The 115,343-nt window shown below is 70.9% G+C and carries 85 protein-coding genes and 3 pseudogenes (1 of these 88 running past the window's edge); 47 read left to right on the top strand and 41 right to left on the bottom strand.

What is annotated here, in order from left to right; all coding sequences use genetic code 11:
- The 4 genes in view from ABZ564_RS13445 to ABZ564_RS13430 are tightly spaced (at most 32 nt apart) and all read right to left on the bottom strand, a layout consistent with a single transcriptional unit that may run on beyond the window.
- Window positions 1-2,332 carry the 5' portion of a family 78 glycoside hydrolase catalytic domain gene (locus ABZ564_RS13445; RefSeq protein ID WP_360854468.1) on the bottom strand. 221 nt of this gene lie to the left of the window's left edge, so the window shows 2,332 of its 2,553 coding nt (coding positions 1-2,332); its start codon is at window positions 2,330-2,332; the stop codon falls past the left edge of the window.
- Complete coding sequence (locus ABZ564_RS13440) at window positions 2,329-3,699, bottom strand: four-carbon acid sugar kinase family protein (RefSeq protein WP_360854465.1); 1,371 nt, start codon at window positions 3,697-3,699, stop codon at window positions 2,329-2,331. The genes ABZ564_RS13445 and ABZ564_RS13440 overlap by 4 nt, the downstream gene beginning before the upstream one ends.
- The gene (locus ABZ564_RS13435; RefSeq protein ID WP_360854462.1) at window positions 3,696-4,961 is read right to left on the bottom strand and encodes a RuBisCO large subunit C-terminal-like domain-containing protein; all 1,266 of its coding nucleotides are present in this window, start codon (window positions 4,959-4,961) and stop codon (window positions 3,696-3,698) included. Before ABZ564_RS13435 ends, ABZ564_RS13440 begins: the two co-directional genes overlap by 4 nt.
- A 32-nt stretch (window positions 4,962-4,993) precedes the next feature.
- Window positions 4,994-6,001 carry an alcohol dehydrogenase catalytic domain-containing protein gene (locus ABZ564_RS13430; protein WP_360854459.1) on the bottom strand — a complete coding sequence of 336 codons (1,008 nt, stop codon included), beginning with the start codon at window positions 5,999-6,001 and terminating at the stop codon, window positions 4,994-4,996.
- A gap of 236 nt (window positions 6,002-6,237) precedes the next feature.
- Between ABZ564_RS13430 and ABZ564_RS13425 the strand changes: the two genes are divergently transcribed.
- Genes ABZ564_RS13425 through ABZ564_RS13410 form a run of 4 tightly spaced genes read left to right on the top strand, consistent with a single transcriptional unit; the run spans window position 6,238 to window position 12,380 of the window.
- Window positions 6,238-7,959: a hypothetical protein gene (locus tag ABZ564_RS13425; protein ID WP_360854456.1), complete on the top strand. Its 1,722-nt coding sequence runs from the start codon at window positions 6,238-6,240 to the stop codon at window positions 7,957-7,959.
- Window positions 7,956-9,365 carry a glycoside hydrolase family 28 protein gene (locus ABZ564_RS13420; protein ID WP_360854453.1) on the top strand — a complete coding sequence of 470 codons (1,410 nt, stop codon included), beginning with the start codon at window positions 7,956-7,958 and terminating at the stop codon, window positions 9,363-9,365. The genes ABZ564_RS13425 and ABZ564_RS13420 overlap by 4 nt, the downstream gene beginning before the upstream one ends.
- Window positions 9,362-10,714 (top strand): glycoside hydrolase family 28 protein, encoded by a 1,353-nt coding sequence (locus ABZ564_RS13415; RefSeq protein ID WP_360854450.1) that lies wholly within the window; start codon window positions 9,362-9,364, stop codon window positions 10,712-10,714. Before ABZ564_RS13420 ends, ABZ564_RS13415 begins: the two co-directional genes overlap by 4 nt.
- Window positions 10,701-12,380, top strand: a complete 1,680-nt coding sequence (locus ABZ564_RS13410) for an acyltransferase (protein WP_360854447.1) — start codon at window positions 10,701-10,703, stop codon at window positions 12,378-12,380. The genes ABZ564_RS13415 and ABZ564_RS13410 overlap by 14 nt, the downstream gene beginning before the upstream one ends.
- On the opposite strand, the gene ABZ564_RS13405 is transcribed toward ABZ564_RS13410, so the two are convergent.
- Entirely contained in the window at window positions 12,326-14,383 is a 2,058-nt protein-coding gene (locus ABZ564_RS13405; protein WP_360854444.1) for a hypothetical protein, read from the bottom strand. The genes ABZ564_RS13410 and ABZ564_RS13405 overlap by 55 nt on opposite strands.
- 146 nt (window positions 14,384-14,529) lie before the next feature.
- On the opposite strand from ABZ564_RS13405, the gene ABZ564_RS13400 reads away from it, so the two are divergent.
- Window positions 14,530-16,014, top strand: a complete 1,485-nt coding sequence (locus ABZ564_RS13400) for an extracellular solute-binding protein (protein WP_360854441.1) — start codon at window positions 14,530-14,532, stop codon at window positions 16,012-16,014.
- Between the two features lies 1 nt (window position 16,015).
- Here the strand turns inward: ABZ564_RS13400 and ABZ564_RS13395 are convergent, their stop codons facing one another.
- The 12 genes from ABZ564_RS13395 to ABZ564_RS13340 all read right to left on the bottom strand — a co-directional run bounded on the left by ABZ564_RS13395 (window position 16,016) and on the right by ABZ564_RS13340 (window position 32,053).
- Window positions 16,016-16,951 (bottom strand): DUF5605 domain-containing protein, encoded by a 936-nt coding sequence (locus ABZ564_RS13395; protein ID WP_360854439.1) that lies wholly within the window; start codon window positions 16,949-16,951, stop codon window positions 16,016-16,018.
- Between the two features lie 38 nt (window positions 16,952-16,989).
- Window positions 16,990-18,411 (bottom strand): DUF5060 domain-containing protein, encoded by a 1,422-nt coding sequence (locus ABZ564_RS13390; RefSeq protein ID WP_360854436.1) that lies wholly within the window; start codon window positions 18,409-18,411, stop codon window positions 16,990-16,992.
- Entirely contained in the window at window positions 18,408-19,520 is a 1,113-nt protein-coding gene (locus ABZ564_RS13385; RefSeq protein ID WP_360854433.1) for a sialidase family protein, read from the bottom strand. Before ABZ564_RS13385 ends, ABZ564_RS13390 begins: the two co-directional genes overlap by 4 nt.
- Window positions 19,517-20,575, bottom strand: coding sequence for an oligopeptide/dipeptide ABC transporter ATP-binding protein (locus tag ABZ564_RS13380; protein WP_360854430.1), 1,059 nt, complete (start codon window positions 20,573-20,575; stop codon window positions 19,517-19,519). The genes ABZ564_RS13385 and ABZ564_RS13380 overlap by 4 nt, the downstream gene beginning before the upstream one ends.
- The gene (locus ABZ564_RS13375; protein ID WP_360854427.1) at window positions 20,572-21,630 is read right to left on the bottom strand and encodes an ABC transporter ATP-binding protein; all 1,059 of its coding nucleotides are present in this window, start codon (window positions 21,628-21,630) and stop codon (window positions 20,572-20,574) included. The genes ABZ564_RS13380 and ABZ564_RS13375 overlap by 4 nt, the downstream gene beginning before the upstream one ends.
- 9 nt (window positions 21,631-21,639) lie before the next feature.
- The gene (locus ABZ564_RS13370) at window positions 21,640-22,791 is read right to left on the bottom strand and encodes an ABC transporter permease (protein ID WP_360854424.1); all 1,152 of its coding nucleotides are present in this window, start codon (window positions 22,789-22,791) and stop codon (window positions 21,640-21,642) included.
- 6 nt (window positions 22,792-22,797) lie between these two features.
- Window positions 22,798-23,799, bottom strand: a complete 1,002-nt coding sequence (locus tag ABZ564_RS13365) for an ABC transporter permease (protein ID WP_360854419.1) — start codon at window positions 23,797-23,799, stop codon at window positions 22,798-22,800.
- An 18-nt stretch (window positions 23,800-23,817) separates the two neighbouring features.
- Entirely contained in the window at window positions 23,818-25,803 is a 1,986-nt protein-coding gene (locus tag ABZ564_RS13360) for an ABC transporter substrate-binding protein (protein WP_360854416.1), read from the bottom strand.
- Window positions 25,803-26,762 (bottom strand): dihydrodipicolinate synthase family protein, encoded by a 960-nt coding sequence (locus tag ABZ564_RS13355; protein WP_360854413.1) that lies wholly within the window; start codon window positions 26,760-26,762, stop codon window positions 25,803-25,805. Before ABZ564_RS13355 ends, ABZ564_RS13360 begins: the two co-directional genes overlap by 1 nt.
- Window positions 26,763-26,950: 188 nt before the next feature.
- Window positions 26,951-29,239 (bottom strand): Ig-like domain-containing protein, encoded by a 2,289-nt coding sequence (locus ABZ564_RS13350; RefSeq protein ID WP_360854410.1) that lies wholly within the window; start codon window positions 29,237-29,239, stop codon window positions 26,951-26,953.
- Between the two features lie 80 nt (window positions 29,240-29,319).
- Window positions 29,320-30,525 carry a hypothetical protein gene (locus ABZ564_RS13345; protein WP_360854407.1) on the bottom strand — a complete coding sequence of 402 codons (1,206 nt, stop codon included), beginning with the start codon at window positions 30,523-30,525 and terminating at the stop codon, window positions 29,320-29,322.
- Between the two features lie 10 nt (window positions 30,526-30,535).
- On the bottom strand, window positions 30,536-32,053 hold the full coding sequence (locus ABZ564_RS13340) for a pectinesterase family protein (protein ID WP_360854404.1): 1,518 nt from the start codon (window positions 32,051-32,053) through the stop codon (window positions 30,536-30,538).
- A gap of 457 nt (window positions 32,054-32,510) precedes the next feature.
- On the opposite strand from ABZ564_RS13340, the gene ABZ564_RS13335 reads away from it, so the two are divergent.
- The 7 genes from ABZ564_RS13335 (at window position 32,511) to ABZ564_RS13305 (ending at window position 40,125) form a co-directional block, all read left to right on the top strand.
- Entirely contained in the window at window positions 32,511-33,242 is a 732-nt protein-coding gene (locus tag ABZ564_RS13335; RefSeq protein WP_360854401.1) for a GntR family transcriptional regulator, read from the top strand.
- Between the two features lie 8 nt (window positions 33,243-33,250).
- Window positions 33,251-35,206, top strand: coding sequence for a beta-L-arabinofuranosidase domain-containing protein (locus ABZ564_RS13330; RefSeq protein WP_360854398.1), 1,956 nt, complete (start codon window positions 33,251-33,253; stop codon window positions 35,204-35,206).
- A 174-nt stretch (window positions 35,207-35,380) separates the two neighbouring features.
- Window positions 35,381-35,587: a hypothetical protein gene (locus ABZ564_RS13325; protein ID WP_360854395.1), complete on the top strand. Its 207-nt coding sequence runs from the start codon at window positions 35,381-35,383 to the stop codon at window positions 35,585-35,587.
- A gap of 197 nt (window positions 35,588-35,784) precedes the next feature.
- A complete protein-coding gene (locus ABZ564_RS13320) occupies window positions 35,785-36,828 on the top strand; it encodes a TIM barrel protein (protein WP_360854392.1) in 1,044 nt (347 codons plus the stop codon).
- On the top strand, window positions 36,825-37,721 hold the full coding sequence (locus ABZ564_RS13315; protein WP_360854389.1) for a transketolase: 897 nt from the start codon (window positions 36,825-36,827) through the stop codon (window positions 37,719-37,721). Before ABZ564_RS13320 ends, ABZ564_RS13315 begins: the two co-directional genes overlap by 4 nt.
- Window positions 37,718-38,674, top strand: coding sequence for a transketolase C-terminal domain-containing protein (locus ABZ564_RS13310; protein ID WP_360854387.1), 957 nt, complete (start codon window positions 37,718-37,720; stop codon window positions 38,672-38,674). The genes ABZ564_RS13315 and ABZ564_RS13310 overlap by 4 nt, the downstream gene beginning before the upstream one ends.
- Window positions 38,671-40,125 carry an FGGY family carbohydrate kinase gene (locus tag ABZ564_RS13305; RefSeq protein WP_360854384.1) on the top strand — a complete coding sequence of 485 codons (1,455 nt, stop codon included), beginning with the start codon at window positions 38,671-38,673 and terminating at the stop codon, window positions 40,123-40,125. The genes ABZ564_RS13310 and ABZ564_RS13305 overlap by 4 nt, the downstream gene beginning before the upstream one ends.
- Before the next feature lie 27 nt (window positions 40,126-40,152).
- Here ABZ564_RS13305 and ABZ564_RS13300 read toward each other — a convergent pair whose 3' ends face one another.
- A complete protein-coding gene (locus tag ABZ564_RS13300) occupies window positions 40,153-41,829 on the bottom strand; it encodes a serine/threonine-protein kinase (protein ID WP_360854381.1) in 1,677 nt (558 codons plus the stop codon).
- A gap of 232 nt (window positions 41,830-42,061) precedes the next feature.
- Between ABZ564_RS13300 and ABZ564_RS13295 the strand changes: the two genes are divergently transcribed.
- Window positions 42,062-43,027: a sugar-binding domain-containing protein gene (locus ABZ564_RS13295; protein WP_360854378.1), complete on the top strand. Its 966-nt coding sequence runs from the start codon at window positions 42,062-42,064 to the stop codon at window positions 43,025-43,027.
- A 103-nt stretch (window positions 43,028-43,130) separates the two neighbouring features.
- Here the strand turns inward: ABZ564_RS13295 and ABZ564_RS13290 are convergent, their stop codons facing one another.
- On the bottom strand, window positions 43,131-45,563 hold the full coding sequence (locus ABZ564_RS13290) for a glycoside hydrolase family 95 protein (RefSeq protein WP_360854375.1): 2,433 nt from the start codon (window positions 45,561-45,563) through the stop codon (window positions 43,131-43,133).
- Between the two features lie 171 nt (window positions 45,564-45,734).
- Complete coding sequence (locus ABZ564_RS13285; RefSeq protein ID WP_360854372.1) at window positions 45,735-47,615, bottom strand: right-handed parallel beta-helix repeat-containing protein; 1,881 nt, start codon at window positions 47,613-47,615, stop codon at window positions 45,735-45,737.
- Between the two features lie 590 nt (window positions 47,616-48,205).
- On the opposite strand from ABZ564_RS13285, the gene ABZ564_RS13280 reads away from it, so the two are divergent.
- The 9 genes from ABZ564_RS13280 (at window position 48,206) to ABZ564_RS13240 (ending at window position 58,265) form a co-directional block, all read left to right on the top strand.
- Window positions 48,206-49,363, top strand: coding sequence for a GntR family transcriptional regulator (locus ABZ564_RS13280; RefSeq protein ID WP_360854369.1), 1,158 nt, complete (start codon window positions 48,206-48,208; stop codon window positions 49,361-49,363).
- A 576-nt stretch (window positions 49,364-49,939) separates the two neighbouring features.
- Window positions 49,940-51,157, top strand: a complete 1,218-nt coding sequence (locus ABZ564_RS13275) for a mandelate racemase/muconate lactonizing enzyme family protein (protein WP_360854366.1) — start codon at window positions 49,940-49,942, stop codon at window positions 51,155-51,157.
- The gene (locus tag ABZ564_RS13270) at window positions 51,154-52,176 is read left to right on the top strand and encodes a hydroxyacid dehydrogenase (RefSeq protein WP_360854363.1); all 1,023 of its coding nucleotides are present in this window, start codon (window positions 51,154-51,156) and stop codon (window positions 52,174-52,176) included. The genes ABZ564_RS13275 and ABZ564_RS13270 overlap by 4 nt, the downstream gene beginning before the upstream one ends.
- Before the next feature lie 5 nt (window positions 52,177-52,181).
- Window positions 52,182-53,162 carry an aldo/keto reductase gene (locus ABZ564_RS13265; protein ID WP_360854360.1) on the top strand — a complete coding sequence of 327 codons (981 nt, stop codon included), beginning with the start codon at window positions 52,182-52,184 and terminating at the stop codon, window positions 53,160-53,162.
- 62 nt (window positions 53,163-53,224) lie between these two features.
- Window positions 53,225-54,670 (top strand): hypothetical protein, encoded by a 1,446-nt coding sequence (locus ABZ564_RS13260; RefSeq protein ID WP_360854357.1) that lies wholly within the window; start codon window positions 53,225-53,227, stop codon window positions 54,668-54,670.
- 90 nt (window positions 54,671-54,760) lie between these two features.
- Window positions 54,761-56,026 carry an ABC transporter substrate-binding protein gene (locus tag ABZ564_RS13255; RefSeq protein ID WP_360854354.1) on the top strand — a complete coding sequence of 422 codons (1,266 nt, stop codon included), beginning with the start codon at window positions 54,761-54,763 and terminating at the stop codon, window positions 56,024-56,026.
- 2 nt (window positions 56,027-56,028) lie between these two features.
- On the top strand, window positions 56,029-56,940 hold the full coding sequence (locus tag ABZ564_RS13250) for a sugar ABC transporter permease (protein ID WP_360854351.1): 912 nt from the start codon (window positions 56,029-56,031) through the stop codon (window positions 56,938-56,940).
- On the top strand, window positions 56,937-57,779 hold the full coding sequence (locus ABZ564_RS13245) for a carbohydrate ABC transporter permease (RefSeq protein ID WP_360854348.1): 843 nt from the start codon (window positions 56,937-56,939) through the stop codon (window positions 57,777-57,779). The genes ABZ564_RS13250 and ABZ564_RS13245 overlap by 4 nt, the downstream gene beginning before the upstream one ends.
- Window positions 57,780-57,923: 144 nt before the next feature.
- Window positions 57,924-58,265 carry an L-rhamnose mutarotase gene (locus ABZ564_RS13240; protein ID WP_360854345.1) on the top strand — a complete coding sequence of 114 codons (342 nt, stop codon included), beginning with the start codon at window positions 57,924-57,926 and terminating at the stop codon, window positions 58,263-58,265.
- A gap of 685 nt (window positions 58,266-58,950) precedes the next feature.
- Here ABZ564_RS13240 and ABZ564_RS13235 read toward each other — a convergent pair.
- Window positions 58,951-59,700 (bottom strand): FCD domain-containing protein, encoded by a 750-nt coding sequence (locus tag ABZ564_RS13235; protein ID WP_360854342.1) that lies wholly within the window; start codon window positions 59,698-59,700, stop codon window positions 58,951-58,953.
- 502 nt (window positions 59,701-60,202) lie between these two features.
- Here ABZ564_RS13235 and ABZ564_RS13230 point away from each other — a divergent pair.
- Window positions 60,203-60,862: a ThuA domain-containing protein gene (locus tag ABZ564_RS13230; protein ID WP_360854339.1), complete on the top strand. Its 660-nt coding sequence runs from the start codon at window positions 60,203-60,205 to the stop codon at window positions 60,860-60,862.
- A gap of 83 nt (window positions 60,863-60,945) precedes the next feature.
- Here ABZ564_RS13230 and ABZ564_RS13225 read toward each other — a convergent pair whose 3' ends face one another.
- From ABZ564_RS13225 to ABZ564_RS13205, 5 genes are all read right to left on the bottom strand, one after another.
- Window positions 60,946-61,986, bottom strand: a complete 1,041-nt coding sequence (locus ABZ564_RS13225) for a LacI family DNA-binding transcriptional regulator (RefSeq protein WP_360854336.1) — start codon at window positions 61,984-61,986, stop codon at window positions 60,946-60,948.
- Window positions 61,987-62,060: 74 nt separating this feature from the next.
- Entirely contained in the window at window positions 62,061-63,233 is a 1,173-nt protein-coding gene (locus ABZ564_RS13220) for a fumarylacetoacetate hydrolase family protein (protein WP_360854333.1), read from the bottom strand.
- Window positions 63,234-63,243: 10 nt separating this feature from the next.
- Window positions 63,244-64,047, bottom strand: coding sequence for an enoyl-CoA hydratase/isomerase family protein (locus ABZ564_RS13215; RefSeq protein WP_360854330.1), 804 nt, complete (start codon window positions 64,045-64,047; stop codon window positions 63,244-63,246).
- On the bottom strand, window positions 64,044-65,141 hold the full coding sequence (locus ABZ564_RS13210; RefSeq protein WP_360854327.1) for an extracellular solute-binding protein: 1,098 nt from the start codon (window positions 65,139-65,141) through the stop codon (window positions 64,044-64,046). The genes ABZ564_RS13215 and ABZ564_RS13210 overlap by 4 nt, the downstream gene beginning before the upstream one ends.
- On the bottom strand, window positions 65,138-66,346 hold the full coding sequence (locus tag ABZ564_RS13205) for a CoA transferase (RefSeq protein WP_360854324.1): 1,209 nt from the start codon (window positions 66,344-66,346) through the stop codon (window positions 65,138-65,140). Before ABZ564_RS13205 ends, ABZ564_RS13210 begins: the two co-directional genes overlap by 4 nt.
- Window positions 66,347-66,547: 201 nt before the next feature.
- On the opposite strand from ABZ564_RS13205, the gene ABZ564_RS13200 reads away from it, so the two are divergent.
- Together ABZ564_RS13200 and ABZ564_RS13195 are read left to right on the top strand one after the other, a co-directional pair.
- Window positions 66,548-67,294, top strand: a complete 747-nt coding sequence (locus ABZ564_RS13200) for an SDR family oxidoreductase (RefSeq protein ID WP_360854321.1) — start codon at window positions 66,548-66,550, stop codon at window positions 67,292-67,294.
- On the top strand, window positions 67,291-68,358 hold the full coding sequence (locus ABZ564_RS13195; protein WP_360854318.1) for an aldose 1-epimerase family protein: 1,068 nt from the start codon (window positions 67,291-67,293) through the stop codon (window positions 68,356-68,358). Before ABZ564_RS13200 ends, ABZ564_RS13195 begins: the two co-directional genes overlap by 4 nt.
- Window positions 68,359-68,472: 114 nt before the next feature.
- On the opposite strand, the gene ABZ564_RS13190 is transcribed toward ABZ564_RS13195, so the two are convergent.
- Both ABZ564_RS13190 and ABZ564_RS13185 read right to left on the bottom strand, forming a co-directional pair.
- Window positions 68,473-69,282 (bottom strand): SDR family NAD(P)-dependent oxidoreductase, encoded by an 810-nt coding sequence (locus tag ABZ564_RS13190; protein ID WP_360854315.1) that lies wholly within the window; start codon window positions 69,280-69,282, stop codon window positions 68,473-68,475.
- 69 nt (window positions 69,283-69,351) lie between these two features.
- A complete protein-coding gene (locus ABZ564_RS13185; RefSeq protein WP_360854312.1) occupies window positions 69,352-70,260 on the bottom strand; it encodes a helix-turn-helix transcriptional regulator in 909 nt (302 codons plus the stop codon).
- Window positions 70,261-70,394: 134 nt separating this feature from the next.
- Between ABZ564_RS13185 and ABZ564_RS13180 the strand changes: the two genes are divergently transcribed.
- Both ABZ564_RS13180 and ABZ564_RS13175 read left to right on the top strand, forming a co-directional pair.
- On the top strand, window positions 70,395-70,973 hold the full coding sequence (locus ABZ564_RS13180; protein WP_360854309.1) for a hypothetical protein: 579 nt from the start codon (window positions 70,395-70,397) through the stop codon (window positions 70,971-70,973).
- 227 nt (window positions 70,974-71,200) lie between these two features.
- Window positions 71,201-72,223 (top strand): zinc-dependent alcohol dehydrogenase family protein, encoded by a 1,023-nt coding sequence (locus tag ABZ564_RS13175; RefSeq protein WP_360854306.1) that lies wholly within the window; start codon window positions 71,201-71,203, stop codon window positions 72,221-72,223.
- 198 nt (window positions 72,224-72,421) lie between these two features.
- Here ABZ564_RS13175 and ABZ564_RS13170 read toward each other — a convergent pair whose 3' ends face one another.
- Window positions 72,422-73,450, bottom strand: a complete 1,029-nt coding sequence (locus ABZ564_RS13170; RefSeq protein ID WP_360854304.1) for a LacI family DNA-binding transcriptional regulator — start codon at window positions 73,448-73,450, stop codon at window positions 72,422-72,424.
- A 266-nt stretch (window positions 73,451-73,716) separates the two neighbouring features.
- Between ABZ564_RS13170 and rhaI the strand changes: the two genes are divergently transcribed.
- The 4 genes and pseudogenes from rhaI to ABZ564_RS13150 all read left to right on the top strand — a co-directional run.
- Entirely contained in the window at window positions 73,717-74,883 is a 1,167-nt protein-coding gene (gene rhaI, locus ABZ564_RS13165; protein ID WP_360854533.1) for an L-rhamnose isomerase, read from the top strand.
- Between the two features lie 60 nt (window positions 74,884-74,943).
- Window positions 74,944-77,019: a bifunctional aldolase/short-chain dehydrogenase gene (locus ABZ564_RS13160; RefSeq protein WP_360854530.1), complete on the top strand. Its 2,076-nt coding sequence runs from the start codon at window positions 74,944-74,946 to the stop codon at window positions 77,017-77,019.
- A 203-nt stretch (window positions 77,020-77,222) separates the two neighbouring features.
- Window positions 77,223-78,722 carry a rhamnulokinase family protein gene (locus ABZ564_RS13155; RefSeq protein ID WP_360854302.1) on the top strand — a complete coding sequence of 500 codons (1,500 nt, stop codon included), beginning with the start codon at window positions 77,223-77,225 and terminating at the stop codon, window positions 78,720-78,722.
- Window positions 78,723-78,907: 185 nt separating this feature from the next.
- Window positions 78,908-79,027 (top strand): annotated as a pseudogene (locus ABZ564_RS13150) (IS5/IS1182 family transposase); the annotation flags it as partial.
- 167 nt (window positions 79,028-79,194) lie between these two features.
- Here the strand turns inward: ABZ564_RS13150 and ABZ564_RS13145 are convergent.
- Window positions 79,195-79,737: a helix-turn-helix domain-containing protein gene (locus ABZ564_RS13145; RefSeq protein WP_360854299.1), complete on the bottom strand. Its 543-nt coding sequence runs from the start codon at window positions 79,735-79,737 to the stop codon at window positions 79,195-79,197.
- Between the two features lie 103 nt (window positions 79,738-79,840).
- Here ABZ564_RS13145 and ABZ564_RS13140 point away from each other — a divergent pair, with 103 nt between their 5' ends.
- From ABZ564_RS13140 to ABZ564_RS13120, 5 genes are all read left to right on the top strand, one after another.
- A complete protein-coding gene (locus ABZ564_RS13140) occupies window positions 79,841-80,641 on the top strand; it encodes a crotonase/enoyl-CoA hydratase family protein (protein WP_360854296.1) in 801 nt (266 codons plus the stop codon).
- Between the two features lie 64 nt (window positions 80,642-80,705).
- Entirely contained in the window at window positions 80,706-81,899 is a 1,194-nt protein-coding gene (locus tag ABZ564_RS13135) for an acyl-CoA dehydrogenase family protein (RefSeq protein WP_360854527.1), read from the top strand.
- A 54-nt stretch (window positions 81,900-81,953) separates the two neighbouring features.
- Window positions 81,954-82,733 carry an SDR family NAD(P)-dependent oxidoreductase gene (locus tag ABZ564_RS13130; RefSeq protein ID WP_360854293.1) on the top strand — a complete coding sequence of 260 codons (780 nt, stop codon included), beginning with the start codon at window positions 81,954-81,956 and terminating at the stop codon, window positions 82,731-82,733.
- Between the two features lie 138 nt (window positions 82,734-82,871).
- Window positions 82,872-84,392, top strand: coding sequence for a long-chain fatty acid--CoA ligase (locus ABZ564_RS13125; protein ID WP_360854290.1), 1,521 nt, complete (start codon window positions 82,872-82,874; stop codon window positions 84,390-84,392).
- 315 nt (window positions 84,393-84,707) lie between these two features.
- Window positions 84,708-87,089: a penicillin acylase family protein gene (locus tag ABZ564_RS13120; protein WP_360854287.1), complete on the top strand. Its 2,382-nt coding sequence runs from the start codon at window positions 84,708-84,710 to the stop codon at window positions 87,087-87,089.
- Between the two features lie 223 nt (window positions 87,090-87,312).
- Here the strand turns inward: ABZ564_RS13120 and ABZ564_RS13115 are convergent.
- The 3 genes and pseudogenes from ABZ564_RS13115 to ABZ564_RS13105 all read right to left on the bottom strand — a co-directional run.
- Window positions 87,313-87,441, bottom strand: a pseudogene (locus ABZ564_RS13115) (SMI1/KNR4 family protein); the annotation flags it as partial.
- Window positions 87,442-87,654: 213 nt separating this feature from the next.
- On the bottom strand, window positions 87,655-88,584 hold the full coding sequence (locus ABZ564_RS13110; RefSeq protein WP_360854284.1) for a DUF1963 domain-containing protein: 930 nt from the start codon (window positions 88,582-88,584) through the stop codon (window positions 87,655-87,657).
- 436 nt (window positions 88,585-89,020) lie between these two features.
- Window positions 89,021-89,728: an MBL fold metallo-hydrolase gene (locus ABZ564_RS13105; protein ID WP_360854281.1), complete on the bottom strand. Its 708-nt coding sequence runs from the start codon at window positions 89,726-89,728 to the stop codon at window positions 89,021-89,023.
- A gap of 96 nt (window positions 89,729-89,824) precedes the next feature.
- Here ABZ564_RS13105 and ABZ564_RS13100 point away from each other — a divergent pair, with 96 nt between their 5' ends.
- A complete protein-coding gene (locus ABZ564_RS13100) occupies window positions 89,825-90,370 on the top strand; it encodes a WHG domain-containing protein (protein ID WP_360854278.1) in 546 nt (181 codons plus the stop codon).
- Window positions 90,371-90,605: 235 nt separating this feature from the next.
- Here the strand turns inward: ABZ564_RS13100 and ABZ564_RS13095 are convergent, their stop codons facing one another.
- The 7 genes and pseudogenes from ABZ564_RS13095 to ABZ564_RS13065 all read right to left on the bottom strand — a co-directional run bounded on the left by ABZ564_RS13095 (window position 90,606) and on the right by ABZ564_RS13065 (window position 101,249).
- The gene (locus ABZ564_RS13095; RefSeq protein ID WP_360854274.1) at window positions 90,606-91,316 is read right to left on the bottom strand and encodes a hypothetical protein; all 711 of its coding nucleotides are present in this window, start codon (window positions 91,314-91,316) and stop codon (window positions 90,606-90,608) included.
- Between the two features lie 350 nt (window positions 91,317-91,666).
- Window positions 91,667-95,704 (bottom strand): S8 family serine peptidase, encoded by a 4,038-nt coding sequence (locus ABZ564_RS13090; protein WP_360854271.1) that lies wholly within the window; start codon window positions 95,702-95,704, stop codon window positions 91,667-91,669.
- A gap of 54 nt (window positions 95,705-95,758) precedes the next feature.
- Window positions 95,759-95,899, bottom strand: coding sequence for a hypothetical protein (locus ABZ564_RS13085; protein ID WP_360854268.1), 141 nt, complete (start codon window positions 95,897-95,899; stop codon window positions 95,759-95,761).
- A gap of 101 nt (window positions 95,900-96,000) precedes the next feature.
- Window positions 96,001-98,982: an AAA family ATPase gene (locus tag ABZ564_RS13080; RefSeq protein WP_360854264.1), complete on the bottom strand. Its 2,982-nt coding sequence runs from the start codon at window positions 98,980-98,982 to the stop codon at window positions 96,001-96,003.
- 123 nt (window positions 98,983-99,105) lie between these two features.
- Window positions 99,106-99,330, bottom strand: a pseudogene (locus tag ABZ564_RS13075) (IS5/IS1182 family transposase); the annotation flags it as partial.
- Window positions 99,331-99,382: 52 nt separating this feature from the next.
- Window positions 99,383-100,318, bottom strand: a complete 936-nt coding sequence (locus ABZ564_RS13070) for an alpha/beta hydrolase (protein ID WP_360854261.1) — start codon at window positions 100,316-100,318, stop codon at window positions 99,383-99,385.
- Window positions 100,319-100,745: 427 nt separating this feature from the next.
- Window positions 100,746-101,249 carry a lamin tail domain-containing protein gene (locus ABZ564_RS13065; protein WP_360854258.1) on the bottom strand — a complete coding sequence of 168 codons (504 nt, stop codon included), beginning with the start codon at window positions 101,247-101,249 and terminating at the stop codon, window positions 100,746-100,748.
- A gap of 294 nt (window positions 101,250-101,543) precedes the next feature.
- On the opposite strand from ABZ564_RS13065, the gene ABZ564_RS13060 reads away from it, so the two are divergent.
- From ABZ564_RS13060 to ABZ564_RS13035, 6 genes are all read left to right on the top strand, one after another.
- A complete protein-coding gene (locus tag ABZ564_RS13060; protein ID WP_360854255.1) occupies window positions 101,544-103,127 on the top strand; it encodes a hypothetical protein in 1,584 nt (527 codons plus the stop codon).
- Between the two features lie 264 nt (window positions 103,128-103,391).
- Window positions 103,392-104,672, top strand: a complete 1,281-nt coding sequence (locus ABZ564_RS13055) for a phytase (RefSeq protein WP_360854253.1) — start codon at window positions 103,392-103,394, stop codon at window positions 104,670-104,672.
- A 155-nt stretch (window positions 104,673-104,827) separates the two neighbouring features.
- Window positions 104,828-105,877, top strand: coding sequence for an iron-siderophore ABC transporter substrate-binding protein (locus ABZ564_RS13050; RefSeq protein WP_360854251.1), 1,050 nt, complete (start codon window positions 104,828-104,830; stop codon window positions 105,875-105,877).
- 36 nt (window positions 105,878-105,913) lie between these two features.
- Window positions 105,914-106,924, top strand: coding sequence for an iron ABC transporter permease (locus tag ABZ564_RS13045; RefSeq protein ID WP_360854248.1), 1,011 nt, complete (start codon window positions 105,914-105,916; stop codon window positions 106,922-106,924).
- Window positions 106,921-107,997, top strand: a complete 1,077-nt coding sequence (locus tag ABZ564_RS13040) for an iron ABC transporter permease (RefSeq protein WP_360854245.1) — start codon at window positions 106,921-106,923, stop codon at window positions 107,995-107,997. Before ABZ564_RS13045 ends, ABZ564_RS13040 begins: the two co-directional genes overlap by 4 nt.
- Window positions 107,994-108,827: an ABC transporter ATP-binding protein gene (locus ABZ564_RS13035; RefSeq protein ID WP_360854243.1), complete on the top strand. Its 834-nt coding sequence runs from the start codon at window positions 107,994-107,996 to the stop codon at window positions 108,825-108,827. Before ABZ564_RS13040 ends, ABZ564_RS13035 begins: the two co-directional genes overlap by 4 nt.
- A 26-nt stretch (window positions 108,828-108,853) precedes the next feature.
- On the opposite strand, the gene ABZ564_RS13030 is transcribed toward ABZ564_RS13035, so the two are convergent.
- Window positions 108,854-110,035 (bottom strand): pyridoxal-phosphate dependent enzyme, encoded by a 1,182-nt coding sequence (locus ABZ564_RS13030; protein ID WP_360854240.1) that lies wholly within the window; start codon window positions 110,033-110,035, stop codon window positions 108,854-108,856.
- A gap of 499 nt (window positions 110,036-110,534) precedes the next feature.
- Between ABZ564_RS13030 and ABZ564_RS13025 the strand changes: the two genes are divergently transcribed.
- The 4 genes from ABZ564_RS13025 to ABZ564_RS13010 are packed head-to-tail and all read left to right on the top strand — an operon-like array spanning window position 110,535 to window position 115,287.
- The gene (locus ABZ564_RS13025) at window positions 110,535-111,260 is read left to right on the top strand and encodes an RraA family protein (protein ID WP_360854237.1); all 726 of its coding nucleotides are present in this window, start codon (window positions 110,535-110,537) and stop codon (window positions 111,258-111,260) included.
- 40 nt (window positions 111,261-111,300) lie between these two features.
- Complete coding sequence (locus tag ABZ564_RS13020; protein ID WP_360854234.1) at window positions 111,301-112,422, top strand: glycoside hydrolase family 88 protein; 1,122 nt, start codon at window positions 111,301-111,303, stop codon at window positions 112,420-112,422.
- Window positions 112,406-114,436 carry a heparinase II/III family protein gene (locus ABZ564_RS13015; RefSeq protein ID WP_360854231.1) on the top strand — a complete coding sequence of 677 codons (2,031 nt, stop codon included), beginning with the start codon at window positions 112,406-112,408 and terminating at the stop codon, window positions 114,434-114,436. The genes ABZ564_RS13020 and ABZ564_RS13015 overlap by 17 nt, the downstream gene beginning before the upstream one ends.
- Window positions 114,433-115,287 carry an AraC family transcriptional regulator gene (locus ABZ564_RS13010; RefSeq protein ID WP_360854228.1) on the top strand — a complete coding sequence of 285 codons (855 nt, stop codon included), beginning with the start codon at window positions 114,433-114,435 and terminating at the stop codon, window positions 115,285-115,287. Before ABZ564_RS13015 ends, ABZ564_RS13010 begins: the two co-directional genes overlap by 4 nt.
- Window positions 115,288-115,343: the final 56 nt, after the last annotated feature.

Genomic DNA, 115,343 nt, shown 5'->3' with positions numbered 1-115,343 from the left:
CCGGGGCGGGCCGGACGACGATGTGCTCGTATGCGACGGAGTCCGCCGCCTGCCGGAGTCCGGCCAGGGAGGCGGTGAGCCATTCGGATGCGGCGCCGAGCATGAAGTGGTTCTGGGAGGAGCCGCGGGTGGGGCCGTCCCAGCGTTCGGTCAGCGCGGTCGCGCCGTGGGCGAGCTGGTAGCCGTAGCTGGGGCTGTCGGTACGGCTCAGCAGGTCCGCGACGACGTCGTCGCGTTCGTGCGCGGACAGGACCCGCAGCAGTGCGGGCAGGGCGATCTCGCCGACGGTGACGTGGCCGTCCGCTGCCCGGACCGAGTCGACCAGGTGGTCCAGCACGGCCGGGAGCTCCTCGGCGGGGACGGCGCCCATCTCCAGGGCGAGCGCGTCGCAGGCCTGGCTGCCGCTGCCGTAGGTATGGCGGGCCGGGTCGAAGAACTCCGTGTGGAAGGCCCGGGCGACGCGGTCCGCGAGCCGGCGGTGGGCGGCGGCGTCGTCGGGCCGGCCGATCGCCTCGGCGATGTCGCCGAGTGCGGCGGCGATGCGCTGGTGGGCGTAGGTCGCGGTGACTGCTTTGGGGGTGGAGTTGTCGAACGCGATCCAGTCGGCCAGTCCGTGGTGCAGCAGCAGGCCGTCGTCCGAGCGGGAGTGCAGGTGGCCGAGGTAGCGCAGCATGTCCGGGTAGTGGGTGCGCAGTGTCGTGGTGTCGCCGTAGGTGCGGTACAGGTGCCAGGGGGCGAGGACCAGGGCGCCGCCCCAGTTGGCGTCGTCGCGGAACTTGTCCTCGAACACGGTGTACTCGGGGGCGATGCCCGGCACGAGGCCTTCGGCGGTCTGCGCGTCGGCCATGTCGCGCACCAGCTTGCGGTAGTACGCGGCGACGTCGTAGCCGCCCGCCACGGCGGGGAGGACGAGGTGGGTCTGCTCCAGCCAGCCGAGTTTCTCGCGGTGCGGGCAGTCGGTGAGAACGCTGAACATGTTTCCCTGGACGGCCCGGTCGATGATGCGGTGGATGCCGTTCAGCAGGTCCGACGAGCAGCTGAAGCCACCGGCACGCGCGTTGGCGGTCCGCATGACCTCGCCGCGTACGGTGTCCGGCGCGGGGTCGCCGGGCAGTCCCTCCACCTGGAGGTAGCGGAATCCGTGGTACACCGTCGCCGGGGCCCAGACCTCGCCTTCCGGGTCCCCGCGCAGGGTGTAGCGGTCGTAGCAGGGGGTGCCGGTGAAGCGCTGGTTCACCGTGCCGTCGTCGGCGAGCAGTTCGGCGGGGCGGATCACGACGGACGCGCCGGCGGGTCCGGTGACCGCGAGGCGCGGGCGGCCCGCGATGTTGACGCCGAGGTCGAAGACATGGATGCCGGGCCGCGGTTCGGCGACCGATACCGGCGCGAGGGTGTCGACCACCTCGACGGGCGGGTGGGTGCGGGCGTTCAGCGTCACGCCCTCCAGCGGGGCCTCGACGGCGGCGCTCCACCCCGCGCGGTCGTGTCCGGGGCGGTCCCATCCGTGCCGTTCGAGGCGGGCGTCGTGCTCCTCGCCGCCGAACCAGGCCGACAGGGTCACGGGGCCCCCGGCGGCATGCCAGGACCCGTCGGTGACCAGAGTGGTGGAGGTGCCGTCGGCGAGGACGGCGTGGAGTACGGCGATGGCCCGGGGGCGGCCGTGGTCGATGTGGAGTTTGGCGTAGCGCCCCGGGACCTTCGGTGCGTGCGCGATGCCGTTGCCGAGGCTCAGCCCCACGGTGTTGTCGCCCGGGCGCAGTGCGTCGGTGATGTCGTAGGTGGCGTACATCAGACGGGTTCTGTAGTCGGTGTAGCCGGGTTCGAGGAGGGCGCGGCCTGCGCGGACGCCGTTGACGGAGGCCTCGTAGGAGCCGAGGGCGGTGGCGTGGAGACGGGCCGTGACCGGGGCGGACGGCAGGTGGAAGTCCACGGCGAGGAGCGGGAGCCGGGCGGGCCCGCCGGTGTCCGGGGCGGTGATCCACCGGGCGCCGGACCAGTCGGCCTCGGTGGGCAGGCCGGTCTCCCACGTGGCGGCGGAGCTCCAGGGCGAGAGTCCGTCGTCGTACCGGACCCGGACCCGCCACCAGACGCGCCGGCGGGCGCCGGGAGGTTTGCCGTCGTAGCGGACACAGGTGCTGCGCGGATCCTCCACCGGTCCGCTGTCCCAGAGGTCACAGGCGCCGGAGGCCAGCAGGCCGGGGGCGGTGGCGGCCTGGATCCGGTAGCCGCGCTGCCGGCCGGCGGGCCGCCATGACAGGTCCGGGTGCTGCTCGTCGATGCCGAGCGGGTCGGCGAGATGGGCCGTACGCAGAGTGTGCGGTGCGGTCGTCACGTCCCGGGCTCCCTGGGTGGGTCGGTGGTCGGGTCGGTGGAGCGGATGCGTCCGGCCACCCGGTCGAAGAGGTCTACCGGGCCGGCCTGGCCGCCCTTGAGGACGGCCGACACGCCGTCGAGGCGCGGGTCTTCGAACGTCAGCCCGCACAGGGCGGCGCCGGGGGCGATCAGGGTGTCGATCTCGGCGGTACGGATGCCCAGCCGGGCGGCGACCCGTCCGGCCGTGTCACCGCCGGCCACCACGACGCGGCGCACTCCGGCGTCGACGGCGGCCCGTACGGCGTGGACGAGGATGCCGCCGAGTCGGTCCGCGGGGTCCTTGCCCGGAGCGTCGCGGCGGCCGGCCGGCACAGCGTGCACGATGACACCGGGCGCGCGGCCGCCGAGGGCGTGCAGCACCGCCTCGCGGAGCCGGGCCAGGGCGGCGGCCGTGGTGTCGCAGCCGTGTTCCGGGTCCACCGGCACCGGCACGTCCGCCCAGCCGTGGTCCGTGGCGTGGCGGATCTGGGCGGCGGTACGCAGGGCCCGGCTGCCCGAGACGACGATCGCACGGGCGGGTTTTGGCGAGCCGTAGGGGCGGGTCCGCCCGGTGCCGGCGAGGACCTGGCCCACCGCGAGGCTGAGGCCGCCCGATCCGAGTGCGAAGACGGGGGAAGGGCCGCCCAGGAGCGCCAGCCGGGCCGCGCGCCGGGCGTGCGCGGGCGTCAGCGCGTCGAGCACGACGAGTCCGGGGTGGGCGGTGGCCGCCGCCTCGTAGGCGAGCCGGGCCTCGGCGAGGGGCAGTTCGTACGCCGTCAGGTCGAGGCCGCCGACGGGGAGTCCGGTCTGCCGTGCGAGGTGCTTGCGCAGGTCGGACTCGCCCATGGGGGTGACGGGGTGACGGGACATGGTGGGCTGGCGGTCGAGGCGGTGCACCCGGCCGTCGTCGTCCCGGGCGAAGTGGTGGCCGAAGGCGGTGTAGCGCCCGAAGTCGGGCTGCGCGGCCAGGACGGGCACGGGCGCCCGGCCGAACACCTGGTGGCCGGTCTCGGCGGCACGGCCCAGGCTCCCCGTTCGGGGTGAGGAGTCGGCGGTGGAGCAGATCTTGTACTGGACGAATCCTGCCCCGGTGGCGCGCAGTTCCTCCAGGACGGGCCGGATCACGTCGGCCATCTCTTCGGTGGGCAGCGCGCGGGCGGCGCCCGCCACCCCGATCACATCGAATCCGCCCGTGGCGGCGGCCTTCCGCACCGCGCCCGGGTCGAAGAGCAGGACACCGCGCAGGCCCGCCCGGTGGAACTGGGCGAGTGCGTCGGTGGACCCGGTGACGTCGTCGCCGTAGAACGCCGCCATGGGCGGGGTCACGCCGGCGGGGGCGGCCGTCATCCGCGGATCCCGCCGAACCGCTCCAGGGCGAGGGCCAGTGTCCGGTCCCGGGCGGCGGCCTCGGCCAGTGGTTCGCCCTCCGCCGCCGCCCGCCAGGCCGAGCGCATCGCCGCGACGCCGGCTCCGGGTCCCTGCGGGTGGGCGTGGATACCGCCGCCGGCCAGGACCAGCAGGTCGGGCGTGCCGGTGAGTTCCAGGGTGCGGTGGGCGAGGCCGGGCCACTGCCCGGAGGAGAGCACGGGCAGGGCCTCGTAGCCGCCGAGGAACGGGGTGCGCATCGCGTGGACGGAGGCGACCACGTCCTCGTCGGTCTCGTAGAACTTGCTGCCGATGCCGCCGACGTGGAGCTGGTCGACGCCGGAGAGCCTGGCGAGTTTCTGGAAGACCAGGGGGCTGATGCCGATCTGGGGGCTGCGCAGCAGTGCCCCGCTCATGGCGCGGTGCCCGTGGATCGGCAACGTCGCGTGTGCGCGCAGATGGGCGACGCCTGCCAGGCCCACGGTCTGCACGCACACCATCACGCAGGTGCCGCCGGCCTCGCGCACCAGGTCGTGGTTGGCTTCGAGGCGTCCGATGTCGTCGGTGATGTTGAAGGCGTACATGGTGCGGCGGCCGGTGAGGTCGGCGGCCCGGTCGAGCTCCTCGTTGACGACCTTGATCCGCTCGCGCAGGGGGGCGTGCGGCGGGTTCCCGGTGAGTTCGTCGTCCTTGACGAAGTCGATCCCGGCCATGGCCAGTTCACGCACCAGGGTGCGCAGCGCATCGAGCCGGAGGCCGACCCCGGGCTTGACGATCGTGCCGATCAGGGTGCCGTCGGGGGCGCCCATGAGGCGCCGGGTGCCGGCCGTGCCGAAGGCCGGTCCGGGGTAGCGTCCGGCGAACGGGGCGGGCAGGGCGAGGTCGACCAGGCGCACGGCGGCCATCTCGCGGAGTTCGAAGAGGTTGCCCGCGACCGCCGCCAGCAGGTTCGGGACGGACGGGCCGAAGTTGTGGAGCGGGAAGGCGATCCGGACGCGGGCACGGTGGGGGCGCGGGCCGGCCTCCGGGGGTCTGGCCGCCCCGGGCAGCGGGGTGTTCCCCGAGTCGGGGAGGGGGGTCACCTCGACGACGGTCGCCCCGAAACGGGTGCGCAGGGCGTCGCTCTCGCCCGGGACGCGTACGAAGGTGCCGGTGGACTGCTCGTTCGCCAGTACCTCGGCCGCCGCCCGGGGCGGCAGCCAGCTTTCGACGTCATAGACCGCGACGACCTGTTCGTCCGCCATGCCTGCCTCTCTTCTGTACGGGCTCTTCGGGGTCAGCGCGCCGGGTCCAGCAGCACTTTCATGAGGTCGCTCCCCCGGTCGAGCTCCTCGAAGGCGTCCTGGGCCGCGGCCAGTGGCGCCGGTTCCGCTGTGATCAGGGGGCGTACGTCGAGCGCGCCGCCGGCCACGGCACCAGCCGCGGCGCGGAAGTCGCCGGGGGTGTACAGGGAGGAGCCCTTGACCCGGATCTCCTTGAGCACCAGCGGGTTCAGCCCGGCGCGCACCGTGTCCCCGAACATCGGCAGCACGACGACGGTGCCGCGCGGGCGGCAGAGGGAGAGCGCCTCGTCCATGCAGCCCGGGTGTCCGGAGGCGACGACGACGGCGTCGAAGGCGCCGGCCCGTCCTTCTCCCGCCACCGCTCCGTAGCGGGCGTCCAGGGTGCGGCAGCCGGTGGCCTGGGCGGCCAGGCCGAGTGCCCGGGGGCGCACGTCGGTGACGAGGACGTCCTCGGCGCCGTGCAGGCGGGCGACCGCCGCGGTCAGGTGGCCGATGGTGCCCGCGCCCAGCACCGCGAGGCGGGTCCCGAACCGCACGCCCGCCGTCCCTGCCGTGTGCCAGGCCACCGCCGCGGGCTCGATCAGCGCGCCCTGCGCGTACGACAGCGCACCGGGCAGCGGCACGAGTGCGCGCCGCGGCAGCACGACGTACTGGGCGAGCAGCCCGGGGAGGCCCGCGCCGGGCAGCCGCCGGTACGCGCACAGGTGCGACAGCCCTCTCTCGCAGTGTCCGCACCGCCCGCAGGACGTCATGGGGAGCACGGCGACCTTGGTGCCCTGCGCAATCGTGCCGTCAGCGGCCTTGGCCACCCGGCCCGCGCCTTCGTGGCCCAGAACCACCGGTGGCTTCCGGAACGGATGGCGGCCGCGGAAGGCCGCGGTGTCGCTGCCGCACAGGCCCACCGCCCGCATCTCGACCAGGGCCTCCCCCTCACCGAATGGCGGAACCTCGGACTCCACGATCTCGATCCCGCCGGCCCGCTTCAGCACGGCACTGCGCATCAGCCCTCCGCCCACTCCCTCACCCCTTCCTCTCGGTTGCTGGCATGCCACCTTGAGAGGGGCGAACGTCCGGAACCGTAGAACCCCTGAAAGGTGGCGTCAACACCCTCCACCTCCCCAACACCTGCTCATGTGCAGCGCTTTCGCGACTCTTGACGCACTTGACTGGCGCGCTTAGCGTCTTTCCCCGACGCGCGCACCACTGATTCATCGGACTCAGAGACGGCGTGAAAACGATGACTGGCATACCAGCAACCCTGCTCCTGGAAGAACGGGCCGAGCTGGCCATGAACGCCGTGGTGGGGCTGGCCGACCCCGATCTCGGCGGCATCCCCTTCTTCGGTGCCGACCTGACCGCCGAGCCGGCCGCGCTGCGGCACGGCGACTGGGACTACGGCTCCAGCCATGGCCGGCTCACCGACGCCTGTGTGCTCGCCCGGCAGATGAGCGGCGTCTCGTCGTGGAGCGACATCGAGGCGGTGTACAGGAAGACACTGCTCGCCCTGATCGGCGACGACGGGCTCACCCGGCGGCGCAGCCATCCGCGCGGCCACTGGGAGCCGAACGCGAACATGATCGACCAGCGCGCCACCCTGCTCGCGCTCACCACCTGGTACCAGGAGAGCGGCGACGAGGAGGCCGCGGCCGCGGCCGACCGGCTGGTGGCGGCACTGCACCGGATCGCGGTCAAGGAACGCGACGTCTGGTACTACCCGGCGTCCGAGTACACCGACCGCGGCTGGCCTTCGGCCAACGCGGTACAACTCCATCTCGCCCCGGATCCGGCGTCGTTCTGCGGGCGGCTCATCATGCCGCTGCTGCGCTGGCACAGGCTGACCGGCAACGAGCAGGCCTGGGAACTGTGCGGGTGGTTCGCCCGGCTGATCACCGAACACAGCGGGGTGTTCCTTGCCGACGGCTCGTTCAACTCGGCGCTCGCCTACCGCAGCGGGCACTTCCACACCCGGCTCGGCACCCTGGACGGCCTGGCGCGGTACGCGGTGGACTCGGGCGACCACGCCCTGACCGAGTTCGTGCGCCGCTCCTTCGACTGGGCGCTCGGCCTGTGCACCGCCTTCGGGTGGACACCGGGCGACCTGGCCGGCCAGCGCTACGAGCACGAGACCTGCTCGCTGGTGGACCTGATCGCCATCGCGGGCACCCTGGCCGGCGCGGGCCACCACCGTTACTGGGGCGTGCTGGAGCGTTTCCTGCGAGGCCATCTGACCTCCGCTCAGCTCCTGGACGTCTCCTGGGTCCGCTCGGCACCCGACCGCACGCTGGACGAGCCGGGGTGGGTCACCCACCACCGGGTCGGCGAGCGGCTGCGCGGCGCGTTCGCCGGGTACGGCGCGCCCAACGACTACGTCAGCGACAGCGTCCTCGGCCGGGGCCACACCGCGGACGTACAGGCCTGCTGCGTCGGATCCGGCGTCCGCGGCCTGTTCACCGGCTGGTCGCTCGCCGTCACCGGCGACGAGCGACTGGTCCGCGTCAACCTGCTGCTCAACCGCGGCAGCCGGTTCGTCCATGTGCTCAGCCACCTCCCGCACACCGGGAGGGTGGACCTCGACGTCCGCGAGGACTGCCGCGAACTGCGGTTGCGCGTCCCCGCCTGGGCGGGCTACGCGCAGGTGCGGGTGGTACGCACCGCGCCCGATGGGAGCGAGCGCACCCTGCACGGGCACGAACCCGGTCTGTGGGCCTGTGACGGATCGCTCTCCGTGCGCGAGCCCCGCGCGGGCGAGCGCGTCACCGTCACCTTTCCCCTGCCCGAGAACGTCACCGACGAGACCGCCGCCGGACGTGTCTACCGCACGCGCTGGCGCGGTGACGACGTCATCGGCATCGCCCCGGAAGGAATCACCCGACCCATGTATCCGAACCGCACCCCCTCGCCGCAGGCCCCCCTGCGCGAGCACACGCTGCACGTTCCCGCGAAGGAGTGGTCCTGGTGAAGACTCCCGACCGCAGGACCTTCCTCGCCACGGCGGGTCTCGCCGCCGCCGGAATGGCGGCCGGCACCTCCGCCGCGCATGCGGACGGGTCCACAGTGCCCGGGGCGCAGCGCCGGGCCGCCCGCATTCTCGCCAAGATCCACGACCCGCGCTTCCCGGAGCGGCGGGTGTCGATCGCCGACCACGGAGCCGTCGGGGGCGGCGTGCACGACTGCACGGACGCCATCCGGGACGCCATCGAGACATGTGCGCGGGCCGGCGGCGGCCACGTCGTGGTGCCGCCCGGCGAGTGGCTGACAGGAGCGATCCACCTCCAAGACCGGATCGACCTCCACGTGGAGGAGGGGGCCACCCTGCGGTTCCGGCAGGAGCCGGAGGCGTATCTCCCGGCCGTCTACACGCGGTACGAAGGCGTCGAGTGCTTCAACTACTCGCCGCTGGTGTACGCCTTCGAGTGCCGCACGGTGGCGGTCACCGGGCGGGGCACCCTGGACGGGCAGGCCGACTGGACGCACTGGTGGGACTGGACCAAGGGAGTGGACGGGGGCCCTTCGCCGCAGAACCCCGACATCAAGCAGTTGCTGGCGATGGGAGACGCGGGCACCCCCGTCGCGGAACGCGTCTTCGGCGCGGGGCACTTCCTGCGGCCCAACATGATCCAGTTCTACCGCTGCCAGGACGTCCTCGTCGAAGGCGTCACGGTGAGCAACTCGCCGATGTGGAACATCCACCCGGTGCTGTCCACCAACGTCACCGTGCGCGGTGTCACCGTGGACAGCCCGGTGGGGCCGAACAACGACGGGGTGGACCCCGAGTCGTGCTCGTACGTCCTCATCCAGGACTGCCTCTTCGACACCGGTGACGACTGCATCGCCTTCAAGGCCGGCAAGAACGCCGACGGCCGGCGGGTGGGTGTGCCGATGGAGCACGCCCTGGTGGAGCGCTGCGAGATGCGTGACGGGCACGGCGGCGTCACCCTGGGCAGCGAGAACTCCGGCGGCATCTCCGACATCGTCGCCCGGCACTGCGTGATGGACAGCCCGCGCCTGGACCGGGCGATCCGCCTCAAGTCGAATCCGCTGCGCGGCGGTTACCTGCGCGACGTGCTGTGCCACGACATCACCGTCGGCGAGGTCGGGGATGCGGTCGTGGAGATCGCGCTGGACTACGAACGGGTGGAGACCGGTGATTTCTACCCGGATGTGCGGCGGATCGAGATCCACCGGGTCACCACCACCGCGGGACCGCGCGCCTGGACCTTCATCGGCAACGAAGCCAACCCGATCCACGACGTCCTGCTGAGCGACTGCGCCTTCAACGGCATGACCGGTCCGAACGAGCAGCGCAACATCGAGGGCCTGGTGCTCCGCGACGTCACCATCAACGGTCAGGAGGCGTCGCCTTGACCGGCCCGCAGACGAGAACTCCGGCGGACCCTCCGGTCGCGGACCCGTGGGCCGAGGCGGACGCTGTGGCGGCCCGGGTGGTGCCGCCGCGGTTCCCCGGCCGCGACTTCCCGGTGACCGCGTACGGCGCAGCCGGCGACGGGCGGACCGACTGCACCCACGCGATCAGGCAGGCCGTCACCGCCTGCCACTCGGCGGGCGGCGGGCGGGTCACCGTCCCGCCCGGGGTCTTCCTCACGGGTCCGGTGCGACTGCGCAGCCAGGTGGAGCTGCATCTGGAGGAGGGTGCCACGCTGCGCTTCGTCCAGGACCCGGCCCGCTACCTGCCGCCCGTGCTCACCCGGTTCCAGGGCGTCGAGTGCTACGGCTACGCGCCGTTCATCCATGCCCATGACGCGCGGGACATCGCGGTCACCGGTTCCGGAGTGCTGGACGGCCAGGCCGACGAGGAGCACTGGTGGCCCTGGGCCGGGCAGGAGGAGTTCGGCTGGCGGCCGGGCATGCCGCACCAGGAGCAGGACTGGCCCGATCTGTGGCGGCAGGCCGAGGACAACGACCCGATCGAACAGCGCGTGTACGCCGACGGACGGTACTTCCGCCCCGACTTCATCGAGTTCCGGCGGTGTCACGGCGTGCTGATCGAGGGGGTGACGATCATCCGCTCACCCATGTGGGAGATCCACCCGGTGCTGTGCACCAACGTCACCGTCCAGGATGTGGTGATCGACAGCATCGGCCCCAACAACGACGGCATCGACCCCGAGTCCTGCCGGGACGTGGTGATCCGGCGCTGCGACATCACGGCCGGCGACGACTGCATCGCCATCAAGTCGGGGCGCGAGGCCGACGGCCGACGGGTCGCCACGCCGAGCGAGAACATCGTGATCGAGGACTGCGTGCTGCGTCACCGCTACGGAGCGATCACCCTGGGCAGTGACATGACCGGGGGCATCCGCAACGTGTACGTACGGCGTTGCCGCATCGGCGGCCCGGGCCTGTACTTCGGCCTGTACATCAAGACCAACTCGGTGCGCGGCGGCTTCGCGGAGAACGTCCATCTGACGGACCTGACGGTCACCCACCTGACCAAGGAGTTCATCACCTGCGACTTCGACCGGGGCGAGGGTGACACGGGTGCCTACCCGCCCCGGGTGGAGAACGTCAGCGTCAGCCGGGCGACGGTCGGCCGGGCCCGCCGGGGCGTGCTCGCCCGGGGTTACGCCCACGCGCCGATCCGGGAACTGCTCCTGGAGGACGTGAGGTTCGAGGAACTGGCGGAGGAGGACATCGTCACGCACGTGTCCGGATACACGAGGGAGAAGGTGACCGGTGGCCGTGACGGAGGGTGAGGCACGCCCAGGGCGGTTCGATCACTGCCCATGGGAGTTCTGGAGCAGGAGCGACGCCGAGGAGCGTGCCGCGCAGCTCGCCCACCAGGAGGCGCTCGCGGAGCGGCTGCGCGCGGACGGCGGTACGGCCGAGTTCGGCGACCGGGTGTTCGTGTCCCCATGGGCGGGGGTCCACACCGATTCCCTGCGGATGGGCGACCGATCGTACGTCGGCGCGCACGCGGTCGTCACCGACGAGGTGTCGATGGGCCGCAACTGCACGCTCAACCCGTTCTCCACGGCCCGGGGCAAGGTGCTGATGGGGGACGGGGTGCGGGTGGGGGCGCACACCTCGCTGCTGGGGTTCAACCACGGCTTCGCCCCGGGCGCGCCGGTCCACAAGCAGCCCCTGACCTCGAAGGGGATCGTCCTGGGCGACGACGTGTGGATCGGTTCCCACGTGGTGGTCGTGGACGGGGTGACCATCGGCGACCACTGCGTCGTCGGGGCGGGGGCGGTGGTCACCAAGGATCTGCCGGCCTGGTCGGTGGCGGCGGGCAGCCCCGCCCGGCGGCTGCGGGACCGGCGGGACACCGCGCCGGGTCCGGGCCCTTCCTCCGCCCGGCCGTCGGCGGGCGCTCTCGACGGACGGCTCGAGGCGTTCGCGCGGCGGGCCCGGGAGCAGGCGGCAGGGGTGCTGGACCGCTGCCGTACGGAGGGTGTGCCGGCCGACCGGCCGGGGGCGGTGCCCACGGTGCGCGCCGGCTGCGACGCGGTGGAGATCGCGGACCTGCTGCTGGGCGGTCCGCCGCCCGGTGAGGACCGCGACGCGCTGGTTGAGCGGTTGCGGGCGCTCCAGGACCCGGTGACGGGACTGGTACCGGAGATCGGTGGTCCCGCCCCGACGCTGGACGACCACGCGGCGATGTATCACATCCTCTGTGTCGGCTACGCGCTCGGCCTGCTCGGCTCGCGCTTCGCGCACCCGGTACGGGCCGTCACCGAACTGCCGGCCGAGCGGCTGATGGAGCGCCTGGACGCGCTGCCGTGGCGGACCGAGGCGTGGCGCAGCGGGAACTGGGTGGACGGGGTGGGGACGGCGCTGCACTTCGCCTCCCTGGACGGCTCCCCCGGCGCGTCGCCGCAGGCCGAGGCGTTGTTCGGCTGGCTGCTGACGCGGGCCGACCCACGGCACGGCCTGTGGGGCGAACCGGATGCCAGGGAGGGCTGGCGACAGCCGGTCAACGGCTTCTACCGGGTCTCGCGCGGGTCCTTCGCGCAGTTCGGGCTGCCGGTTCCGTATCCGGAGCGGGTGGTGGACACGGTGCTGGCGCACAGCCTCGATCCGGCGTGGTTCGGTCCGGACCGGGGTACGGCGTGCGACGTCCTGGACGTGGTCCATCCGCTGTGGCTCTGTGCCCGGCGCACCGGGCACCGGGCCGGTGAGGGCCGGGACTGGGCGCGGGGGCAGTTGGAGCGGGTGCTGACCAGGTGGCAGGACGGCGCCGGGTTCTCCTTCGCCCTGGAGCCCGGGGAGAGCAAGGACCGTGTCCCCGGACTCCAGGGCACCGAGATGTGGCTCGCGGTGACCTGGCTGCTCGCCGACCTGCTCGGGGTCGGCGAGGCGCTCGGCTACCGCCCGCGGGGCGTCCACCGGCCCGAGCCGGCGCCCGGCGGCGCCGGCTGAGGGGACCGGCCGGACCGCATGCGCAGCACCTGGGACAACACCTGGGCCGTCACCCAGGAGGGGTTCCAGGTGTTGCTGCTTCCGCGGTCCTGCCAGTTGGTGGGGAAGAAGCCCTCGGCCTGCTCTCCCGGGTCGTCGAAGCCCCACTCCCCGGGCCGGGTGCAGATGCCCTGGCCGAGGGCGTTCAGGATGAGTTCGCCGAGCTCGCGGTAGACCGGCCGGTCCACGAGGTCGCCCAGCCGGGCGAGTTCGTACGCCGGGAAGAACACGTCGATGTGGTGGTTCTGGACGCTGACACCGGGCCAGCCGGTGGTCGAGAAGCCGTGTCCGAAGGGCGTGTCCCACTGGTAGACCCAGGTGAGGAGCCAGTCGGCGGCCTCCTGGGCGCGGTCGGCCCACCGCTGATCGCCGGTGAGCCGCAGCAGCTCGTAGGCGCACAGGAAGTAGGCCATGCCTCCTTCCTTGTCCTCGCAGGCGGCGTCGAGCGTGGCGCGGGCGAAGGGGGTGGTGTAGTCGTCGGCGAAGCGCCGGTGGTACTCCTCCACGAGAGCCCCGGCGTCCCGGAGCAGATGCGGCTCGCCGGTGACGCGGTACGTCTTGAGCATCGCGAGGACACACGGCAGCCCGGCCGTCCCGGCGAAGGAGGTCAGGGGCGTGCCGTCGGTGAGCCAGCCGAAGGGCGGCGTCCCGTCGCCGCAGGCCGCCGCGACGCCCGCGGTGAGCGTCCGCACCCACGTGTCGGGGACGTCGAGGCCGTGCCGGCGGAACAGCCGCACGATGTCGGCGAGATCGCAGAGGTTGTCACCGAAGGCCCGCGCCGAGACGTACGGGCCCTCCTCCCCCTCGAACCCGGTCCAGAGGCGCTCACCGGTGGCGTAGAAGCTGAGGTGCAGTCCGGGCGCGCCGGGGACCGCGCTGCCGGCCAGATGGAACTCCACGGCCTTGCGGCAGCGTTCGACGCGTCGGGGTTCGTCGTTCTCGATGCCCAGACGGGCGTCGCACCAGGCGAGCCGGAGGCTCTGGCCCGTCCATCCGTACATGAACCCGGCCCGGTGGCCGGGGCCGGTGAACTTGAGGTAGCCGGCGGCGTCGCCGTCGTCGTACCAGCGCCGGTCGAGGGCCTCGGTCTTGAGGCGGACCAGTGCGTCCTGGGAGAGCGGGTTCGCGCCGCGCGGCCGGTACAGGGCCAGACCGCGGTGGACGAGGGTGCGGAAGCCGTGTCCCGGCCGACTGGTGCGGCCCCAGTCGAGGGCGTGGTGGGCGTGGTGTTCCTCGCCCGGGGCCAGGTCGCGGTAACCCGCCGTGCACGGGGCGGTGCGGGCCTTGTGGACGTAGGCGACGTCGGGCTCTCCGTTGAGGAGCAGGGCGCCGCTCACGCCGAGCAGGGTGACCCCCCGGGGCCGGTGGATCGCGCCGAGGGAGCCCGGGCCCGGCCGGACGGCGAAGAGAGTGGCATACCGGTCCTGACCGTCGCTCCCCCACTCGGCGTGTGCGCAGGGGACGGGCAGCCGGTGGTCCTCGACGACGAGTCCGCCGGTGTCCACCGCCAGGCGCGGGACGACTCGGCCGGGGTCGGCCGAGGGGTTGCCGCGGTAGAGGACCTGGGGCAGCGTGACCGCTTCCGGCCGCCGGGCGGGGAGCGGCAGGGCAATGCCCAGGACAAGGTCCCGGCAGGGGGTGCCACCGTTCCAGCGCCAGGTGGTACGGAGGTGCAGCAGGTCGTCCTCGAAGGCCAGGGAGAGCCGAGCCTCCAGCTCGGGCGGGTCCGCGAGGGTGCAGTGGATCTCCAGCCGGTCCCCGGCGGACCGGGCCTCGAAGGATCCGACTCCGGGCCGGGTGGGGGCCCAGGGGCGGCCGGCGGAAGCGACGAGGAGGCCGTCCAGCGGGATGGCGAGCCGGCCCGGCTTCCCCTCGTCGTCGTGGCCGAGCACCAGTCGCGACGGGCTCCGTCCGTCGCCTTCGGTGAACTCGGCGTACCTGGCTCCGCTGCTGATCCTCAACATTAACAACTCCCTTTTCTGTAGGCACTGTTGACCGTTCGAACTGTCAGGTGAACCATGGTGGCATTCGCCTGGCATACCAGTGGCGTTCCTTGCCGGCCCCCTCGTCTGGCCCGTCGGCGATTCCCCCTAGAAGGAGAGGCACACGTATGACCCCGCACCCGCAGCAGAGTGAGCAGCAGCCGCCGAGCCGGCGGAAGTTCGTCGGCGGGGCCGCCGCCGCGGTCGGCGCCGCGACGCTCACCGGAGTCGGCATCGGCGCCTCCACTCCGGCCCAGGCCCGCGCCACCACCGCGCGGGTCACCACCTCCGCGTCCGGCGCCTCGTGCACCACCATCCCGAACAAGTACGGTGAGCCGTTCGAGGTCTGCGACGACGAGCTGTTCGTCTTCATGGCCAACTACAAGCCGTTCGAGTACCCCGGCTTCTTCGACACGGTCGTGGGCGACGCGATGCGCGCGGCCTTCCCCGGCCTCAAGATCAAGGCCGTGGCCTGGGACCAGCCGATCCGGTACGAGGACCTGGACAAGGCGGGCATCGTTCCCGACATCATCCTGGAGGACCCACGCCGGCGCATCGACCGCGATCTGGAACCACGCGGCTGGACCCGCGACCTCACCGACGACCTGCGGGCCACCGGCATCGACCTCGGCTCCCTCAACCCGGGCGCCGTCGCCCAGATCAGGGCCCGTTCGGACGGCGGCCTGTACGGGGTGCCGGTGTTCCTGGACGAATACATCCTGTTCCACAACAAGAAGGTCTTCGACAAGAAGGGTCTGAGGCCCCCGGCCAACGGCGTCACCTACGACGAGGCCTTCCGCCTCGCCAAGAAGCTGACCTTCGAGCAGGACCTGGTCGCGTACAAGGGGTACCTCCAGCATCCGGACCAGTACCTGGAGCTCAACCAGCTCGGCCTGTATCCATTCGTGCCCGGGCAGGGCGGCACGCCCGCGCCCGAGGACGTGAAGGTGAACATCACCTCGGAGGGCTGGCAGCGGCTCGGCAGCAACCTGGAGCGCTTCCTGCTCCACCCGCACAACATCTTCACGACGGTGGACGACTACCTCACCACCGGCAGCGTGGCGATGGCGGTGGACAACCTCCGCAAGCTTCCCGCGTACGCGGGAAGCTCGCTGTACCTGGAGGAGGACGACGCGGACGAGTGGCGTGAGCTGGCCAAGAAGATCGACCTGGGCATCACGTCCGTGCCGGTGCTCGGCAGCGGCGACAACGCCGGCTACCAGCCCAACACCATCGCCGCGTTCCTGCCGCCGCAGTCCTCCAAGAAGGCCCAGGCACTCCAGGTCCTGAAGTGGCTGGTGTCCCAGGAGGGCCAGACCGAGCTGTCCCGGCACGCCCTGAAGCCCGCGCTGCGCTCGGGCGCCGTCGAGGCCGCCTTCGGCACCGCGATCCCCGAGTTGGACAGGATCGACACCTCGGCTGTCTTCTGGAGTGACAACGCCGTCGTGCGGGACTACGAGAACACGGAGTTCTGGGACCTGCCCCTGTACATGGTGTTCCGGCAGCACGTCCTGCGGGACGGTCTGAAGGTCTCCTCGGCGCTGGAGATCACCGAGAAGACCGACATCCCCGCCTACATCAAGTCCCAGGTGGCGGCCGGCTTCGACTGGTGAGTCACCGCCTGCGGAGCCGTATCGCGAGGTACGGCTCCGCAGGCAGTTCGACCGTCACCCGGTCGCCGCCGGCGTCGTCGAGCGCCCGCACCGACATGTTCCAGGTGTCCAGGACCTCCACGCTCCAGGTGCCGCCGGGCAGCGAGAAGGAACGCCTGGGGTAGCGGTGCGGTCCGAGATACTGCAGGACGTACTCGCCGGGCGCCTCCAAGGTCGAGGCGTCGTACGTCTCGGGAGTGTGGCCGAGGGCCGCCGGGGCCGTGCCGAGCACATCCCCGAGGAAGGCGACCCGCTCCACGGCGGTGCCGCTCAGCCGCCCGCCGCCGTCGCTCCAGGCGTCCTCGCCCCACGCCTCGGCGTGCCCGCCGTAGCCTCCGCGGCACACCGCCTCCCAGAGGCGGCAGAGCAGTTCCGTTCCGGGCAGGGCACGCTCCGGATCCTTTGGGTCGTCGCCCTCGGCACCGCAGTCGTCGACGAGGACCGGCTTGCACAGATCCCGCACCAGGCCCGACACGGCCCGCGTCTGCGGGTGCGCGACCGAGGCGTGCGTGATCCACGGGGCGCCGAAGTCGGTCCCGGGCGGGCCGTGCACGGTGAGCGGATGGTGTCCGTGGTCGTGCTCCTGCACATCGGTCTGCGCCTCGTGGTCGGGGGGCGCGCACCACCAGACGTTGGACCGGCCCGCCAGCCGGGCGACGGTCCGGGGAATGTCCCGGCCGTCCAGCATCACCTCCGCCTGCAGGCCGAGTGCGCCGAGCGCCGCGACCTGGTGATCGAGGACGTCCAGCGGGAGGGCGTGGTCGAGCAGCCGCACCTTGGTGAACGGGGCTTCCTTCAGGGCCCGCAGGGTCTTCTCGTCGGCCTGCGGGACGCTGGTGGTCAAGGGATGGAAGGGGGTGCCGTCCTCGTGCCGGAAGCGGGTTCCGTGTACGCGCACGGGCCCGTGGTCCGTGCGCGGAGCCGCAGAGTGCGTTGTCATGTCGCCTTCCGGATACGCAGGGCCAGGTCCGGCCGGTGGTCCGTCGGAACGCGGACCGTGCCGTGGTGCGGCCCGCCGGGCAGCGGACTCACCGTCATGTTCCAGGTGTCGATCAGGTCCAGGACCCGGGGGACACCGTCGTCGGGCAGTTCCACGTCGTGATGGCGGTGCAGCCGGTCGCCGAAGTACCAAAACCGCGCGTCGGGCGACTCCTCCCACAGCCGGCGCTGGAACGCGATGCGTGCCGGGATCTCGCCGTGCAGTCGGCCACCCCGGGAGATCCACGCCCAGCCGTCCGGATCCTGCTCGGGAAAGCACTCGCCGTGTCCGACATAGGCGCCCGCGGCCATACCGTGCCAGAACTGACGCAGCAGCACCCGGCCCGAGAGGTTGCCCCAGCGGCGTCCGAGCACCCCCTCGTAGCCGATCTCGTCGATCACCACCGGCTTTCGCACCCGGTGCAGCCACTCGGGGGCCTCCCGGGCGTCCCAGTGCTGGATGGACTGGTGGGTGGTCCAGGCGTGGCGGAAGTCGTAGATCTGCTCGTACTCGTACATCCGGGTGCCGTTGTGGATGGACCGCAGGTGCTGGTACGGGTCGTGGCGCTGGACGTACTGGCCGATGCGGGTCCAGTCCTCGACGGTCTTGGCCTTGTTGAAGTCGTACTCGTTGGCGACCGACCACCAGACGTTGCGGTAGGCGGCGAGGCGGGCGACGACGTACCGGACGAGGAACAGGTCCTCCTCGGGGCTCATGTCGTCGACACCCCAGTGCCCCTTGTCGTACGGGTGCAGGATGATGACGTCGGCCTCCACGCCCAGCTCCAGCAGGTCGCGCACCCGTGCTTCGAAGTGGGCGAAGAACGCCGGGTCGAAACGGGACCTGTCCAGCTCGCCGGGCCGGGGCCGGCCCGGCCCGAGGCCGGGGAAGACCAGCCGGGGCGGTGCCATGTCGAGCGTCGGCAGCAGGCACATGCGGACCTTGTTGAAGGGGGACGCGGCGAGGGTGCGCAGTGTCTCCTCCTCCGCCTTGAGGTCCTCGTCGTGGGTCCAGTGGTAGCAGGTGGTGCCGAACGGCAGGTACCGGGTGCCGTCGGCGTATCGGAAGGCCCTCGGGCCCGCGATCCGGACCGGGCCGTGGTTGCCCGGGCCGGCCGGGGTGCAGGTGAAGCCGCCCGCGGTGCCGTCGAGGGCCGGGGTGCCGGAGCGCGTGGTGTACGTCCAGGGGCCCTCCCTGTCCGGCATGAACCGGACGCGGTAGACGCCGTCTCCGTCGTAGAAGCCGTCGACGGGCACCACCCGGTGGCCGTGGCGGAACTCCGCGCCGAACTCGACGTCGCAAAAGGGGTTCCCGTCGGCCGGGCCGTCGAGCGTCAGCTCGAAGGTGCCCCAGCGCTCCACCGTGGTGGCGGTGGTCATGAGTGTCCTTCCCTGACCCAGTCCTCGGAGACGGTGACGTGCTTGATCGTCCTGCGGAGGTAGGAGTAGGCGATGTGCAGCAGTCCGTCGCGGCGGCTCTGCATGACGCAGGGGTAGGAGTAGCCGAACTCGCCGGCCTCCCAGTACTCGTCGTCGGCGCACTGGAGGTCGCGGCGCACCGGCCAGGTGCGGCCGTCGTCGTCGGAGAGGGCCACCGTGAGCGGGGTGCGCAGCGCCTTCCGGCGGCGGCCCTCACCCTCACCGACCCAGCGGAACTCGCCGCGTTCCAGGCTCGCGTGGTTGTAGACCAGTGCCAGGGCGCCGCTGTCGAGCCGGGTGACCTGGACGCCGGAGTTGTTGTTGGGCAGTTCGGTCGGCACCGCCCTGCTCCAGGTGCGTCCGGAGTCGGTGGACACGGTGGCGTGGATGCGGTCGGCGGCGCGGCTGCGCAGCAGGCCGAGCAGCGAACCGTCGACGCGCCGGACGACGCTCATCTGGACCAGGTGGTCGCTCCCCTCGACGTCGTACTCCTTCCAGGAGGCGCCCTCGTCCTCGCTGATCAGGACGGTGCTGTGCTCCCCCTCGGCGCGGCAGCGGTAGGCGGGCAGCAGCAGGCTTCCGTCACCGGGGTCGAGCGGCGGGTTGCGTACGAAGACGCCCGGTCCCTCGTGGGCGATGTGCGGGGGGTCCCAGGTGCGGCCGCCGTCGTGCGAGGTGCGGGCGACCAGGTGCGCGGTCTTCTGGTCGTGCGGCTCGTTGGACGGGTGGAACAGCCACACGGTGCCGTCCGGCCGCTGGTCGAGCACCGGGTTCTGCTCGGAGCGGTCCGGGTCGGCGGACATGGCCATGGCCGCGGTCCAGCGGTCGCCGCCGAGCGGCAGCCGGGACAGCACCACATTGGTGTCGCGGTCGCCCTCGTCGGGGCCGTTGAACCAGGCGCAGAGCAGGTCGCCGTCGTCGAGTTCGAGGAGGCTCGCGGAGTGGCTGTCGCCCGGGTGCGGGGCGGGCAGCAGCGCCTCCCGCACACCGGGATCGCCCGGCCGGGGCCGCAGCACGCCATCGAATCTCGGGTCGTGCGCCGCCCCCCTCCCCTGTTCGGTTCCCGTCATGCCCGGCATCCCTTCAGTTCCAGTTCTTCGGCGAAGTGGCAGGCCGATGTCCTGCCGGGTGCGATCTCCCGCAGCGCCGGCACCTCCGTGCGGCAGCGGTCGCGCGCGTAGAAGCAGCGCGGGTGGAACGGGCAGCCCTGCGGCACGTTCGAGGCGTCGGCCACCTCACCGCGCAGCACCACGCGCTCCCGGCGGCGCGCCCCCGGGTCGGGTTCGGGCACCGCGGACAGCAGGGCCTCGGTGTAGGGGTGCAGGGGCTGCCCGTACAGCTCGTCGGTCGCCCCCGTCTCCACGACCTTGCCCACGTACATCACAGCGATCTCGTCGGCCATGTACTCCACGACGCCCAGGTCGTGGGAGATGAACAGGTACGTCAGGTCGGACTCGTCCTGGAGGTCCTTCAGCAGGTTGAGGATCTGCGCCCGCACCGACACGTCGAGCGCGCTGACGGCCTCGTCCGCCACGACCATGCGCGGGGCGAGGGCGAGGGCACGGGCGATGCCGACGCGCTGGCGCTGGCCGCCGCTGAAGGCGTTGGGGTAGCGCCGCAGGTACTCGGGGCGCAGCCCGACGCGGCGCAGGAGCTCGGCGACCCGTTCCTCGGTCTCGGCGGTGCCGAGGCCGAGGTTGACGCGCAGGGGCTCGCCGATGATCTGGAGCAGGGTCATGCGGGGGTTGAGGGAGGCGAACGGGTCCTGGAAGACCAGCCGGATCTCGCTGCGGTACGGCTTGAGGGCCCGCTCGTCGAGCTTGGCCAGGTCGATCACCGTGCCGTCGGTGCGACGGTAGGAGATCTCGCCCGAGGTGGGTTCGAAGACCCGCATCAGGCAGCGGCCCAGGGTGCTCTTGCCGCAGCCCGACTCCCCCACCAGGGCCACCGTGCGGCCTGCCGGGACGGTCAGGTCCACTCCGTCGACCGCGCGTACCCGGCCGACGGCGCGGCCCAGCAGCCCTCGCCGGATGGGGAAGTGTTTGGTGAGGCCGTGGGTCCGCAGCAGCGGGGCGGTCTCGGTGGCCGTGGCCGGGGCCGTGGCTTCGGAGGGCGGTGCCGTCATGGTGTGGTCTCCTCGTGCTCCTCGTGCTCCTCGTACAGCAGGCAGCTCACCGCGCCCGGACGGTCCCGGTCCCGCTGCGGCTCCGGGACCCTCACGTCGCAACGGCCGGCCATGAACTCGTCGCAGCGCGGGTGGAAGGGGCATCCTGAGGGCCGCCGGTAGGAATGGGGCACCATGCCCCGTACCGGCCGGAGTCGTTCACGCGATCCGGACCCGAGCCTGGGCACCGAGCGCAGCAACGCTCTGGTGTACGGATGGCGCGGCGCCCGGAACACGTCCTCGACGCGCCCCTCCTCGACGACGGTGCCCAGGTACATCACGGCGACGCGGTCGGCCATCTGGGCGGCGACCCCGAGGTCGTGGGTGATCAGCATGACCGCCATCGCGGTCTCCTCCTGGAGGCCGCGCAGCAGGTCGAGGATCTGGGCCTGGGTGGTGACGTCGAGCGCGGTCGTCGGCTCGTCGGCGATGAGCAGCTGCGGACCGCAGGAGAGCGCCATGGCGATCATGACGCGCTGCAGCATGCCGCCGCTCATCTGGAACGGGTACTCGTCGACGCGCCGTGCGGGTGCGGGGATGCCGACGCGGCCGAGGAGTTCGACGGCGCGGGCACGGGCCTCGGCCTTGGTGACACGCTCGTGGAGCCGGATCGCCTCGCCGATCTGGTTGCCGATCGTGTGCATGGGGCTCATCGAGGACATCGGTTCCTGGAAGACCATGGCGACCCGCTTGCCCCGCACCTCCCGGACGGTCTCGGGGGCGGCGCTCACCATGTCGGCCGTGCCGTCGTCGGTGCGCACCCGGATCTGCCCGCCGGTGATCCTTCCGGGCCGGTCCACGAGACGCAGCACGGAGCGTGCCATGACGCTCTTTCCGCAGCCCGACTCCCCCACCACGGCGAGGACTTCACCCCGGGCGATGGCGAGGTCGACGCCGCTGACGGCCTGCACGATGCCGTCATCGAGTTCGAACTGCGTGTGCAGACCCTCGATTTCGAGAATGTTCTGCCGCGGTGGCGTCTGCCGACGCTCCCGCGATGCCTCTGTCGTCGGCATCACGCCCCCTTACTGTTTGTACGGGTCCGCGGAGTCCCGCAGCCCGTCACCGACGAAGTTCATGGCGAGCACGGTCACGAAGACCGCGACGCCGGGTATCAGCAGCCACGGAGCCGTCTCCAGCGTCCGCACGTTCTGGGCCTCCTGGAGCAGGACGCCCCAGCTCACGGCGGGCGACTGGAGGCCCAGCCCGAGGAAGCTCATGGCTGTCTCGCCGAGGATCATCGCCGGGACCGCCATGGTGAGCGAGGCGATGACATGGCTGGACATCGACGGGACCATGTGCCGGAAGATGATCCGGATGCGGCCGCAGCCGTCCAGCCGCGCAGCCGTCACGAAGTCCTCCTCGCGCAGCGAGAGGAACCGTCCGCGCACGACGCGGGCGAGGCCCGTCCAGCCGAGGACGGACAGGATGGTGGTGATGGCGAAGTACCGCATCATGGGCCCCCAGTCGGCCGGCACGGCGGCGGAGAGCGAGAGCCACAGGGGCAGGGTGGGGATCGCCATCAGGAACTCGATGACGCGCTGGATGAGAGTGTCGGGGGCGCCTCCGTAGTAGCCGGAGATGCCGCCGAACAGCAGGCCGAGCAGGAAGCTCACCGCGACCCCGATGAGGCCGATGGAGAGCGAGACCCGCGAGCCCTGGATGATCAGGGACAGCAGGTCACGGCCCTGCCGGTCGCTGCCCAGCAGGAAGACCTTGTCCTTGGCGTGGGCCGCGCCGAAGAGATGGCGGTCCCAGGGGATGATCCCCCACATCTCGTAGGAGTCCCCGCGCGGGAGGAACCTCAGGGGGACGCGCAGGTCGGGGTCGAGGGTGTGGATCTGCTCGAAGGTCTCGGGGTCCCGCTCGGTGCGGTAGCCGTTGACATACATCTGCAGTCCGTCGGACCAGCTCAGGTCGACCTTGACCATCTGGGGCGGGGCATAGGTGAGCGTGGAGTCGCTGGTGCTGGAGGAGGTGGGCGCGAGGAACTCGGCGAAGACGACCACGACATACGCGAGGAGTACGACCACGGCGCCCGCCACGGCCAGCTTGTGCTTGCGGAACTTGCGCCACACGAGCCGCCAGGGAGAGCTCCTGGCGGCCGCGGCGTCGAATTCGAGCTCCGGGTCCGCCTCGGCCGGCGGTGCGGCCGGCTTGTGGTTCCTGGTCAGCACGGCGGCTCACCCTCCCTCGTAGCGGTGCCGGATTCTGGGGTCCCACCAGGCGAGGGCGAGGTCGCTGATCAGAGTCCCGATGACGGTGAGCGTGGACAGGATCAGGATGAAGCTGCCCACGAGGTACATGTCCTGGTTCTCCACCCCGCTCAGCAGGAGCGGTCCGGTGGTGGGCAGGCTCATGACGATGGAGATGATGGTCTCGCCGCTGATGAGGCCCGGCAGCAGCCATCCGACGGTGGAGAAGAACGGGCTCATGGACATCCGGACCGGATACTTGAGCAGCAGTTTCCATTCGGGCATCCCGCGGGCGCGCGCCGCGACGACGTACGGTTTGTACAGCTCGTCCAGGAGGTTGGCGCGCGTGATGCGGATCAGGCCGGCGGTACCGGACAGCCCGATGATGACGATGGGGAGCCACAGGTGGGCACCCAGGTCGAGCACCTTGCCCAGGTTCCAGGCGGCGTCCTGGTACTCGGGGGAGAACAGGCCGCCGGGGCTCGTCCCGAAGAACCGCATGCCGGCCCACATGAAGACGAGGGCGAGCAGGAACTCGGGCACGGCCATGCCGAAGAAGCCGAAGAACGTGGCCAGGTAGTCGCCGGCCGAGTACTGGCGCACCGCGGAGAATATCCCGATCGGGAAGGCGATGGCCCAGACGAACAGCAGGGTGGAGACGGAGAGGAAGAAGGAGAGTCCGACGCGGTCCCAGATGAGGTCGGATACCGGGCGGCTGTTCCAGGCGAACGCCTGCCCGAAGTCCCCGTGGAAGACGATGTTGGAGATCCACTTCCAGTACTGGGCGAGAAAGGACTGGTCCAGGCCGTAGCGGGAACGCAGGGCGGACAGCTGGGAGGCGCTCATCATCTCGCCGCGGCTCTCCGCCTCGGCCTGGAGAGTCGAGACGTAGTCACCGGGCGGCAGGCTGATGATGAAGAAGGAGGCCAGGGAGACCGCCCACAGGGTGACGACCATCCACATGACACGGCGGGAGAGGAACGAGAGCATGGGTGTCCCCCGTCCGGGTCAGGCCTTGCCGGAGAAGAAGTAGGTCGCGGGATTGCTCGGCCCGGGGGCCTGGTGCGCCACCGCCGCGCTGAACTCCTTGGGCACGTTGAACATGTTGTTGCGGACGATGCCGTACTCCGACGGCGGGGTGGAGATCCCGATGTAGTAGAACTCCTCCTGGGTGATCGCCAGGATCTTCTTGGCCAGGTCCAGCGCCTCGTCGGCGTCGAAGGTGCCCCGCAGCTTGTCGTTGAGTTCGAGCTGCTCGCGTATGCGGGCCGGCGGCTTCTCGCCCGACTTGCCCTCGCTGGTGTACCACTCGGCCCACTTGCCGCCGAAGCGGGAGGAGCCGCGGGGGTTGGTCGGCAGGTAGTAGTGGTTGCCGCCGGAGCCGGTGCGCAGGTCGAACGAGCCGCCCTGCCAGGTCGCGGCCTCGGATTCGCCGGCCTCGACGCGCTCCCAGTACAGGGTCTCGGCGAGCCGCTGGATGTTGGCCTTGACGCCGACCTTCGCCCAGTCGCCGCGGATCAGGTCGCAGGCGTCCACCTGGTCCGGCTGGTCGGAGACGACCAGCACGGTGAAGGCGACCGGGTCGCCGTCCTTGGTGAGGCGGATGCCGTCGCCGTTGCGGCGGGTGAAGCCGGCCTTGTCGAGGTACTCGGCGGCACGGTCGACGCTGTACTCGGTGTACTGGCTGCCGAGTTGCTTGTTGTAGAGCTCGTCGCCCTCCGCGGGTCCGCACTGCCAGGGGACGCCCTGGCCGCCGTAAATGGTGTCGATGATCTTCTTCCGGTCGATGGCGTACGACAGGCCGATCCGGAAGTCCTTGTTGGCGAAGAGCTTGCGCTTCTTGGGGTCGGAGTGGGTCTGGTTGAACCCGATGATCATCGTGTTGGCGAGGGCCGACTTCACCTCGATCAGGCGGTAGGCACCCTTCTTCCGGTTGCGGGAGATCACCGGCTTGTTGCGGATCGTCCCGAAGTGGGTGAGCTGCATGTCGAGGTCGCCGTTGGTGACCTTGAGCACCTCGACCTCGACGTCCTGGATGTTCTCCACGACGACCTTGTCGATGTACGGGAGCTGGCTCCCGTCCGGGTCGACCTTCCAGTAGTACGGGTTGCGCTCGGCGACCAGGCTGCTGCCCTTGCCCACCTCGTTCTTGGACACCCAGGCGTTGAGGGAGGGAAGTCGAGGGTTGGCCCAGCAGTCGGCGCGCAGCGGAAGGTAGTCGGCCCAACTGCTCAGGCCGGCCTTCTTCGCGAGCGCGTCCGCGGTCTTTCCGTACTTGGGGTGGAACTGCTTCATGTAGTGGGCCGGCAGCAGCATGACGATGCCGGAGGTGCCCGCCATCTCCTCCAGGAAGCCGGGCTTGGGCTCCTCGTACACGTAACGGACGGTGTGGTCGTCGACCACCTCGAACGTCGCGTTCTTCCCGGACTTCGACATCCACAGGTCGTAGACGCCGCCCGGGTGGAGGTCCGGGTCGACGTTGTAGTCGTGGAAGGCGAAGGCGAAGTCGTCCGTGGTCACCGGCCGGCCGTCGGACCACTTCAGGCCCTTGCGCAGGGTGAAGACGAACTCCGCGCCGCCCCGCTTGACCTCGTACTTCTCGCAGACGTTCGGAAGGAGCTCCGTCTTCGTCATGCCCTGCCAGGTGGGGCCCCAGGCGACGAGCGGCTCGTAACCCATGCTGTAGTGCAGCCACATCACGTCTTCCTGCGTGATCATGGCCGAGTGCCAGGTGCCGCCGTAGGTGCCGGACTTCTCCAGCGGGGTCACCTTCATCGGGGCGGCCGGAAGCCGGTCGGCGACCTTGGGCAGTTTCCCCGCGTCCGCGAGCTTCTTCAGCGCGGGTGCTTCCTTGCCCTTGACACCGGTCGCCGCTCCCGCGCCGTCCGGCTCGGTGTCGAAGAACCCGCAGCCGGACAGCGAGGCGGCCACCAACAGGCCACCGCCCGCCCGCAGGAGCGAACGCCGGTCGGGGGATGGCGTGCGGTCAGTCATCAGGTCCACGCTCCTTTGCGTGTACGTGCCGCCTCTTCCAGCTCGCGGACCCTGGGGACGACGGTCGCGGCCAGCCGGCCCCGCTCCTCGTCGTCCAGGCGTGCCAGCGGCTCGGCGGCGTGGGCTTCGTCGATGCGGCCGAGGGCCGCCAGGACGAACTTGAAGGTTGCGACGAGCGCGGCGAGCGTCGGTTCGCGGCGGGCCTCGCGCATGGAATCGAGCAGGTCCTCCAGCTGTTCCTGGAGGCTCCGGGCGTGTTGCCAGTCCCCGGCACGGGCGGACTCGTAGAGGTCGACCAGCAGACGGGGGGTGACGTTGGCGAGCGAGGTGGTGGCGCCTGCCACCCCCGCGAAGAGCGAGACGTCGGTCAGACTGCTCCCGCCGGCGAAACAGCGCACCTCCACCCCCTGCCGTGCGCCGCGGCGCAGCAGCTGCCGCAGCCAGCTCATGTCGCCCGCACTGTCCTTGATGCCGCAGAGCACGCCCTCGCGGGTGAGTTCGAGGACGCAGTCGACGGTCAGGGCGGACCGGGTGAGCTGGGGCATGTGGTATGCGAGGACGGGGATGCCCACGGCGTCGGCGACAGCGCGGTAGTGGTCGCGGAGCTCCTCCTTGCCGTATCCGGCGAAGTACGGGGCGATGACGGCGATCTCGTCGGCTCCGGCGGCCATGGCGGAGCGTGCGTGACGTACCGTCACAGCGGTTGCCGCGTCGCCCACATGGGCGATGACCGGTACCCGGCCGCCCGCCACCTCCGCGGCGACGGCCACGGCGAGCGCCCGCTCGTCGTGGTCCAGGGCGTGGAACTCGCCCGTGGTTCCGTTGATCCACAGTCCGTGGATCCCGGCCTCGATCAGTCCGGTCAGGTGGCGTTCCAGTGACTTCCGCGCAAGGCACCCCTTCTCGTCCATGGGCAGAACGGTGGGAGCGATGATCCCGTGGAGCTCATGTGTCGGCATCGATTCCTCGCGGTATGTCGGTGGAATGCCACGAGTCTCTTGAGTGTGACATCGGTCGTCAACCCTTTCGACAGAGGCAATAGTCCGTGCACGTGATGTTCAGTCAGCAGTGGTCGACCTGCGGCATACCAGTTGTCTTCACAGGCGTCCGGACGTCTCTCCGCGGCCCGGGGAGGCCGGGCGTACGGTCAGCGGTTGATCTTCACCTGGCTGAACTTGGCGGTCGTGTAGTGGGCGACGCCGTTGGCCTCCTTGTTCCCGTCCACGAACATGCCCACGTAGACCTTGTCGCCCATGGGGATCCGCTCGTAGCCGATGCGGGTCCACTGGAGCGAGTCGGGCGAGATCTCCGAGGTGAACTCGTCGCCGCGCAGGGTGATGCGCAGCCAGTACGGCTTCGCGTCGAGCACCTCGTCCTCCTCGTAGGGCCACGTACCGACGCTCATCTCGGTGCCGTGGGAATGGATGCGCTTGACGACGCCCTTGTGGCCGCCGTCCCCGAGGTGGACACCGATGAGGTTGAACGGCGAGTCCGGCGTGAGGTTCTCCCGGATCATGAGGCCGCCGAGCACCTCCTGGTAGACGTCGCTGACCGAGTCGAGGCGGGCGATCAGCTCCACCACCTCGTCGCCGGGGGCATCGACCTGCTGGTACACGAAGTGACAGGAGTCCGAACGGCCGCGGAGCTTGCCCGAGCCGCGCAGCGTGAACGAACTGCCGGCCAGGGCCGATCCGCCCTGGATGGGCACCGCGCCGATGTCGACGGCCGTCCAGTTCCCGAGCGGGCCGACCCGGTCGACGTGGACGGGCACCATGCTGGAGGTGGTGGACGTGCCGGTGGAGTCGGTGGCACGCGCGGTGAGGTGGTGAGTGCCCTGGGGGGCGTTCTTCCAGACCGCCTCGAAGGGGGCCGAGGTCGCCTCGCCGACCTGCTTGTCGTCGGCGAAGAAGACCACGGAGGCGATGGTCGCACCGTCCTGGGCCTCCGCCTCGGCACGGAAGGTGATGTCGTGGGCCCCGGTGTCCGAGGTGTGGACCGCGTCGATCGCCGGGGCGGTCAGCCTCACCACCGGGTTGGCGGCCCCGGTACGGGTCAGGGAGTTCAGGTACAGCTCCAGGTTGCTGTAGCCGGTGGCCGGGTCGATGGCGCTGCCGTCGGTGGCGTCCTGGCCCTTCAGGCCGTGCTGCTTCTCCCAGGCGTCGGGGATCCCGTCCTTGTCGGAGTCCTTCGGAGCATCGGCGGAGGCGAGCGGGGGAACGCCGCCGACCTCCTTCTGCGAATTGATCATGCGGCCGGTCCCGTTGCGCGCGTCGGCGACGAGACGGGCGTCGGTCGCGTCGCGGCGCGGCAGCAGGGCGCCTGCGCCGTCGAGCACCGCCTTGTACGCCTCTTTGGCGGTCTGCGACGGGATCGGGTCCAGGACCTCGAAGGGCTCCTCGCGCAACGTGACGCCGCCGAGCGGGAACTTGACGCCCCGGCCGTTGTCGCCGGTGACCTCCGCCTGCCCCTCCACGACATTGCCTTCGACGTGCCAGCTCCCGCCGCGGTCGGGCGAGATGATGACGGGCGCGATCTCGGCCAGGGTGTTGGGGCCCGGCTTGTAGTAGTTGCCGACGATGTTGACCCCGTCGGCCCACTCGCCGCCGTAGCAGGAGGTGTAGCCGTAGTTGTAGATGACGTTGTTGCGGTGGTCGGTCCGCGTGGGGACGTCCTCGACGAAGCTGAAGCGCGGGTTGCGGCCGCCCTGGTGGATCAGCAGGTTGTGGTGATAGGTGACGTTGTCGCCGCCCCACAGCCCCCCGTAGCCGTGCCGGCCCTTCGGATGGACGGAGACCGACAGCCCCTCCGCGATGATGCACCACTGGAGTGTGAGGTTCTCGTTGCCGTAGACGGAGCAGCACTCGTCCACCGCCCAGCTGAACGAGCAGTGGTCGATCATGACGTTGCGGCAGCTCTCCATCCCGAAGGTGTCGATCGCGGTGCCGAGCATGTCCGTCCCGCGGAAGCGCAGGTGCCGGATGATGATGTTCTCGACCCCGTTGGCCTTGGTCTCGTTGCCGACCACGCAGATGCCGTCGCCCGGGGCCGTCTGGCCCGCGATGGTGAGGTTGGACCCGGTGATGTCGAGTCCGCCCTTGAGTTCGATGTTGCCGGACACGCGGAAGACGACGGTGCGGTCGCTGCCGGACACGGCGTCGCGCAGCGAGCCGGGCCCGGAGTCGGCGAGGGTGGTGACCTCGTAGACCGAGCCGCCGCGGCCGCCGGTGGCGTAACGGCCGCCGCCCTCGGCGCCGGGGAAGGCGAGGACATCGCCTGCCGCCTCGGCCGCCGCGGCGAGCTTCTCCGACGCCTGTGCGGTCGGCACCCGCAGCGCCGCGGTGCTCAGGAGCGCACCGGCTCCGACGACGAAGGCGCGGCGGGCCATCGCTTCGCCCTTCTTCTTGCCCGTGGCTGCGGTGGTGTTCAGTGGGGTCATGACGTTGCTCTCCTCGGCGAGTGGAAGGTGGTCCGGCGCGCCGTACGTGCGGTTCCGGTGCGCCGTGGGGGCGGGGCGGTTCAGGGCTCGTCGGAGCAGTTCACGTCGAGGTCCCAGAGAATGACGTCGAGGGCGTGCGGACTGATGGTGTGCTCGCCGTGTGTGGCGTCCTCCAGGAGCTCCCAGTGGCCGTTGCCGATCACCTCGATGCGTTGGCGCACGACCGGTTCGTAGCTGCGGTGGCCGACGCCGTTGAAGCAGCAGGCGTCGAACCGGTTGAGGATCTGCATCTGCCGGCGGTGCCGCCCGACGGAGGCCAGCGCGTAGATGTCGGGGAAGTCGCTGATCCCGTAGAAGACCGGGTGCCGGTCGAGCCGCTGCTCCCAGTCTCCCGTGGTCGGGCTCGGCTTGGGCGGTGCGGAGCGCAGGAAGAACGGCAGCGATCCGGCCGTCGGGTAGCTGCGGGTGATGCGCGGGTCGAGCGCCGGGTAGACCGTCGTGGTCCAGCCGCCGCCGGACAGGCCGATCATCTGGAGGGAGGGGGGCCGATAGGTCCGGGTGACGTGGTTGACGGCGACCGTGAGGGGTTCCAGGAAGAACCGGAGGGTGGAGAACTCCGCGCTCTCCCAGGTGCTGAAGTCGTTGTGGTTCTCCGGGGTCACGAAGGTGTCCGGGTCCGTGGGGCTGCGCAGTTGCTTGGGGTTCCAGTGGTAGAGCGGCATGGCGCACAGCAGTACGCCGTATCCGGCGCCCACCAGGGCCTGTGCGGTGCGGTGCATGGTCTCGGGCGTCTCGCCATGTCCGTTGTGGTAGAGGGCGAAGCGCCCGTGGGCGGCGGGGCGGCGCGGCAGCAGCAGGTAGACGATGGATTTCAGGTCGTACGGCAGGGTGACGGTGAGGCGGTCGACGCGCCGGAGCCCGGTGAAGGCGGGCAGTTCCGGTACGACGACGCCCTGTTCGACCTCGGGCAGCGTGTCGGGCAGCCGGCCGTCGGCGGACTTCCAGACCTCAGCGACGAGTCGGGCGCGGAGCCGTTCCACGTCCGCCTCGGTGTGCACGGTCATCAACTGCTCGACGTCGACCCCGACGACCTGTTGGGGCAGGACCTTGTAGTCGATGCTGTGGGCGGCGGCCACCTCTTGGTTGACGGGCGCCACCGGGCGGGGGCGCGCGGGGCCGGCCGCGGGCGCGGCGCTCTGCGCCCGGGCGGTGCCGGTTCCGAGGGCGGCGGTGGTCGCGGCGGCGCCCACCGTCCCCAGGAGGGCTCTGCGGCTGACGTTCGGCATGGTGGGCACCTCAGTTTCCCCGGCCGCGGCCGGTCGTGGCGGACGGGTCCCAGCCGTCCAGCAGGGTCGCCGGGTCGCGCCAGGTGAGCGCCTCGGCCTCGGTCAGTTGCCGTGAGCAGGACAGTCGCTGCGAGGTGTCCTTCGGAGCCCCGCGCAGGTCCGTGCTGCCGTATTCCCAGAAGCGCAGTTGCTGACCGGTCGTGCAGTCGAATCCGGTCAGGCCCCAGCCGACGGGCGCCACATGGGCGTCCATGGCGGTGTCGATGAAGACGGCCTGGCTGGCGGGGAAGCGGCTGTCGATGCGGCTGAGCAGGACGCTGCCGTCGGCCACGCCCGGCGCGCGGGTGAGCCGGGTGCCGGAGAAGACCACGCCCGGCCCGTCGGGAGCGTTGCGGACCTGGCTGATGTATCCGAGGTCGAGCGCCTTGAGTTCGGAGTCACGGATGAACACGCCGCCGGTCCCCCAGACGAAGTCGACGTCTCCCTCGATGTACGAGTCGGTCACGTACGCGCGCCCCTGGAGACGGAGGCTGTCCTGGTGGCTGAGGATGCGCACCCGGTCCAGGACGATGCGGTCACCGTTGCCCCGGAACGCCTCGGACTGCGAGCCGCCGTCGGGGGTGAGGTTGTGCACGGTGATGTTCCGCAGCCGGAAGTCGTCGGCGTCCACGCCGAACGCGGCACGCCAGCAGTTGAACCGGTCCGGTTGCGGCAGTACCCGCCGGGGGCAGTAGCTCTGCTCCGGGGGCACGTCGGCCATGGCGGAGTCGCCGTTGAGCACGCTGTTGTTGGGGTAGGCGACGACGGTGCGCCCTGCTCCGGAGCCGTTCACCCGCAGGTGCGGCCGGCTCTGGCCGATGTAGACGATCTCCCGGTAGGTGCCGGGGGCCACATCGATCGTGGTCTCCTGTTCGTTCCCCTCCGGGACGAAGTCGACGGCGCCCTGCACGGTGCAGAAGTCGCCGCCACCGTCTGCGTCCACGCGCAGCTCCGCGGTTCCCGGGCGGGGCGGGGCAGCGGTGCGGAACCGCCAGGTACGGGGCGAGGTGATACCCGCGTGCCCTTCGAAGAAGCCCGGGTCCACGGTGACGTAGAACTGCTTCCCCGGTTCCAGGGGACGGTGCAGCAGGACGGTGGCGGTGCGGCCCTCGACGACGACCGGCTCGTAGGTCCAGCGATGCGGTTCGCCGTAGTCGGAGCGTGCCCCGCCGATGAGGCGCTGGTACGAGGCCGGGTCGGCGAGGTCGATGGTGTCGACGGCGCTGCCGTCGGGGCGGTGCACGGTCAGGCGGCCCGCGGTTCCGACCCGGACGTCCGAGTCGAAGGTGAGGCGCAGGGGTGTGTCGGCGCAGACGGCGTGTGTTGTGCCGCTGGGGGCGACTGCGGCCGACGCTACGGGGGTGTCGGGCAGGACCCCGGCCACCGCGGGCAGGGGCACGGCCGTCGAGGCGAGCAGGACGGCGAGGACGGAACCGGCGCGGCGCACCGGTCGTACGAGGGCAACGAGCTGACGTAATTTCGTTTGCATGGGAGCGGCTCCTCATCCCGGCATACCTATGGCATGCCAGCGATGGAAGCACATGACCCGCAGGGTGAACACCCCTTGCGCAGCGCCGGAACGACGGCCCGCACGACGACTGGGGACCGACGCGGACAAGGCGGACCAGCCGGACCGACCGGGCCGCTTCACCATGGTCCGGCACCTGTCCGGACGGGATCCGCCTCGGAACCGATGGTCGCGGCGGCGCGGGGTCCCCCGGCTGTCCGGTCCGGTCGCATCCCGGATAGCAGCACTCCCCCTGTGCGCGGCCGCCGTGGGAGACCGCCCCGGGTGCGCGCCGACAGCGGCCTTCGACATGTCTGCCGGACCGATCTCGCCCAACCGGCGGACAGTTGGCCTACCAGTGGCATACCATTCGTCACGGGCGTGCGGGACGAACGGTACGGTGGCCCGGACCACAGTCACGGAGTGCCAGGAGGACGGCATGACCCCACCGAAGGCGGATTCGACCCTGCGCGAACCGGCTACGTCGTCGATAGCCGTCACGGCAGAGGAGAGCCTGGAGGACCGGGCACGCAAGGCGCTGGTGGACTGGCTGACGAAGGAGCACCCCGCTCCCGGCCAGCCGGTTCCGGTGCGGGAGTTCGCCCGGAGGCTGGGGATGAGCCGTACCCCGGTGCGCAGCGCGGTGGGCCGTCTCTACGAGCGCGGCCTGCTCGCCTACGACCCCGTCGCCGGTTTCACCGTCGCCATTCCTTCGCTGTCCAGCATCTACGAACTCTTCGAGCTGCGGCTGATGCTCGAATCGCACGCCCTGCGCCTCTTCGGGGAGCGCACCGACCGGCAGCCGCCGGCCCGGCTGCGCGAACTCGTGGACGAGGCAGACGTCCTGGCCCGGGAGTCGGTGGAGGACCACACGCGCTACATCGACTTCCGGGAGAACGACGGCCGGTTCCATCGCGCCATGGTGGAACTGGGTGGACTCCCGCGGTTGTTGGAGCTCCACGACGACCTGCATCTCAGCATCCATGTGACCCGTACCGGAATGGAGGCCCCCATCACCGCGTCCAGGCTGAACAGTGCCGTCTCGGAGCACCGCGCCGTGGTCGACGCGCTGGAACGGGGCGACCGGTCGGCGGCCCGGGACCTGTTGGAGGCACACATCCTGCGGGTGCGTGACCAGACCATCGCCTTCCTCGCCCGTCCCACCATCTAGGGGAGACCATGTCGGGACCTGCGGTACCCACCAGCAACGCGCGCACCGCACACCGTCCGCTCACGCTGGAGCGAGCGGAGCTGACCGGCGGACCGTGGCGCCGGTGGCGCGACGTCAACCGCGCCGTCAGCCTGCCGCTCGCCCGGGAGTGGCTGGAGCGCGCCGGCAATCTGGACAATCTCCGGATCGCCGCGGGGGAGGCTGTCGGGGAGCACCGCGGTCCCGTCTACATGGACTCGGACGTGTACAAGGTCCTCGAAACGGCGGCCTGGGAACTCGGGTCGACCGACGACCCCGATCTGGCCGGGTTCCTCGCGGACACGACCCGGCTGCTGGCCCGCGCCCAGCGGGACGACGGTTATCTCGACTCCGCCTACGCCGTGCAGCAGCCGGATCAGCGCTACACCCGGCTGGTCGACAGCCACGAGATGTACTGCGCCGGCCATCTGATACAGGCCGCGGTGGCCGCCCACCGCACCACCGGCGACACCGCGCTGCTCGACGTCGCGCGCCGGTTCGCGGACCACCTCGCCGATGTGTTCCTGGAGGACGAGGGGCCCGGACTGGACGGCCATCCCGAGATCGAGACCGCGCTCGTCGAGCTGTACCGGACGACGGGTGAGGAACGCCATCTCGCGCTGGCCTCCGTCTTCGTGGAGCGGCGCGGGCGCGGGCTGGTCGGCGCGCACAAGCACGGCACGAGGCACCGTCAGGACCATCTGCCGGTGCGCGAGGCGCCGACGGTCACCGGTCACGCGGTGCGGGGCCTCTATCTGGAGGCGGGGGTCGTCGACCTCGCATCGGAGACGGGCGACGCCTCCCTCCTGGATGCCTCGGAGCGCCGCTGGCTGGACATGGTCGCCGCCCGGACGTCCCTGACCGGTGGTCTCGGCTCCCGCCAGGTCGGCGAGGTGTTCGGCGAACGGTACGAACTCCCGCCGGACCTCTCGTACAACGAGACGTGCGCGTCGGCCGCGAGCATCCAGTGGAGCTGGCGGCTGCTGCTGGCCACCGGCCGGGCCCGGTACGCCGACCTGATCGAGCGCACCCTCTACAACGCCTTCGCCGCCGCGCGCTCGGCCGACGGCCGGACGTACTACAAGGGCAACCCGCTCCAGCGCCGGTCCGACCACGCCGAGGCGGTCGGCGATCCCCGCTGCCGCGACGAGTGGTTCTTCTCCGCCTGCTGTCCGCCGGCGGTCACCCGGCTGGTCGCCTCCCTCGAACACTACGCCGCGACGGTCTCCGAGCACGCCGGTGTGCCGGCCCTGCATCTGCACCAGTACGCGCCGCTCTCCCTGGCCGCCCCCTTCGCCGGCGGCCGGATCGCGCTGCGCGTCGAGACGGACTACCCCTGGCAGGGCCGGGTCGCGATCACCGTCGCCGAGGCACCCGAAGGATCGTGGGCGCTGGCGCTGCGGGTCCCGCCGTGGTCCGCCCGGACCCGGCTGGACACCCCGGACCACAAGGACGTCGCGGTCACCCCGGACCAGGACGGGTACGCGGTGGTGGAGCGTGAGTGGCGGGCAGGGGACACCGTGGTACTGCATCTCGACATGACCCCCCGGCTGACGCTTCCGCACCCGCGCGTCGACGCGGTGCGCGGCTGTGCCGCCGTCGAGCGCGGCCCGCTGGTCTACTGCTTCGAGCAGGCGGACCAGCAGGACGGCGTCGAGGTGGACGACCTGGCGATCCTCCCGGACACGGTCTTCGAGGAGGTCGCGCACGGCGATCTGGACGGTCTGGGCCCCGCGGTCACCCTCCGGGCCCCCGCTCTCGCCGTGTCGGGGGCCCATGAGGCGGGGCTCCCCTACCGCACGCTCGGCGGCCCGGCCGCGGCGGACACCGCACGGCCGGTCACCGCCACCGCAGTGCCCTACCACCTGTGGGACAACCGCGGTGACGGCGCGATGCGCGTCTGGATGCCGCTGTACGCCGGGGACCCGGGACCTGCCTCCGCCTGAACCCCCCTCCCGGCCGGTAGCCGGCGCGCGGGCAGCACCGAAGGGCACCGGGCATCCCTCCGGAACGGAGCGCCTCGGCGCCGTCGGCCTCGACCGGACGGCCGGTGGCCGGACGCCTCTCGCGGGCGGTGGAGCGACCGCGGCCCCCTGCCCATCTCACCGAAGGAGACACCCATGAGTGATCCGGTACGCAGACAACTCCTCCGCTTCGGCGCCCTGGCCGCCGCCGCGCTCCCGCTGGCCCACTCCGGCGGCGCGGCAGCCGCCGACCGCGGCGGCCCCCGCTTCCCCGACGCCTGGTTCCCCGTGACCGACCACGGTGCGGTCGGCGACGGCGCCACCGACTGCACCGCCGCCGTCCGGGCCGCCGTGAGCGCCTGACCTTCGACGCCGCCGCACAGGACATCCTCCTCCAGTCCGTGAACGACCTGACCATGCGGCACGTCATGGTCAACGGCCGCCTCCAGGACGGCGCGCCGTAACCCGTGGAGGCTCCCCCGGACCTGCCGATCAGCGACCAACAGCTGTCGCTGCACGGGGGGTTGACGCACTCGACGCACATTCGTACGTTGATGTGCATGTCCACTCACCCACGCATAGATATTCACTCACCGAGTCCGGGTGAACCGGTCTACGGCGCCGGCGTCTGGCACTTCGCCACCTACGTCGACCGGTACGCCACCGACGGATACGGCGAACCCCGCACGGTCCTGGACGCCATCGCGCTGGCCGGCGCCGTCGGCGACCTGTCCGTGCTGGACCTCAACTGGCCCTTCCCGCCGGGTGACATCAGCACCGCCGAGGTACGGGACGCACTGGCCGAACAGAAGCTGCGGGCCATCGCCGTGACCCCCGAGTTCTACACCGGCAGGTTCGCCAGGGGCGGCTTCACCAACCCCGACCCGGCCGTGCGCCGCCAGGCCATCGACCTGGTCGCCGCCTCCGCCGAGGTGGGGCGCGAGCTCGGTGTCGAGTACGTGAAGATCTGGCCGGGGCAGGACGGGTACGACTACCCCTTCCAGGCCGACTACACGGACCTGTGGGCCAAGTCGGTGGGTGCGCTGCGCGAACTCGCCCAGGCCTTCCCCGACCTGAACTTCGCCATCGAGTACAAGCCGCGTGAGCCCCGCAACCGGATGGTCTTCTCCTCCGTCGCGCGGACCCTTCTCGCCATCGAGGACATGGGAGTGGACAACGTGGGGGTGCTGCTCGACTTCGGGCACTCCCTGTACGGGGGCGAGACCCCCGCGGAGGCCGCCCGGATGGCGATCGCCCGCTCGAAGCTCTTCGCCATCGACGTCAACGACAACTTCCGCGGCTGGGACGACGACATGGTCGTCGGATCCGTCCACCTCCTCGAGACGTTCGAGTTCTTCTTCGCCCTGCACGACGCCGGGTGGGAAGGGGTGTGGCAACTGGACCAGTTCCCTTTCCGCGAGGACCCCGTCGAGGCCGCGCGCGCCGGCATCCGCACGATGCGCGCCTTCCACCGCGCCCTCGGCTACCTCGACCGCGACGCGTTGGCCGCCGCTCAGGCCTCGCAGGACGCGCTCGGTGCCCAGCGCATCGCGAAGCGGGCACTGTTCCGTGCCCTCGCCGAGTCGGAGAGCGAGCCCGCGTGACCGCCACCGCCCCGCTCGCCGTCGACGCGCCCGCGGCCCGGGCGTACCACCGGACCGGCGCGCGCCTGCGCGCCGCCTCGCCCACCGAGGCAGCCGCCGAACTCGCCCGACTCTCCGCCTCCGTACGACGCGATGTCCTGACCACGATCCAGGCGGCGGGGATGGGGCATGTCGGCGGCGACCTCTCCGTCACCGATCTGCTGGTCACCGCTCTGTGGGGGACCCTGCGCATGCACCCGGACGAGCCGGACCACCCGCAGCGCGACCGGTTCGTGCTCAGCAAGGGACACTGCGCCGCGGCCCTGTACTCGACGCTCGCCTCCTGCGGGTTCTTCCCACGGGCCCGGCTGCGCGAGTTCATGGCACCGCTGTCGCCGCTGAACGGCCACCCCGCCCGGCTCAAGGTGCCCGGAGTGGAGACCAACACCGGTCCGCTCGGTCATGGATTCCCCATCGCCACCGGCATCGCGCTCGGTTCGCTCCTGCGGGGGGAGAGCTGGCGAACCGTCGTCGTCCTCGGCGACGGCGAGATGCAGGAAGGCAGCAACTGGGAGGCAGCCATGACGGCCGCCCACTACGGCCTCGCGAACCTCACCGCCGTGGTGGACCGGAACAGGCTCCAGCAGGGGGCCCGCACGGAGGACACCTCGGCCCTGGAACCCCTCGGCGCGAAGTGGGAGAGCTTCGGGTGGGAGGTCCGCGTCATCGACGGTCACGACCACCGGGCGATCAAGGAGGCGTACGCACCGTCGACCACGGGGCGCCCCGTCGCGGTCATCGCGCAGACAGTGAAGGGCAAGGGCGTCTCGTTCATGGAGGACCGGGTCGAGTGGCACCACAAAGTACCCACCGACGAACAGGTACGCCTCGGACTCGCGGAGTTGGGCCGGTGAACAGCCTGGCGCGGGAGAAGGTGCTGTACGACTGCCGCGTGGACTTCGCCGCCGAGCTGACCGCCCTGGCGCATGCGGACGAGCGGATCGTGGCGGTGTGCAACGACTCGGTCGGCTCCAGCAACCTCGTACGGTTCCGGGAGGAGTTCCCGACCCGGCTGATCAATGTCGGCATCGCCGAGCAGGACATGGTCGGTGTCGCCGCGGGGCTCGCCAATGCGGGATTCGTCCCGTTCGTGTCCGCCGCCGCGCCGTTTCTCACCGGTCGCGCGCTGGAACAGATCAAGGCGGACATCGCCTACACCCGACGGCATGTCGTCCTGTGCGGCCAGAGCCCGGGCATGGCGTACGGCGAACTGGGCCCCACCCATCACTCGATCGAGGATCTGTCGTGGATGCGCGCGGTCTCCGGCCTGGAGATCATCGTTCCGGCCGATCCGTCCGAGACCCGTGGCGCGGTGCGCTACGCCGCCGCGTCGGGCAGACCCGTCTACATCCGCGTCCCCCGGTTCAAGGTGCCCGCCGTCATGCCGGAGGGCACGGGGTTCGACACCGGTCGGGCCACGCGCCTCGCCGAGGGCGGGGACGTCACTCTGATCGCCGTCGGCACCATGGTCTCGCGTGCGCTGGAGGCCGCCCGCGTCCTCGGCGCGGAGGGCGTGTCGGCCCGCGTTCTCAACATGGCGTCCGTCGAACCGCTCGACGAGGCCGCCGTGGTCGCCGCCGCGCGGGAGACCGGGGCCATCGTCACCGCGGAGGAAGGACTGCTCTCCGGCGGGCTCGGCGCCGCGGTCACGAAAGTGACGGCCGAACACCATCCCGTACCCGTGAGGATGCTGGGTGTTCCGGGCTTCGCGCCGACCGGCAGTGCGTCGTTCCTGCTCGACCACTTCGGCCTCAACGCCGAGGGGATCGCCGGCGCCGCGCGATCGGCCCTGGGACGGGCCCGATGAAACCGCGTCTGCTCGCTGTCGACCAGGGCACCGGTTCCACCAAAGCCCTGCTCCTCGACGCGGCCGGAGATGTCGTCGCCCGGGCCGTGATCCCGCTGACACAGTCGCACCCCGGCCCCGGCCGCGTGGAACAGGACGCCGGGGCGATCCTGGAGAGTGTGCGGGCCGCCGTCGCAGACTGCCTGCGGGACGCCGATCCGCGCAGCGTGGCCGGAATCGCACTCAGCACGCAGCGCGAGTCGGTCGTCCTCTGGGACGCGGCGACGGGAGAGCCCGTGGCCCCGCTGGTCAGCTGGCAGGACCAGCGGGGCGTTGAGCTGGCGGCCCGCCTCGGCCACGAGGGTCACGGCGACGACATCCGGCGGCGTACCGGGCTCCCCCTCGACCCCATGTTCTCGGCTCTGAAGATGGCTGCGCTGCTCGACGAGTACGACCCCGGCCGCACCCGTGGGCTGCGGCTGGGCACCGTGGACGCGTACCTCCTGCAGGCACTCACGGGAGAGCCTGTCACCGAGATCGGCAACGCCTCCAGGACCCAGCTGTTCAGCCTCGCCACCGGCGAGTGGGACGACGAACTGCTCGGCCTGTTCGGCATTCCGCGCCGGGCGCTGGCCCGGGTCGTGCCTTCCACCGGCCCGTTCGGAACGGTACGAGGGCTGGATCCGCTGCCGGACGGTACCCCCGTGCTCGCGGTGATGGGCGACTCGCACGCCGCGCTGTTCGCACACGGGGGATGGCGTCCCGGCATCGTGAAGGCCACGTACGGCACCGGCTCCTCCGTCATGACCGTCACGGACGAACCCCGGGCGGCCGAGAACCTGTGCACCACCATCGCCTGGTCCACCGGCCGCACGGTCTACGCCCATGAGGCCAACATCCGCTCCACCGGGCGCACCGTCACCTGGCTCGCGGATCTTCTCGGCGCCTCCCCCGACGAACTGATCCGGCTCGCGGCCGGCGCCGACGCGGGTGACATGACGCTGGTCCCGGCCTTCGGCGGAATCGGCGCTCCCTGGTGGGACTCCCGGGCGGTGCCCGTGCTGGCCGGGTTCGATCTCGGGACCGGCCGCGCTCAACTGGCATGCGCGGCACTGGAGTCGGTCGCCTTCCAGGTCGGGGACGTACTCGCCGCCCTCCCTGCGGCACGGTACGTGGTGGCCGACGGCGGGCTCAGTCGCAGCGATGCCCTCATGCAGCTCCAGGCCGACGTCTCGGGGGTGACCGTGGCCCGCACCGCGCACCATGAGATGTCCGCCGCGGGAGCGGCCCATCTCGCCGGGCTCGGCCTGGGTCTGTGGACGCTCGACGAACTGTCGGAACGGGCCGACAGCCGCCTGCGGATCAGCCGGCCCGCATGGGACCGTGCGCGGCGTGACGCCGCCCGGGCCCGGTGGCGACGCAGGCTCGGCGCTGCCCGCGATCTCGGGTCGATCCGCCCGCCCGGTGGGTGAGGACCGAGAGGTCGTGAGGGAGCGCCGTCAGGCGGCCTCCCGGACGGCCTTGACCGTGACCAGCTGGGCATCGGGAAGCAGGAGCTCCTCCCCCGACCGCGTCGTTCCGACCAAGCCGCTCTCGACGAACCGGGTCGGGACGACGACCAGGAAGAGGTATCCCCCGTCCTCGGGCGCGAAGCAGACCTCGATCCACCTGCCCCGCCGCATCGCCCGGTCGACGACCCGGAACGCTTCGTGCCGCTCGTCCGCCCACGACCACACACGGAACCGCCGCTCCAGCCGTCGGGGCCGCCACACCTCGACGTACATGCCGTGCACGCCGGACAGGACACCGAGCGCGACGAAGGCGCCGAAGCCGCCCACCACGATCAGACCCGAGGTGCTCACAGCCTGGCCGGCTCCGCGTCCCGAGACGATCAGGACGATCGCCACCAGCCCGACGAGCAGCACCACCACACCGGCGAGGAAGGCGAGGAGCCGCCCCCAGGTCAGGCCCCGGGAGATCACGTCTCCCGACAGCAGGCGGGTCGGTGCCAGGGTTTCGGGCGGGAGCCGGGTGGGCGGATGATTCGCGGCCGCCGCTCCACCGCGGCCGGTCCCGCCCGTCGCGTCACGCGTCCCGGTGTCTGCGGCCCTCAGGGCCGACGGCACCGCGTCAGAGGACACGCTGCCCGGCGAACCCGTGCCCGTTCCGCCCTCCGTGCCCGGCGCCGGCCCGTCGGGCGTCATGCGTTCCGTCATCACCTCGTCGGGGCCGACGACGCCGGGACCGGCGGTGGCACCGGGAGCGCCGGCCGTCACGGACGCCCCCTCGGGCACGGTGCGCTCGGGCGGGACCGGCTCGGGCGGGGCGGGGCGCGGCAGCGGAAGGGCCGCGAGCCGCTCCCGTACCGCCACCGCGCTTCGCGGCCGGTACTCCGGCCGCTTGGCGAGGAGTTCCAGCACCAAGGTGTCCCACGCGGACGGAAGCCCGTCCCGGCGCAGCCCCGGCGCGGCGGGCACCTCGTCCATGTGCTGCCGCAGAATGAACTGCCAGGGCCCGTCGGGGAACGGCGGCCGGCCGGTGAGCGTGGCATACAGGAGGCAGCCCAGGGAGTAGAGATCGCTGCGTGCGTCGACGTCGCCCCCACCGCCCGCCTGCTCCGGGGACATGAAGGCGACGGTGCCGAGGACGTGGCCGGTGCGGGTGAGTGTCGTCAGGTCGATGCCGGTGGCGTCGAGCCGGGCGATGCCGAAGTCCAGCACGGTGACATGCCCGTCGGGGCCGATCATCACGTTCGCCGGCTTCAGGTCCCGGTGCACGATGCCCGCCCCGTGCATGGCCGCGAGCGCCTCGCAGATCTCGCCGCCCCACCGGGCAACCTCGGCCAGCGAGGGTCTTCGTACGGCGAGCACCCGGCTCAACGGCTCCCCCGGGATCTCCTCCATCACCAGATAGAGCACCGGGCGCCCGTCCACGACCGCCTCACCGGCGTCGTGCATCTCCACGATGTGCGGGTTGCGCAGCAGGGAGGCGACCTGGATCTCGCGCCGGAACCGGCTGGCCGAATCCGAGGTCACACCCTCGGCCAGACCCGTCACCGTCTTCACCGCGACACGGCGCTGGCGGTAGGTGTCCGTGGCCCGCCATACCGTGCCCATGCCTCCGGAGCCGAGCGGCTCACCCAGCCGGTACCGCCCCCCGATCAGAGCCCCCCGCATACCAACCCCCTTGACCTGGCGCCCTCTTGACTATGGGCCGGATCATTCTCGGGCGTATGCCCCCCGCTCCGCCAGCACTTCGGGGCCGTTGCGGACACCGGGGCACGCGGCGCCGTCGGCGGGCCGGCCCGCGTGCCGGCGAGTCACGCGGCAGGGGTCTGCTCACCGGGGCACTCACCCGGCGATACATTGACCGCGACGGACACGTTCGGACCTGGAGAAGAGAGGCACCATGGCGGCAGGATCGTCGGATCCCGGACCCGACCATGTGCGGCTGCTGGTCAAGGTGGCCCGTATGTACCACGAGCGCGGTGTACGGCAGCCCGAGATCGCGGCGCAGCTGAGCATGTCGCAGCCCCGTGTCTCCCGGCTCCTCAAGGAAGCGGTCGAGCGTGGTGTGGTGCGCACGGTGGTCGTCTCCCCCGACGGCATCCACGCCGAGCTCGAGGAGGCCCTGGTCGAGCGCTTCACGCTCCGGGACGCCGTCGTGGTCGAGGTGGAGGGCCCGGGCACGGACGTGATCCCGGCCCTCGCCGCCGCGACCGCCACCTACCTCGACGCCACCCTCAAGGGGGGCGACACCATCGGGGTCTCCTCCTGGAGCGCGACGCTCCTGGAGGCCGTGAAGATCATGCGGGCCAGGACGTCGTCCGTCGCCCACGAGGTCGTCCAGCTCATCGGCGGCTCCGGCAGCCCGGAAGTACAGTTGCACGCCACACGCCTGACGAGCCGCCTGGCCGAACTGACAGGTGCCCAGCCGGTGTTCGCTCCGTCTGCCGCACTGGTCGGCAGCCCGCAGCTGCGTGATCTGCTCTCGAAGGAACCGGCGATGGCCGAGACCATGCAGGCGTGGTCCCGGCTCACGCTGGCCCTGCTCGGGGTCGGCAGCCTCGACCCGTCGCCGCTCCTGCGCCGCTCCGGCAACGCGATCACCCCCGAGGACCAGCGGAACCTCAGAGAACTGGGGGCAGTCGGTGACGTGTGCGCCCGGTACTTCGACGCCGACGGGCACGCCGTCGACGCGCGCTTCAACGACCGCCTCATCGGCATCGAACCCGAGCGGCTGCGGGCGGTGGAACGCAGGATCGCGGTTGCCGGAGGCATGGACAAGGCTGCCGCGATCCGCGGTGCGATGCTCGGCAGATGGGCCAACATCCTGATCACCGATGTCGAAGTGGCGCGGGAAATCCTCAAGTGACCCGGCGGGTCGCGGCGTTCGAACCCACGGGCTGCCGCCGCGGTTCCCGACCACCGGGGGTCGGGAACCACGGCGCAGCCCGTCGTCGCGCCGCTCCCCCGCGTCAGCGCCCCGTGGAGCTGGAGGTCAGCAGATACCGTCCGCCGCGGCGGGTGTCGAAGGACACCACACACTCCTCGGGCCGGCCGGCATCGGCACCCTCGACCTCCACCGGGTGCGGGGTCCGCACACGCACCGGGTTGCCGAGCAGCGAGCGCACCTCGGCGTGCGTGATCCCGTCCGCCGTCCATGCGAGGTCGACCTCGAATCCGCCCCTGGCCCGCAGTCCGCGGAAGGAGCCGGTGGGCCAGGAATCGGGCAGCGCCGGCAGCAGGGCGATCTCGTCGGCGTGGCTCTGCAGCAGCATCTCCGTGATACCGGAGATCCCGCCGAAATTGCCGTCTATCTGGAACGGCGGGTGCAGGTCGAAGAGATTGGGGGCGGTGCGTGCGGGGGTGAGCAGGTCCGCCAGGTGCTTGTAGGCCTGGGCCGGGTCCAGGAGCCTGGCCCACATGTTGATCTTCCAGGCGAGGGACCATCCCTGGCCGGCCGTTCCGCGCAGTTCCAGGCTCTTCACCGCGGCGGCGGCGAGTTCGGGGGTCGTGCGCGGATTGATCTGCGCGCTCGGGAAGACGCCGTACAGGTGGGACACATGACGGCTGCGGACCAGCGCGGCCTCCTCCCAGTCTTCCAGCCACTCCTGGATCTGGCCGAGGTATCCGACCCGCGTGGGCGCGAGCCGGTCGCGGATCTCACTGACCCGCTCGACGAGTCCGGCGTCCCGGCCCAGTTCCCGGGCGGCCTTCCGGTAGGCGTCGAACAGGTCCCGCAGGATCTGCATGTCGATGGTGGGTCCGGCGCAGATACTGACGCTCTCGCCCTCGTCCTGGTGATGGGTGACCTCGGGGGACTGCGAGGGGTTGGTGACGAGCCAGCCGGTCTTCGCATCCACGACGAGCGTGTTGACGAAGAACTCGACCGCGCCCTTCATCACCGCGTAGTTGCGGCTCAGCTCGCCCTTGTCACCCGTGAAGCGGTAGTGGTCCCAGAGCATCAGGCTGAGCCATGCGCCACCGGTCGGCCACATGCCGTACTGTGCGGCGTCCACGGGCGCGGTCCCCCGCCAGCCGTCGGTGTTGTGGTGCAGCACCCAGCCGGGTGCGTCGTACATCGCCTTGGCGGTACGGGTTCCGGACTCGGCCAGTTCGTGGACCATCTGTACGGCTGGGTCCCAGCACTCCGCCAGGTTGGCGGGTCCGGCCGGCCAGTAGTTCATCTCGAAGTTGATGTTGACGGTGTACTTGGACTCCCAGGCCGGGTTGAGGCTGTCGTTCCACAGGCCCTGGAGGTTGGCGGGCTGGCCCGGTGTCCGGGAGCAGGAGGCCAGCAGGTAGCGCCCGTACTGGAAGTACAGGGCGGCGAACTGCGGGTCCTTGCCGTCCGAGAAGAGCGGGATGCGCTGATCGGTGGGCAGAGCGGTCCGCTCCGAGGGGCCCAGGTCGATCGCGACCCGGGAGAACAGCTGTCGGTAGTCGGCCACGTGCCGGCTGCGCAGCTGCTGGTACGGGCGGGCGGCCGCCGGGGCGAGGTGCCGGCGGGCCCGGTCCTTGGGATCGGCTCCGGCGTCCAGGTAGTTGCGGTAACTGGTCGCCATGGAGATCAGCAGGGTCACGCTGTCGGCGTCCTCGATGGTCAGCACGCCGTCGGCGGTGGAGACGCGGCCGCCCTCGGTCCGCGCATGGGCGAGCGCGCGGAAGTGGACGGACCCGGGCAGGCCGTACCAGTCGCCACTGACGCCGTCGAGCGCGACGGTGCGCGCGTCCACGGTGGAGCCGGTCGCCCGCTGGGGAGTGGTGAAACGGGCGGTGAACCCGATGGCCCCCGGCGTGTCGGCGGTCATCCGTACGACGATGACCTGGTCGGGGCTGCTGGCGAAGACCTCCCGCACGTGGCGGACTCCGGAGCGCGTGTAGGCGGTGCGCGCGACCGCGGTCTCCAGGTCCAGCTCGCGTTCGTAGTCGGTCGCCTCGCCCGTACCGGCGAAGGCGAGTTCGAGGTCACCGAGCACCTGGTAGGCGACCTGCTCGGAGGGGCTGCCGATGAAGGAGGTGTCGATGAGCCGCTGCGCCTGGTTCCACTTCTCCTCCACCACCAGGCGGCGGATCTCGTCCAGGTGTGTTCCGGCACCGGGGCGGACGTAGTCGTGGGGGCCGCCGGCCCACAGGCTGTCCTCGTTCAACTGGAGCCGCTCGGTGTCGGTGCCGCCGAAGACCATGGCGCCGATCCGGCCGTTGCCGACCGGCAGTGCCTCCAGCCATTCCGCCGCCGGGGACCGGTACCACAGGCGCATGGGGTTGGGACCGTGCGCAGAGCCGCCGGCCGCCTGTGCGGTGGCACCGGCCGCTCCGGCCGCCTGTGCGTTTCCGGCGCTCAGAGCCATCGACGCCGCGGATGCTCCGGCAACGGCCAGGACGTTGCGCCGGGACAACTCGGACATGGGGTGCCTCCAGATGTGTGGTGCGGGGCGGGCAGGTGACGTGCCGGTCGCGGGGCGGGGACGCGGGCGCCTCCCGCCCCGGGGGTGCGGAGGTACGGGCCCCTCCGGGTCGGGCCGTCGCCGGTCCCGCGGACGGGCCCGTACCTCTCGGGGTGTCCGGTCAGCGACCGGTCACTGGGTGTCGCCCTCGGGCAGCGGGTACGGGAAGTCGGCGGAGACACCGATCTTGTCGTACTCCATCTTCGAGGCGTCGTAGCCGTCTTCCCAGTTGGCGTTCTTCACGTCGTTGCACTGGTAGCTCTGGTAGCTCTGGTCGGTGGTCTTGCCGACCTCGATGTCCTCGAAGCTGAACCCGCAGCCGCCGGCGTCCATGTGGACACCGCGGGTTCCGCTGTCCGGCATGGAACCGTCCGGGATCACATCACCGATGACCATCTGGCGGACGTGGTTGTCGATCGTGTGCGGTTCGACGTTGCTGACTCCGTAGGTGTAGAAGGCGCCCATGTCACCGCTGTCCAGGCCGGCCTGGTCGATGCGCAGGTACTCGAAGGTGTTGTCGCGGGCGTAGTCGTCCGCGGGAGCGACCTCGGGCCGCACTTCGAGGCTCACGCCGTAGCGCGCGCTGTGCTTGATGTGGCTGTGGCTGATGGTGTTGTGACCGGTGTTCTGGAGCTCGATGCCGGACGCGTCGCCGGGGACCAGTTCGCCGTAGTGGGTGATGTAGTTGTTGGTCAGCAGGTGTCCGTTGGAGGTGTTGCCCTCGCCCGGGTACGGGCCCTCGACCTTGATGCCGTCGCCGCCTATGTTCTCCAGCAGGCTGTCCCTGACCGTCAGTCCGTCGTTGGCGAAGAGCGCGTACACCGCGTGGTAACCGGTGTCGGAGATGTGCAGCCGGGACAGGGTGACGTCCTTGCTGTTGGTCACCGTGACGGCGCCGAAGCGGTTGCGGGGAAGCTCGATCTGCCGGTCGTACTCCGGGTACTTGTGCACCTCGCCGGAGTCGCCGTCGCTGATCCAGCCGTAGCGGTACCAGTCGACGAAGTCGGTGTACTGGAGCGAGAGGCCGTCGAGGGAGAGGTTCTGCACGCGCCGGTCCGGGCTGGGCCCGGCCAGGTTGAACAGCGTCTTCACGGTGGGCCGCAGAACGGTGACGTCGTTGATGTCACCCCGCGGCTTGTAGTACACCTGGCCCTCCTTGAAGTCCATGTAGTACTCGCCCGCCTGGTCCAGGAAGTCCAGCGAGTTCTGCAGGAAGTACCGGGAGCCCCCGCGGGAGTTCATCAGGGCGTAGCGGGTCCAGTACTTCAGGGTCATCTGGTTCTTCGCCGGGTTCCAGTCCCGGATCGGGACGGTGTCGGTGAACCAGCTCCAGCTGCCGCCCGACCAGACGACGGCCGATGCCTGGTCGAGATTCCAGCTCGCGTCCCAGTCGCCGGGGCTGGAGTACAGCCACTGGCGCACGGCCTCCTTCTCCGGCTCGGAGAGCACGGAGGTCATGTAGGGGGCCCACTCGTCGTCGGACTTGCGGTTGGGGTAGCGGGCCGTGGTGGCGCGCTTGCCGTCCTCGAAGAGGGTGTAGAAGGGCTTGTCCGTGCCGACATCCGCACGGTAGATGCCGTCCTTGTACTCCTGCCAGCCGGTGACCGGGGCCGCGCCCATCACACGGGCCTTGCCTGCGCCGTCGTGGGAGCGGTAGACGACCCGGTGCCCGTCCGCACCCGAATCCCGGTCGTCGAAGTCGATCGTGGTGGAGACCGGATAGTCGCCCGCGCGGAGATTGACGTTGATGTCGCACCGCATGCGCCCGGGGCGGTTGAGGCCCTTGTCACGGATGTGGTCGCGGGCGCCTTCGATGGTCTTGAAGGGGCTGTCCTCGGTGCCCTTGGCCCGGTCGCTCCCGTCGGGCGCGACGAAGATGTCGGTGGCCTTGCAGCCGGTCGCCTGCGCCTGCGCGTCGGGGATGTTCAGTGTCGCTCCGGTGACCAGCAGGGCACCGGCGGCCAGCAGCAGGGGAAGTCTTGACCTGTTTCGTACAAGGGTGGTGAGGGGCATGAGGTCTCCTTGCCACGTGCGTTGTGTGGCTTTTGTCGTTCGGCCGTGGACGTGCGGCCGCCGGGCGGGGCACGGGTTCGCGCCGCACCGGGGCGTGCTCCTGCACGCGATGACGACGTCCGAGCACGTCATCGCGGCTTCACGTTCGGTCTGTCATCGCCCGCCGGTCACCGGGGAGCAGGAACGCTCCGCCCGGGCCGTACGTGCGCGGAAGGACGCAGGAAGGGTGCGGCCCGGGAAAGCGCGGGCACGGGGGCGCCGTCGCGCGGGCCGTCATGACCGGGGACGGTTGTCCCCGGGGGGCTCCTGGTGTCCCGGGCCGGGCCGGGGAGGGTGTTCAGGTGCGGACGGGAGACACGGCGCCGGTTCTTCCGGACCCTGTCCCTCCGGTCCTTCGTTCACGCAGCGTTTCCTCCTCGGGGGGCTTCGCGGAGCACGATCTGGTGGGTCACTGACCGAGCACGATAAGTAAGATGTTCGCGCCCGGTCGCCGTCAATACGCCGGAGCGAACAATAAGTTGATGTGTGCGGGACGTCATTCTGGTGGCCCTCCGAGTCATAAATTCGCCCAACCCTGGAGTGGCAAAGCCATGACTTTTTCAGATCCGCAGGTGTTTCCCCAGCTCAGCGAGGAGGACCGGGCCGCACTGTCCGACTACTCGCGTCAGCTGCCGGGGGCCGTGCGTCTGCGCAGCAGCATCGTCCTGGCCCTGGCCGAAGGGCTGACCAACGCCGAGGTGGCCCAGCGGTTCCAGGTCAGTCCCGCCACGGTGGCCAAGTGGCGGGACCGCTACGTCCGCCGGGGCGTGGCCGGACTGCGGGACGCTCCCCGCTCGGGCCGACCGCGCAGCGTCACCAGACGGGAGGCGGAGGCGCGCATCGCGGAGGTGCTCGCGCAGTCCGGCGACGGCACTCCGGTGCCGTCCACCCGCACGCTGTCGGACGCCCTGGGCCTGTCGCAGTCCACCGTGGCGCGCATCCGGCGCGAGCAGGCCGCCGCACTGCCCGAGGGGGTGCGGCCGCCGAGGGGCGGGCGCCGCCGAGGGGGCGGCCGAGGCGCGGCGGGAGCGGTCCCGTCCCCGGCACGCCTCTCGCACCGGCCGCCCTCGGAGCACGTGTACGCGCTGCTGCGCGACTGGATCGTCAGCGGTGAACTCGCTCCGGGGCAGCGCCTCGTGGAGGCGGACATCGCCCGCCGGGTGGGCACGGGTCAGGCACCGCCGCGCGAGGCGATCAAGCGTCTGGCGCACGAGGGCCTGGTGACCTCCCAGCCGCACCGCGGCACGCGCGTGGCGCGGATCCCCGAGCAGCAGGCCCAGGACGTGCGGGACATCCGGGTCATGTTCGAGGAGTACGTGGCCCGTCGCACGGCCGGCCGCCTGGACGCCGAGCACACACGGCTGCTGACGGACGATGTGGCACGGCTGCGCCTCGCCGTGGACGAGGGCGACATCGCGGCGTTCCGCGGCGCCGACATGTCGTTCCACCGGCATGTCTGCGCGGCCGCCGGCAACGACGCGCTGCTGCGGTTGTGGCGCGTGATCGAGTCGAGCCTCTGGGATCTCCACGTGCTGGGCGACCCCCGCTACGACGGCAGCTGGGGGGCGCTGGCCGAGCACCACGCGGAGCTGCTGGAGGTCCTGCGCTCCGGGGATCCGGAGCTCGCCGGGCCGATGTTCGCCGCCCACGCCGCGGGCGAGGTGGACGGCTACCTCGCCGGCCCGACAGGCCCGGCCACCTCGGGCTGACGGCCGGGCCGCCCCGGGAATGCTCCGGCCCGTCGGCCCGTACGGCGCGGGGCCGAGCGCGGAACCGGGCCCATGGGCGTGGGCGGGGCGCCGCCGGACGCGGCCGCACCGGCGGACGGAAGGCGGGACGGACCGTGTACGACCGGCCCGCGCGTGCAGGCTCGCCCCTTGGGGCGGGCGACGGACCCACTGGGTCGGATCCGGGCTCATCGGGCACGACATGTGCCCCGACATGCCCTTTTGTCGTCCACCACCCGTGCAGCACAGGCGAGTTGGGCGTTACCGCATAGCTTTCAGGTCGTCACTTGTATGATACGTTACGAGTGTTGAAGGGGTGGCACGGGGCCTCCCCCTCGACGGTGCGACGCCATGGCCCGCGCCAAGAGAAAACGCCCCCGAACCATCAGCGACCGGCGCGGTCGTCGAGCGCGAGCCGCGTGCCCCGGCACCATCCCCCGCGGCCCGCGCCCGGCCTTCCCGGACCACAGGTCACCGGTCCAGGGACGCACCAGCCCCCTCGGAGGCCTCCCGCGTCTCCGTCCAGGGGCTGCTAACGAGCATTCAGAGGGGGAGCAGATGAAGATCACCGGATACCGGTCCCTGCGGACCGCGCACAACTGGGGCCGCCCCGTCGGGGACGCGAACGGCTTCGTCGCAAGCGGGGTCACCGAAGTCCCGGTCGTCCTGGTCGAAACCGACGACGGTCTCACCGGTGTGGGCCTGGGGGCCCACACCGAGGCCCATCGGATCTTCCCCGCCATCGAAGGTCAGGACCCCCGGGCCGTCACCGCCCTCTACGACCGGATGCTGGCCCACACGTTCAAGGCCGGACACGGTGGGTCCGTGTTCGGCACCATCGGCGCCTTCGACATGGCGCTGTGGGACCTCAAGGCGAAGATGGCGGGCGAACCACTGTGGCGCACACTCGGCGCCGCCGACCGCTTCGTTCCCGGCTACGCCTCCGGCCTGGACATCGCCCTGGACGACGAGCAACTCGTCGCGCTGTACACCGACTGGGCCGAACGCGGCTTCACCGGAGCCAAGATCAAGGGCGGGCTCGACACCGACCGCGACATCACGCGGCTCAACGCGGTGGCGGACGTCCTGCGAGCCACCACCCGCTCCCCCGCCCTGATGCTCGACGTCAACGAGACCTGGGGCAGACACCAGGCGGTGCGGCTGCTGGCCCGCATCGAGGAGCGCGTCGATCTCACCTGGATCGAGGAACCGGTCCGCCGGTGGGACGTGGCAGGCAACCGGGCCGTGGGGCGAGCCGCACGCACCGCCGTCGCCACCGGCGAGAACCTGACCGGGCTGGAGCAGTTCCGGCCCCTGCTGGCCGGGGACGCCGTGCAGGTGGTGCAGACCGGCAGCGTCTGGGGCATCACCCACTTCCTCCGGGTCGCCACCCTCGCCCACGGCCAGGACCTGCCCGTCAGCCCGGTCGGATACGAAACCAACCCGCTCGCCCACGCCGCCGCCGCGACCCCCAACCACCTGGTCACCGAAGTGCAGGACACCTCGGCCCCGGTGGGACTCACCGTGGACCAGGAGATCGCCGACGGCGGCATCGTCCTCGGTGACTCCGTGGGGCTCGGCATCACCGTCGACGAGGCCGCGATCGCGCGTCTCGAGGAGACGGCCGGCTGGGCCCAGCCGACCGGACCCCACGTCCGGCCGCGCAAAGCCGGCCTGCGCCTCGTGGCCGAGTCCGGACACGACGGCCGGTCCACCGACGGCGCCGCCGGGCACCCGCGTACCGCCGGGCGCGCCCGGAAGGGGATGGCCCCGTGAGACGCCCCCGCGCCGTCCTCGCGATGAACCCACCGGGTCTGCCCGGCTCCCTCTTCGACGAGGATGCCTTCGCCCGCCTCCGCCGGGCCGCCGACATCGACACCGGCCTCGTCCTCACCGAGCTGGAATCCGCCCGCTCACGGGAGATCCTGGCCGGGGCGGACGTCCTCGTCGCGGGCTGGAACGCACCCGTCGTCCGCGCCGCCCACCTCCCGTACGTCTCCCGGCTGCGGGCCGTGGTCTACGCGGGCGGTGTCGCCGCGACCTGCCTGGAGGACCCCCAGTCCTTCGCCGCCCGCGGGGTGGTCGCCGCCAACGCCCGGGCCGCCAACTCCGTCCCGGTGGCCGAGTACACACTCGCCATGATCCTGCTGGCCGGCAAGCGGGCCCTGCCCGCCGCGCGGGCGTACCGGCGGTCCAGGAGCGTTCCGGGACATCCGGCCACACACTCCGTGCCCGGCAACTACCGGCAGACGGTGGGCATCGTCGGCGCCTCCACCGTGGGCCGCGCGGTCCTCGCCCTGCTCCGCTCCTTCGATGTCGACGTGCTCCTGTACGACCCCACTCTCACCACGGAGGAGGCCGTCGCCCTCGGCGCACGGCCGGTGGCGCTCGACGAACTCATGAGAAGCAGTCACGTGGTATCCCTGCACCAGCCGCTGACGCCGCGGACGCGGGGGCAGATCGACGCGGGCCTGCTCGCCCTCATGCGCGACGGGGCGACGTTGGTGAACACCGCCCGTGGAGCCGTCGTCGACCAGGACGCCCTGACCGCGGAGCTCCGCAGCGGCCGGATCGACGCCGTGCTGGACGTCACCGACCCGGAACCGCTCCCCGCCGACAGCAGCCTGTGGTCGCTGGACAACGTCGTGCTCACCCCGCACCTGGCCGGCTCCATGGGCGGTGAGCTGCACCGCATCGGAGACGCCGTCGTCGACGAGGTGGAGCGCTTCGCGTCGGGCCGTCCGTTCGCCCACCCGGAGGACCTCGCGGCCTCCGCACGTACCAGGGTCCGGTGAGGCGCATGCGTACTCGAACCACCCCCCGCACCCCGGCCCTGACAGAACTCGGCTTCGGTGCGGCTCAGTTGGGCAACCTCGGACGGGTCACGAGCGACGAGGACGCCTCGGGCGCCGTCGACGCGGCCTGGCGAAGCGGCGTCCGCTACTTCGACACAGCCCCGCACTACGGGCTCGGGCTGTCCGAGCGCCGCCTCGGCGCGGCCCTCTCGGGGCATCCCCGGTCCCAGTACACCATGTCCACCAAAGTGGGCCGGCTGCTGGTGCCGAGTCCGCAGACGGCGCACCTCGGGGACGACGGCGGATTCGTGGTGCCCGCGGCGTCCCGCCGCAGCTGGGACTTCAGCCGGGACGGGATCCTGCGGTCCCTTGAGGGCAGTCTGGAACGTCTCGGCCTGGACCACGTCGACATCGTCTATCTCCACGACCCCGACGACCACTGGCAGGAGGCGTCCACGACGGGCATCGACACCCTCGTCGAACTGCGCGACCAGGGGGTGGTGAAGGCCGTGGGCGCCGGAATGAACCGGACCGGCATGCTCACCGAGTTCGTCCGCCGCTGCGACGTGGACATCGTCATGGTGGCCGGCCGCCACACCCTGCTCGACCACTCCGCCGCGGACGAGCTGCTCCCGCTCGCCCTGGAGAGGGGTGTCGGCGTCGTCGCCGCCGCGGTGTACAACTCCGGGCTGCTCGCGCCCCCCCGCCCGCCGATGCACGCCACCTACGACTACCGGCCGGCCTCCCGTGAAGTGCTCGGCCGGGCCGCCGCGATCGCGGACGTCTGCGAGCGGCACGGCAGCAGCCTCCCGGAGGCCGCCATCGCCCACCCCCTGCGGCACCCGGCGGTCACCTCGGTGGTTCTCGGCGCACGGAACGCCCACCAGTCCCGCACCAACGCCGAGCGGCTGACCGCCACTGTCCCCGACGCACTCTGGGACGAACTGGCCGCGCTGTCCCTGCTTCCCCCGAGGGGACGGACATGAACGTCCCCGGCTCCGCGCGGCCGGATGCCGCACGGCCGTGCAACCACTACGGAAGGAACGCCATGGCACACCGCACGACCGAGCCGGACACGGCCGCACTCGCCGGCTGGCTGCACAGCTGGATCACGGAGGAGGGCGCGGTCAACGGCTTCCACAACCACAGTGTGTGGGGCACGAACCCCTTCACCTTCCTCGACTTCACCAGCGGGCACACCACCTTCGCCGGCCCTGCCGTCGGCGCCTTCGCGCAGGCCCTGGCGCAGCAGCCCGACGAGCGGGGCGTCGAGCTGCTGCGGCGGCTGGTGCGCTACCAGGCCACGGAGTTCCAGGACGACGGCCAGTACCGGCACATCGGCTTCCAGGTCGGTGAGTCGGCGACCACCGGACTCATCCACAACGCCGTCGGGAGCCTCGGTGTGATGCTCGCGCTGAAGCACGCACGTCATCTGCTGCCCGACGACGAGGTGGACGCCGCGCTCGCGGCCGTACGCCGCAATCTCGACGCGTGCGAGATGTACGGGGGCGGCCGGGCCGGTGAGGACGGTACCTGCAACCAGGAGTACGCCCGGGTGTGGGTCAAGCAGCTCTACACGGAGCTGGCCGACGACAAGACCTACACGGAGCAGATACCCGAGGACCTGGCCACCCTGGTCCGCCTGTTCCACCACCGCGGCGTACCCGACGCGGACAGCTCCGGCACCTTCCGCACCGTGCGGGACCGCACCGAGGGCGGCATCCTGGAGCCGGCCGAGTACTACGGCCTCATGATCGTTCCCCTGGTCCTCGGCTACCGCGCCCAGGGCGATCCGGAGCTGCTGGCCGAGGCGAGGCGGCTGTGCCGGCACGTGGCCCGCTCGGCGTGGACCGACGAAACCGGCGCCGTCCGCTACCACCGCTACTGGTACGTCCAGGGCGACCGTGCCCTGAAGACGGACACGCCCATGCTGATCGCGGGCATGGGCCTGACGCTCTACGGCATCCACGAGGTGCTGGCCGAGGGACCCGACGCCGAGCTGGAAGCGTTCACCGAGGCGTGCCTGGCCACCTACGCGGGCTACCAGACGCCCGCCGGATACTTCGCCTCCGCCAGCGGCTGGCACAACGAGGCCGACATCGCACCCAGCACCGCCTGGCACGCCCACGACCTGATGTTCCTGATGGCGCGGCTGGGGCCGGGCGACGGCTTCTGGGACAAGGTGCTCGCCCCCCGGGACCGGCAGTCGGTTCTCATCAGCGACCGTGCCTTCTGGGCCGAGTCCGGCGTCCACTGGTGCGTGCGCTCACCGCTGACCGCGGGGGACCTGCACATCTACGGCCGCAAGGACAAGGACACCTTCACCCGGGAGTTCTTCGCCTGGACCGACCGCGATCCGCTGCCCGAGGACCTGCGGTATCCGGACGCTCTCGAGTTCTTCGTCGCCAACGACGGCATCTACCGCGTCGACGCCGACGAGGTACCCACCGACATCACCGCCGTCGGCCCGCTGCCCTACCGGGGACGGCTGTGACACCGGAGCACGCCCCGCATCCGCGTACCCCGCAGTCCAGAGAACGTTGATCACCAGCTTTCCCTACCGAGGAAAAGAGAGTCGACAATGATGTCTGCCAACCGAGGGACCAAGGCGCGCGGAGCCGCCCTTGCCGCCGTGGTTCCGCTGCTGCTCCTCGCGGCCTGCTCTTCGGGCTCCGGCACGTCCGGCAGCAAGGACGGCGAGATCCGGATGATGGTCAACCTGACCGACAACCTCGACCGGGCCTACTGGGAGAAGCTGGTCAAGCCGTTCGAGGACAAGACCGGTCTGAAGGTGAAGATCGAGGGCCCGACCGGCAAGTCCGTCGCCGAGTCCTTTCCCCAGCAACTGGCCGCGGGGACCGCCCCCGATGTCATCCAGTCCATCTTCCCGGACGACGACACGGCTCCGGAACTGGTCGACCTCAGCGGTGAGGCCTGGGCCAAGGGGACCCCGATGTTCGACGCGTACGCCATCGGCGACACGCACTTCGCCGTCGGCGTCGGCACCCAGACCCAGTCGCTCGTCTACTACAACAAGACCGCGTTCAAGAAGGCCGGCATCACCAGGACTCCGACCACGTGGAAGGAGATGACCGCGGATCTGGGCAAGCTCAAGAAGGCCGGCTACACGCCGATGCAGACCGCGGGCGACTACCAGACCGGCCTCCAGCTCCAGCAGATCTACCACCCGACGCTCAACGAGCTCCACCCGAAGTGGCAGAGCGCCGTCACGGACAAGAAGCTCACCGTGGGCGAGGCCTACAAGCCCGCCTTCCAGATGTACGCGGACTGGATCGACGCCGGTTACATAGCCAAGAGCGACGCCGGGCTCAACCCCTCGCAGGCGGACGGCAACTTCATCGCCGGCAAGGCCGGTCTCTACACCAACGGCAGCTGGTTCGCCGCCACGCTGGCCAAGGCCGGGAAGCTGCCCTTCGAGGTGGGCGTGTTCTCCCCGCCGGCCGCCGACGGCAAGAGCTATCCCGGTCCGCAGGGCGCCACCATGGCCAACCCGTACATGGTGCACAAGGGCGCGTCGGACGAGGCCGGCGCGAAGCAGCTGGTGGAGTTCCTCGTGACCGACCCGGCGGCCATCAAGGCGCAGCTCGGCTCCGACGGGGTGTTCCGCCAGGAGTCCGGCGTCAAGCAGACCGGCACCGAAGCCCTGATCCAGGGCATTCTCGACCATGCTCCCGCGCTCGTCGCCGTGGGCGAGGGCCAGGGCAACGTCCGGCTGCCGGTGACGGGCTTCAACCCCAAGTTCACCGAGGTCGCTCAGAGCCTCTACACGGGGGCGAGCCCGGCCGACGCCGCCAAGGCCATCGACCAGTGGACCGACGAGAACCGCTGACCATGGCACGCACACTCCCCTCGAAGCCGCGGCGATGGCGCAACGCGGGCGCCAGTATCAGCATGATCGTCCCCGCGGTGCTGATCTACGCCGCACTCCTGGTCGTACCGGTGATCTACGCGTTCTACTACAGCTTCACCGAGTACAACGGATTCCCCACTCGCGTCCCCGAGTTCATCGGGCTGGACAACTACCGCACCATCTTCGCCTCCGACGACATGACGGGCACCATGGTGATCACTGCCGTGGTGGCCGTGGTGGGCGCGGTCGCCGTCAACGTCGCGGCGCTCGGGCTCGCGCTGCTGCTGAAGCGCACCAACCGGTTCACCACCTTCGGCCGGGTGGTCATGTTCTACCCGCATGTCCTGAGCGCGCTGGTCGTCGGCTTCCTGTGGCAGGCGATCCTCGGGCCCCAGGGCGTGGTCAACACCATGCTGGAGAAGGTCGGAACCGACAGCCTGCCCTTCCTCAGCGACCCCGACTGGGCGCTGTGGTCGATGATCCTCGTCATCGTCTGGTCCCTGTTCGGCGTGCAGTTGATCCTGTATCTGGCGGGGCTCCAGGCCGTGCCGGAGGATCTGCTGGAGGCGGCGAAGCTCGACGGAGCCGGCCGGTGGCAGACCTTCCGTGCCGTCACGTGGCCGTCGCTGGCCTCCACGGTGACGGTCGCCGTCATCACCTCGGGCATCTCGCTGCTGAAGACGTACGACGTCGTCGTGTCACTGACCGGGGGCGGTCCCGCGGGATCGACCAAGACCCTCGCCTACTCGATCCTCGCGGTCTCCTTCCCCCAGCGGAAGATCGGCCTGGCGTCGGCCCAGGCCGTGCTGCTGATCCTCGCGGCCGCGGCCTTGTCCCTCACGGTCCTCTTTCTGCGCAGGCGCGCCGAGAACGACGCGGAGTCCATCGGATGAAGAAGACACTCGCCTCGGCCGCCGCCCTGCGCGTCGCGTTCGTCACCCTGGCGTCCGTCGGCATGCTCGTGCCGATGTACCTCCTGGTGGTCAACGCCTTCAAGAGCCAGCGGGAGATCCTCAGCAACCCGTTCACCCTGGACCTCGGCACCGCGACGTTCCAGCACCTGGCGGACGCGTGGAACAACCCCGACTTCAGCATTCTCAAGGGGTACGGCACCACGCTCGCGCTGGTGCTCTGCGTGAACGCGCTGGCCATGGTGGTGTGCGCGCCCGCGTCCTACGTACTGGCCCGCACACCGAAGGTGATCTCACGGCTGCTGCTGTTCTTCTTCATCGCGGGGATGTTCATCCCGACCCAGGTGATCCTGGTGCCGGTCATCTTCGTACTCCGCGCCGTGGGACTGATGGGCACGATGCCCGGCCTCATCCTCTTCATGACAGCCACCACCATCCCGTTCACACTGTTCGTCTTCTTCGGCTACATCCGCGTGCTGCCGAGGTCGCTGGACGAGGCCGCGGCCATCGACGGGGCCGGCAAGTACTACACGCTGTGGCGGATCATCGTGCCTCTGATGCGGCCGGTCATCGCCACCGTGTTCATCCTGAACTCGCTGAGCGTGTGGAACGACTTCGCCAGTCCGCAGATGATCCTCGGCCCCGGCAGTGACGTCTACACCGTCACCACCGGTGTGTACGCCGCCGTCGGCCAGTACTCGACGGACTACACCAAGGTGTTCCCGACCCTGCTGCTCGCCGTGATCCCCATTATGGTGATCTTCGTCGTGATGCAACGTCACGTCATGAGCGGTCTCGCGGCAGGAGCCGTGAAGGGCTGATCCCCGATGGCGGGCCGACCGGGCACCCCCGGCCGGCCCGCCCGTCCCGTTCCTCTCCCCAGATCCGACCGGTCCGGCGCTTCCGCCCGGCCGGTAGAGGCCTTTGGCGGGCCGGCCGGCCCGCTTCACGAAGGAGCCTGTGCCATGCCCGCACCCCGTACCCCGCGCCGCGTCGCGTCCGTGATCCGTCTGCGTCCGGAACAGGAAGAGACGTACCGGGAGTTGCACCGGTCGGTCCCGCAGCCGGTCCTGGACACCCTGTCCCGCGCCCACATCACCTCGTACTCGATCTTCCTTCGCGACCACACTCTGTTCGCCTACTACGAGTACACCGGCGACGACTACGACGCCGATATGGCCGCTGTCGCCGCCGACCCGGAGACCCAGCGGTGGTGGACCCTCACCGATCCCTGCCAGCAGCCGCTCGGCTCGGCGGAGCCCGGTGAGCGCTGGGTGGACGCGGAGGAGGTCTTCCATCTGGACTGACCCGTCGTCCGCCGGCCCCGCCCGGCCGCCCTTAACCGGGAGACGACCGGCACGGACCGTACTGGCCTCCGTCGCTCTGGCGCTGGTGACGAGCGCCGGCGTGCCGGCGGCCGGCACGCGTCGGCCGCGCCGTCCGGCCCGACGGCCTCGGCGGGGCGTATGTACTGGACGACACCATCCGCCTCAGCGGCAAGGAGAACTCATGGGTGACGTACGCCGCGTACCACGACGAGAAGGTCACGCTGACCGGGTCGTGCGAACTTCCGGCGGACGGGTGGCAGCGGCTCACCGACCTCTCGGCCGATACGCTCGCCGAGCCCCGGTACTCCTCCAACACCCGTCTGAACACACCGGAACGGCGTGTGGGTGTTCGACCTCGGCGCGCATGGGACAGCCCCGGGAACGCTGTGCAAGATCGGCTTCAACTGGGTCCAGCAGCCGTTCGCTCCGGAACTCGTCGTCGACGGCAACGCCCAGACCTGGCCGAGTACCCGAACGACGCCTCGTGCACCACCACGGAGACCGCCTGCCACCTGTGGGGGACGGGAGTCAGACGCCGCGTGGCACGCGCACTGCACGAACCGGAAGCAGAAGCACTCCGACGGACGCTGTTCGCCGGTAGCCGCCGGGTGACACCGTCTCCTCGCGCCGGGGCATCCACCGCACACGGATGCCCCGGCGCACGTCATGCGCCGGACGGGCCGGGCGGTCGCCGGCGCTCCCAGGAGGACGTGATGTGGTCCCGCATCGCCTCGGCAGCCTCGTCGGCGTCCCGGGCGAGCAGGGCGGCCGCGAGCCGTGCGTGCGCTTCGTGCGTCAGCTCGATGTGCTCACGTGTGGGATCGCCGCTGTACTGGGGGTAGCGCACGGCCTTGCCCTGGATGCTCGACACGATGGCCCGCCCGAACGCGTCCCGCGACGCACGGTGGATGATCTCGTGGAACTCGATGTCGGCACGGGAGTAGGCCTCCGGGTCACCTCGCAGAGCCGCGAGTTCGTCGAGCTTGGCCGAGAGCGCCGCCGCCTGCGTGTCGTCCATGAGACGGGCGGCGCGGGCGGACATGGCGCACTCGAGCGTCGTCCGGATCTCGATCAGGTTGTCGAGGAAGACCAGCCGGTCCTTCCGCTGGAAGAGCGCGTCGAGGATCAGGGGGTCGAGCAGACTCCACTGCTCCTGATCGAGCACGACCGTCCCCCAACCCTGACGCGTCGCGACGAGTCCCTTCTCGGAGAGAGCCATGGTCGCCTCGCGGATGACGGTGCGGCTCACCTCGTACTGTTCGCACAGGACGCCCGCCGAAGGCAGTGCCGTTCCGGGCGGGTACTCGCCGAGCACGATGGCCGTCGCCAGGCTCTGCACGACGGCGGCTGCGAGGGGAGGCCGACGCCGTTGACGGGGGGACACGGCAACGGCGTCCGCGGATGGGTTACTCATCTGGTCAGCGACTCCCAATGTGTGTGCAGGTGTGCCCGGTCCCCGCTGTCCGAGGGCTCAAGGCTAGCGGAACATGCTAAGGTCATCACTCGTATCATAAGTGATGACCAAGGTTTCCAGTCACGCCGCCACCCGGAGGCGAGAGCACGCCCGGGGCCGGACCGACCGCCCGCGAACGGCACTTCGGGTATGCCCGGTCAGAGCTCCGGGGGCGGGATTCGCCCGTCACCACCGTGCGACACGCTTCAACCGAAGGCGGGGTGCGACGCATGGCACTGGGTCCCGGTCCACGGCCACGACGGGAACACCGGACCGAGGAGCGTGACCGCAGGAAGACCCGGAGCGCTTGGCGCCAGGTTACTCCCAGGTCCTCAATTCGCACTCAGGGATGGGGTGTTGAGGGATCCGTCAGTAACCGACCGAGCGTGGTTCCACCCGGCAGCGGCCGAGCGGAACCACGAGAGCCGCAGGGACAACCGACACCGTACGGAGGCAATCCGAAGTGAGTCAGCGCAACGCCCTGGTGGTACGCGGCGGCTGGGAGGGGCACGACCCGGTCGGCTGCACCGGGATGTTCATTCCCCGGCTCGAACGCGCCGGGTTCGACGTATCCGTCGCCGAGGACCTCTCGGTGTACGAGGACGCGGACCTGCTCGCCGCGACGGACCTCGTCGTCCACTCGTGGTCCGGGGGCGAACTGACGCCCCTCCAGGAGGACACGCTCGTCTCGGCAGTGGAGGCGGGAACGGGTTTCGCCGGCTGGCACGGCGGCGTCATCGGAACGAATGTCGCCGCCGCTCGCTATCTGCGCATGGTGGGGGGACGGTTCCTGTGGCACCCGGACGGGTTCCAGGACTTCACCGTCCGCATCACGGCCCTGCCGGAGCGGGACGGCGAGATCACCCAGGGCATCGGGGACTTCGACGTCCTCACCGAGCACTACTGGGTGCTGACGGACACGCTGAACACGGTGCTGGCCACCTCGGTCCTCTCCCCCGACGGCGGGCAGTGGGACGAGCCGGTCGAGTTCCCCGTCGTGTGGACGCGCCGCTGGGGCGCCGGCCGGGTCTTCGTCTGCACCCTCGGCCACCGTGTCGCGGACCTGGAGGTGCCGCAGACGGCGAAAATGATCGAACGGGGTCTGGTCTGGGCAGCCCGCTGAGGCCGGAGGGGCGGCCGCTCGCCGTGCGCAGGCCGCCCCGGGCCTCAGTCGGGCGCCGCCCCGGCCCGGGCGACGCCCCTGCGTCAGGAGCTTGCGCGGGCGACGACCCGGTAGCCCACGTCGCGGTGCGGAACGCCGACCGGGGTGCCGCGCATCCTCTCCAGCAGCAACTCGGCCCCCAGCTCGCCGATGAGGGTGCCGGGCACCGCCACCGTGGTGAGCGAGGGGACGAGATGCCGGGCCAGCTCGAAGTCACCGAACCCGGCCAGGGCCAGCGTGCCGGGGACGTCGATCCCCCGTCGTACGCACGCCTGCAGGGCGCCGGCGGCGAAGACGTCGCTGGAGAACATCACGGCGTCGGAGTCCGGATGCCGTTCCAGCACAAGGTCCAGGAGCGTGACGCCGGTGTCCATGGTGACCGGCTCCGGGCCCGCGTCCACCGTGCGCGGAGCAGTACCCAGCAGCTCACGGACAGCGGTCGCGTAGCCGTCGAGCCGCTCGGCGGCCCGGAGGTCGCCGGAGGTGTGCCGCCCGGCGAACGTGATCCGGCGCCGGCCCCGCTCGACGAGGTGTCCGACCATCGCGGCTGCGGCCGCCGCGTTGGAGAAGCCGACCAGCAGGTCCACCGGATCGTCCGACCAGCCCCAGGTCTCCACGACGGGTACTCCCGCGGCGGCCAGCAGGGCACGGGTTCCGGGGGTGTGGTCGGTTCCCACCATGAGCAGTCCGTCCGGCCGCCTGCCGAGGAAGCTCCGCAGCACGTCCTCCTCGTGCTCCGGCCGGTAGTCGGTCGTGCCGACGAAGATCTGGTAGCCGTGGGCCGCCAGAGCGGTCGAGAAGGCGTGCACCGTGTCCGCGAAGACCGACGCGTTGATCTGCGGGACCAGGACACCGACCGTGCGGCTGCGGTTCGACGCCAGGTTGCTGGCGGCGAGGTTGGGCACATAGCCGGTCGCCGCGATGGCCGCTTCGACGGTGGCCCGGGTCCAGTCCGGCACCGACCGCGGGTCGCGCACGACCCGCGACACCGTCTGCGCGGACACCCCGGCCGCCGCCGCCACGTCCGACAGGGTCACCGAACGGGTGGCGGAACGCTTGCGTGGGCGGGGGGATGGCTGGGTCACATCCGAAACGATATCCATTGCGCCCGCCGCCGCGCCGTCCGCCCGGCCGCTCCGGCCGGACGGCGCGCCCTGCGTCACAGCACTCCCCGGGCGGCCAGGGAGCGCATCAGATCGGAGATGCCGAAGGTCCACGGCTCGCAGGCATCGCTCGGCCTGATCCGGCTGACGAGTGAACCGAGCCGGGGCGTGGCGATGGTGACCAGGTCTCCGTCGTGATGGGTGAAGCCCTGGCCCGGAGCGTCACGGTCCTCGACGGGGGCGAACATCGTACCCAGGTAGAGCACCGCACCGTCGGGGTACTGATGGTGCGGTCCGATCAGCTGACCGACGAGGTCCAGTGGGTCGCGGCTGATGGCGGACATGGAGGACACGGCGTCGAGTCGGTAGCCTTCCTCTCCCTCGACGGTCAGGGTCACCGCCGCCTTACGCACGTCGTCCATCCCGAAGGCCGCGTCGAAGAGCCGCACGAACGGTCCCAGGGCGGCAGAGGCGTTGTTGTCCTTCGCCTTCGACAAAAGGAGTGCCGAACGTCCCTCTACATCACGGAGGTTGACGTCGTTTCCGAGAGTCGCGCCCACGACCTCCCCCGCGGAGGAGACGACCAGCACCATCTCCGGTTCGGGGTTGTTCCACCGTGAGGTGGAGAGGACCCCGGCATCGGTCGCGGTGCCGACAGCGGCCAGCACGGGGGCCTTGGTGAAGATCTCGGCGTCGGGCCCGATACCCACCTCCAGGTACTGACTCCACATCCCCCGGGCGACCAGGAGTTCCTTCAGCGCGGCGGCCTCCGCGGAGCCGGGCCGCAGGGAGGCCGGATCGTCCCCGACGAGGCCGCGTATCCGCTCGCGTACCTCGGCGGCGCCGGAGGCCTCGCCCCGCACACGTTCCTCGATCACCCGCTCCAGCATGGACACCACGAAGGTCACGCCGGCGGCCTTGACCGCCTGGAGGTCCACGGGGGCGAGCAGCCAGGGACGTGCCGGATCACGTGTCCCGGGCGGCGTGTTGGCCAGCAGTTCGTCGAGTCCGGCGAGGCGCTCGCCGTCGGCCGTGCGCAACCGCGCCGCAGGATCGGGGGTTTCGCAGAGGTCGCGGACGGTCGGGAAGGTCGCCGTCACGTCATGCACACCGCTCTCGCGGACGGCGACGACGCAGGGACCGGTGCCGGGCTGCCAGACCCGGCCGACGAGGGCCCCTTCCGTGCCGTCGTCGGGCAGGGTGGTGACGGCGTCGGGCCACTGGGTCATGTCGTTCCTCTCAGGCTTTGCGGAAAACGGGCGGGCGCTTCTCGGCGAACGCGCGCCGGCCTTCGGCGGCGTCCTCGGTGGCGAAGCAGATGGTCTGCAGGTCCCGTTCGTAGGCGAGAGCCTGGTCCTCGGGCAGATTCCCGGCCGCCCGAAGGTTGATCTTGGCGGTCTCCGCCGCCACGGGGGCCCGGGAGGCGATGACCGCGGCAAGGGCCCGGGCCCGGTCGAGCAGTTCGGCGGGGGCGACCACCTCGCTGACCAAGTGCCACTCCAGCGCCCGTGCGGCATCGATGCGGTCGCCGGTGAGCAGCAGGAGTGCCGCGTTGCTCGGCCCGGCCGCGCGGCTGAGGAAGGCCGCCATGCCGCCGCCCCCGATCCAGCCCAGTGTGATCTCCGGTGCTCCGAAGGACGCCGTCCGTGAGGCGATCCGGATGTCGCAGGACAGGGCGGTCTCCAGCCCGCCGCCGAGGGCGTAGCCGCCGACGGCCGCGATCGTGGGCGTCCGGGCCTCGCGGATGGCATCGCAGTAGTCGACGCGATTGCGGAACTCCCACGGGGTGCGGTATCCGTCGAGTTCGCGGATGTCCGATCCGGCACTGAAGGCGCGCCCGCCCGCACCGGTCAGGATCACCGCGCGGACGTCGTCCGTGGTGTCGCACCATTGCACGGCCCGGACCAGGGCGCGGGACATCTCGGGGGTCACGGCGTTCAGTTTCTCGGGCCGGTTCAGCGTGAGGGTGGCGACCCGGTCGGCGACGTCGAGCAGGACGTGTCCGGTGTCGAGATCGGGCGGGGTACTGGTGGTGTCGGTCATGCTCGTCCTGCTTCCTTCGTGGTCCGGCTCGCGCGGTAGAGGGATCGGAGCAGGCCGACTGCCGCCCCGTTTCCGGTCCCGTCGGCCAGGGCGTCCCGGATGACGGCGGAGGCGGCGCTCTGGAAGCCGATGTAGCCGGCATGGCGGGGGCGGACCCACGCCTGTTCACAGGTGTTGGTGGTCCGGCGGTAAAAGTCCGCCGCGACGATCGCCGGGTCGGTCCAGGCGGCGCGTGCGCTGGGCTGCCCGCTGTGCCGGGGCAGGAATCCGCACTGGGCGGAGGGCGACATCAGCCAGCGGATGTGGTCAAGGAGTTCCGAGGTGGGGGTGCAGCGGGAACTGACGGCGAGTCCGGTGCCGCCGAGGGTGGAGCCCGGCCGTCCCCCCGGTCGGGCGGCCGGGGCGTCGGTGAACGTCAGCCGGTCCGCGTAGGTGACGTAGCCGTACACCAGCGGGCAGTGCGCCAGGCGGTCGGTGCCCGCCATCAGCTCCAGCAGACCGATCGGGTTGAGCGTGCGCGTACCGGCGGGTGCGCGGGCGTCGATGCCGGCCATGAGGTCCAGGACGGCACGTCCCGTCGTATCGCTGATCAGTTCACCGGGGTCGGCGGCCGGCTCCTCGCCGAGGGCGACCGCGACGGAGGCGAAGGTGAGGAAGGCGTGCGGTCCAGCGAGCGACAGGGCCACCGGCGCGCGGCTCGCGAGGCCGAGCACCTCCTCCCAGGTGGTGGGCGGCTCCCCGGCGAGATCGGTGCGGGTCGCGGAGACCTGGGTGGCCGCGTCCAGAGGCAGGGCCCACTGCCTGCCGTCCATCGCGTACGAGCGCATGGTGGGGCCGATCGAGCCGGCACGCCAGCGGTCCAGTTCGTCCCTGCCGAAGAGATCGTCCAGCGGGCGGAGGCAGCCCGAGGCGAGTGCCTCCCCCAGGTGCGGATGGTCCAGGACGACGAGGTCGTACTGGGCGCAGAGCTCGTCGATGGGATGGGACTCGAAACCCTCCAGCGGTTGGACGGACCAGTGCACGAGGTCGCCGGCCGCCGCGGCAAGGGCGTCGTGGCCGCGCGGGTGGTCCCAGGTCAGTCCGGCGTAGGTCACTGGGTCTCCGTCACGGTGCCGGAGGCGAACAGCGCCTCGATCTCCGCCTGGCCGAGGCCGGCCTCGGCCAGGATCTCGCGCGAGTGCTGGCCGGTGAGCGGGGCACCTCGGTCGATGCGGGGAGGCGTGGCGGAGAATTTGTAAGGGAACCCGGGCACCTTCACACGGCCCTCGGTGGGGTGGTCGTAGGTGATGAAGGTGCCGTTGTGGCGGATCTGCGGGTCGTCGACCAGGTCCGCGTAGCCATAGACCGGTCCGGCCCATACGCCCGCGGCCTCGAAGGCGTCGAGCCAGTGGCGCGAGGTACGGGTGCGGAGGCGGGAGGCGGTGCGCGAGAAGATCTCGTCGCGGTGGGTCCAGCCGTGCTCCTCGTCCTCCATGGACAGGAAGCTTTCCTCGCCGAGGAGTTCGCCGAGTGTCTTCAGCGGCGGAAAGGCGAGGACGATGTAGCCGTCGGCGGTCTCGAACGCGCCGTAGGGGGCGCGGATGTAGACATGTGCGTGCGGTTCGCCGGAGCGGTTCTGCTCCAGGCCGCCCACGGTGTGCACCGACAGTTCCTGCATCTGGAGTGTGGTGACGGCGTCCAGCATGTTCACCGTCACGAGCTGTCCCTCACCAGTCCGTTCGCGGTGCAGCAGCGCGGCGAGCACCCCCTCGAAGGCGGTGGACGCGGTGACCGCGTCCACGAGGTACTGGCCCGCGGCCTGCGGTGCCCCGCCGGCGCGGCCCGCGGAGAGCATGGCCCCGGACATCGCCTGGAGCAGCAGGTCCTGCCCGGGGCGCTGGGCGTAGGGACCGTCCTCGCCGTAGCCCGAGATGGAGACGTACACGAGCGACGGGTTGACCTCCGCCAGCGAGGAGTAGTCGACGCCTAGGCGGTCGGCGACACCGGGGCGGTAGTTCTGCAGGAAGACGTCGGCGTCGGCCACGAGCCGGCGGAGCACCTCTTTGCCGTCCGGGTCCTTGAGGTCGACGGCGAGGGAGCGCTTGTTGCGGTTCAGCGAAAGGAAGGAGACGTTGATCCGGTTCCCGCCCGCGCCTCCCGCGGCCGCATGACGCTGCCACTCCCCCGTGACCGGCTCGACCTTGACCACGTCGGCCCCGAGGTCGCCGAGCCGCTGGGCCGCGAACGGGCCGGCCATGGCGATGGAGCAGTCGAGAACCCGGTACCCGCTGAGTATCCCGGGCTTGTCAGGCGTCGTCATGGGACTCCTTGAAAGGGGAGGGAGGCGAAGAGGAGGGAGGGAGGGGAACTCACCGCGCCCTCACCGCATTTGCAGTTCCAGGCCCTGTTGTTAGCGCTACCGGCAGCGCTAACATTCACGCTATGCGGGCCCCGCTCGCAGTGTCAACGCCTCGATCCGCCCCGCGGCACCCGGCCGGCACCGGGAAGATGGGAACCATCGATGAGTCAACCGCAAGCAGCACTCGTGACCGGCGCCGGCGGCGCCCTGGGACGAGCCATGGCCTCCCGCCTGGCCGCCGACGGACACGATGTGGCCGTGCTCGACCGCGACCCCGCGTCGCTGGAGCAGACGGTCGAGGAGGTACGGAAGTCGGGTGCCCGCGTCCTGGCTCTGACCACCGACCTGCGCGACGCACAAGCGGTCGAAGCGGCCGTCGAACGGACCGCGACCGAGCTGGGCACCCTGCGCGTCCTGGTGAACAACGCCGCCGTGTACCCGAGCCGTCCCTTCCTCGATGTGCCGCTGGCGGAGTACGACGATGTGGTCGCGGTGAACCAGCGCGCCTACTGGGTCGCCGCTCAGGCGGCCGCGCGCCGCATGACGGGCACGGGCGGCGGGGCGATCGTGAACGTCGCCTCGATCACCATGCACGGGGGCTGGGACTCGCTCGCCGCCTACATCTCCACCAAGGGCGCGGCCGTCGCCTTCACCCGCGCACTCGCCCGCGAGCTCGGGCCCGCGGAGATCCGCGTCAACTGCGTCTCCCCCGGCGCGTTCCCCACGGCGGCCGAGGAGATCCACGACGATCCCGAGGCCTATACCCGGCAGGTGCTCGACCATCAGGCCCTCAAGCGGCGCGGCCGCCCGGAGGAACTGGCCTCGGCCGTCTCCTTCCTCGCCGGAGCGGACTCCTCCTTCGTCACCGGTCAGTGCCTGGAGGTCAACGGAGGGTGGGTGATGGCGTGAAGCTGAACGGACGCGACTACGACCGTCACGCCCTCGCCCGGCACGCAGGCGACCTGGCAGCCGCGGGCGGTGTGCGGGCCGTCGTCCTGGACGACGGCTCCGAACGCGGCATCCGCACGCTGGAGTTCCGTACCGGCGCCGGACTCTCCTTCGATGTGCTCGTGGACCGGGCCATGGATCTCGGCGGGGCGGAGTTCCAGGGTCTCGGGTTCGGCTGGCGCTCCGCGACCGGGTTCCGCCACCCCGGCCTGCACGAGTACCGCGACGACGACGGCCTGTCGATGATGCGCAGCTTCTCGGGTCTGCTGCTCACCGCCGGTCTCGACCACACGCTGTTCGGTGCCGAGGTGGACGCCTCGCAGTACCGCTACCCGCCGCGCCGCACCGCCTCCCACGCACTGCACGGCCGGGTCGGCAACCTGCCCGCCCGGCTCACCGGCTACGGCGAGCAGTGGCAGGACGAGGACCACTGCGTCCTCTGGGCGGAGGGCGAGGTCCGCCAGGCCGCGGTCTTCGGTGAGCACCTGCGGCTCACCCGCCGCATCGAGGCCGATCTCGGCGGGGCGGAGATCCGGCTCATCGACCGGGTGCGTAACGCCGGCTTCGACCCCACACCGCACATGTTCCTCTACCACATCAACGTCGGCTGGCCCTTCCTGGACGAGGGCGCGCGCTACGAGATGCCGCTGCGCCGCACGCTGTGGCAGAGCGACAGTGTCGCCGAACAGGGCGTCTCGAACACCGAGATGCCGGGCCCGCTGCCGGGATTCGTCGAGCAGGTCTACGAGCACGAACTGGAACCGGACGCCGACGGCTCGGTACGGCCCCGGCTGGTGAACGACCGTCTAGGGATGTACTTCGAGCTGGAGTACGTCCAGGCGCAGTTCCCGTCCTTCTTCCAGTGGATGCACCTGCGCGAGGGCGCCTACGCCGTGGGCTTCGAGCCTTCCACGCACCATGTACAGGGCGAGCCCGCCGCCCGGGAGAACGGATCCATGACGTTCCTGGAGCCGGGTGAGGAACGCCTGTACACGACGACGTTCCGGGTGGGCCGGACCGGCTGATCACCCGACGGCGCGGCCGCGCCGGATATATGCGTCACAAGGTGGCGACCCTGCGGACCGCTCGTTTGCGCGGCTCAACGGGATAGGAGGAAGGACGTGCCATGACTCAATCCTTCACGGCATCGAGTCTCTACCGAACTGGGAACGGTTCAGTCCGGGGCGGGCAATGGGCAGGCTCCGACCCTCGGCCGGGGCAGCTGCCCAGCTGGTGCCTGTCTCCTCGGCCAGCGTCTGCAGAAGCCGGTGCTGGAACGCCTCGTCGTGTACGGCGGGGTGCGGCCGCTGCCGTTGCTGGTGATACCAGTAGCCGCCGGTGGTCAGTGCCTGGGGCTCGTCGCTTGCGGCCAGCCACTGCTGTGTCAGATGGCCGAGCTCGAGATCGTCCGGTGCTCCGGGTCCCCCCATCCTGGTAGGCACCCACCCCGGGTCCACGGCGTTGCTCAGCACGTCGGGGAACAGGCGGGCCGCTGCGGCGGCGAGGGTGGTGACGAACAGCTTGCTGTCCGCATACGACCCTGGGGTCGTCCCGCGCCAGTCGATGCCGGCCGGCGAGGGGCGGCCGTCGAAGTGCGAGCTACTGCTCAGGTACAGCAGGCGGTATGGCCGGTGCAGCAGCGCGGTGAGCAGGTACGGAGCGACGACGTTGACGGGCATGACGGCCGGTCCGCTCCAGACACCGGCGTTGTGGATGACTGTATCGAGCGGGGGTTTGCCGTTCAGCTCGGTGGCTGTGTGCCGTACCGCGTCACGGTCGGCGAAGTCGGCGACGACGAGTTCCGCTCCGCGGCCGATGAGCGGGTCGAGGGCTCCGGCACGTTCAGGGTTGCGGGCGTGGACCACGACGTTGTGCCCGGCGAACAGCAGCGCGGCCGCTGCGGCGTAGCCAAGTCCGTCCGTGGAACCGGTGATCAGGATCCGGCTCATGATCGTCCTGTGGGTGGCACGGGAGAACTCCCCTGGGTTGTCGCTTGCAAAGGGCTGTTGGCACGCCTATCAAGGTGCCGGGGGCTGTCGCGCGGGCGGGTGGAGCTCGTGGGTGGCTGCCCAGGAGGCGAGCAGGCGCAGGCCGTCTTCGGAGGGCGAGCCGGGTTCGGCGGTGTAGATGGTCAGGGAATGCGCCTCCCGGACGGACATGGGCAGGTCCAGCGGCTGGTAGGTCAGTTCCAGAGGGCCCGCGTCGGGGTGGTGGAAGCGTTTGACGCCGCCGTGGTGGATGCGCACGTTGTGGGTGGCCCACCGGGTGCGGAACTCGGTGCTGAGCGTGGACAGCTCCCCGACGAGCTCGCGCAGCGCCTTGTCGTCGGGGCTTCGGCCGGCCTCGGCGCGCAAGAGTGCGGCGGTGCTGTCGGCGGCAGCGTCCCAGTCGTCGGCGAAGTCGTGGGAGTCGTCGTCGAGGAACCAGTACCGGGCGAAGTTGGGGCGGCCGCGCTCGCCCGCGGTATGGCTGCCGATCATGGGTGCGAACAGGGCGCGGGCGAGTCCGTTGGCAGCCGTCATGTCCAGGCGGCCGTTGGTGACGAAGGCTGCGGACAGGGTGATGGAGTCGAGCAGCCACTGGACGCGGGGCGGGACGTCGACGGCCTTGCGGCGGCGGCGGGTCGCGGGACTGGGCTGGGCGGCTCTGGCCAGGTCGAAGAGGTAGGTGCGCTCGTCGTCGCTCAGCTGCAGGGTGCGGGCCACCGCGTCGAGGACGTCCTGGGACACGCCGCCGATATGGCCCTTTTCCAGCCGCGTGTACCACTCGGTGCTCACGCCGGCGAGGACCGCGACCTCCTCGCGGCGCAGCCCCGGTACCCGACGCCGGCCGCTGGTGGGCAGCCCGACCTGCTCGGGGGTGAGCTGGGCACGCCGGCGGGCCAGGAAGTCACGGATGTCGGCGCGGTTGTCGGAGCGGCGTTCCATGTCTCCACGCTACGACGGGAACCCGGCGGCAGGGGGGTTGAGGTTGTACCCCCGATAAACGCAGCCTGCCGCGCCCGCGCACGGCGCGGTTCTGTGGAGGACGCACCAGGATCCCGCCCCCACGGAGACGCTGTATGACCCTGCGAGGAGGAACCCTCCGCGCCCTCGCCGACCGGTATGCCAATCACCCTCGGGAAGGCCCGCCGGCCCGGCTTCCGCTGGTCGTCCACGTGCCGGCGCCGGCCACGTTCCTGAGGGGGACGACCGAGTTCGCGGGCGCGGGCCTGTTGCCCGAGATCGCGGCCGATGTGCAGGTCGGGGTGGCCCGGCCCAGGCTGCTGATCACCGTGTTCGCAGTCGGGATGGTCGTCGGCGCACCGCTGAGGGCGATGCCGACCCTGCGGCTGACACTGATCCTCGCTCTCACCGTCTTCACTTTAGGTCACCTGCCGATAACGCTCGGTCCCGGTTTCGCGCTGCGGCCGGCGGGGCGGTTCCTGCCGGCGTGGGCGACCGGCGCGTTCTGGGCGGTGGCCAACGGGGTGGCCGCGCGTACGGCCGGTCCCGCCGCCGGTTCCCATGCCCTGGGCATCGTCGGCGCCGGCGCCGGCTCGATGCTCGCCCAACGTGATCGGGGGGGCCGCTCGGCGCCTTCGCCGGACAGCTCATGGGCCGGCGTGGACCCTTCCGGGCGCTCGCTGCCCTCGCCGTAGCCGCGCCGGCCCTGACTCCCGCCCTCACTATCGCGCTCGCCCAGAGCCGCCTACCCGCACCGGCGCCCGCCTGGCCGGCAGCATCCCCGGTCCTGACGGGTTACGCCCATCCGGCGGACTCGACCCCACCAGGGCCACCGAACCAGGGCAGCCTCGGTACCCCCGTGCCTTCCCGAACAAGAAACGGCGCCCCACCGCGCCAGAACCACCACCAAGGAGAGACCACCATGCGTGGAGTAGTCATGCACAAGGCCGGCGACGTCCGCGTCGAGGACCGCGAGGACCCGAAGATCATCGAGCCGACCGACGCCATCGTGAAGCTGACCGCGACCTGCATCTGCGGCTCCGACCTGTGGCCCTACCGCGGCATCGAGCCCGCCGACCACCAGGTCATGGGACACGAGTACGTCGGCGTCGTCGAGGAGATCGGCTCCGAGGTCAAGAACGTCGAGGTCGGCGACTTCGTCGTCGGATCGTTCGTCATCTCCGACAACACCTGCGAGATCTGCCGGGCCGGCTTCCAGTCCAAGTGCGTCCACGCCGAGTTCGTCGCGCAGACGATCGGCACCCAGGCCGAGAAGGCCCGCATCCCGCACGCCGACGGCACCCTCGTCGCCACCCCCGGCCGGCCCGACCCCGAGCTGATCCCCGCCCTCCTCGCGGCCTCCGACGTCCTGGGCACCGGCTGGTACGCCGCCGTCGCCGCCCAAGCCGGACCCGGTAAGACCGTCGCGGTCATCGGCGACGGCGCGGTGGGCCTCATGGCCGTGCTCGCCGCCGAGCGACTCGGCGCGGAGCGGATCATCGCCATGTCCCGCCATCCCGAGCGGCAGAAACTGGCCCGCTACTACGGCGCCACCGACATCGTCGAAGAACGCGGCGACGAAGGCGTCGCGAAGATCAAGGAACTCACGGACGGGCTCGGCGCGCACTCGGTCATCGAGGCAGTCGGCACCCAGGAATCCTTCCTGCAGGCCATCGGCGCCACCCGCGGCGGCGGACATCTTGGCTACGTCGGCGTGAACTACGGCGTCCAGATCCCCGGTATCGACCTTTTCTTCGCCGGCATCCACACCCTCGGCGGCCCCGCCCCGGTACGCCGGTTCCTGCCCGACCTGATCCAGCTCATCTGGGATCGCGAGATCGACCCCGGCAAGGTCTTCGACCTCACCCTGCCCCTCGAGCAGGCCCCGGAAGGCTACAAGGCGATGGACGAGCGCCGCGCCACCAAGGTGCTCCTCACGCTCTGACGTGAGTGCCGAGGAAGGTCCACGCTCCACCATCCCCGAACGCGGCAGCACCGTGGCTCCGGCATGACCGCCGAGACCGTCGGCCTGGTCCTTCAGAAGCCGGGACCGAGGGTCCCGGCAGGGCGGACCGGCCCGGGGGCGCTCCGACAGACGTACCGAGCCGGGGTGTGCGGCGTGGCGCACCCTCCTCGGCCGTGCTCACTTCCGCGCGAGACTCGACTGCCTCACCACCAGCTCGGGCTGGAGGATGACGTGCTCATGGCTGTGATCCTGGGCGTGCTCCCCCGTCTCCCGGAGGAGCATGCCGGCGGCGATCGACCCGATGGTGACCGCCGGCTGGCGTACGGAGGTGAGGGGCACGGTGGCGGCCGCCGCGAACTCGATGTCGTCGTAGCCGACGATCGCCATGTCCTGCGGGACCCGCACCCCGGCCGTGTACAGGGCCTGGAGGACGCCGAGGGCGAGGAGGTCGTTGGCGCAGAAGACGGCGGTGGGCCGCTCGGCCAGGCCCAGGATCCTGGCTCCGGCGTCGCGTCCGGCGGCGACCTCGAGCCGTTCGGCGGGGACCTCCTGGAGCGCCGAGGCCGGCAGGCCCGCTTCGGCGAGGGCGAGCAGGGCGCCCTCGCGGCGGTCACGCACCTGCTGGAGCTGGTCGGGGCCCCCGACGTAGGCGAGAGACCGGTGGCCGGCGGCGGTCAGGTGCCGGATCGCCAGGGCGCCGCCGGCCACGTCGTCGACCGAGACGGAGCAGCCGTCCGCGTCGGTGGCCACCCGGTCCACGAGGACGAAGGGGATGCCGTACCGGCGGAACTCCCGCAGGTTTGCCCCACTGGGGTCGGAGGGAGTGATCAGCACTCCGCGGACCCTCTGCTCGGCGAAGAGCGCGAGGTAGTCGGCCTCGTCCTGCGGGCTCTGCGCACTGTTGCAGACCATGACGCCGAGGCCGGCCTTGCGGGCGGTGCGCTCGGCCCCGCGTGCGATGTCCACGAAGAAGGGGTTGCCCATGTCCAGCACGAGCAGCGCCATGATCCGGCTGCGGCCCGCCCGGAGCTGTCGGGCCGAGTCGCTGCGGACATAGCCCAGGCGTGCGATGACCCGCTGGACGTGTTCCCGTGTGTCCGGCGCGACCCGCTCCGACTGGTTGATCACGTTGGAGACCGTGCCCACAGAGACGCCGGCCTCACGTGCCACGTCCTTGATGCCGACCGTCCGTGCGGTACCCGTCATCCGTCCCACCTGCTGTCGTCGTCCTGCTGCCCGCGGGGAGCGAGGCCCGCCCCGGGACAGACATCGTACGCAGCGGCCGAACCGGCCTCCCTCATGAATTGTTTCACCGGGGATCCCGAAGCTCGACATCGCTACAGGCAAGCCTTGACGCTCCCGCCAGGCCCCGTTACCTTCAAGACGAACTGAATCGATTCACTTCCGCAGTCGGTTCGATGTTCTTCCGCCCCGCTCCGGGGCCCCTCTTCCAGTCTCATCCCGAGGTGACCATGCCTGACATCGCCGCCGTGAGGGCCGCGCTCGCCGGCCAGCAGATCGAGACCCCGTCCTGGGGGTACGGGAACTCCGGCACCCGCTTCAAGGTGTTCGCTCAGCCCGGTGTCCCCAGGACGCCGTACGAGAAACTCGACGACGCGGCTCAGGTGCATGCGTACACCGGCATCGCCCCCAGGGTGTCGCTGCACATCCCGTGGGACCGGGTCGAGGACTACGGCGCCCTGGGCGCGTACGCGAAGGAGCGCGGCCTGGAGCTGGGGGCGATCAATTCCAACACCTTCCAGGACGACGCCTACAAGCTGGGCAGTGTCTGCCACCCGGACGCCGGCGTCCGCCGGAAGGCGGTGGACCACCTGCTGGAGTGCGTCGACATCATGGACGCGACCGGGTCGGCCGATCTGAAGCTGTGGTTCGCGGACGGCACCAACTATCCCGGCCAGGAAGACATCACCGGCCGCCAGGACCGGCTGGCGGAGGCACTGGCGGAGGTGTACGAGCGGCTCGGCGCCGGGCAGCGGATGCTGCTGGAGTACAAGTTCTTCGAGCCCGCCTTCTACACCACCGACGTGCCGGACTGGGGCACCGCGTACGCCCACTGCCTCAAGCTGGGCCCGAAGGCGCAGGTCGTCGTGGACACCGGGCATCACGCGCCGGGTACGAACATCGAGTTCATCGTGGCGTTCCTGCTGCGGGAGGGGAAGCTCGGCGGCTTCGACTTCAACTCCCGCTTCTACGCGGACGACGACCTGATGGCCGGCTCCGCCGATCCGTTCCAGCTGTTCCGGATCATGCACGAGGTCTCGAAGAACGGCGGTCTGGAACCGGCCACGAACGTGGCCTTCATGCTCGATCAGTGCCACAACATCGAGGCGAAGATCCCGGCCGTCATCCGGTCCGTGATGAACGTGCAGGAGGCCACCGCCAAGGCCCTCCTCGTCGACCTCGACACACTGGCCGCCGCGCAGCGGGACGGTGATGTGCTCGCTGCGAACGCCGTGCTGATGGACGCGTACCACACCGACGTACGCCCCCTGCTGCGCGAGCTGCGCGAGGAGCGGGGCCTCGAACCCGACCCGGTCGCCGCCTACCTCCGCTCCGGACGGCAGGAACGGCTCGCCGCCGAACGCGTCGGCGGCGAGCAGGCCGGCTGGGGAGCCTAAGGGCTGTCCCGGAGCCGGCCCGCAGGGCCGGACGATGCCCACTTCCTCAGTGACGCCCCCATCCCGCACACTTCGACTCCGAAGGACCGATCACACATGGCCACCCACACCGAAGTCGCCGCGCTCCTCGGTCGCGCGCACCGGCTGGGCTCCGACCCCCGCAACACCAACTACGCCGGCGGCAACGCCTCGGCCAAGGACACCGCCCCCGACCCGGTCACCGGCTTGGACACGGAGCTGATGTGGGTGAAGGGGTCCGGAGGCGACCTCGGCACGCTCACCGAGGACGGCTTGGCCGTGCTGCGGCTCGACCGGCTGCGGGCGCTGAAGGACGTCTATCCGGGCGTGGAGCGCGAGGACGAGATGGTCGCCGCGTTCGACCACTGTCTGTACGGGAAGGGCGGTGCGGCGCCGTCCATCGACACCGCCATGCACGGGCTGGTCGAGGCTGCGCACGTCGACCATCTTCACCCCGACTCCGGCATCGCGCTGGCCTGCGCGGCGGACGGCGAGAAGCTGACGGCCGAGTGCTACGGCGGAAAGGTGGCGTGGGTGCCCTGGCGGCGCCCCGGCTTCCAGCTCGGCCTGGACATCGCGGCGATCAAGGAGTCCCACCCCGGGGCCGTCGGCGTCGTGCTCGGCGGGCATGGCATCACCGCCTGGGGCGAGACCTCGGAGGAGTGCGAGAAGAACGCCCTGTGGATGATCCGTACGGCGGAGACCTTCCTCGCGGACCGTGGCAAGGAGCAGCCGTTCGGCGCGTCACTGGACGGCTTCGGGGCACTGGACGAGGAGGCGCGCCGGGAGCGGGCTGCCGCCCTGGCGCCGGTGATCCGTTCGCTGGCTTCGCAGGACCGGCCGCAGGTCGGCCACTTCACCGACACGGACGTGGTGCTGGACTTCCTGGCCCGCGCCGAGCACCCGCGCCTCGCGGCGCTCGGCACCTCCTGCCCGGACCACTTCCTGCGTACCAAGGTCCGGCCGCTGGTCCTGGACCTGCCGCCCACCGTCCCGCTGGACGAGGCCGTGGCCCGGCTGAAGGAGCTGCACACCGCCTACCGCGAGGAGTACGCGGCCTACTACCGGCGGCATGCCACGGACGGCTCCCCCGCCATGCGGGGCGCGGACCCGGCGATCGTCCTGGTCCCGGGCGTGGGCATGTTCTCCTTCGGAAAGGACAAGCAGACCGCCCGCGTCGCGGGTGAGTTCTACGTCAACGCGGTCAACGTGATGCGCGGCGCCGAGGCCGTCTCCTCCTACGCGCCGATCGAGGAGTCGGAGAAGTTCCGCATCGAGTACTGGGAGCTGGAGGAGGCCAAGCTGCGGCGCATGCCGAAGCCGAAGCCTCTGGCAACGCGGGTGGCGCTGGTGACGGGTGCGGGATCGGGTATCGGCAAGGCCATCGCGCACCGGTTGGCCGCCGAGGGCGCCTGCGTCGTGGTCGCCGACCTGAACGGGGAGAACGCTCAGGCCGTCGCCGAGGAGCTGGGCGGGCCGGACAAGGCCGTCGCGGTCACCGTGGACGTCACCTCCGAGGAACAGATCAGCTCCGCGTTCCGTGAGGCCGTTCTCGCGTTCGGCGGCGTCGACCTGGTGGTCAACAACGCCGGGATCTCCGTCTCGAAGCCGCTTCTGGAGACCACCGCCCGCGACTGGGATCTGCAGCACGACATCATGGCCCGTGGCTCCTTCCTGGTCTCCCGCGAGGCGGCCCGGATCATGGTCGGCCAGGGGCTGGGCGGTGACATCGTCTACATCGCTTCCAAGAACGCGGTCTTCGCCGGTCCGAACAACATCGCCTATTCCGCCACCAAGGCCGACCAGGCCCATCAGGTACGCCTTCTCGCCGCCGAGCTCGGTGAGCACGGCATCCGCGTCAACGGCGTCAACCCCGACGGCGTCGTCCGCGGCTCCGGGATCTTCGCCGCCGGCTGGGGCGCCCAGCGCGCCGCCACCTACGGCATCGAGGAGGACAAGCTCGGCGAGTTCTACGCCCAGCGCACCCTCCTCAAGCGCGAGGTCCTGCCCGAGCACGTCGCGAACGCCGTCTTCGCCCTCACCGGCGGCGACCTCACCCACACCACCGGCCTGCACATCCCCGTCGACGCAGGCGTCGCCGCCGCCTTCCTGCGCTGAGCGGCGCCCCCTGATCGCCCTGATGCCGGTCGCCTGACCCGTCGGCATCGGGGTGCACCACCGCGGACCGGCGGCAGCATGCCGTACGGACACGGGACCGTGCCCTGACAGCGCGTGCCCCGAACGGCGCCGCCGCCGGTCCGCGCCCCTTCCTCGTCCTTCCTCGTTCCCGACCAGCCGCGTGCCGCGCGGAGGTAGCCCTCGTGACCACCACTCCCCCGTCCTCCGCCTTCGCCGCCGCGTTCGCCGCGGTCGATCTCGGCGCCACCAGCGGGCGCGTGATCCTGGGCCGGGTCGGCCCGGACAACCTCGGCCTCACCGAGGTCCACCGCTTCCCCAACACACCCGTCCGGCTGCCCGACGGTCTGCGCTGGGACGTCCTCGCCCTGTTCCAGGGCATCCTCGACGGGCTGCGCGAAGCCGCCCGGGCCGGCGGGGTCGCCTCCATCGGCGTGGACACCTGGGCGGTGGACCATGGACTCCTCGACGCCGACGGCGCCCTGCTCGGCCACCCGTACCACTACCGCGACAGCCGGACCGACGGCGCCACCGAACGCGTCTGGGCCGAGATCGGCCCGGAGGAGCTGTACGGAATCACGGGCCTCCAGCACCTGCCGTTCAACACCGTCTTCCAGCTCGCCGCCGCGGCCGGGAGCGTGCAGTTCGGCGCCGCCCGCACCCTGCTCCTCGTCCCCGACCTGCTGATCCACTGGCTGACCGGGTCGGTGGGTGCCGAGGAGACCAACGCCTCCACCACCGGCCTGTTCGACGCCCGCACCGGAACCTGGTCCCAGGACATCCTCCGCCGTCTCTCCCTGGCCCCCGCCCTGCTCCCGCCGCTGCGCGCCCCCGGCGAACCGGCGGGCACCCTGCTCCCCCACGTCGCCGCGTACACCGGCCTCGACGCCCGGACGCCGGTGACCACGGTCGCCTCGCACGACACCGCCTCCGCGGTCGTCGCCGTGCCCGCAACGGAACCGGGCTTCGCCTACATCTCGTGCGGCACATGGTCACTGGCCGGCCTGGAGCTGGACGCCCCGGTCCTGACCGAGGAGTCCCGGGCCGCGAACTTCACCAACGAGCGCGGCATCGACGGCACCATCCGCTACCTGCGCAACATCATGGGTATGTGGCTCCTGGAAGAGTGCCGCCGCACCTGGGACAAGGAGGGGCTGCCCACGCACATCCCGGCGCTGCTCGACCACGCGGCCCGAGCCGAATCCTTCGCCTCGATCATCGATCCGGACGCGCCCGAGTTCCTCGCCCCCGGTGACATGCCTGCCCGTATCCGGGACTTCTGCGCCCGCACCGGCCAGCGCGTCCCCGGCAGCCAGGGAGCGGTCGTCCGCTGCATCCTGGAGAGCCTGGCGCTCGCCCACCGCCGCACTCTGCGCCAGGCGGCCGAACTCGCCGGCCGGGACATCACCCACGTCCATCTCGTCGGCGGCGGCTCGCGCAACGACCTGCTCTGCCGGCTCACCGCCGACGCCACCGGCCTGCCCGTGATCGCCGGCCCCACCGAGGCCACCGCGCTCGGCAACATCCTCGTCCAGGCCCGCGCCGCCGGGCACGTCGGCGACCTCACCGCCATGCGCCGGCTCGTCGCCTCCACCCAGCACCTGCGGCACTACACCCCAAGCGGCGACAGCGCGGCCTGGGACGCGGCCGCCACCCGACTCGACTCCGCCCCCAGCAGCCCCTGATACGCGTCGCCCGCTTCGCCCCGGCGCCGCCTCCCTCTCCACGGCCATCGCCACCATCAAGCTGCTCGAACGCCTCGGTGTCACCGTGGGCTTCCCCGTCGCCCGGACCTGCTGAGGCCGGCCCCGGCACACCACCGGCCACCGCAGGAAGATCGACGGTCCACCGCACGGCCCGCGCCTTCGACTTGTCCGACGAGCAGGGGGCGTTGATCGAGCCGGTGCTCACGGCCCGGAAGGCCCGGCATCGCTCTGTCAGTGGGCATCAGGGGCGTTATCCGCTTCGGGAGATCGTGAACCCGGTCCTCGTCACACTGGGAATTCTCACTGAATCCGAGCCCGGAATCTTCAACCGGGAGCACTGGCAGGGCAGTTGGTGAGCGGGCCCGGCCGGTCCGACCGGCCACGCCGCCACCGGGCCAGGCCCAAGACCCGCAACCACCAGCGACAAGCCGCCTCGCGGGAAGGTCCCCCTCTACGGTTGGGGCATTGCGGTGTCGGCGGCGCGTCGCGGCTGTCGGCCGGGGGCGAAGCGCGCCTGTACGTCCGGGCTTTCGAGAAGTCGGGGCGGATAGCCCGGTCCGGTCCGCACGGCCACGTCCTGGTGGTGCAGCGGTTCGTCGCAGGAGGAGCAGACGACCTTGGCCTGGGTGTCGTTGCCGCAGGCGGTGTGGTGCATGACCACGGGGATGCCGTCGTCGTCGGCCAGCCAGCGGTCGCCCCAGGCGTTGATGGCGGTGAGTACGCCGAAGAAGTCCCGGCCCTTGTCGGTCAGCAGGTATTCGTGGCGGACCGGCTCGCTCTGGTAGGGGTTCCGCCGCAGCAGGCCCGCGCTCTCCAGGCGCCGGAGGCGGTCGGTGAGCGTGTTGCGGGCGATGCCGAGCGAGGCGATGAAGCCGTCGAAGCGTGACTCGCCGTAGAAGACCTCGCGCAGGACCAGCAGTGTCCACCCATCGCCCAGGATGTCCACGGTGCGGGCGATCGAGCAGGGCCAGTCGTCGAATGAGGTCCGTCTCATGGTGGCCACCATATCAGTTTCATCATGAGATTCCCTTGTCCTCGACAGGCCGGTCCGACTAGCGTCTCGTGAGTCCCATCATGCAACTCGCTCGGAGGAAACCATGGGTTCCACGCCTGCGACCGCACCGGCGGTCACCGTCGAACGGGACGGGCACGTGCTGCTGATGGGCCTGAACCGGCCCGCCAAGCGCAACGCCTTCACCCGGCAGATGATCAGCGAGCTGTCCGCCGCCTACGGTCTGCTGGAGTCCGACGACGACCTGTGGTGCGGGGTCCTGTTCGCCCACGGCGACCACTTCACCGGGGGCCTGGACATGCTCGACGTCGGTGCCGAACTGGCCTCGGGCGAGTTCACCGCCCCGGAGGGCGGCCGCGACCCGTGGCGGCTGGACGGGACCTGGTCGAAGCCCGTCGTCGCGGCCGCGCAGGGCTGGGTGATGACGCTCGGCATCGAACTGCTCCTGGCCGCCGACATCCGCGTGGCCGCCCAGGACGCGCGCTTCGCCCAGTACGAGATCCGCCGCGGCATCTACCCCTTCGGCGGGGCCACGCTCCGTTTCCCGCGCGAGGCGGGGTGGGGCAACGCCATGCGCTGGATCCTGACCGGCGACGAGTTCGACACCACCGAGGCCCACCGCATCGGCCTGGTCCAGGAAGTCACCCCCGACGGTGCCACGGCGCTCGAACGCGCCAGGGAGATCGCGCGGACCATCAGCGAGCGTTCCGCGCCCCTGGGCGTGCGCACCGCGCTCGCCTCCGCCCACCGGGCCCGCGACCACGGGGACGCCGCGGCCATCGCCCGGCTGCGCCCCGACATCGCGCGGCTCATCAATACCGCCGACGGCGCCGAAGGTGTGACCTCCTTCATCGAGCGCCGCGACGCCGTCTTCACCGGCCGCTGACCAGCCCGCCCCGCCACACCGGGAGACTCCTGTGACCACCACGAGAACCCTTTCCCTCTTCGACCTGCCGCCCGAGATCGCCGAGGTTCGCACCTGGGCCCACGGCTTCGCCGAGAAGTGCGTACGCCCCGTCGCCGCCCAGTACGACGAGCGTGAGGAAATGCCCTGGGCGGTCATCGAGGAAGCCGCCAAGGCCGGCCTGTACACCCCCGAGTTCGCGCTGCAGATGATCGCCGACCCCACCGGGCTCCTGCAGCCCGTGGTCGCCGAGGAGATCTTCTGGGGCGACGGCGGCATGGGCCAGGCCCTGCTGGGCACCTTCCTGCCCGCCGCGGCCCTGTTCGGCGCCGCCACCAAGGAACAGATCGACACCTGGCTGCCCGCCTTCTTCGGCACCCCCGGCGATCTGGCCGTCGCCGCCCTGTGCGCCAGCGAGCCGAACGCCGGGAGCGACGCCGCCGCCATCCGCACCCACGCCCGCTATGACGAAGCCACCAAGGAGTGGGTGCTCAACGGCACCAAGACCTGGGCCACCAACGGCGGCATCGCGAACATCCACGTCGTCAACGCCGTCACCGACCCCGGTCTCGGCGCCCGCGGCCACGCCCTGTTCCTCGTCCCGCCCGGCACCCGCGGTCTCAGCCAGGGCCAGAAGTTCTCCAAGCACGGCCTGCGCGCCTCTCACACCGCCGAGGTCGTCCTCGACGACGTACGCCTCCCCGCCGACCTGGTCCTGGGCGGCAAGGACGCCCTCGACCAGCGCCTGGCCACAGCCCGCGAAGGCACCCGCGTACGCGTCCCCGCCGCCATGGCCACCTTCGAGACGACCCGGCCCGGCATCGGCGCGATGGCCGTCGGTGTCGCCCGCGCCGCCTACGAGTACGCCCTCGAATACGCCGGCGTCCGCGAACAGTTCGGCCGGCCCATCATCGACAACCAGGCCATCGCCTTCACCCTCGCCGACATGGCCATGGAGATCGACGCCGCCCGCCTCCTCGTCTGGCGCGCCAGCCACATGATGACGCGCGGCAAGCCCTTCACCCGCGCCGAGGGCAGCATGGCCAAACTCAAGGCCAGCGAGGTCGCCGTCCGCACCACCGAACGCGCCGTGCAGATCCTCGGCGGCAACGGCTACACCCGCGACTACCCCGTCGAACGCTGGGCCCGCGACGCCAAGATCTTCACCATCTACGAAGGCACCAGCGAGATCCAGCGCCTCGCCATCAGCCGCGCCCTCTCCGGACGCCGTATCCGGTAGCCCTCCGCTCCCGCACGTCCCCCTCCCCCTTTCCCCCTTGATTCGAGGACATTCGTGAACCCCACACAGACTCCCGCGCTGGCGGGCAAGACCGCGGTCGTCACCGGCGGCGGCCGAGGAATCGGCAGGATGATCACCGAAGGGCTGCTGCGCCAAGGCGCCCGGGTCTACATCAGCAGCCGCAAGCAGGAAGAGCTCGACGCCACCGTTGCCGCCCTGTCACCCCTCGGGAAGATCAGCGCCTTCGCCGCGGACCTCGGAACCGAGGAGGGCGCCACGGCACTGGCCGCTCACCTCACCGAGCGCGAGAGCGCCCTCCACGTCCTCGTCAACAACGCGGGCGCCAACTGGGGCGCGCCCCTGGACAGCTTCCCGGCCGCGGCCTGGGACAAGGTGATGTCGGTCAACGTCAAGGGCGTCTTCGTCCTCACTCAGGCCCTGCTGCCCCTGTTGCGCTCCGCCTCCACCGCTGACGACCCGGCCCGGGTCATCAACATCGGCAGCGTGGACGGCCTCCGAGCGCCCGCACCGGGCTTCAACAACTTCTCCTACAGCGCCAGCAAGGCCGCGGTCCACCTGCTCACCCAACAGCTCGCCGCGGAGCTGGCACCCGACGTTCTCGTCAACGCGGTGGCCCCCGGACTGTTCGAGTCCAAGATGACCGCCCCCATGCTGCGTCACGCGGGCGATGCGCCGGCCGCGCAGATCCCGCTCCGCAGGATCGGCCGTCCCGGCGACATGGCCGGCATCACGGCTTTCCTGGCCGGTCCCGACAGCACGTACATCACCGGGGCGGTCATTCCCGTCGACGGGGGCATAGTCGCCTCGCGCTGAGCCGCCCGCAGCACCACGGCACGACGCACCACGGCACCAACGAACAGATGCCCCCAGGGGCCGGTGTCCGGGACGGCACCGGCCCCGCGGCGAGCCCGCACGCGTGGCCGCCGCCTCCCGGCAGGACAGGAGATGCCCATGACGTTCAACCTTGCCACCATGCTGCGTGAGTCCGCCCTGAAAGCGGCCGGCCGCCCCTTGCTCCTGCACGGTGAATCCACCTGCACCTACGGCGAGGCGGACGCGGTCTCCGGGCGAATCGCCCGCGCCCTGCGCGACACGGGCCTGCGTCCCGGTGAACGCGTGGCCGTGCAGCTGCCCAACATCGTCGAGTTTCCCCTCGCCTATTTCGGGGTGCTCAAGGCCGGGCTGGTCATGGTCCCGCTCAACCCTCTGCTGACAGCCCGCGAACTCGCCCACCAGCTGAGCGACAGCGGAGCCAGAACCCTGATCACCACCGCTCCTTCCTGGAAAGCGGCCGCCGGGGGGCTCGACCTGCCGGGCCACCTGCGTGTCTACTGTGTGGGAGCCGAGGACCGGCAGGACCTGCCGGCCACCGTCATGCCGTTCACCGACCTCTGCCGAGGCCCGGCGCGGGACGAGATCCATCCCACCAGCGCCGACGACACCGCGGTCATCCTCTACACGAGCGGGACGACCGGTGCGCCCAAAGGCGCCGAGCTGACCCACTTCCAGCTGTACATGAACTGCACCGTCTCGGGCGGCGCGTTCGGCCTGGAACCGGCCGACCGCACGCTGGCCGCCCTGCCCTTCTTCCATGCCTTCGGCCTGTCCAGCGTTCTGAACACCGCGGTCCGCTTCGGCTCGAGCCTGGTCCTGGTACCGCGCTTCGAAGCGACCGCGGTGGCCGACGCCATGGAGCGGCACGGCTGCACCCTCTTCGTCGGAGTGCCGACGATGTACGTCGCGCTTCTGCAGGCCGACCGATCCGGGCGCGACACCTCCAGCCTCCGGGCCGCGATCAGCGCCGGCGCGGCGATCCCCGCGGAAGTAGTCGCCGCCTTCGAGAAGGCGTTCACGGGGTGTGTCGTGCTCGAGGGATACGGCATCTCGGAGACCGCCGCAGTGATCACCTTCAACGCCGGCGCCGAGGAACGCCGCATCGGCTCGGTCGGCAAGCCGATCTGGGGCGTCGAGGTCCGCGTGGTCGACGGACAGGGCGGCCCGCTGCCGCCCGGTGCCGACCGGGTGGGCGAGATCCTGGTGCGCGGCCACAACGTCATGAAGGGCTATCACGAACGGCCCGAGGAGACCGCCGCCGCGATCCGCGAGGGATGGTTCGCCACGGGTGACCTCGGCTACCTCGACCACGACGGTTACCTCCACGTCGTCGACCGTCTCAAGGACCTTGTCATTCGCGGCGGTTACAACGTGTACCCCCGCGAGGTGGAGGAGGTGCTCCACGCCCACCCCGCGGTCGCCGAGGCCGCGGTCGTGGGCCGCCCCGATGACCGGCTCGGCGAACAGGTGGTCGCCTTCGTCACCCTCGCTCCCGAGGCGGCAGCCGGCCCCGAGGAGCTCATCGCCCACTGCCGTGAGCATCTCGCGGCATACAAGTACCCCCGTGAGATCACCGTCCTCGAAGCCCTGCCGAAGGGCCCCACGGGCAAGATCCTCAAGCGGGCACTACGAGGCTGAACCTGTCGCTCGGCAGGGGCGGCCGCACGGAGTGCTGGGCAGGAAGCGGGGCGGTGGCGCTTTCACGGCCGCCGTCGAAGGCCTGAGGACACCTGGCACGGTCGGCGGGGCCCGGCCCGTCAGCGCGCTCGCCGACGCCCCCGAAACAGCGCTGCCCCGAGCGCTCTGTCAGGCCGAACTCATCGCGCCGGTCTGCTGCTCCTCCCCCCCCAGGCCCCCGCGTCGACCCACAACGTCCGCGACTGCTTCGGCGCCCCGCACATCCGCCGTGTCTGGACGAGAACCCATGAGTTTCTGACCCACAGGAGGCACACATTGCTCTTCCGCACCCGCATCGGACGGCTCACTCTCGCCGCTGTCGCGCTCGCGTCGGTCGCGACAGCGCTGACGCCGGCGGCCGCCCACGAACCCGGTCGGCACCCTTCCGGCGGCGGTCTGTCCGCCGTCATCCGCTACACCGAGTACGGCATTCCGCACATCGTGGCCAAGGACTACGCGAACCTCGGCTTCGGCACGGGCTGGGCGCAGGCCGCCGACCAGGTGTGCGTACTCGCCGACGGGTTCGTGACCGTGAACGGCGAGCGCTCCCGGCACTTCGGCCCCGGAACGGCCCCGGACGGTTCGCTCTCCTCCGCCGGCTCGAACCTCTCCAGCGACCTCTACTTCCGCGGCGTGAAGGACGCGGGCACGGTGGAGGGACTGCTCCGCACGCCGGCCCCGGCCGGGCCGAGCGCGGAGCTGAAGGAGCTGATGCGCGGCTGGGCCGCCGGCTACAACGCCTGGCTGAAGCAGAACCGGATCACGGACCCGGCCTGCCGGAGCGCGGACTGGGTGAAGCCCGTGACGACGCTGGACGTCGCCCGGCGCGCCTTCGCGGTCTCCGTGCTCGGCGGCCAGGGGCGCGCCGTCGACGGGATAACGGCGGCGCGGCCGCCGGGTCCGGCCGGCCCGGTCGCCCCTCTCGACGCGGAGAAAACGGCGACGGCCGCGCGTGAGCTGTTCTCGGCCCGGAACGCCGACATGGGCTCCAACGCGGTCGCGTTCAGCGGTGACACGACCGCGAACGGACGGGGACTGCTGCTCGGCAACCCGCACTACCCGTGGCAGGGCGGCCGACGCTTCTGGCAGTCGCAGCAGACGATTCCCGGGAAGCTGAACGTCTCCGGCGCCTCGCTGCTCGGCACGCCCGTCGTCAACTTCGGCTTCAACGACAAGGTGGCGTGGAGTCACACCGTCGCGACGGGCGTCCCGCTGAATCTGCGTCAGCTCACCCTCGCCCCGGACGATCCCACCGTGTACCTGGTGGACGGCCGCCGTGAGCGGATGACCGAACGCACCGTCACCATCCCCGTGAAACACGGCGCTCCCCTCACCCGTACGCAGTACTGGACGCGGTACGGTCCAGTCGTCACCTCTCTCGGCACCTCACTGCCCCTGCCGTGGTCCGCCACCACCGCCTACGCGCTGAACGACCCCAACGCGGTGAACCTGCGAGGCTTTGACACGTCGCTGACCTTCGGCAGGGCACGGTCGACACACGACGTGCTCGAAGGGCTGCGACATACCCAGGGACTGCCGTGGCTGAACACGATCGCCGCGGACTCGGCCGGGCACACCCTCTTCACCCAGTCGCAGGTGCTGCCGCGCATCACCGACGAGCTGGCCGAGCGCTGTTCGACCTCGCTCGGCCGGGCCACCTACCCGGCGTCCGGTGTGGCGGTTCTGGACGGCTCCCGGCGTGACTGCGGGCTCGGCCGGGACCACGACGCGGTGCAGCCTGGCATTTTCGGGCCGTCGCGGATGCCGACGCTCAAGGACGCCGCGTACGCGGAGAACTCCAACGACAGCGCATGGCTGGCCAACGCCGACGCGCCGCTGACGGGGTACGAGCGGGTCTTCGGCACCGTGGGTACGCCTCGTTCGCTCCGTACGCGCGGCTCGATCGAGGATGTGGCGGCGATGGCGGACCTCGGACGGCTCACGGTGGCCGATCTTCAGCGGCATCAGTTCGCCAACCGGGTGCCGGCCGCGGATCTCGCCGTCGACGACACGGTGCTCGCCTGCGAAAAGCTCTCGGCGGACGAACTGGCCGAGGCGTGTACGGTGCTGGACCGCTGGGACCGGACCATGGACACCGAAAGCCGTGGCGCACTGCTCTTCGACCGGTTCTGGCGGGCGCTGACCGCCTCGGTGCCGGTGGCTCAGCTGTGGAAGGTTCCCTTCGACGCGGGCGACCCGGTCACAACGCCGAACACGCTGAACACCGGCTCGCCCGCGTTCGCCGAGGCGCTCAGGGGCGCGGTGGCCGAACTGCGGGCGGCGGGCATCGCGCTGGACGCGCCACTGGGTGAGCACCAGTTCGTCGTACGGAACGGGAAACGGTACCCGGTCCCCGGGGGCACGGAGGCGCTCGGTGTGTGGAACAAGGTCGAGCCGGTGTGGAACGCGGCGGGCGGCGGCTACACGGAGACGGTGCACGGGTCGAGTCACATCCAGGCGGTCGGCTGGGACGGCGGGCGGTGCCCGGTGGCCCGCACGCTGCTGACGTACTCCCAGTCGTCGAACCCGGCGTCGCCGCACTACCGGGACCAGACGGCACTGTTCTCGGGTGAGCGTTGGGTGATGTCGCGGTTCTGTGAGCGGGACATCATGCGGTCGCCGGAGCTGGAGGTGGTACGGGTGCGCGAGCGGAGGTAGCGGCACCCACGGGCCGGGCCGGCACGGACCCCGGATCCCCAAGACCGCGGGCAGGACGGCGAGGACCTGCCGTCCGCCTCCCGGCCTTCCCCCGGCGGCAGGACTTCTCGCGTCGGCTGCATGAGACGGGGCGTCAGCCGTACTGCTCGGTGTGGTCCTGAGGGGACGGCAGAGGTCGCTCGGCCCAGGTGGCGGCTCCCCGGAGGCCGGGTGTCAGGGTCAGGTTGTCGCGCCCGGCGCTCATGTGGTCGAGCCGGCGTTCGTACCGGTCGAGGAAGTCGGTGGCAAAGGAGACGTCGGGGCCCCGGCACCCGTCGCTGTTGCCGATCAGGACGCGGCCGGTAAGGGGGCCGTTCGCCCCGGAGCAATCGGACGTGGCCGGCGTCGGCGGTGATCGGGAGAGAGTCCGGGTTCGCGACACGAGACCTTCACCGAGGACGCCTCCACGATCCGCACCGGCGGCCTGCCCCGGATGATGGCCGGCCTGCGCAACCTCGCGATCAGCGTGCTCCGCCAGGGCAACCACACCGACATCGCCGCCGTGGTAGAGGTGCGTCGAACCTGGTCACGGGGCCTCCCAACTGGTCACGGCCAGCGCCTTCTCCACCCGAGCGGCGGCCAAGTCGTCGTGGCGGATCACAAAACTCGTGCGGTACTCCTCGTAGACCCGGGCTTCGCCGGCGAGCGATATCCACTCGCTCGTCAGCCGGTGCTTTTCCTTCTCCAGGCGGGAATACCACTGTGCGATCGGGATGGCTGGGATCTCGCCTGCCTTCTCCCGTCCCGCGAGGGTCTGCTCCGCAATGCTTTTGATCACCTCGTCATCGGCATACCCGCCGATGACAACGCCGGCGCCAGACGGCCAGAGGTCGCGGGCCAGAGCCCTGAGTTCGTCCAGGTGGGGCAGGTCACGCTCCATGTACCGGACCAACTGCTGCTGGAAGGGCGACATGTCCTCCCAGTCGAGATCCTCCCAGAACTCGTGCCAGTCCTCGTCCTCGTCGCCCTCCTGGAGCCAAAGGGGCAGTTCGGACCTGAGCTCGGCGCCGACGTCGAGCTGCTCGCGGACACACATGGAGCTGGGGGCTTCCGCGAGCGCGGTTTCGGTGCCGTCCGGTACGTACACGACTCGCGCGTACCTCCCGGAACTGTCCTCGTGGTCCCTCTCCTGATTCACGAAGAAGAGCAGCGTCCCGTCCACCGGCAGGTCGAAGCCGTCGATTCTCGGCAGCGCCCCGCAATCGACGGAAAGGAGCAAAGGCAACGGAACGTCCCCGGCGGACGGCCACTTCATGCCCACCGGCAGCCGGGGCAGCCCCCCGAACCGCCCGACCGGAGAACCACCGCCCACGGACAATCCGATCGACAAACGAAGGTGCCGGCTGAATCTGCCGATCTCGTCGTCCGGGATGCCCGACTCAAGCGCTGCCCGACGAAACTCTCCCTGATGATCCATGCCCGAGAAGATAAACCCTTTCCAACCCTGCTGCTTCATGGGGGCGTTGGCGGCCAGGAGCTGTACGTGGCGGAGTGAGCGGCAGTCCGGCGCCACGAGGGGGCGGTTCGGCAGGGCGGGAACCGAGGAGTCCCGGCGCCGGTCCGCCGTATTCGGTGCCGGTGCCCTATGACCGGCACCGACGGAGTGCCACACGAACCGCCCCGGACGCCGTCAAGGCCATGCCCGGGGGGACCGGCTGGACAGCAGGACCTGCGCCGCGGACCACCACCGGGCCGGCGCCGCCCACCAGGACCAGCTCGCCGGGAGGGCGGCGGTTCATCGACCGTGGCTTCCTGTTCCCAGTGAGCCACGGGCGGCCGGTGGCACGGGGCCACGAGGTTTCTTCACGGCGGTGCCGGCCGGTTTCACCAGTCGGTTCCTTCGGGAAGGGCTGCCGCCGGTCGTTTCGGCCGTGATGACCAGATCCTGATCCTCAGCTCCGCCTGATCGCTGTGCTGACTTCGGCCGGTGAGGTGCGCCAGGGGGCTCCGTGACCCGGGAGTATCCAGGACGCCGCGAGCGGGGCGATGCGGTCGAGCGAGGTGAGCGCTTCGGCCGGGTCGTCCGTGAAGGGTGCGGGCTGTGGGCCGGTACGCCCGGTGAGGACATGCCGGGTGGTGAGGGCGTCACCGACAAAGACCGCGCCCACGAGCGGAACATGCACCGCCACGCTCCCCGGCGAGTGTCCCGGCACTCCCACGACGACCGGATTGCCGGGGAGGTCCAGGACGTCGCCGTCGGCGATCTCGACCACTTCGCAGACATAGCGGGTGCGCAGGCCGTTCTTGCGGAGGCCGTACCCGAAGAACCGGAGCGCGGGCCCGATCCGCATGGGACCGGCGGGGGTCTTGGGCTTCTCGCCCGTGCGGGTCCGGTGGGCGTCGGCGGCGTGCACGAACACCGGCACGCCGTGCTCGCTGCGCAGGCGCTCGGCGAAGCCGATGTGGTCCGAGTCGCCGTGCGTCAGCACGAGACCCCGGATGTCGGCGGTCGACTTGCCCAGCGCCCGGAGTTCACGCTGGAGGTCCCGCCAGTGGCCGGGCAGACCCGCGTCGATGAGCGTGATGCCCTCGGGGGTGTCAATGAGGTAGCAGGCCACCACGTCGTTGCCGAGGCGGTACAGCTGGGGCGCGAGTCTCATGAGATTACTCCCGGATCAGTACGGGCGGCTTCGATGGCTACGGTACTTAGCTATGATGGCTATAGTCAATAGCTAAGCAGTGCGGGAGGACGCGCCATGCCGACACCGGAGAAGACCTCACTCAGCAGAATCGTCGCCGCGGGACGTGAGCTGCTGGAGGAGAGCGGTCAGCAGGGACTGACCATGCAGGGGGTCGCCCAGCGCGTGGGGGTGAGGGCGCCCTCGCTCTACAAACACGTCAGCAACCGGGCGGCCCTGCTGAGCGCCGTGGCCGTGGCCACCGTCGAAGACCTCCTGGCTCGCTTGGAGGCGACCGACGGCTCGCTCGAGGAACTGGCGCGCTGCTACCGGCGCTTCGCCGAGGCCCGCCCCGAAGGTTTCCGCCTTCTCAATTCCAGCTATGCGCCCCCCGAAGCGCTCGCCCGCGCGGCCGGCCCGGTACTGCGCACCTCCGCGGAGCTCGTGGGCGAGCGGGAGACACTCGAAGCCGCTCGCCTGCTGACCTCCTGGCTCACCGGCTTCATCGGAATGGAGCTGAACGGCGCCTTCCGGCTGGGCGGAGACATCGACCGCGCCTTCGAGTACGGGCTGGGCGCCATGCGCCGCGCCCTGACCCGCCACCAACAGCCCCCCGCCGGCTGAGAGCCGGGCATGCCGTCGGCCTGGGGTTCGGGCTCCTGATCCTCGGTGCAGGCGTGGCTGCTCGCCAGGACGAGCGGCCGGCTGCCAACGACGCCCACCGAAGCCGGCTCGGAAAAAGCAGGGCTTGCGGGAGCCGGTTCTCGCGGAGCAGGCCGGGCCGAGGAGCGACAGGCGGGCCGGTGGCGCCCTCCGGTCGCTGCCCCTGCGGCGCACGCCCGGTTGCTGTGCGGACCCGTCACGAGTACAGCTCACGCGCCGACTGGGTACGGCGCGGGGCGGCTGAGCGGGTGGTGTAGGCGAAGTTGAGGACCGTGCGGCGCACCCCTGGCCGGGTCAGGGGAGTGACTCGGTGAGCCGTGGTGTCGCTGCGCAGGAGGTAGGCGTCGCCCGCACGGTGGTGGACCGAGTGCGGCTGTCCGGTATCCAGCTCGGCCAGTGAGCCGGCCCGGGGGAGGTACTGGAGCAGACCGCCGTCGTCAGGCGACTGAGGGGCTTCAAGGAAGATCACCAGCGCGTAGGGGTAGTCGTCGGTGTGCGCGCCGTGGGTGTCGCCTTGTCGGTGAAGGACGTTGAGGACGTGCCGTTCCAGCGGATCGGGCACGGTCACGGCCGGCTCGCCGGCTACTTCGCTCACCAGGCCGAGCAGGCTCGGGTTGCCGTAGAGCTCGCACAAGAGAGGGGAGTCCCGGGCGATGTCGTGGCCACCGAGGGTGGTCATGTGCCGGGGGGAGTCGTCCATGCACGACATCGTGAAATCCCGGCGCCGGGCGCGGTCCACGAGCCGCTGGGCCTCCGCCCGCAACTCGCCCAGGCCATCCGGGGTGAGCAGTCCGGGCAGCGGGCTGTAACCGTCGGTTTCGAACCTCAGGCGGGCGGCAGCCTTCTGTTCGACGGTGTGCGGGGCGAGGTGCATGGAGGACGCCTTCCGGTCGGACGGGTAGGGCACGCGCCATCCTTCCCCCGACGGCGCGCCCCCCAGTCCCCCACCGCTTGGACGTGACCGACAAGGCGGAACGAGCGGGGGCGGGGGCTTGTGTGCAGCAGGATGGCCAGGGCCTCCTCGACGCGGCCCAGGTCGCCGGGCGCGACACCCTCGCTCAGGCCACCGCGTCCTGCCCGAACCAGCCGGTCACCGTCATGCTCGCCCGCTCCCGTTCTCCGTTCTCGCGGAGCCCTTCGGGTCAAGGATCGCTCTCCTCGGTGCCAACGGCACGATCGGCAACCGTGTGCCGGGCGAGGCGATGACCTGCCGGACCCGATCGGCCGCCGCCCCGGGGGCGGCGGCCGATCGCAGGGCTACCGTTCGCTCGTTCTCGCGCTCAACCGGTCGGCCTCGTCCAGCAACCGGGTCCGTGCGGACTTGTCCGGTACGAACCGGGCATCGGCGGCGACCGCGCGGAATCTCTCCCACGCCTTGCGCGCACTGTCCGTCGCGCCGGACTCCTGGCCCCGTTCGGCCGCACGGAGCGCAGCCGTGAGACGGCTCTCGCCGGCCCGTGTCACCTTGTGGGCGTCGGCGAGCCCCGCCACCGTGGACCTGAGGCTGTCGAACGTCACCGGGGCCGTGTACGAGGTGACGATCCACCGGTACGGGTATGCCGCGCTGAGGTACTCGCTCTGGGCGACCCCGTACACCTTGGAGCCGTCCGGGCTCGCCAGCACGAATCCGCCCTGCTCGGACGTGATGCCGCCGATGTTGTGCCGGGCCGAGTCCAGCCGTGCGCCGGTTGCCGCGTCGTACGCGGTGACGACCTGGTCGCGCGGGGCCAGGCTGGTGCGTGTCGCGCAGCACGTCGCGGCGATGTAGACCCGGGTTCCGTCCGGGCTGACCGCTACGGAGGTGTGCAGCGTCCGGGGGATCGGCGGGCTCTCGACGGCGTCGAGGTGCGACCACACCTTCTTGCCGGTCCGCTGGTCGTAGGCGAGGACGACACTGGCGAAGTCGCCACTGCACGAGGCGCCTTCGCAGTGCCCGCCGGCGACGTAGACCAGATCGTCGGAGGGGCTCACCGCGACCGCCGGAGTCTTCGGGTTGTTCGCCCCGCGGCTCGGCTCCGTGAGACCGGGGAGCCAGCCCTCTTCGGCGGCGCCGTAGGTGGTGGCCCAGAGCACCTTGCCGGTGGCCGTGTCGATGGCGTGCGTCTCCATGCGCTCGTCGAACGGCTCGTCATCCACCTGCACCGTGTCGGTGACGAACAAGCGGTGTCCGTCGGCGCTGAGAGCGCTGTGCCACGACTGGTAGTTGGTGGTGACGGAGTCGTGGCGGGCCACCCACTGCTCCTTCCCCCGCTCGTCGCCGGTGAGCGCGTAGGCGACGGTGACCGGATGCGCCGGGTACTCACGTTCCTTGATCTGCCCGAACCCGGTGACATACGCGTGCCGGCCGGACGCGTCGATGGCCAGATCGAGGCCGGCGAACGTCCGCCCCTTCTCGCCGTGACGGGCCACGAACCGCTGCTCACCGTTCGCGGCGTCCAGGGCGAGAATCATCATCGAGGCGGTCGGGAAGTCGGTCCACTCGGTGCCGCTCACGACGACACTGTCGCCGTCCGGGGTCACGGCGATCTGCGAGCCGCCGCCGGGCCCCAGCCCGCGGATGGCGACGCCCGGATGCACCGCCCGCCAGAGTTGCTCGCCCGGCTCGGGGTCGTCCGCGGTGCGCGGGGGCGCGTTGTTGTACGCGAGGACGACCAGGTCCAGGCGCTCCGTCTCGGGGTTCCACTCCTCCCCGGACACGTAGACCGTCCTGCCGTCGGGGCTGACGGCGACGCCGGCTCCGCGGGTGCCGCCCCAGTCGGGCACGGGGTAGCGCGCGGTCCAGGCGGTCTTGCCGGTGGCCGTGTCCACGGCCACGGTCGTGAACTCGTGCTCGATGTGGGCTCCGCCGAACATGAACAACCGCTTGCCGTCGGGGCTGAGCGCCGAGTCCCCGAGGACGTGGCCCACGTCGTCCCCCGCCGGGTTGAATCCGGCTGCCCAGTCCTCGCCCCATGTGTCGGGGCTGGGGTCGATGACCCGGGAGACCCGGAAGCCGAACCCGGTGCGAAGCGAGACATCGGCACCGGTTGCGGTGACCACACCGCTGACGGTACCCAGGCCGGCTGCCGCGGGATCGACGGAGACCTTCACCGTGGCGTCGGCGTGAGGGGGGACACTGAGCTCAGCAGCGGACAGCCTCACCTTGCCCGCGGGCTCGGCCGCCAGGCGGAGGCTGACGGCCGCGTCGGTGTCGTTGGTGTACGTCACCGTCCGCTCGACCGGCTCGTTCCGGTCGGTCAGCGCGCCGAACGCGAGGGCCGCGTCCGCGTACACGCCCTGAGCGGCGGCGCGTGCGACGTCCACCCGGCCGGTGCCCTGATCGGGGACGGGGTGTCCGGTGTCGGCCGCGGTCGAGGTCAGGGCGTTCTTGAGGTGCTCCCCGCGGAGACCGGGCCGGGCCTGCGCGACGAGCGCGGCGGCGCCGGCGACGACGGGCGTGGCCATCGATGTGCCGCTCGCACCCATGTAGTAGTCGTCGATCACCTGGGCGTTCCCGGCCATGGAGGTGCCGCCGGCCCGCGGGGCGACGATTCCGACGCCGGGAGCGACGAGGTTCGGTTTGACCGCGTAGTTCTTCAGGCGCAGACCACGGGACGAGAACGACGCCATGTCGTCGTTCTTGTCCACCGCTCCGACGGTCAGGGCCGCGTCCGCGGCGCCGGGAGCGCCGATCGGGCCGTACGGACCGGAGTTGCCCGCCGAGATCACGAAGAGGGTGTCGTGTTCCTTCGCGAGGCGGTCGACGGCCTGGGACAGGGGATCGCTGCCGTCGGTCGGGCTGCCGCCCAGCGACATGTTGACGATGTCGGCGCCGTTGGCGACGGCCCACTCCATGCCCGCGATGATCCACGACTCCTGCCCCTGGCCGGAGTCGGACAGCACCTTGCCGTTGAGCAGTTTCGCGCCGGGGGCGATGCCGCGGTAGCGCCCGTCGGACGCGGCCCCCGTGCCGGCGACCGTGCCCGCCACGTGCGTACCGTGGCCGAGGAGGTCACCGGCGAACTTGGCGCTGCTGAAGCCGATGACGGCCTCTTCCGTGCCCTCCTTCCCGATGAGCTCCTTCAGACTCGCACCGTCGGCCTGGCTGATTCCGGCCGCCCATACCGAATTGCGGTGCTCCGCATCGAGGAGGAGCCCCGAGAAGAGGCCGCGTTCGTCGTTGCGCACGACCACGCCGGTGGCGCCCGCCTCCACGGCCGCGTCGTACTCCTCGGAGAGCGGGCACGCCTTCTGGTCCCGGTCGATGAGCGCGACCTTGCCCGCCGGGGAGGCGAGCAGCTCGTCGCCCGCGCTGTCGACGCACGCCCGGCCGACGTACACCAACGGCTCCGACGTGCCGGTCTTGGGCACGGCCCGGCCGCCGGGCATGCCGACGTAGCCGACCGGCTCGTCGAGCTGCGCGATGTCGAGGACGCCGGACGTCGCCGAGGAGCTGAAGACCGCCTCCTTGGTGACCTTGCCCTTCAGGTCGGGGTGCGTACGGTCCACGCCGGAATCGAGAACCGCGACCGTGACGCCGGAGCCGTCGACGCCTTCGTCCCACAGTTTCGGCGCCCCGATCTGCGGGGCGGCCGTGTCGAGGGCCGCGTGCACGGTCCCGTCCAGCCACAGCTTCCCGACGCCCTCGGGCCACCAGCCGGTGACTCCGGCCGGGGCGGACCGGCGTGCGGACCCGTCCGGCGCGGAGAGTCCCGCCCACAGGGCCGCGTCGTCACCGCCGCGGTCCGCTCTGATGGCGCTCACGCCCAGCTCCGGGAACTTACGGGTCACCGCGGCGCCCGCGTCCGCCGCCAGATCGCGTGTCGCGGCCGGGTCGCCTTCCACCAGGAGCGGCAGCTCCTTCTTCTCCGTGTCGGCGTATCCCTCCCTGACCAGGTACGTGAGATCGAACAGCCGCTCGTCGACGCGTCCGCTCGCGAGCAGCGGGTCCGCGTCGGACGGTACGACCAGGAGCTTTCCGTCCTGGCCCCGGACGTCGAAGGTGATCCCGTCGCGGCCGTCGCCCGCCTTGACGGTGGGGGCCCGGTCGGGACGCAAGGTGACCGCGTCACCGGTCACGAGCGTGACGGTGACGGGCTTGTCGAGGCCGAGACCGGCGATGGTGCCGAGCACGTCGGCCGAGGTCGTGCCGGTCACGGAGGCGGTCCTGGGCAGGCCTGCGGAGCCGGCGGGGTCCGGCGCCGCGGCCGCGGCGCCACCGGTGGTGAGCAGCCCTGCTGTGAGCACGGCCGCCAGCGGCAGCGCCAGGCGCGGTCCGCGGAGTCTTCCGGGCGGGCTCTCTGTGCGTGAGTTCAACTGGTCCTCCAGGCCGGGTCCGGCCGGTGTCGGTGCGGTGGTGGCGGGCAGGATTCAGAGTGGTTCGAGGGCGTCGTGCGCCGCATCGTCCACGTCGTCGTCATCGGGGAAGTCGTCGAGGCCGTCGTGCACAAGGGGGTGCAGGTCGCCGGTCGCGTCGTCGGGCGCGCCGGGGGCGGCTGAATCGGGCTGCATCCGGCCAGGCTGCCCTCCCGGCCCGCCGAGACCTATAAGGCGAATGCCTAGTTATTACGTGCGCGGACCGCCGGCCGCCGCCCCGAGGGACGACGAGCACGTCACGCCGGGCTGGGACCGGTCGGGATCAGACCGTTCTCCATCGCGGTGATCGCGGCCGCTGTGCGGGAGGACACGCCGAGCTTGCGCATGGCCGAACCCAGGTGCACCCCGACCGTCTTGGGTGACAGGAACAGCGCTGCGGCGGCTTCCCGGTTGGTCATGCCGCGCGCCACCAGAGCGAGTACCTGCTGCTCCCGTGGGGAGAGCTCGTCCCCGTAGCCACGGGGGCCACGGCGCCCGGAGCGCGTGACGACCGGGCCGGCTTCGTGCAGTACCCGTTCGACCCTGGCGGCGTCCCACGGGGCGCCGAGGGCGGAGAACCTGAGCCGCACGTCACGCAGGAGGGAAATGCCCGCCTCGCGGCCGCCCGTGGCCAGCAGACAGCGGCCGTGCCGTTCGCGCGCGAGGAGGGCGTCGTGACGGGCCGGCAGGGCGTCGAGCGCGCCGGCTGCCTCATCGAACAGCGTTGCGGCCCGTTCGAGTTCGCCACGGGCCTGGGCCACGTACCCCCGGCCGGTCAGGACGATTGCCGCCAGCACGGGGGCGGATCGCTGCTGTGACCAGGCGGCCATCCGGTCGAGAAGCGCCTCGGCGTCGTCGGTCCTGCCGGTGGCGGTCAGCGCGTCGAGGTGCACGGGAGCCGCCAGGGTCCCGTCCAGCCAGGTCCCCTTCTCGGCGACGACCGTCATGAGCGGTGTGGTGAACTCCAGGGCCGCTGCCGCGTTCCCGTCCACCAGGGCGACCCGGCCCAGGGCCGCCGCAGCGAGTACGGCAGGAGACGTCGCCGGGCTGGCCGTCGTCCCCTCGAGGATCGTCCGCAGTCGTGTCACCGCGCTCTCCCGCCGGCCCTCGGCGACTTCGAGCGTGCCTCGGATCGCGCCCCCCGCCAGGCGGATCAACGGATGGGTTCCCTCGGACTCCAGCCGGGCCGCCGTGTCGGCGAGACCGCCCCACTCCCCGGTCCACAGGTCGAGCAGCGCGTGGTCGAACTCGGCGAACTCGACGGCCCGCAGGTGGCCGACGGCCCGGGCGGAGCCGATGACCGCGTCAAGGCGCTCGCGGGCCTCCGGGAACCGTCCCCAGTCGATCGCGTGCTGGGCGACGTTGAGCAGCCCACGCAGGATGTCGTACGACTCCTCGGAGGAGGCGGCCGACGCGGGAATCGCGTCGGCGGCCGCCCAGCCGGACTCCTCCCCCAGGTCGAGGAGCCGCACCGCGCGGTCGATGTGCAGGGCCCGGCGTGCCGAGGCCGGTTCGACCTTGGAAATGACCACGTTCGCACGGTCCAGCCACGCCAGGTGGCGTGCCACCGGCCAGTCCCGGGGGGCTTCGGGACGGGAGAGGAAGATCATGGCGCGGGCCGCGCTCGCCGGGCGGTCGTGCAGCTCGTCGACCGCGGCCCGGAACTGGTCGTGTCCCGCGTCGAACTCGGCGAGCTGGAACAGCAGCCATCCGAGGAGCAGGCGTATCTCTCCCCGCTCCGGCCCGGCGAGGGCGCCGTCCGCCAGGATCTCGGTCAGTGCGTTGCGCACCGCGAATTCCAGGTCGCCGAGCGGTTCGGTGCGGTGCACGGTCACCGAGCCGAGCTTGCGGGCCACGCGGGCACGTTCGCCGTCCGTCAGCGGAGCCGTGGTGAGCAGGGTGTGCAGCATGGTCACGGCGGTGTGGTCGTCGCCGGACTCCCGCGCCAGGTCGGCTGCCGCCTCGGCGTACCGGCTCCACCCCTGTACATCCGCGGCGTCCTGGAAGTGCCGGCAGAGCCTCGCGACCGGTGGGTGGGGGAGCCGTTCGAGCGTCCATGCCGCCCGGTGGGCGAGGTGACGGCGCCGCGGGGCCGGTATCGCTTCCCCGACAGCGGTCGCGTCGAGGACGTGCCGGAAGGCGTACCGGCCGGGAGCTGTCTCGAGGAGGAGCCCCGATGACAACGCGGCGGCGATTCCGTCCCGTGCGGTCGCCCTGTCCACCTCGGCCACGGTGGTGAGCGTGTCGGTGTCCGCGGACTCGACCAGCACCGCCGCGGCCTCCAGCATGTGGCGTGTGCCGGAATCCAGCCGGGCGACACGTTCGAGGACCGAGTCCCGCACGGTCGGTGGCACCACCAGACCCCGCAGCGCCCGCCGTGCCCAACGGCCCTTGCGGCGCACGATGTCGCGTCGGTCCCGCAGCAGCCGGACCGTCTCCTCGACCGCGAGGGGTACACCATCGGCGTGCTCGTGCAGAAACTCGGTGAACTCCTGCGAAACCTCTTCCGTGCTGAGCATCGACATCACGAGCCGCCGGGTGGCCTCCGCGTCCAGCGGAGCGAGTTCGGCCCGCAGATGCCGCGCGCCGGCCGGCGGACGGGCGGTGAGCCGGCGCAGGAGTGAGCCGTCGGTGACGTCGGCGGGCCGGTAGGTGACCACGATCGACGGGTGTGCGCCGCCACCCGCCGTCAGGGCCAGCAGCCACTCCAATGTCGCCGGGTCGGCCCACTGGGCATCCTCCACGACGAGGAGGTCGACGCCCGTCCGTTCGACGAGTTCGGTGAGGGCGCGCATCACCCGGTGCCGGGTGCCGTGCGCGTCGTGCAACGGCGGGAGCGGTGGCGGCAGTTCCTCGGCCCATTCGGGGAAGAGCGGCTGCAGCGCTCCCGCGAGCCGGCTCAGAACGAGGCCGCCGATCGAGGGACGGAGCCGACGCAGGGCATCCACCAGCGGGCCGAACGGAAACGGTTCCTCGACCGGCGGGCAGGTGACGACCAGCGCCACCGGACGCTCCTGGGACGGGGAAGGGGCGAGGGCCGCGAGAACCTCCCGCAGCAACCGGGTCTTCCCGATCCCCGGCTCGCCCTCGATGACGACGAAAGCGGGCCCCTCGCGCAGGGCGTCGAGCACCGCTTCGAGGACCTCGGACCGGCCGACGAAACCCGGCGTCAGCCGCTCCTTGACGCGCTTCGGCGAACTGCTGCCCAGGTCCTGGCGGCCATCGTGCCGATTCGTCACCTCGTTCTCCCCCGGCCCTCAACGGATCATTCCGGTCGCCTCTGCGCCGTGCCGAACACTAATACCTCGGCAGGCAGCGTCCGCCCTGGTGAGGGTTGCGCGTAGGTGTTCGCCGTCGGCGATCGCGTAGAGGTGCTCGACGCCGGCCCGGATCTGCGTGTGGGACTCGCCGTGTTCCTTCTTCCGGCCCGGGAGTTCGGCCCGGCCGCGCTCGCGGCGGTGCGGGATGACGAGTCCGGTGCCCGGGTAGCCGCCGTCGGTGATCGTGAGGGTCTTGCCGAGGGCAGCCTTGGCGCCGGGCTCCTCCCCCGCCTTCCAGCCGTTGCGGCTCCCGGCGAGCGGCCGACCGCAACGACCAGCCGGGTGACCGCGTCCCTGTGGGGCCGTCCGGCCCCGAAGGTCAGTGTTGTGCGGCGAACATGGCTTCGATCTCCTTGAGCACGAGATCGGGACGGTCCGTCGGCACCTCGTGGGAAGTGCCCTTGGCGGTGACGAGCGTCCGGTTCGGCTCCTCCTGGGCGAACGAGGCGGCGGCCTCACGCCAGCGCCGGGCGTCCTCAGGAGACCCGGCGAACGGAGTCTTCTCCGAAACCATGACCGTTACCGGCACCGAAGCCGGCCACGCCACCTTGTGGAACGCCTTGTGCGCCGCGGCGAAGCCCTCCGCGGTGGAGATCAACTGGCGGTTCTCCGGCTTCTCGGGGTCCTTCTTCGCCGCATCGACCTCCGGCTGAGTCCCGGCCACGAGACGGGGGATCTCCTCGTCCGTGAAAAACTGCGGGAGATTGGCGTCGACCAGGACCGCGCCGGAGAGCATCTCCGGGTTGTCCTGGGCGAGGTGGTTCGCGATCTCCCCGGCCTGGGAGTGAGAGACCAAGGTCACGTCCTTGGCGATGCCCAGTTGCTTGAGTCCCGCCTTGAGGTCGCCGACGGCGCTCTGAACCTTCCACGCGCCGGGCACCACGTCGCTCTTGCCGAGACCGGCCCGGTCATACGTGATGACGGTGGCACCGGTGGCCGCGTGAAGCTTGGGGACGATGTCCTTCCACTGCGAGGAGTACTCACCGCCGCCCGAGTCCAGGACGATGGTGGAGCCGTTGCCCTGCGTGACGTAGAAGGCCACACGGTGACCGTCGTTGTCGACCATGTGCAGCTTCGCTTCGGCCGCCTTGGCGGATCCCGGGGAGGAGGACGAGGTGGCGGACGACGAGGCCGTGGGGCTGGAGGCGGAATCGTTGTCGCTGCATGCAGTGAGGCCACCGGCCCCCAAAGCCAGCAAGGCGAGGGAGGACAGAACACGGGACGTGGAACGGCTCGTACGGGGGGTGCGGGACACGAGTGATCCTTCGACGGCTTGAGGGCGCTGTGGTACCTGTCCGATCATTCGGGAACCCGGCTGCCCGCAGAATGCGGCTGGCACGTCTGTTGGTGGTGCTGTTGATGCCAGCGAGCTTGGTGGGGTTAACCCCCGCGAGCGACCGATCAGCGGTGCGCATCGCGTGGCTGCTGATCACAGGGCTGGTGTTCACGGGATCAGGGAAACGCCAGGCCCGGTCAGCCGACGGCTGGAGTGCTTCCGTCCGCCTTCGAATCGGCTTGCCTGCGTCCCCCTTGTTCCCGCCGGACAGCTCAACGGCTGCTGGGCCGGGGGGACCCGGTCGCGGGGCTGTCGACGGCTGCCGGACCGATAGCGGCACCTGGTCTCGGGTGGACCCATGCGCCGCGGTGCGGCCTTGTGAGGCCGCACCGGGCAGTCGCGAAGGTTATCCGTGGTAGGTGATGTAGCCGTTGCCGTCGCGGTCGTTGCTCTTCTTCGTGTAGGAGTGGACGTCGGCGCGGGCGCCGGAGGACTTGTAGAGGTAGATGGTGTCCTTGTCGTTGTTCCAGATGAAGTTGCAGTTCTGGCGGTAGACGACGTTCTTGGCGTCGGAGTCGGTGCCGCGGTTGCCGCGGAGCTTGACGTAGTCGCCGGGCTGCAGGTTGTGGGTCGTCCTGAAGGTGAACGTGTTGCCGGCGGCGTCCTTGACGACGTAGCCCTTGAGGTTGACCGTCGCGGTGCGCGAGTAGTTCTTGATCGTCAGGTACTCGCTCGCGGCGTTGCCGCCCGAGCACCTGTTGGAGTCGCTGCCCGGGGCGTCGTACTGAACACCCTTGATCTTCAGGGCCGAGGAGTACTCGGCCGCCTGGGCCGGCACGCCGGTCACGAGACCGAGCGAGATGACCGACGCGGCGGTTGCGGCGGCGGTCAGGGCATGACGGATACGCATGAGGAGTCCCCCCTCTGTGGTACGGATACAGCGCCCGGAGCCTATCGATAAATGTGACTATCGGGTGAAGGGAGGTCGGGGAAAGCGTGTGCGACGTCGGCTCGCCGCAGACTCTCCGGCACCGCGCGGTCCGTGTCGGGTTGCTTCGCGGCGCTGTCTGCCGCCCTCGCGGGTGAGGGTGAACCCGGGGGCCCGGTCGGCCGGCGTACGTGAAAGATCTTCCCGCCGTACCACTTCTGTTGGCCCTGCCTGGCTACTCTCCACTCCCCCGGTCCGGCACAGGAGAGGTACGTCATGAGCACCCCGGTCCACCGCACCTCGACGCGGCAGTCAGCGGCTGTCCTGCCCCCGGTTCGGCAGGAGCGGGACCGGGACCGGCACCGGAGCCCGGCCGGAACTCCGTTGCTCAGCGCGCCGCACCACCCTCTCCTCGCGATCCAGTCCAGCCTCGGTAACCGGGCCGCGATCGCGGCGGTGCAGCGCGCCGGTGAGACCGCACAAGGGAAGGAGCCGGAGAGTGCCGGCGCATCCGCCGGACCGAAGAGTTACCGCGACCGGATCGCCGCGATCCTCGACAAGCTCAAGAAGAACCTCGAACTCATCGACACCTTCGTCAAGGGCGTCCACGTCCCCGCCAACGCGGGCTTCTCCCAGCAGGCCTCCGCGACGGCGAACGACGGCCTCAAACACTCCACCGGCGCCTCCGGGACCGCCGCCGCCTCGGAGAACCTCGTCACGGAGGCCGCCGGCGCCGTCCTCAGCGGCATGGAGGCGGTCAAAGCCAGGAAGGACGCCGCGAAGCACAAGGACGGGGCCGCCTTCCACACGGCGGACAAGAAGGCCGGCTCCAAGACGGCCGACGCGGTCATCGGTGCCGCCGGAGCGGGGAACTACGCCCTCGGCATCGCCAAGGAGCTGACCAAGGCGCAGATGGCAGCGCACGCCGCGACGGTGTCCGAGGCGAGCGGGATCGGCTCCAGCGTCGTCGGAGCGGCGAAGGGCGCCCGTGCGGCAACGCGTCTCGGGCTGACGGCCCGCAAGTACCACGCCTTGAAGGGGCTCGAAAAGTACGAGCGCACCGACGAGGGGGCACTGGCCCGGCTGGACCAGGCGCGGCAGGAAGCGGAACAGGCCTCGGATGCCGCATACGTCGCACTGGACGGCCACTGGGACCATGAGGGTGAGGACCGGATGGCGCGCGTCTCCGAGGCCATCGACGCCGCCTGGGCAGCGACGGCCGCGGCCCGTGACGCGGCCACCGACATCCGGCGCGCCGAGGACGCGAACACGATGAACACCGTGCACTCGTACGCGCTGGGCAAGCAGCGCAACAAGATGGGCAAGCAGGCGTTCACCGCCGTGGGCGAGTCCGCCAAGGCCGCGGGCGGCATCGTGACCGCGGTCGCCGCCACGGCGGGAGGAGCCGGGCTGGCGAGCAATCCGGTCGGCTGGGGCCTGGCCGCGGGTGCGGCCGGCCTCATCCTCGGTGTCACCGCCTACAAGGCCGGCCGCGCGGGCCTGAAGCGTTACGACGGGGCGCGTCACCCCGACCGCTGGGGGGCGGATGAGACCCCGGCCGAGCCCGCTTCCCGCCAGGAGGCCCTGAAGGAGGCCCTGAAGTTCTGGAAGAAGGTGGAGAACGGTGAACGCCAGGCCATGGCGCGCAAGATCTACGGACTGGCGGCGGGCACGGAGATCGAGGGCAGCGGCGAAACATCGTCGGCCATGAGGGACTCGGCCAGAGCGCTTCTCATCGCTCTCAAAGCGGGCCCCGCCCACCACCGGCAGACCCCGGACGAGTGGGCCGAATCCCTCAACGACCCGGCGAAGAGCGCTGCTTGGGTCAAGGAGATAGCAGAGCAGCTGTCCTCGGCCTGACTGGCGGCGCGGGGCCGAGCGCCTCGTGCCGGCGGGGAGCCCCGCGTCGCCGTGTGCCCCGAACGCCCCCGAAGCCGGAGGGCGACGAGAGCTGGGAGTGGGCACGCTGCACCGCGCCGAGCAGGAGGCGGGGCACCGCGCCACGAGGTGGCCTCGCCGGGAGTTCACCTCCCCTACGTTCCCGTTCCACGTAGTGCCCCCCGTCTCCTTACTCCAAGATCACACGATGCTCTCCGCATGTTCCCGACATCATGGAGTTCTCGTATGGTCCCCCCTCGGAAGTCCCTGGCAGTCCTCGCCACCGCTGTCGCCGCGCTCGCCGTGACGGCGGTGGGCCCCGTGCAGGCCGCCGGATCGCTGCCCGCCGTCACCCCGCGCGCCGAGACCGCCGCCCTGCACGACGACGAGGAGGGCGGCGACGCGGACGCCGACGATCCGGCGATCTGGCGCAACCCGGCCGACCCGGACCGCAGCCTCGTCGTCGCGACGGCGAAGCAGGGCGGACTGCGCGTGTACGACCTGGACGCCCGCGAGGTGCAGTCGGTCCCGGCGCCTCCGGGGCCCGGCGCGGACGACGCTCCGGGCCGCTTCAACAACGTGGACCTCGTGCACAGTGCGCGTCTGGGAGACCTGGCCGTCACCACGGACCGGGGCAACGACCGGCTGCGCATCTACCGCATCGACCGCGACCGCGCCGGCGGCCCGCTCGCCGACGTGACCGACCGTACGGCGCCCGCGGTGTTCTCCACCTCGCAGGACGAGATCAACGAACAGCGCACCGCCTACGGCCTGGCCACCTTCACCGACCCGGCCACCGGCCGTTCCTTCGCACTCGTCAGCCGGCGTGAGCGCACGCGCCTCGCCCTTCTGGAACTGACCTCCCGCGCGGACGGCTCCGTGGGCTACACCAAGGTCCGTACGCTCGACCTTCCGCACAGCTTCCGTCTCCCGAACGGGACTTCGTGGTCGCCGTGCGGCGAGCCGGGTGAACTCCCGCAGGTGGAGGGCATGGTGGTCGACCCGGCGAACGGCATGCTGTACGCGGGCCAGGAGGACGTGGGGATCTGGCGCCTGAAGGCCGACCTCACCGGCACCCCGAAGCTGATCGACAAGGTCCGCGAGTACGGCGTCCCCGGCACCTACGACGAGGCCACCGAGGAATGCGAGGCAGGTGCCGACCCCGGCTTCGGCGGCAAGAGGATCACCGCCGACGTCGAGGGCCTGACCCTGGTGAAGGAGGACGACGGGGACGGCCTGCTGCTCGCCTCCAGCCAGGGCGACAACACCTTCGCCGCCTACGACCGGGAGGTCTCCGACTCCAACGAGTACGAGGGCGGCTTCCGGGTCGCCACCGCCTCCGCGACGCTCGACGGCTCCGAGGAGTGCGACGGTGCCGCCGCGCTGAACGAGCCGCTGGGCCGCCGCTACCCGAACGGCCTCCTCGTCGTCCAGGACGGACACGACGCCCCCGGCGACGGTGACCGCCCCTCCACGAACTTCAAGTTCGTCGACCTCGGCAAGGTCACCGACGCCCTCGACGACTGACTCCCTGCCGGGCGGAGCGGCGGCGGTCTCACCCCGCCGCTCCGCCGCGCGGCACCGCCGTAAGCGCCACCCCCGTGTACATCCCATGGGCATCGTTGCCTTAAGGTGAGGCTCACCTAATCTTTTAAAGGTGAACAAACCTTAGGAGCACGCTCATGTCGTATCGGCGCCGTGGTACAGCCGCAGTCGCCCTCGCCGTCGCTGCCGCGCTGTCACTGGCTGCGTGCGGCGCCGATTCCTCCGGGAAGGACGGCGGCTCGTCCGCCCAGGCGTCGGGAACGAAGGACTCGAAGTCGGTCGCCAAGGGCGGCAAGGACTTCGGCGACGCGGCCGAGAAGACCGCGGCCCTCGGCACGGACGCGAAGCCCGGTCAGTGGCCGCGCACGATCAAGCACGCCATGGGCAGCACCGAGATCAAGGAGCAGCCCAAGCGCGTGGTCGTGCTCGACGTGGGTGAGCTCGACAACGTCGTGTCGCTCGGTGTGAAGCCGGTCGGTCTCGCTCCGACCGAGGGCTCGCCGGAGCTGCCGTCGTACCTCAAGAAGGACGCGGGCACCCCGAAGAACATCGGCACGATCAACAGCCTCAATCTGGAGGCGATCGCCGCCCTCAAGCCCGACCTGATCCTGGGGAGCCAGCTGCGCGCCGCGAACTCCTACGACGAGCTGTCGCAGATCGCGCCCACCGTCTTCTCCATCCGGCCCGGCTTCACCTGGAAGGAGAACTACCTCCTCAACGCCGCCGCGCTGGACAGGACGGCACAGGCCGAGGCGAACCTCGCCGCGTACAAGAAGAAGGCGAAGGCTCTCGGAGACAAGCTGGGGGCCGACAAGCCGACCGTGTCGATGGTCCGCTACCTGCCCGACGGTCTGATCCGGCTCTACGCCAACGCCTCCTTCATCGGCACCATCCTCAAGGACGTCGGCATCCCGCGCCCCAAGAACCAGGACATCGCGGATCTGGCCGCCGAGGTCAGTGCCGAGAACATCGACCAGGCCGACGCCGACTACATCTTCACGGGCGTGTACGGCGACGCGAAGGCCACCGACAAGAGCAAGGCGCAGGCCAATCCGCTCTGGAAGAACCTGAAGGCGGTCAGGGACGGGCACGCCTACGACGTGCCGGACGAGACCTGGTATCTGGGACTCGGCGTCACCGCCGCCGACGTGGTACTCGACGACCTTGAGAAGCACCTGACGGCCTGAGGGCCTGAGACAGAGAAGAGAGAGTGAGCGCGGCGCATGTCGCCACCCAACCTCACCCGCCGACGGGCGGGCTGGCTGCTGGCCGGCGCGGCGATGCTGCTGATAGCCGTCCTCCTGAGCCTCACCGTCGGCAGCCGCCAGATCGCCCCGGGCGATGCGCTGCAGGCTCTGTTCCACGACGGCGGCAGCGAAGACGCCCAGGTGGTGCGCGCGCTGCGGGTGCCCCGGACGGTGGTCGGCCTGCTCGCGGGCGCCGCGCTCGCTCTCGCGGGAACGGTCATGCAGGGGATCACCCGCAACCCCATCGCGGAACCGGGCATTCTCGGTGTGAGCCAGGGCGCTTCGGTCGGCGTGGTGACCGCGATCGCGTTCTTCGGGGTGCACTCGCTGAACGGCTACGTGTGGTTCGCGTTCGCCGGTGCCGCGCTGGCCGGTGTGGGGGTGTACGCCGTCGCCAGCGGAGGGCGGGGCGGAGCGTCGCCGGTCAAGCTCGCGCTCGCGGGGGCCGCGATGAACGCGTTCCTCGCTTCCCTCGTGTCCGGGATCGCCACCACCAATGCCCGTGCTCTCGACGAGTTCCGTTTCTGGCAGGTCGGCTCGATCAGTGGGCGCGACGGCGAGGTGATCGGCCAGGTATGGCCGTTCGTCGTGGCCGGGACGATCCTGGTCGCCGCGATCGCCCGGGGTCTGGACGCGCTCGCTCTGGGCGACGACGCCGCCAGGAACCTCGGCAACAACGTCGGGCGGCTGCGGGCCCTCGGTGCGCTCGGGGCGACGGTGCTCACCGGGGCCGCAGTGGCCTCGGTCGGGCCGATCGCGTTCACCGGTCTGGCCGTCCCGCACATCGCCCGTGCGCTGGTGGGCACGGCACACCGCTGGGTCCTGCCCCTGGCGGCCATGCTGGGCCCGGTGATGATCCTCGGCTCCGACGTACTGGGCCGGGTCCTCTTTCCGCCTTCGGAGGTACCGGTGGCGGTCATGACCGCCCTGATCGGCGTGCCGTTCCTGATCGCGCTGGTCCGGCGCCGAACGGTGGTGGCCGCATGAGCCGTCTCGAAGCAACCGTCGTCCCCCGCCTGCGCCCCGGCGGCCATGCCGTGCTGCGGCGCGGACGGGTGAGTTTCCTCGTACACCGGCGGGCGGTCGTCGTTGCCGGGGTCCTCACGGTGCTGCTCGCGTGTGCGGTCGTGGCGTACCTGTCCGTGGGTGAATCCTTCGTGGCGCCGTCGGAGGTCATGCGCGTCCTGTTCGGCCGCCCCAGTCCGGACGAACTCGTGGTGGGAACGCTGCGGTTGCCGCGTCTGGTCGTGGGACTCCTCGCGGGGGCCGCGTTCGGCGTCGCGGGGGCGCTGGTGCAGACCGTCGCCCGCAACCCGCTGGCCAGTCCCGACGTCATCGGCGTCACGCACGGGGCGGGTGCGGCCACGGTGGCGGCGCTGAGTTTCAACGCCGTCACCGCCGACGCGCTGCCCTATGTCTCCGTCGCCGGTGGCCTGGCGGCGGCCCTGATCGTGTACGTGTTCGCCTGGCGGGGCGGACTGCACTCCTCCCGCTTCGTGCTGGTCGGCATCGGTGTGTCGGTCGCGCTCGGCTCGCTGACCCAGCTGCTGCTGACCAAGGGCGACTACCTGGTCGCCCAGCAGGCCAAGGTCTGGCTGACCGGCTCGCTCAACAGCCGCGGCTACGAGGAGGCGGGGCCCCTCGCCGTCGTCCTCCTGATCGGCCTGCCGGCGGCCCTGTGGGCGGCGCGGGCACAGCGCGGCGCGTCCTTCGACGACGACACCGCGACCTCGCTCGGTGTGCGTCTGGGCCGGGTCCGGCTCGGGCTGACCGCGCTCGGGGTCGTGCTGGCGTCGGTGGCGACCGGCGCGGTGGGGCCGGTCGACTTCGTCGCGCTGCTCGCCCCGCAGATCGCGCGCCGGCTCACCCGCACGGCCCAGACCCCGCTGCTGTCCTCGGCATTGGCCGGGGCGCTGATCGTCGTGGTCGCGGACCTGCTGGCCCGCCGTCTGTTCTCCCCGATCGAGCTGCCGACCGGTGTCCTCACCGCCGTGGTGGGCGCCCCGTACCTGATGTGGCTCATCGTCCGTACCCGCAGCCGTTCCGGAGGCATCTCGTGACGAGCCGTCCGTCCCCCAGCCGACTCTCGGCGCACGATCTGACCCTGGCCTACGAGGACCGCACCGTGGTCGAGGGCCTGGACCTGGAGATACCCGACGACAAGGTCACCATCGTCGTCGGGCCCAACGCCTGCGGGAAATCCACCCTCCTGCGGGCACTCGGCCGCCTCCTCAGGCCGCGACGCGGCGCCGTACTGCTGGACGGCGCGGAACTGGCCCGCCTCCCGGCCAAGGAGATCGCCCGGATCGTCGGTGTGCTGCCGCAGTCCCCCACACCACCCGACGGCATCACCGTCGCCGATCTCGTCGCACGCGGCCGTCAGCCGCACCAGAAGTGGTGGCAGCAGTGGTCTGAGGCCGACGAGCACGCCGTGAGCGAGGCCCTGGAGCGGACGAACACGGCCGGCCTCGCCGACCGCCCGGTGGACGAACTCTCCGGCGGTCAGCGCCAGCGCGTGTGGATCGCCATGGCCCTGGCGCAGGACACCGAGCTCCTGCTGCTCGACGAGCCCACGACGTACTTGGACGTCGCCCATCAGGTCGAGGTCCTGGACCTCGTACGCCGTCTCAACCTCGAACGCGGCCGCACCGTCGTCGCTGTGCTCCACGACCTCAACCAGGCCATCCGCTACGCCGATCACCTCGTCGCGATGAAGGACGGCCGCGTGGTCGCGCAGGGCGCGCCGGACGACGTCGTCACCACCGAGATGGTCCAGGAGGTCTTCGGGCTGTCGTCCGTCATCATCCCGGATCCCGTCACCGGGGGCCGCCTCGTCGTCCCGGGCTACAGCTGGCAGCCCTCACCGCCGGAGAAGACGCACGCCCACTGACCGGAGCGCCCGGAACGGCCGGGCGGTCATCGAGTGCTCCTCGTCCGTTGGCCGTCGTCACCGTCTCCGGTGAACACCGCGGCCATCTTCTCGGCGGACTTCAGCCCCGCGCCGGTGAGCACGACCACGGTCGTCTCGTCCGGAGCGATCTCCCCGGACGCGATGAAGTGATCGAGGGCCGCCGCGGCGACACCGCTGGTCGGCTCGGCGTACAGGCCGCGCCTGCTCAGGGCGCGGACCGCGGCGTGGATCTCCGCCTCGGGTACGGCGTAGGCGGCTCCGCCGGAGCGCCGGATGGCTTCCACCGCCTCGGGCAGCCGGACCGGGTGGGCGATGGAGGCGCCCTCGGCGATCGTCGGCACCCGCTCGCCGCGGCAGCCCGGGTCGATGCCGTTGAACGTGTCGGCAATGGCCGCCCAGTGCTCGGGCTGCCCGACGAACAAGCGCGGTCGCCCGGCGATCCGGCCGGCGCCGAGCAGTTCGCCGAACGCGAGGTCGCACCCGATGACATTGCTGCCGGCCCCGGCCACGAGGACCACGTTGTCGGGTGCGGTGAAGCCGAGGGACTCCCACATCTCGTAGGCGAGGGTCTTGGTGCCCTGGATGAACATGGGGTGCCAGTTGTGGCTGGCGTAGGGGATCCGCCGGGACTGCCGGATCGCCTCGGCCGAGACTTCGTCGCGGGTGCCGGGCACGAGCTCGATCTCGGCCCCGTAGGCGCGGGCCTGGAGGATCTTGGCCGCCGAGGTGGCGGCGGGAACGATGATCTTGGCCCGGATACCGGCAGCGGCGGCGTAGGCGGCCACCGCGGCGCCGCCGTTTCCCGAACTGTCCTCCAGCACACGGTCGGCGCCGTGCGCCGCGAGGTGGGAGATCATCACCGATACCCCGCGGTCCTTGAAACTGGAGGTCGGATTGAACCACTCCAGCTTGAAGTGGACGCGCCGGCCGGCCCAGTCGACCGGGACCATCGGCGTACACCCCTCACCCAGGCTCACCCGGCGGGCGACCGGGACGGGCAGGGCCGCGTGGTAGCGCCACAGGGACCGCTCGGCGGTGTCGATCTGCTCGGGGCGCAGGCCCGGTAGTGCACTGACGGCGAGAGGGCTGCCGTCCTCGCCCCGCCAGCGGGGGTCGTCCAGGGAATAGCACCCTCCGGACCGGTCGAGCAGGTGGGGGGCGGCTGCGGAAAGCTGTTCGGCGTTCATGGGCGGTCCCGGCTCCACTCGCTCGATGTGCCGCTGGATCTCGCGGGCGGCAGGCACCCCGGCCTCTGGTGGGGACGCCGTATCCGGATATGGACAACAGATCCGACGACTCATGTTACCGACAGCCGGCCGGCGAGAACCGGGGTCGGCGGCCGCCCGCGCCCGGCGGGCCCGCACGACGGCCTTCGGGGGTCGGCATCCTTTCCGACGGCGGCACAGGTCGCGTCGCCACGTGGGTCCGGGTGAAGAGGAACGCGTGGCTGAACCGTAGCCTCGCCGGCCGTAACCGGCTGCACGCCGTAGGCCCCCGCGTCCACACCCGGCCGGCCGGACCGGCTCGACCGGCAGATCGTGCAAACCATCGGCGCAAGGGGCCGGGTGCCCACCAGCTCTCCTTGCGTACGGTCTGGACTCATCACCATGCCTCCACGTCACCCCGTTCCCGTCAGACACAGACCGACGCTCTCAGCAGAGCTCAGCAGGAAGTGAGTCACCACGCATGGACCATCCCAGGACCGACGCTCTGCCGCCTCCCGTCCCGTCCTCGGGGGACGGGCCGGTCACCGGACCAGAACTGACCGACGGGGAGTTGTGCGACCGGTACGCCCGCGTGTCCACGGCCGCGGTCAACGACGTTCTCCGCGCCGGAGGGCTCACCCGCCAGGTCATCCCCCACGCGATCGTCCCGGTGCGCGACGACATGCGGCTGTCCGGTACGGCCTTCACCATCAAGGGTGCCAAGAGTCTCCAGCTGGACGGCGAGATGGAAGAACGTGCCGCGATGCTGGAGGAGATACCGGAGCATTCGATCTGCGTCTGGGACACCTCCGGAGACGACGAGTCCGCCCAGTGGGGCGAGGTCATGACCATGGCAGCGCAGCAAAAGGGCTGCCGCGGCGCCGTGATCGACGGCGGCGTTCGCGACACGGAGAAGATCCTGGACCTGGGCTTCCCTGTCTACGCCCGCTACCGCACGTCGAATGGCATGCTCGGCCGTTTCCGGATGACGGGCTGGCAGACCGAGATCAGGATCGGTGAGGTGACCATCGCACCGGGCGACTTCATGGTCGGCGACCTCGACGGAGTGATCGTCGTTCCTCGCGCCCTGGCCGAGGAGACGTTGATCGCAGCGGAGAAGATCGAGGAGGACGAGGTCGGAATCAAGCAGATGGTCACCTCCGGCCTGGAGCCCCGAAAGGTGGTGGAGCGTGGTGGCTACTTCTGACCGTGGGCGGCTCGCCGGCTCGACGCGCCACACCACACAAGTGGCACCTCACGACGTTGCCGTCGGGCTGTTCCGCCACTACGACGCGACCGACGAGGTCAAGGCCTACTACGGCGTCCTGGCGATCTACGCGCTGTCCCGCGCGGCGATCGAGGCGGGCGACGACGCCCTCGTTCGCCACGCCGAGACCGTTGTCCGCCGCTTCCCCGACGAGATCACGCATCCTCCGTACAACTTCCCCAGCTACCGCATCGGCGGGATCGCCCATGCCTTCCTGAGCGCTCGGGGCCATGTGAAGGACCGCTCGGAGCTGCTGCGGCACTACGCCGACGAGATGATGACGGCGACGCGCGACGAGAAGGGGATCCTCGCCATGCCGGGGTGCCCCGATCTCATCTGGATCGACGTCGCGATGGCCTCGGCGCCCTTCCTCATGTACGCCGGCCACGCTCTGGACGAACCCCGGTACATCGACGAGGCGATCAGCCAGGCCGTCCTGATGTACGACGAGTTCCTCGACCCCGGCAACGGTCTGCTGCACCAATGCAAGGGATTCGTCGCCAAGGGCGTCCTGTCGCAGGATCACTGGGGGCGGGGCAACGGATGGGGGCTGTTCGCCCTCGCCGAGCTTCTGCGCGGGCTGCCCGAGGGGTACGAGCGGCGCGAGGAGGTCGTGGAACGTTTCGTCGCGCTGTCGCGGAGTCTGTTGCCGTATCAGACCGGCCGGGGGCTGTGGCGCCAGGAGATACCCATGGCCGACGCGTGGGAGGAGTCTTCCGGGTCGGGCCTGATCGTCTACTGCCTCGGCGTGGGCATTGAGCAAGGGGTGCTCGTCGGCGAGGAGTGGCACGACGCCGTCCGCGCCGGCGTGCACGGCCTTGCCCGGTGGTGCGTCAACGCCGACTTCTCCACGGAGAACAGCTGTCCGGGGACCCTGTGCCCGGGTGAGGGCGAGGCCGCGGGGACACCCGAGGCCTACGTCGGGCTGCCTTCGCCCTTCCGGGACGAACCGCACGGCTTCGCCGCGCTGATCCTGGCGATGTCCGTCGCGCCCGTCGTCGGGATCGAGTCGGTGCGGCTTCGGCCGTCTCCCCAGTCCGAGCTGTACCTCCCTCCACTTGCCCCGACCACGGATGAGGCGTCCGATGTCCTTGGCCAATGATCCCCGTACGAAGAGCCGGCTCGATGTGCAGCATGTTCTCGACCTGTGCAGGAAGAACTCCCGCGCTCAGGACATGCTGGATGTTCTGACGCGGCGTGCCGACCGCTGGGCCGCTTCCCCGACCGTCGTCGATCCCAACGACGCAGCCGCGCGGGTGGACTGGTGGTACGTCTGCTGGGAGCGCCTGAGCGATGTCGCGATCGTCCAGGCACTCATGCCCGATGAGGGACGGGCCGCCTGGCTGACCTCCGAGGTCATGAGGATCTGCGACCTTCCGGCCGACGAATGGACAGGTCCGTCGTTCCGGCCTCGGGCCTCACCCCAGGTCGGCACCCTCGAGACGGCTCACGTCGGTCTCGGCGTCACCACGGTTCTCGAGCTCTGTCCCGACCTCTTCGACGACGCTCAGCGCCATCTCGTCGAGCGGGCTCTCGTCCACAAGGGCCTCGAACCGTGCCGTCGCTTCCTGGAGGGCAACGAGCGCGTTCCCCGGGAGGGGGAGACGGCGCCCGACGTGTGCAACTGGTACATGGTGCTGCTGAACGGATTCGCCGCCATGGCGCTGGCCACGGGCTCCGACGACGACATCGGGACACTCCCCCGCCGGTTCCGGTTCGGAGCCGCGCTGTGTCAGGCCGACAGCTACGCGGAGTGGGTTCAGTACTGGGGCTATGCCATGCTGCACCTCACCCACGTGTATGAACTGGTGATCGCCGCCGACGTCCCGGAGGTGTCCCCCGAGTGGATCACGCCCCTGGGCAACGCGCTCCCGTGGGTCGTGCAGTCGGTGATGTTCGAGCAGAACCGAAGCTCGTGGGGTGACGGTCGCTACATGGCGATGGTGAACTTCGGGGACACGGCTCTGACGGGAAGGCCACCTGCCGACGTTCTCCTGTGCCTCGCGAGGTTCCTGCCCGACTCCGCCGGGGCAAGGCGTCGAGGTCTCGCACGCTGGCTCTTCGACGCCACCTACGCGGACCTCGAACTCACGCCGGGCGGAGCGTCGACCTTCGGCTTCTTCAACGGGATCAGCTGGCGGAGCCTCAACCACCTGGCAGCTGCCGGGGACCCCGTGTCACCGTCGGAGGCCGGGCTCGCGACCGGGCAGGGCTTCGGTTCGGGCGCGGTCGTCGTCCGGGACTCCTGGCAGGACACCAGGACCGTACTGGCCGCACGTACGGGGCACGACGAACTTCCCACCGTCTCGCACCGTCATGCCGACGACGGCAGCTTCGTTCTGGGACATCGAGGGGAGGTCCTGTTCACGGACCCGGGTCACTGCTGCTACCGCCTTCAAGCACAGTCCGACGCCAAGTCAGCCGAAGAGCACACCGGTTGGTCATTCGTCGATCCCTCGACCGGCAGCACGGTGACGCAGAGTCTTCCGCTGACCGGAGGAGCCCAGGGGGCCCGGGTCGGGCCACTTCTCGTCGACAACCCGTCCGTGCGGGGACCCGTCACCGTCTTCAGCGCCGACCTGGCCGCCGCTTACCGGGATCCGGCGGTTGCCCGCGTACGGCGCACCTGGATCAGCTGGCTCCCGCACCTCGTCCTGATCGTCGACGAGATCGATACACGGCACCCCTTGGTCGTACACTCCCATTTCGTGATCAACAACCGGGACGATCTCCTGCGGACCAACAGGGCCACGGACAGCCGGCTCGTGTTCCGTCGGGGTGATGCAGCGGCCAAGTTCTTCCAACTGGTGTCCGAGACCGATCAGTGCCCTTCGATGTCTCCCGTCCGGACACGCTGGTCCGCGCTCCACGACGTCTACAGCCCTCACCCGAACTCCCCGGGACAGGGAAAGGAAGGAAGCGGCGAAGTTCACACGTTCTCTTCAGCGACCGCCGGAACTCACCATCGCAGCGTCTACTCGATCATTCTGGACGAGGAGTCGGCGATCCAGGACTGGCACATCTGGTTGCGGAGCGGGCATGTCGCCGTCGTACAACGTCCGGACGGGACTGAGGCCTCCTTCGACCTCGACCACCTGCTGACCCGGGCGACGTGACGCGCCGCACTCAGGAAGAGCGGCAACGGCACGTGCCCCTCCGGCCCTCGCGCGATCCGTTCGACTGCACCGTCAGCGACGTCGATTACGTGCTGATCCGCCAGACCACTCCGGCCTGGCGGATCACCAACCACGCCAACAAGCAGTCCCACATCATGGTCTACGCCGTGTCGGGCAAGGCCGACTACGAGATCGCCGGCCGGGCCTACCGCATCCGGCCCGGAGCGTTGATCCTGATGCCTCGCGGTATCGTGCACACGGCCAGCAGCGACCAGGAGGATCCCTGGCACTTCATGTCGGTCGCCTTCCGGGTGACGGCAACCGACCGGGACCCCGATGCCCTGCTGGACACACTCCCCGTCTTGAGTACCGATCTGTCCGGAGGCGTCGCCACCTCCTTCGCTCAGCTGCACACCGCATGGACGTCCCGGGAACCCGGATACCTGCTGCAGATGCGGGGACTGACGTCAGCGGTGCTCTTCCGTGTCATCCAGGAACACCGCCAGTCGACGATGGATGCGCCGCATGTGCGGCGCATCTCGGCCATCACACAACTGCTGGCAGACGATTTCTCCACCACGTACTCGGTGAATCAACTGGCCGCCCTGTCGGGATTCAGCCCCTCTCACTTCCGGACCGTGTTCAAGAAGGTCACGGGGCTCACGGCGACTGCCTACCAGCAGCACGTCAAGATCGCGAAAGCCACGGAGTTCCTGAGCAGCGGAGAGTGCAATGTGACGGAGACCGCACGCCTGACCGGATTCCGCGATGTGCACTACTTCAGCCGTCTGTACAAACAGATGACCGGCATCAGCCCCTCGCAACTGTCTCAGGGCGGCTTCTCCGCCTGACTGACGAGTTGGACATCGACTACGGGACGCTGCGGCTGAAGCTGGGCGGCGGTGAC

The sequence above is a fragment of the Streptomyces sp. NPDC019224 genome (assembly GCF_040632605.1).
Classification (GTDB): Bacteria; Actinomycetota; Actinomycetes; order Streptomycetales; family Streptomycetaceae; genus Streptomyces.
The sequence above is the reverse complement of the archived record's forward strand: the minus strand, read 5'-3'. Positions and strand labels throughout refer to the sequence as shown.

What these genes read in the sequence shown, in the direction of transcription:
- rhaI (WP_360854533.1), top strand. Translation starts at nt 73,717, where the DNA reads ATGCCTGACATCGCCGCCGTGAGGGCCGCGCTCGCCGGCCAGCAGATC.
- ABZ564_RS13380 (WP_360854430.1), bottom strand. Translation starts at nt 20,575, where the DNA reads ATGACGGCACCGCCCTCCGAAGCCACGGCCCCGGCCACGGCCACCGAG.
- ABZ564_RS13240 (WP_360854345.1), top strand. Translation starts at nt 57,924, where the DNA reads ATGCCCGCACCCCGTACCCCGCGCCGCGTCGCGTCCGTGATCCGTCTG.
- ABZ564_RS13335 (WP_360854401.1), top strand. Translation starts at nt 32,511, where the DNA reads ATGACCCCACCGAAGGCGGATTCGACCCTGCGCGAACCGGCTACGTCG.
- ABZ564_RS13185 (WP_360854312.1), bottom strand. Translation starts at nt 70,260, where the DNA reads ATGGAACGCCGCTCCGACAACCGCGCCGACATCCGTGACTTCCTGGCC.
- ABZ564_RS13055 (WP_360854253.1), top strand. Translation starts at nt 103,392, where the DNA reads ATGGTCCCCCCTCGGAAGTCCCTGGCAGTCCTCGCCACCGCTGTCGCC.
- ABZ564_RS13405 (WP_360854444.1), bottom strand. Translation starts at nt 14,383, where the DNA reads ATGTTGAGGATCAGCAGCGGAGCCAGGTACGCCGAGTTCACCGAAGGC.
- ABZ564_RS13265 (WP_360854360.1), top strand. Translation starts at nt 52,182, where the DNA reads ATGCGTACTCGAACCACCCCCCGCACCCCGGCCCTGACAGAACTCGGC.
- ABZ564_RS13170 (WP_360854304.1), bottom strand. Translation starts at nt 73,450, where the DNA reads ATGACGGGTACCGCACGGACGGTCGGCATCAAGGACGTGGCACGTGAG.
- ABZ564_RS13260 (WP_360854357.1), top strand. Translation starts at nt 53,225, where the DNA reads ATGGCACACCGCACGACCGAGCCGGACACGGCCGCACTCGCCGGCTGG.
- ABZ564_RS13280 (WP_360854369.1), top strand. Translation starts at nt 48,206, where the DNA reads ATGACTTTTTCAGATCCGCAGGTGTTTCCCCAGCTCAGCGAGGAGGAC.
- ABZ564_RS13140 (WP_360854296.1), top strand. Translation starts at nt 79,841, where the DNA reads ATGGGTTCCACGCCTGCGACCGCACCGGCGGTCACCGTCGAACGGGAC.
- ABZ564_RS13325 (WP_360854395.1), top strand. Translation starts at nt 35,381, where the DNA reads ATGAGTGATCCGGTACGCAGACAACTCCTCCGCTTCGGCGCCCTGGCC.
- ABZ564_RS13250 (WP_360854351.1), top strand. Translation starts at nt 56,029, where the DNA reads ATGGCACGCACACTCCCCTCGAAGCCGCGGCGATGGCGCAACGCGGGC.
- ABZ564_RS13110 (WP_360854284.1), bottom strand. Translation starts at nt 88,584, where the DNA reads ATGAAGCAGCAGGGTTGGAAAGGGTTTATCTTCTCGGGCATGGATCAT.
- ABZ564_RS13215 (WP_360854330.1), bottom strand. Translation starts at nt 64,047, where the DNA reads ATGACCGACACCACCAGTACCCCGCCCGATCTCGACACCGGACACGTC.
- ABZ564_RS13125 (WP_360854290.1), top strand. Translation starts at nt 82,872, where the DNA reads ATGACGTTCAACCTTGCCACCATGCTGCGTGAGTCCGCCCTGAAAGCG.
- ABZ564_RS13295 (WP_360854378.1), top strand. Translation starts at nt 42,062, where the DNA reads ATGGCGGCAGGATCGTCGGATCCCGGACCCGACCATGTGCGGCTGCTG.
- ABZ564_RS13220 (WP_360854333.1), bottom strand. Translation starts at nt 63,233, where the DNA reads ATGACCCAGTGGCCCGACGCCGTCACCACCCTGCCCGACGACGGCACG.
- ABZ564_RS13440 (WP_360854465.1), bottom strand. Translation starts at nt 3,699, where the DNA reads ATGACGGCCGCCCCCGCCGGCGTGACCCCGCCCATGGCGGCGTTCTAC.
- ABZ564_RS13180 (WP_360854309.1), top strand. Translation starts at nt 70,395, where the DNA reads ATGACCCTGCGAGGAGGAACCCTCCGCGCCCTCGCCGACCGGTATGCC.
- ABZ564_RS13435 (WP_360854462.1), bottom strand. Translation starts at nt 4,961, where the DNA reads ATGGCGGACGAACAGGTCGTCGCGGTCTATGACGTCGAAAGCTGGCTG.
- ABZ564_RS13190 (WP_360854315.1), bottom strand. Translation starts at nt 69,282, where the DNA reads ATGAGCCGGATCCTGATCACCGGTTCCACGGACGGACTTGGCTACGCC.
- ABZ564_RS13235 (WP_360854342.1), bottom strand. Translation starts at nt 59,700, where the DNA reads ATGAGTAACCCATCCGCGGACGCCGTTGCCGTGTCCCCCCGTCAACGG.
- ABZ564_RS13275 (WP_360854366.1), top strand. Translation starts at nt 49,940, where the DNA reads ATGAAGATCACCGGATACCGGTCCCTGCGGACCGCGCACAACTGGGGC.
- ABZ564_RS13430 (WP_360854459.1), bottom strand. Translation starts at nt 6,001, where the DNA reads ATGCGCAGTGCCGTGCTGAAGCGGGCCGGCGGGATCGAGATCGTGGAG.
- ABZ564_RS13065 (WP_360854258.1), bottom strand. Translation starts at nt 101,249, where the DNA reads ATGCGTATCCGTCATGCCCTGACCGCCGCCGCAACCGCCGCGTCGGTC.
- ABZ564_RS13015 (WP_360854231.1), top strand. Translation starts at nt 112,406, where the DNA reads ATGTCCTTGGCCAATGATCCCCGTACGAAGAGCCGGCTCGATGTGCAG.
- ABZ564_RS13255 (WP_360854354.1), top strand. Translation starts at nt 54,761, where the DNA reads ATGTCTGCCAACCGAGGGACCAAGGCGCGCGGAGCCGCCCTTGCCGCC.
- ABZ564_RS13320 (WP_360854392.1), top strand. Translation starts at nt 35,785, where the DNA reads ATGTCCACTCACCCACGCATAGATATTCACTCACCGAGTCCGGGTGAA.
- ABZ564_RS13360 (WP_360854416.1), bottom strand. Translation starts at nt 25,803, where the DNA reads ATGACTGACCGCACGCCATCCCCCGACCGGCGTTCGCTCCTGCGGGCG.
- ABZ564_RS13350 (WP_360854410.1), bottom strand. Translation starts at nt 29,239, where the DNA reads ATGACCCCACTGAACACCACCGCAGCCACGGGCAAGAAGAAGGGCGAA.
- ABZ564_RS13200 (WP_360854321.1), top strand. Translation starts at nt 66,548, where the DNA reads ATGAGTCAACCGCAAGCAGCACTCGTGACCGGCGCCGGCGGCGCCCTG.
- ABZ564_RS13425 (WP_360854456.1), top strand. Translation starts at nt 6,238, where the DNA reads ATGACTGGCATACCAGCAACCCTGCTCCTGGAAGAACGGGCCGAGCTG.
- ABZ564_RS13365 (WP_360854419.1), bottom strand. Translation starts at nt 23,799, where the DNA reads ATGCTCTCGTTCCTCTCCCGCCGTGTCATGTGGATGGTCGTCACCCTG.
- ABZ564_RS13305 (WP_360854384.1), top strand. Translation starts at nt 38,671, where the DNA reads ATGAAACCGCGTCTGCTCGCTGTCGACCAGGGCACCGGTTCCACCAAA.
- ABZ564_RS13290 (WP_360854375.1), bottom strand. Translation starts at nt 45,563, where the DNA reads ATGTCCGAGTTGTCCCGGCGCAACGTCCTGGCCGTTGCCGGAGCATCC.
- ABZ564_RS13085 (WP_360854268.1), bottom strand. Translation starts at nt 95,899, where the DNA reads ATGCAGCCCGATTCAGCCGCCCCCGGCGCGCCCGACGACGCGACCGGC.
- ABZ564_RS13105 (WP_360854281.1), bottom strand. Translation starts at nt 89,728, where the DNA reads ATGAGACTCGCGCCCCAGCTGTACCGCCTCGGCAACGACGTGGTGGCC.
- ABZ564_RS13060 (WP_360854255.1), top strand. Translation starts at nt 101,544, where the DNA reads ATGAGCACCCCGGTCCACCGCACCTCGACGCGGCAGTCAGCGGCTGTC.
- ABZ564_RS13100 (WP_360854278.1), top strand. Translation starts at nt 89,825, where the DNA reads ATGCCGACACCGGAGAAGACCTCACTCAGCAGAATCGTCGCCGCGGGA.
- ABZ564_RS13330 (WP_360854398.1), top strand. Translation starts at nt 33,251, where the DNA reads ATGTCGGGACCTGCGGTACCCACCAGCAACGCGCGCACCGCACACCGT.
- ABZ564_RS13385 (WP_360854433.1), bottom strand. Translation starts at nt 19,520, where the DNA reads ATGACGGGAACCGAACAGGGGAGGGGGGCGGCGCACGACCCGAGATTC.
- ABZ564_RS13205 (WP_360854324.1), bottom strand. Translation starts at nt 66,346, where the DNA reads ATGACGACGCCTGACAAGCCCGGGATACTCAGCGGGTACCGGGTTCTC.
- ABZ564_RS13285 (WP_360854372.1), bottom strand. Translation starts at nt 47,615, where the DNA reads ATGCCCCTCACCACCCTTGTACGAAACAGGTCAAGACTTCCCCTGCTG.
- ABZ564_RS13340 (WP_360854404.1), bottom strand. Translation starts at nt 32,053, where the DNA reads ATGCAAACGAAATTACGTCAGCTCGTTGCCCTCGTACGACCGGTGCGC.
- ABZ564_RS13045 (WP_360854248.1), top strand. Translation starts at nt 105,914, where the DNA reads ATGTCGCCACCCAACCTCACCCGCCGACGGGCGGGCTGGCTGCTGGCC.
- ABZ564_RS13025 (WP_360854237.1), top strand. Translation starts at nt 110,535, where the DNA reads ATGGACCATCCCAGGACCGACGCTCTGCCGCCTCCCGTCCCGTCCTCG.
- ABZ564_RS13050 (WP_360854251.1), top strand. Translation starts at nt 104,828, where the DNA reads ATGTCGTATCGGCGCCGTGGTACAGCCGCAGTCGCCCTCGCCGTCGCT.
- ABZ564_RS13345 (WP_360854407.1), bottom strand. Translation starts at nt 30,525, where the DNA reads ATGCCGAACGTCAGCCGCAGAGCCCTCCTGGGGACGGTGGGCGCCGCC.
- ABZ564_RS13145 (WP_360854299.1), bottom strand. Translation starts at nt 79,737, where the DNA reads ATGAGACGGACCTCATTCGACGACTGGCCCTGCTCGATCGCCCGCACC.
- ABZ564_RS13040 (WP_360854245.1), top strand. Translation starts at nt 106,921, where the DNA reads ATGAGCCGTCTCGAAGCAACCGTCGTCCCCCGCCTGCGCCCCGGCGGC.
- ABZ564_RS13245 (WP_360854348.1), top strand. Translation starts at nt 56,937, where the DNA reads ATGAAGAAGACACTCGCCTCGGCCGCCGCCCTGCGCGTCGCGTTCGTC.
- ABZ564_RS13390 (WP_360854436.1), bottom strand. Translation starts at nt 18,411, where the DNA reads ATGACCACCGCCACCACGGTGGAGCGCTGGGGCACCTTCGAGCTGACG.
- ABZ564_RS13175 (WP_360854306.1), top strand. Translation starts at nt 71,201, where the DNA reads ATGCGTGGAGTAGTCATGCACAAGGCCGGCGACGTCCGCGTCGAGGAC.
- ABZ564_RS13300 (WP_360854381.1), bottom strand. Translation starts at nt 41,829, where the DNA reads ATGCGGGGGGCTCTGATCGGGGGGCGGTACCGGCTGGGTGAGCCGCTC.
- ABZ564_RS13030 (WP_360854240.1), bottom strand. Translation starts at nt 110,035, where the DNA reads ATGAACGCCGAACAGCTTTCCGCAGCCGCCCCCCACCTGCTCGACCGG.
- ABZ564_RS13400 (WP_360854441.1), top strand. Translation starts at nt 14,530, where the DNA reads ATGACCCCGCACCCGCAGCAGAGTGAGCAGCAGCCGCCGAGCCGGCGG.
- ABZ564_RS13355 (WP_360854413.1), bottom strand. Translation starts at nt 26,762, where the DNA reads ATGCCGACACATGAGCTCCACGGGATCATCGCTCCCACCGTTCTGCCC.
- ABZ564_RS13375 (WP_360854427.1), bottom strand. Translation starts at nt 21,630, where the DNA reads ATGCCGACGACAGAGGCATCGCGGGAGCGTCGGCAGACGCCACCGCGG.